This is a genomic window from Pseudomonas sp. R4-35-07, assembly GCF_003852235.1.
Taxonomy (GTDB): domain Bacteria; phylum Pseudomonadota; class Gammaproteobacteria; order Pseudomonadales; family Pseudomonadaceae; genus Aquipseudomonas.
Genome location: NZ_CP027732.1, coordinates 2,736,400 through 2,851,742 on the forward strand (window position 1 = coordinate 2,736,400; position 115,343 = coordinate 2,851,742).

Annotated in this window: 97 protein-coding genes (2 of these 97 only partly in view); 51 read left to right on the forward strand and 46 right to left on the reverse strand. The window is 61.2% G+C overall.

Annotated features, from left to right (window positions below):
* The 5 genes from C4J89_RS12510 to C4J89_RS12530 form a co-directional block, all read left to right on the forward strand.
* On the forward strand, positions 1–1,227 hold the 3' end of the coding sequence (locus C4J89_RS12510; RefSeq protein ID WP_124414579.1) for an acyl-CoA dehydrogenase. 1,296 nt of this gene lie to the left of the window's left edge; the window shows 1,227 of its 2,523 coding nt (coding positions 1,297–2,523); the start codon falls outside the window, past its left edge; it ends in the stop codon at positions 1,225–1,227.
* Between the two features lie 138 nt (positions 1,228–1,365).
* On the forward strand, positions 1,366–2,709 hold the full coding sequence (locus C4J89_RS12515; protein ID WP_124414580.1) for a 3-oxoacyl-ACP reductase: 1,344 nt from the start codon (positions 1,366–1,368) through the stop codon (positions 2,707–2,709).
* A gap of 3 nt (positions 2,710–2,712) precedes the next feature.
* The gene (locus tag C4J89_RS12520; RefSeq protein ID WP_124414581.1) at positions 2,713–3,621 is read left to right on the forward strand and encodes a MaoC/PaaZ C-terminal domain-containing protein; all 909 of its coding nucleotides are present in this window, start codon (positions 2,713–2,715) and stop codon (positions 3,619–3,621) included.
* Positions 3,614–4,912 (forward strand): acetyl-CoA C-acetyltransferase, encoded by a 1,299-nt coding sequence (locus C4J89_RS12525; RefSeq protein ID WP_124414582.1) that lies wholly within the window; start codon positions 3,614–3,616, stop codon positions 4,910–4,912. The genes C4J89_RS12520 and C4J89_RS12525 overlap by 8 nt, the downstream gene beginning before the upstream one ends.
* Positions 4,913–4,943: 31 nt before the next feature.
* Positions 4,944–6,647: an AMP-binding protein gene (locus C4J89_RS12530; protein ID WP_124414583.1), complete on the forward strand. Its 1,704-nt coding sequence runs from the start codon at positions 4,944–4,946 to the stop codon at positions 6,645–6,647.
* A gap of 114 nt (positions 6,648–6,761) precedes the next feature.
* Here C4J89_RS12530 and C4J89_RS12535 read toward each other — a convergent pair whose 3' ends face one another.
* Both C4J89_RS12535 and C4J89_RS12540 read right to left on the reverse strand, forming a co-directional pair.
* The gene (locus C4J89_RS12535; RefSeq protein WP_124414584.1) at positions 6,762–7,877 is read right to left on the reverse strand and encodes a Gfo/Idh/MocA family protein; all 1,116 of its coding nucleotides are present in this window, start codon (positions 7,875–7,877) and stop codon (positions 6,762–6,764) included.
* On the reverse strand, positions 7,870–8,076 hold the full coding sequence (locus tag C4J89_RS12540) for a hypothetical protein (RefSeq protein WP_124362660.1): 207 nt from the start codon (positions 8,074–8,076) through the stop codon (positions 7,870–7,872). The genes C4J89_RS12535 and C4J89_RS12540 overlap by 8 nt, the downstream gene beginning before the upstream one ends.
* 180 nt (positions 8,077–8,256) lie before the next feature.
* Here C4J89_RS12540 and C4J89_RS12545 point away from each other — a divergent pair, with 180 nt between their 5' ends.
* Together C4J89_RS12545 and C4J89_RS12550 are read left to right on the forward strand one after the other, a co-directional pair.
* On the forward strand, positions 8,257–9,309 hold the full coding sequence (locus C4J89_RS12545) for a YCF48-related protein (protein WP_177413028.1): 1,053 nt from the start codon (positions 8,257–8,259) through the stop codon (positions 9,307–9,309).
* A gap of 16 nt (positions 9,310–9,325) precedes the next feature.
* Positions 9,326–11,701, forward strand: a complete 2,376-nt coding sequence (locus C4J89_RS12550; protein ID WP_124362662.1) for an RND family transporter — start codon at positions 9,326–9,328, stop codon at positions 11,699–11,701.
* Between the two features lie 214 nt (positions 11,702–11,915).
* On the opposite strand, the gene C4J89_RS12555 is transcribed toward C4J89_RS12550, so the two are convergent.
* Positions 11,916–16,394 (reverse strand): dermonecrotic toxin domain-containing protein, encoded by a 4,479-nt coding sequence (locus C4J89_RS12555; protein ID WP_124414586.1) that lies wholly within the window; start codon positions 16,392–16,394, stop codon positions 11,916–11,918.
* Between C4J89_RS12555 and C4J89_RS12560 the strand changes: the two genes are divergently transcribed.
* The gene (locus C4J89_RS12560) at positions 16,395–16,766 is read left to right on the forward strand and encodes a hypothetical protein (protein ID WP_124414587.1); all 372 of its coding nucleotides are present in this window, start codon (positions 16,395–16,397) and stop codon (positions 16,764–16,766) included.
* Between the two features lie 205 nt (positions 16,767–16,971).
* Here the strand turns inward: C4J89_RS12560 and C4J89_RS12565 are convergent, their stop codons facing one another.
* A complete protein-coding gene (locus C4J89_RS12565; protein ID WP_124414588.1) occupies positions 16,972–21,888 on the reverse strand; it encodes a dermonecrotic toxin domain-containing protein in 4,917 nt (1,638 codons plus the stop codon).
* Between the two features lie 146 nt (positions 21,889–22,034).
* Here C4J89_RS12565 and C4J89_RS12570 point away from each other — a divergent pair, with 146 nt between their 5' ends.
* The 3 genes from C4J89_RS12570 (at position 22,035) to C4J89_RS12580 (ending at position 23,823) form a co-directional block, all read left to right on the forward strand.
* Positions 22,035–22,325 (forward strand): DUF5629 family protein, encoded by a 291-nt coding sequence (locus tag C4J89_RS12570; RefSeq protein ID WP_124362667.1) that lies wholly within the window; start codon positions 22,035–22,037, stop codon positions 22,323–22,325.
* Positions 22,312–23,487: a lactonase family protein gene (locus tag C4J89_RS12575; protein ID WP_124414589.1), complete on the forward strand. Its 1,176-nt coding sequence runs from the start codon at positions 22,312–22,314 to the stop codon at positions 23,485–23,487. The genes C4J89_RS12570 and C4J89_RS12575 overlap by 14 nt, the downstream gene beginning before the upstream one ends.
* A 156-nt stretch (positions 23,488–23,643) precedes the next feature.
* Positions 23,644–23,823 (forward strand): hypothetical protein, encoded by a 180-nt coding sequence (locus C4J89_RS12580; protein WP_124362669.1) that lies wholly within the window; start codon positions 23,644–23,646, stop codon positions 23,821–23,823.
* A 58-nt stretch (positions 23,824–23,881) separates the two neighbouring features.
* Here the strand turns inward: C4J89_RS12580 and C4J89_RS12585 are convergent, their stop codons facing one another.
* The 11 genes from C4J89_RS12585 to C4J89_RS12635 form a co-directional block, all read right to left on the reverse strand.
* The gene (locus tag C4J89_RS12585) at positions 23,882–24,475 is read right to left on the reverse strand and encodes a glutathione S-transferase (protein WP_124414590.1); all 594 of its coding nucleotides are present in this window, start codon (positions 24,473–24,475) and stop codon (positions 23,882–23,884) included.
* Positions 24,472–28,110 (reverse strand): AAA family ATPase, encoded by a 3,639-nt coding sequence (locus C4J89_RS12590; protein ID WP_124414591.1) that lies wholly within the window; start codon positions 28,108–28,110, stop codon positions 24,472–24,474. Before C4J89_RS12590 ends, C4J89_RS12585 begins: the two co-directional genes overlap by 4 nt.
* Entirely contained in the window at positions 28,107–29,348 is a 1,242-nt protein-coding gene (locus C4J89_RS12595) for an exonuclease SbcCD subunit D C-terminal domain-containing protein (RefSeq protein ID WP_124370567.1), read from the reverse strand. Before C4J89_RS12595 ends, C4J89_RS12590 begins: the two co-directional genes overlap by 4 nt.
* Before the next feature lie 243 nt (positions 29,349–29,591).
* A complete protein-coding gene (locus tag C4J89_RS12600; RefSeq protein WP_124414592.1) occupies positions 29,592–29,831 on the reverse strand; it encodes a DUF6124 family protein in 240 nt (79 codons plus the stop codon).
* Positions 29,832–30,293: 462 nt separating this feature from the next.
* Positions 30,294–31,934, reverse strand: a complete 1,641-nt coding sequence (locus tag C4J89_RS12605; RefSeq protein ID WP_124414593.1) for a BatD family protein — start codon at positions 31,932–31,934, stop codon at positions 30,294–30,296.
* Positions 31,931–33,670, reverse strand: coding sequence for a tetratricopeptide repeat protein (locus tag C4J89_RS12610; protein ID WP_124414594.1), 1,740 nt, complete (start codon positions 33,668–33,670; stop codon positions 31,931–31,933). Before C4J89_RS12610 ends, C4J89_RS12605 begins: the two co-directional genes overlap by 4 nt.
* The gene (locus C4J89_RS12615) at positions 33,667–34,755 is read right to left on the reverse strand and encodes a VWA domain-containing protein (RefSeq protein WP_124414595.1); all 1,089 of its coding nucleotides are present in this window, start codon (positions 34,753–34,755) and stop codon (positions 33,667–33,669) included. The genes C4J89_RS12610 and C4J89_RS12615 overlap by 4 nt, the downstream gene beginning before the upstream one ends.
* Entirely contained in the window at positions 34,748–35,242 is a 495-nt protein-coding gene (locus C4J89_RS12620) for a DUF4381 domain-containing protein (RefSeq protein WP_124414596.1), read from the reverse strand. Before C4J89_RS12620 ends, C4J89_RS12615 begins: the two co-directional genes overlap by 8 nt.
* The gene (locus C4J89_RS12625) at positions 35,239–36,171 is read right to left on the reverse strand and encodes a DUF58 domain-containing protein (RefSeq protein ID WP_124362678.1); all 933 of its coding nucleotides are present in this window, start codon (positions 36,169–36,171) and stop codon (positions 35,239–35,241) included. The genes C4J89_RS12620 and C4J89_RS12625 overlap by 4 nt, the downstream gene beginning before the upstream one ends.
* Before the next feature lie 5 nt (positions 36,172–36,176).
* Positions 36,177–37,136, reverse strand: coding sequence for a MoxR family ATPase (locus C4J89_RS12630; protein WP_020301524.1), 960 nt, complete (start codon positions 37,134–37,136; stop codon positions 36,177–36,179).
* Between the two features lie 294 nt (positions 37,137–37,430).
* A complete protein-coding gene (locus C4J89_RS12635) occupies positions 37,431–37,784 on the reverse strand; it encodes a hypothetical protein (RefSeq protein ID WP_124414597.1) in 354 nt (117 codons plus the stop codon).
* A gap of 471 nt (positions 37,785–38,255) precedes the next feature.
* On the opposite strand from C4J89_RS12635, the gene C4J89_RS12640 reads away from it, so the two are divergent.
* Entirely contained in the window at positions 38,256–43,124 is a 4,869-nt protein-coding gene (locus tag C4J89_RS12640; RefSeq protein ID WP_124414598.1) for an NAD-glutamate dehydrogenase, read from the forward strand.
* 164 nt (positions 43,125–43,288) lie between these two features.
* Here C4J89_RS12640 and C4J89_RS12645 read toward each other — a convergent pair whose 3' ends face one another.
* From C4J89_RS12645 to C4J89_RS12655, 3 genes are all read right to left on the reverse strand, one after another.
* Positions 43,289–43,975, reverse strand: coding sequence for a GntR family transcriptional regulator (locus C4J89_RS12645; RefSeq protein WP_124414599.1), 687 nt, complete (start codon positions 43,973–43,975; stop codon positions 43,289–43,291).
* Positions 43,976–43,992: 17 nt separating this feature from the next.
* A complete protein-coding gene (locus C4J89_RS12650) occupies positions 43,993–44,694 on the reverse strand; it encodes a FadR/GntR family transcriptional regulator (protein WP_124414600.1) in 702 nt (233 codons plus the stop codon).
* 125 nt (positions 44,695–44,819) lie between these two features.
* Positions 44,820–46,130, reverse strand: coding sequence for a C4-dicarboxylate transporter DctA (locus C4J89_RS12655; protein WP_124362683.1), 1,311 nt, complete (start codon positions 46,128–46,130; stop codon positions 44,820–44,822).
* Positions 46,131–46,361: 231 nt separating this feature from the next.
* On the opposite strand from C4J89_RS12655, the gene C4J89_RS12660 reads away from it, so the two are divergent.
* The gene (locus C4J89_RS12660; protein WP_124414601.1) at positions 46,362–46,991 is read left to right on the forward strand and encodes a DNA-3-methyladenine glycosylase I; all 630 of its coding nucleotides are present in this window, start codon (positions 46,362–46,364) and stop codon (positions 46,989–46,991) included.
* 9 nt (positions 46,992–47,000) lie between these two features.
* On the opposite strand, the gene C4J89_RS12665 is transcribed toward C4J89_RS12660, so the two are convergent.
* The gene (locus C4J89_RS12665) at positions 47,001–48,155 is read right to left on the reverse strand and encodes a DUF1624 domain-containing protein (RefSeq protein ID WP_124414602.1); all 1,155 of its coding nucleotides are present in this window, start codon (positions 48,153–48,155) and stop codon (positions 47,001–47,003) included.
* Positions 48,156–48,365: 210 nt separating this feature from the next.
* On the opposite strand from C4J89_RS12665, the gene yfcF reads away from it, so the two are divergent.
* Positions 48,366–48,998 (forward strand): glutathione transferase, encoded by a 633-nt coding sequence (yfcF, locus tag C4J89_RS12670; protein WP_124414603.1) that lies wholly within the window; start codon positions 48,366–48,368, stop codon positions 48,996–48,998.
* Here the strand turns inward: yfcF and C4J89_RS12675 are convergent.
* Positions 48,973–49,245, reverse strand: a complete 273-nt coding sequence (locus tag C4J89_RS12675) for a hypothetical protein (RefSeq protein ID WP_124414604.1) — start codon at positions 49,243–49,245, stop codon at positions 48,973–48,975. The genes yfcF and C4J89_RS12675 overlap by 26 nt on opposite strands.
* A 143-nt stretch (positions 49,246–49,388) precedes the next feature.
* On the opposite strand from C4J89_RS12675, the gene C4J89_RS12680 reads away from it, so the two are divergent.
* Both C4J89_RS12680 and C4J89_RS12685 read left to right on the forward strand, forming a co-directional pair.
* The gene (locus C4J89_RS12680) at positions 49,389–50,033 is read left to right on the forward strand and encodes an ATPase (RefSeq protein WP_124414605.1); all 645 of its coding nucleotides are present in this window, start codon (positions 49,389–49,391) and stop codon (positions 50,031–50,033) included.
* A gap of 44 nt (positions 50,034–50,077) precedes the next feature.
* Positions 50,078–50,419 (forward strand): hypothetical protein, encoded by a 342-nt coding sequence (locus C4J89_RS12685; protein ID WP_124362689.1) that lies wholly within the window; start codon positions 50,078–50,080, stop codon positions 50,417–50,419.
* A 129-nt stretch (positions 50,420–50,548) separates the two neighbouring features.
* Here the strand turns inward: C4J89_RS12685 and C4J89_RS12690 are convergent, their stop codons facing one another.
* A complete protein-coding gene (locus C4J89_RS12690) occupies positions 50,549–51,295 on the reverse strand; it encodes a creatininase family protein (protein WP_124414606.1) in 747 nt (248 codons plus the stop codon).
* Between the two features lie 30 nt (positions 51,296–51,325).
* A complete protein-coding gene (locus C4J89_RS12695) occupies positions 51,326–52,054 on the reverse strand; it encodes a murein L,D-transpeptidase catalytic domain family protein (RefSeq protein WP_124362691.1) in 729 nt (242 codons plus the stop codon).
* A 39-nt stretch (positions 52,055–52,093) separates the two neighbouring features.
* Here C4J89_RS12695 and C4J89_RS12700 point away from each other — a divergent pair, with 39 nt between their 5' ends.
* A complete protein-coding gene (locus C4J89_RS12700; RefSeq protein WP_124414607.1) occupies positions 52,094–53,695 on the forward strand; it encodes a murein L,D-transpeptidase in 1,602 nt (533 codons plus the stop codon).
* Between the two features lie 150 nt (positions 53,696–53,845).
* On the opposite strand, the gene C4J89_RS12705 is transcribed toward C4J89_RS12700, so the two are convergent.
* Complete coding sequence (locus C4J89_RS12705; RefSeq protein ID WP_124414608.1) at positions 53,846–55,237, reverse strand: HAMP domain-containing sensor histidine kinase; 1,392 nt, start codon at positions 55,235–55,237, stop codon at positions 53,846–53,848.
* Positions 55,215–55,898 (reverse strand): response regulator transcription factor, encoded by a 684-nt coding sequence (locus C4J89_RS12710; protein ID WP_122539638.1) that lies wholly within the window; start codon positions 55,896–55,898, stop codon positions 55,215–55,217. Before C4J89_RS12710 ends, C4J89_RS12705 begins: the two co-directional genes overlap by 23 nt.
* Before the next feature lie 390 nt (positions 55,899–56,288).
* Between C4J89_RS12710 and C4J89_RS12715 the strand changes: the two genes are divergently transcribed.
* Complete coding sequence (locus C4J89_RS12715) at positions 56,289–57,194, forward strand: hypothetical protein (RefSeq protein WP_124414609.1); 906 nt, start codon at positions 56,289–56,291, stop codon at positions 57,192–57,194.
* Between the two features lie 224 nt (positions 57,195–57,418).
* Here C4J89_RS12715 and C4J89_RS12720 read toward each other — a convergent pair whose 3' ends face one another.
* Together C4J89_RS12720 and C4J89_RS12725 are read right to left on the reverse strand one after the other, a co-directional pair.
* On the reverse strand, positions 57,419–58,327 hold the full coding sequence (locus C4J89_RS12720; protein ID WP_124362695.1) for a MurR/RpiR family transcriptional regulator: 909 nt from the start codon (positions 58,325–58,327) through the stop codon (positions 57,419–57,421).
* Between the two features lie 82 nt (positions 58,328–58,409).
* Entirely contained in the window at positions 58,410–58,613 is a 204-nt protein-coding gene (locus C4J89_RS12725) for a hypothetical protein (RefSeq protein WP_124414610.1), read from the reverse strand.
* On the opposite strand from C4J89_RS12725, the gene iolC reads away from it, so the two are divergent.
* The 13 genes from iolC (at position 58,612) to C4J89_RS12785 (ending at position 73,958) form a co-directional block, all read left to right on the forward strand.
* Positions 58,612–60,549 (forward strand): 5-dehydro-2-deoxygluconokinase, encoded by a 1,938-nt coding sequence (gene iolC / locus C4J89_RS12730; protein WP_124414611.1) that lies wholly within the window; start codon positions 58,612–58,614, stop codon positions 60,547–60,549. The genes C4J89_RS12725 and iolC overlap by 2 nt on opposite strands.
* A gap of 171 nt (positions 60,550–60,720) precedes the next feature.
* On the forward strand, positions 60,721–61,608 hold the full coding sequence (gene iolE / locus C4J89_RS12735) for a myo-inosose-2 dehydratase (RefSeq protein ID WP_124414612.1): 888 nt from the start codon (positions 60,721–60,723) through the stop codon (positions 61,606–61,608).
* A gap of 2 nt (positions 61,609–61,610) precedes the next feature.
* Positions 61,611–62,399 (forward strand): 5-deoxy-glucuronate isomerase, encoded by a 789-nt coding sequence (iolB, locus tag C4J89_RS12740; RefSeq protein WP_124370588.1) that lies wholly within the window; start codon positions 61,611–61,613, stop codon positions 62,397–62,399.
* A gap of 26 nt (positions 62,400–62,425) precedes the next feature.
* The gene (locus C4J89_RS12745) at positions 62,426–63,241 is read left to right on the forward strand and encodes a TIM barrel protein (protein WP_124414613.1); all 816 of its coding nucleotides are present in this window, start codon (positions 62,426–62,428) and stop codon (positions 63,239–63,241) included.
* Between the two features lie 10 nt (positions 63,242–63,251).
* A complete protein-coding gene (gene iolD, locus C4J89_RS12750) occupies positions 63,252–65,183 on the forward strand; it encodes a 3D-(3,5/4)-trihydroxycyclohexane-1,2-dione acylhydrolase (decyclizing) (RefSeq protein ID WP_124414614.1) in 1,932 nt (643 codons plus the stop codon).
* Between the two features lie 19 nt (positions 65,184–65,202).
* Positions 65,203–66,213 (forward strand): Gfo/Idh/MocA family protein, encoded by a 1,011-nt coding sequence (locus C4J89_RS12755; RefSeq protein ID WP_124414615.1) that lies wholly within the window; start codon positions 65,203–65,205, stop codon positions 66,211–66,213.
* A gap of 156 nt (positions 66,214–66,369) precedes the next feature.
* On the forward strand, positions 66,370–67,398 hold the full coding sequence (locus tag C4J89_RS12760; protein ID WP_124404073.1) for a Gfo/Idh/MocA family oxidoreductase: 1,029 nt from the start codon (positions 66,370–66,372) through the stop codon (positions 67,396–67,398).
* A 128-nt stretch (positions 67,399–67,526) separates the two neighbouring features.
* Entirely contained in the window at positions 67,527–67,703 is a 177-nt protein-coding gene (locus C4J89_RS26920) for a hypothetical protein (protein ID WP_163001556.1), read from the forward strand.
* Between the two features lie 48 nt (positions 67,704–67,751).
* Positions 67,752–68,687, forward strand: coding sequence for a sugar ABC transporter substrate-binding protein (locus C4J89_RS12765; RefSeq protein WP_124362704.1), 936 nt, complete (start codon positions 67,752–67,754; stop codon positions 68,685–68,687).
* A 65-nt stretch (positions 68,688–68,752) separates the two neighbouring features.
* Complete coding sequence (locus C4J89_RS12770) at positions 68,753–70,306, forward strand: sugar ABC transporter ATP-binding protein (protein WP_124362705.1); 1,554 nt, start codon at positions 68,753–68,755, stop codon at positions 70,304–70,306.
* 25 nt (positions 70,307–70,331) lie between these two features.
* Positions 70,332–71,354: an ABC transporter permease gene (locus C4J89_RS12775; RefSeq protein WP_124362706.1), complete on the forward strand. Its 1,023-nt coding sequence runs from the start codon at positions 70,332–70,334 to the stop codon at positions 71,352–71,354.
* A 422-nt stretch (positions 71,355–71,776) separates the two neighbouring features.
* On the forward strand, positions 71,777–72,181 hold the full coding sequence (locus tag C4J89_RS12780; RefSeq protein ID WP_003191666.1) for a TraR/DksA C4-type zinc finger protein: 405 nt from the start codon (positions 71,777–71,779) through the stop codon (positions 72,179–72,181).
* Positions 72,182–72,725: 544 nt separating this feature from the next.
* On the forward strand, positions 72,726–73,958 hold the full coding sequence (locus C4J89_RS12785; RefSeq protein ID WP_372237500.1) for a methyl-accepting chemotaxis protein: 1,233 nt from the start codon (positions 72,726–72,728) through the stop codon (positions 73,956–73,958).
* Positions 73,959–74,062: 104 nt separating this feature from the next.
* Here C4J89_RS12785 and C4J89_RS12790 read toward each other — a convergent pair whose 3' ends face one another.
* Entirely contained in the window at positions 74,063–74,305 is a 243-nt protein-coding gene (locus C4J89_RS12790; RefSeq protein WP_124362708.1) for a DUF2789 domain-containing protein, read from the reverse strand.
* A gap of 71 nt (positions 74,306–74,376) precedes the next feature.
* Positions 74,377–74,607, reverse strand: a complete 231-nt coding sequence (locus C4J89_RS12795) for a hypothetical protein (protein ID WP_124362709.1) — start codon at positions 74,605–74,607, stop codon at positions 74,377–74,379.
* 762 nt (positions 74,608–75,369) lie between these two features.
* Between C4J89_RS12795 and C4J89_RS12805 the strand changes: the two genes are divergently transcribed.
* From C4J89_RS12805 to C4J89_RS12825, 5 genes are all read left to right on the forward strand, one after another.
* On the forward strand, positions 75,370–75,840 hold the full coding sequence (locus C4J89_RS12805; RefSeq protein ID WP_124362711.1) for a hypothetical protein: 471 nt from the start codon (positions 75,370–75,372) through the stop codon (positions 75,838–75,840).
* 131 nt (positions 75,841–75,971) lie between these two features.
* Positions 75,972–76,988, forward strand: a complete 1,017-nt coding sequence (locus tag C4J89_RS12810; protein WP_124414617.1) for an ABC transporter substrate-binding protein — start codon at positions 75,972–75,974, stop codon at positions 76,986–76,988.
* A gap of 126 nt (positions 76,989–77,114) precedes the next feature.
* Positions 77,115–77,552, forward strand: coding sequence for a DUF3995 domain-containing protein (locus C4J89_RS12815; RefSeq protein WP_124414618.1), 438 nt, complete (start codon positions 77,115–77,117; stop codon positions 77,550–77,552).
* 90 nt (positions 77,553–77,642) lie between these two features.
* Entirely contained in the window at positions 77,643–77,972 is a 330-nt protein-coding gene (locus C4J89_RS12820; protein WP_124414619.1) for a hypothetical protein, read from the forward strand.
* A gap of 98 nt (positions 77,973–78,070) precedes the next feature.
* The gene (locus C4J89_RS12825; RefSeq protein WP_124362715.1) at positions 78,071–78,517 is read left to right on the forward strand and encodes a GNAT family N-acetyltransferase; all 447 of its coding nucleotides are present in this window, start codon (positions 78,071–78,073) and stop codon (positions 78,515–78,517) included.
* 440 nt (positions 78,518–78,957) lie between these two features.
* Here the strand turns inward: C4J89_RS12825 and C4J89_RS12830 are convergent, their stop codons facing one another.
* Complete coding sequence (locus tag C4J89_RS12830; protein WP_124416018.1) at positions 78,958–79,320, reverse strand: NUDIX hydrolase; 363 nt, start codon at positions 79,318–79,320, stop codon at positions 78,958–78,960.
* A gap of 125 nt (positions 79,321–79,445) precedes the next feature.
* Between C4J89_RS12830 and C4J89_RS12835 the strand changes: the two genes are divergently transcribed.
* The 3 genes from C4J89_RS12835 to C4J89_RS12845 all read left to right on the forward strand — a co-directional run bounded on the left by C4J89_RS12835 (position 79,446) and on the right by C4J89_RS12845 (position 81,797).
* Positions 79,446–80,423, forward strand: coding sequence for a Gfo/Idh/MocA family protein (locus C4J89_RS12835; RefSeq protein ID WP_124362716.1), 978 nt, complete (start codon positions 79,446–79,448; stop codon positions 80,421–80,423).
* 46 nt (positions 80,424–80,469) lie between these two features.
* A complete protein-coding gene (locus C4J89_RS12840; RefSeq protein WP_124414620.1) occupies positions 80,470–81,099 on the forward strand; it encodes a ribonuclease T2 in 630 nt (209 codons plus the stop codon).
* 110 nt (positions 81,100–81,209) lie between these two features.
* The gene (locus tag C4J89_RS12845; RefSeq protein WP_124362718.1) at positions 81,210–81,797 is read left to right on the forward strand and encodes a LysE family translocator; all 588 of its coding nucleotides are present in this window, start codon (positions 81,210–81,212) and stop codon (positions 81,795–81,797) included.
* Here the strand turns inward: C4J89_RS12845 and C4J89_RS12850 are convergent.
* From C4J89_RS12850 to gloB, 8 genes are all read right to left on the reverse strand, one after another.
* Entirely contained in the window at positions 81,739–82,632 is an 894-nt protein-coding gene (locus C4J89_RS12850) for an AraC family transcriptional regulator (protein ID WP_124407106.1), read from the reverse strand. The two genes, C4J89_RS12845 and C4J89_RS12850, sit on opposite strands and share 59 nt — an antisense overlap.
* 16 nt (positions 82,633–82,648) lie before the next feature.
* Complete coding sequence (locus C4J89_RS12855; protein ID WP_124414621.1) at positions 82,649–84,250, reverse strand: ABC transporter ATP-binding protein; 1,602 nt, start codon at positions 84,248–84,250, stop codon at positions 82,649–82,651.
* Between the two features lies 1 nt (position 84,251).
* Entirely contained in the window at positions 84,252–85,271 is a 1,020-nt protein-coding gene (locus C4J89_RS12860) for an ABC transporter permease (RefSeq protein WP_124362721.1), read from the reverse strand.
* A 1-nt stretch (position 85,272) separates the two neighbouring features.
* Positions 85,273–86,346: a microcin C ABC transporter permease YejB gene (locus tag C4J89_RS12865; RefSeq protein WP_124362722.1), complete on the reverse strand. Its 1,074-nt coding sequence runs from the start codon at positions 86,344–86,346 to the stop codon at positions 85,273–85,275.
* A complete protein-coding gene (locus C4J89_RS12870; RefSeq protein WP_124414622.1) occupies positions 86,347–88,185 on the reverse strand; it encodes an extracellular solute-binding protein in 1,839 nt (612 codons plus the stop codon).
* Positions 88,182–90,011, reverse strand: coding sequence for an extracellular solute-binding protein (locus C4J89_RS12875; protein WP_124414623.1), 1,830 nt, complete (start codon positions 90,009–90,011; stop codon positions 88,182–88,184). Before C4J89_RS12875 ends, C4J89_RS12870 begins: the two co-directional genes overlap by 4 nt.
* Positions 90,012–90,224: 213 nt before the next feature.
* Positions 90,225–91,625, reverse strand: coding sequence for a transglycosylase SLT domain-containing protein (locus C4J89_RS12880; RefSeq protein WP_124362725.1), 1,401 nt, complete (start codon positions 91,623–91,625; stop codon positions 90,225–90,227).
* Between the two features lie 98 nt (positions 91,626–91,723).
* Positions 91,724–92,491, reverse strand: coding sequence for a hydroxyacylglutathione hydrolase (gene gloB, locus C4J89_RS12885; RefSeq protein WP_124414624.1), 768 nt, complete (start codon positions 92,489–92,491; stop codon positions 91,724–91,726).
* A 65-nt stretch (positions 92,492–92,556) separates the two neighbouring features.
* Here gloB and C4J89_RS12890 point away from each other — a divergent pair, with 65 nt between their 5' ends.
* The 4 genes from C4J89_RS12890 to C4J89_RS12905 all read left to right on the forward strand — a co-directional run bounded on the left by C4J89_RS12890 (position 92,557) and on the right by C4J89_RS12905 (position 96,217).
* On the forward strand, positions 92,557–93,315 hold the full coding sequence (locus C4J89_RS12890; protein WP_124362727.1) for a class I SAM-dependent methyltransferase: 759 nt from the start codon (positions 92,557–92,559) through the stop codon (positions 93,313–93,315).
* A 29-nt stretch (positions 93,316–93,344) separates the two neighbouring features.
* Positions 93,345–93,797, forward strand: a complete 453-nt coding sequence (gene rnhA, locus C4J89_RS12895) for a ribonuclease HI (protein ID WP_124414625.1) — start codon at positions 93,345–93,347, stop codon at positions 93,795–93,797.
* A 70-nt stretch (positions 93,798–93,867) separates the two neighbouring features.
* Complete coding sequence (gene dnaQ / locus C4J89_RS12900) at positions 93,868–94,608, forward strand: DNA polymerase III subunit epsilon (RefSeq protein ID WP_164487612.1); 741 nt, start codon at positions 93,868–93,870, stop codon at positions 94,606–94,608.
* A gap of 277 nt (positions 94,609–94,885) precedes the next feature.
* On the forward strand, positions 94,886–96,217 hold the full coding sequence (locus C4J89_RS12905; RefSeq protein WP_124414627.1) for an IS110 family transposase: 1,332 nt from the start codon (positions 94,886–94,888) through the stop codon (positions 96,215–96,217).
* A gap of 83 nt (positions 96,218–96,300) precedes the next feature.
* Here C4J89_RS12905 and C4J89_RS12910 read toward each other — a convergent pair whose 3' ends face one another.
* Complete coding sequence (locus tag C4J89_RS12910; protein ID WP_124414628.1) at positions 96,301–97,935, reverse strand: methyl-accepting chemotaxis protein; 1,635 nt, start codon at positions 97,933–97,935, stop codon at positions 96,301–96,303.
* A gap of 226 nt (positions 97,936–98,161) precedes the next feature.
* Between C4J89_RS12910 and C4J89_RS12915 the strand changes: the two genes are divergently transcribed.
* Together C4J89_RS12915 and C4J89_RS12920 are read left to right on the forward strand one after the other, a co-directional pair.
* A complete protein-coding gene (locus C4J89_RS12915) occupies positions 98,162–98,992 on the forward strand; it encodes an undecaprenyl-diphosphate phosphatase (protein WP_124414629.1) in 831 nt (276 codons plus the stop codon).
* The gene (locus tag C4J89_RS12920; protein ID WP_124414630.1) at positions 98,989–99,372 is read left to right on the forward strand and encodes a DUF1294 domain-containing protein; all 384 of its coding nucleotides are present in this window, start codon (positions 98,989–98,991) and stop codon (positions 99,370–99,372) included. The genes C4J89_RS12915 and C4J89_RS12920 overlap by 4 nt, the downstream gene beginning before the upstream one ends.
* On the opposite strand, the gene C4J89_RS12925 is transcribed toward C4J89_RS12920, so the two are convergent.
* Together C4J89_RS12925 and C4J89_RS12930 are read right to left on the reverse strand one after the other, a co-directional pair.
* Positions 99,367–99,717, reverse strand: coding sequence for an MmcQ/YjbR family DNA-binding protein (locus tag C4J89_RS12925; RefSeq protein WP_124414631.1), 351 nt, complete (start codon positions 99,715–99,717; stop codon positions 99,367–99,369). The two genes, C4J89_RS12920 and C4J89_RS12925, sit on opposite strands and share 6 nt — an antisense overlap.
* Positions 99,714–100,622: a LysR substrate-binding domain-containing protein gene (locus C4J89_RS12930; RefSeq protein ID WP_124404091.1), complete on the reverse strand. Its 909-nt coding sequence runs from the start codon at positions 100,620–100,622 to the stop codon at positions 99,714–99,716. Before C4J89_RS12930 ends, C4J89_RS12925 begins: the two co-directional genes overlap by 4 nt.
* Positions 100,623–100,749: 127 nt before the next feature.
* Here C4J89_RS12930 and C4J89_RS12935 point away from each other — a divergent pair, with 127 nt between their 5' ends.
* Together C4J89_RS12935 and C4J89_RS12940 are read left to right on the forward strand one after the other, a co-directional pair.
* The gene (locus tag C4J89_RS12935) at positions 100,750–101,361 is read left to right on the forward strand and encodes an FMN-dependent NADH-azoreductase (protein ID WP_124414632.1); all 612 of its coding nucleotides are present in this window, start codon (positions 100,750–100,752) and stop codon (positions 101,359–101,361) included.
* 194 nt (positions 101,362–101,555) lie between these two features.
* Positions 101,556–102,593, forward strand: a complete 1,038-nt coding sequence (locus C4J89_RS12940) for a dienelactone hydrolase (protein WP_124366929.1) — start codon at positions 101,556–101,558, stop codon at positions 102,591–102,593.
* Here C4J89_RS12940 and C4J89_RS12945 read toward each other — a convergent pair.
* The 4 genes from C4J89_RS12945 to C4J89_RS12960 all read right to left on the reverse strand — a co-directional run bounded on the left by C4J89_RS12945 (position 102,587) and on the right by C4J89_RS12960 (position 107,520).
* The gene (locus tag C4J89_RS12945; RefSeq protein WP_124414633.1) at positions 102,587–103,759 is read right to left on the reverse strand and encodes an MFS transporter; all 1,173 of its coding nucleotides are present in this window, start codon (positions 103,757–103,759) and stop codon (positions 102,587–102,589) included. The genes C4J89_RS12940 and C4J89_RS12945 overlap by 7 nt on opposite strands.
* 178 nt (positions 103,760–103,937) lie before the next feature.
* Positions 103,938–105,524, reverse strand: coding sequence for an ABC-F family ATPase (locus C4J89_RS12950; protein WP_124362737.1), 1,587 nt, complete (start codon positions 105,522–105,524; stop codon positions 103,938–103,940).
* A gap of 142 nt (positions 105,525–105,666) precedes the next feature.
* Entirely contained in the window at positions 105,667–106,905 is a 1,239-nt protein-coding gene (locus tag C4J89_RS12955; protein ID WP_124414634.1) for an MFS transporter, read from the reverse strand.
* 228 nt (positions 106,906–107,133) lie between these two features.
* The gene (locus C4J89_RS12960) at positions 107,134–107,520 is read right to left on the reverse strand and encodes a TIGR03067 domain-containing protein (RefSeq protein WP_124362739.1); all 387 of its coding nucleotides are present in this window, start codon (positions 107,518–107,520) and stop codon (positions 107,134–107,136) included.
* 332 nt (positions 107,521–107,852) lie between these two features.
* Between C4J89_RS12960 and C4J89_RS12965 the strand changes: the two genes are divergently transcribed.
* Positions 107,853–109,178 carry a Wzz/FepE/Etk N-terminal domain-containing protein gene (locus C4J89_RS12965; RefSeq protein WP_124414635.1) on the forward strand — a complete coding sequence of 442 codons (1,326 nt, stop codon included), beginning with the start codon at positions 107,853–107,855 and terminating at the stop codon, positions 109,176–109,178.
* Positions 109,179–109,445: 267 nt separating this feature from the next.
* Positions 109,446–110,345, forward strand: coding sequence for a lipid A hydroxylase LpxO (gene lpxO / locus C4J89_RS12970; protein ID WP_124362741.1), 900 nt, complete (start codon positions 109,446–109,448; stop codon positions 110,343–110,345).
* 18 nt (positions 110,346–110,363) lie between these two features.
* Here lpxO and ligD read toward each other — a convergent pair whose 3' ends face one another.
* Complete coding sequence (ligD, locus tag C4J89_RS12975) at positions 110,364–112,895, reverse strand: DNA ligase D (RefSeq protein ID WP_124414636.1); 2,532 nt, start codon at positions 112,893–112,895, stop codon at positions 110,364–110,366.
* Between the two features lie 24 nt (positions 112,896–112,919).
* Positions 112,920–113,759 carry a Ku protein gene (locus C4J89_RS12980; protein WP_124362743.1) on the reverse strand — a complete coding sequence of 280 codons (840 nt, stop codon included), beginning with the start codon at positions 113,757–113,759 and terminating at the stop codon, positions 112,920–112,922.
* Between the two features lie 186 nt (positions 113,760–113,945).
* On the opposite strand from C4J89_RS12980, the gene C4J89_RS12985 reads away from it, so the two are divergent.
* A complete protein-coding gene (locus C4J89_RS12985) occupies positions 113,946–114,272 on the forward strand; it encodes a hypothetical protein (protein ID WP_124362744.1) in 327 nt (108 codons plus the stop codon).
* An 11-nt stretch (positions 114,273–114,283) separates the two neighbouring features.
* Positions 114,284–115,343 carry the 5' portion of a PQQ-dependent sugar dehydrogenase gene (locus tag C4J89_RS12990; protein WP_124407122.1) on the forward strand. Its footprint extends 98 nt past the window's final position, so the window shows 1,060 of its 1,158 coding nt (coding positions 1–1,060); it begins with the start codon at positions 114,284–114,286; the stop codon falls past the right edge of the window.

The following is a 115,343-nucleotide window of genomic DNA, read 5'->3' on the forward strand; positions in this document are numbered from 1 at the left end:
GTGCGCAAGGTGTCGGTGGCGTCCCTGGATGCCGGCGAGAAACCTTCGGTCATCTCGGCCATCGCCAAATACCACGTCACCGAGCGCGCGCGAATGATCGTCAACGATGGCATGGACATCGTCGCCGGCAAGGGCATCTGCATGGGGCCCAATAATTTCCTGGCGCGCGCCTATCAGCAAAGCCCCATCGCCATCACCGTGGAAGGCGCGAACATCATGACCCGCTGCCTGATCATCTACGGCCAGGGCCTGATCCGCTGCCATCCCTATGTGCTGCGCGAAATGGAAGCGGCGCGCAACCCGGACCAGCGCAAGGCCCTGCAGGCGTTCGACAGCGCGATGTTCGGCCATGTGAGTTTTGTACTGGCCAACACCGTGCGTGCCACGGTACATGCGCTGACCGCTGGCCGGCTGATTTCTGCGCCGGCCAAGACTGACCCGGCGCTGGCTTCCTACTACCGCCAGGCCAATCGTCTGTCGGTGGTGCTGGCATTGGTCTCGGACGTTTCCATGGGGGTGCTGGGGGGCGCCCTCAAGCGCAAGGAAAGTATCACCGGGCGCCTGGGCGATATGCTGTCGCAGTTGTACATCCTGTCTTGCGTGCTCAAGCGCTTTGAGGACGACGGCCGGCCCCAGGCCGACTTGCCGCTGGTGCATTGGGCGGCCCAGGACGCATTGCTGCGCGCCCATGAAGCGCTGGCCGAAGTGCTCGACAATTACCCGTCCAAAGCCGCTGCGGCGGTGCTGCGGGCCTTGAGTTTCCCGTTTGGCATTCCTTTGCGCAAACCGTCGGATCGCCTGTTGGCCCAAGTCGCCGAGGTCGTACAGACCCCCGGCGAAACCCGCGACCGTTTGCTCGCCAACTCCTACATCCCGCGCCCGGAAATCGACAAGCTGGCCTATGGCGAACTGGGGTTCCGCCTGTTGCCCCAGGTGGAACTGATCGAGGCACGGCTCAAGCCCGTCATCAAGCAAGGCCTGCTCGCGCCGATGCCGATCTCGGCCACGGCCTTTACCGGCTGGCGCGTCAAGGCACGGGCGTTGGATCTGATCAGCGACGACGAAGACGCTTTGCTCGCACGCTATGTGGAATACGCCGACCACGGCATCCAGGTCGACGATTTCCCGCAGGACTTCGGTTTGCTCGAGGCCCTGCAGCAGCGCAAGCAGGCGTTGGAGCCCGCCAAGCGTCGCGCCAGCCAAAGCGAGAACGCTTCGGTCAATTAATCCAAACGCGGTCCGAATGTGGGAGGGGGCTTGCCCCCGATAGCGGTGGCTCAGATGCAGATTCACTGACTGACACTCAGCTATCGGGGGCAAGCCCCCTCCCACATTTGATCGGATTTACAAAGCAGGATTTGTGTTATGAGTGACCGCTACCTTTCTTTCGTCAATTCCCCCTGGGGGCGTCGCCTGGCCCAGGCCGTTGGCTTGCCGCAACCCTTGCCCCTGCAACGCCATCGCAGCGGCCAGCACGGGTTGGCCAACCCGGTCATCGTCGCCGGGGCAGGGCGCCTGACCGAGCACGTACATCGCCTCTTCAGCAACACCGACACCGTCGCCGCCACCGCGGCGACCGTCAAGGCGCCGTCGACGGTGAAGGTGCAGGGCGCGGTTTTCGATGCCACGCACGTGGCCGACCTGCAGCACTTGGATGAGCTCTATACATTTTTTCACGCCAACGCCAGACGCCTGAGCCAACACGCGCGCGTGGTGGTACTCGGCACCGCACCGGAACATTGCCAGGACTTGCCCCAGGCCGTCGCCCAGCGCGCGCTCGAGGGGCTGGTGCGCTCGCTGGGCAAGGAGCTGCGCCGGGCGATCACCGTGCAATTGATCTACGTGGCGCCGGGCGCCGAAGACGCGTTGGACAGCAGCCTGCGTTTTTTCCTGTCGCGCCGTTCGGCTTATGTGTCGGGGCAAGTGATACGCCTCCAGAAGCCTGTGGACAGTCACATCACCCTTCACTGGGACAAACCGTTCGCCGGCCGTCGCGCCTTGGTGACCGGTGCCTCCCGCGGCATCGGCCTGGCCATCGCCCAGGTGTTGGCGCGCGACGGTGCCCATGTGGTGTGCGTCGACGTGCCCCAGGCCCAGTCGGCGCTGCAGCAGGCCGCCGACAGTGTGGACGGTTCGGCATTGCCCCTGGACATCACCGCGCCGGATGCCGCCGCGTTATTGCAGGCGCATGTCAGCCAGTATGGCGCCTTTGATGTGGTGGTCCACAATGCCGGAATCACCCGCGACAAGACCATCGCCAAGATGACCGAAACCGCCTGGCGCAGTGTGCTGGCGGTCAACCTCGAGGCGCCGTTGCAGCTCAGCCAGGCGCTGCTGGACAACCACGGCCTGAACCCCGGTGGGCGGATTGTGTGCGTCTCGTCGATTTCCGGTATCGCCGGCAACCTCGGGCAGAGCAACTACGCCACGTCCAAGGCCGGGGTGATCGGCCTGGTGCAGGGGCTGGCCCCGCGTGCGGCGGCACAGCAGGTGACGGTGAATGCGGTGGCGCCAGGGTTTATCGAGACGCAGATGACCGCGAAAGTCCCGCTGTTGATCCGCGAGGCTGGGCGGCGTATGAATTCCTTGCTTCAAGGCGGCCAACCGGTCGATGTGGCCGAGACCATCGCCTGGCTGGCGCATCCGGCGTCCGGTGGGGTCAACGGCCAGGTGGTGCGGGTGTGCGGCCAAAGCCTGCTGGGAGCCTGAACCATGGACTATGTGACCCAGATCATCGACCCGCCACCCTCGCGCATCCAACTGGTGTTCGACGCTGTGCGTGGCTTGCGCAAGCCCGAGCCTGGGTCCGCGCCGCCATTGCCCAGGGAGCGTCTGGTACGCCCGGCGGTGGAACTGTCGAGCGCCGCCATCGCGGCGTATGCGCGTGCCTGTGGCTTTCGTCGCGAGCAAGGCGTGCCGCTGTCCTATCCCCACGTGCTGGCGTTCCCTTTGCACTTGATGCTGCTGACCCGACCCGGCTTCCCGTACCCGGCCAGCGGCATGGTGCATTTGGCCAATCGTATTCGCCAGCACCAACGTTTGCATGAAGGCCAGGCGCTGCGCCTGGAAGTGTTTTGCGAACGCTGGGTTGCCCATCCAAAGGGGCAGGCGTTGAGCATCGCGACCCGTGCCTACGGCGCGGGCGCCCTGGTATGGGAAAGCGACAGCCTGTACCTGCGCCGGAATGTGAAAAATCCCGTCGGGGAGCGGTGGGTGGACGCACTGCCGTTACAGGACGAGGGCTTGCTACGCACCCAGCGCTGGGTATTGCCCGCCGATCTGGGGCGCCAATTTGCCAAGGTCTCGGGGGACTTCAACCCGATCCATACCTCGGTGATGGGCGCGAAACTTTTCGGCTTTCGCCGCGCCATCGCTCACGGCATGTGGACCCTGGGCCGTGCGCTGGCGGCACAGCAGCCACCGGGTGGCCTGGACCACGCCGAGGCCCACTGCGATTTCAAGTTGCCGATCTTCCTGCCCGGCCAGGTCGCCCTGTGGAGTCACCCCGTGACCGGCCCGCTTCGGGAATTCGAAGTGCGCAATGTGGCCGGCGACAAACCGCATATGCGCGGGTTGTTGCTGTGGGATCAAACGCCTGGAATGAGAGCCTTACATGAGTGACTACAGCTTCAATCCGCCACCGACCCGGCGCGTGGCGATCATCGGCGGTAACCGCCTGCCGTTTGCCCGTTCCAACACTGTGTATGCCCATGACAGTAACCAGGACTTGCTGGTGGCCGCCCTGCAAGGCCTGGTGGATCGCTACAACCTGCACGGTCAGCGCCTGGGCGAATTCGTCGCCGGTGCGGTGATCAAGCATTCGCGCGATTTCAACCTGGCGCGCGAGTCACTGCTGTCGACCACGCTGTGCGCGCAGACTCCGGCCTACGATGTGCAGCAGGCCTGCGGCACGGGCCTGGAAGCCGCATTGCTGGTGGCCAATAAAATCGCGCTTGGCCAGATCGAAGTGGGTATCGCGGGAGGCGCGGACACCACCTCCGACGCGCCCATTGGCATCAACGAATCCCTGCGCCACACCTTGCTTGCGGCCAATCGGGCCAAGGGCATGGGCGACAAACTGAAGGCCTTGTTGAAGGTGCGCCCCTCGATGCTGTTCAAGCCGCTGCTGCCGCGCAATGGCGAGCCGCGCACCGGCCTGTCGATGGGCGAGCACTGCGAAGAAATGGCCAGGCGTTGGCAGATCAAGCGCCTGGCCCAGGATGAGTTGACCCTCGCCAGTCACCAACGCCTCGACGCGGCCTATAAGCGCGGTTTCTTCGACGATCTGATCAGCCCCCATCGGGGCCTCGCACGGGACAACAACCTGCGCGCCGACATCAGCCTGGAAAAACTCGCCAGCCTGGCGCCGGCCTTCGACCGCCAGGACGGCACGCTCACCGCCGGCAACTCAACGCCCCTGACCGACGGCGCTTCGGTGGTGTTGCTGGCCAGCGAAGCGTGGGCCGCCGCGAATGGCTGGCCGGTGCTGGCCTACCTGCGCACCGGCGAAACGGCGGCGGTGAATTTCGTCGACGGCACCGAAGGCCTGTTGATGGCCCCGGCCTACGCCGTACCGCGCATGCTCAAGCGCGAAGGCCTGGGCTTTGCCGATTTTGATTTCTTCGAAATCCACGAAGCATTCGCCGCCCAGGTGCTGTGCACGCTCAAGGCCTGGGAAGACCCCGACTACTGCCGCGAGCGGCTGGGCCTGGACGCACCGCTGGGCGCCATCGACCGCGCAAAAATGAATGTCAACGGCGGTTCGCTGGGCTGCGGCCATCCGTTTGCCGCCACCGGTGGCCGGCAACTGGCGGCGTTGGCCAAGGCCATCCATGAGCGCGGCGGCGGTCGCGGCTTGATCTCGATCTGTGCGGCGGGCGGGCTGGGTATTACCGCCATCGTCGAAAAGTAGCCCTATCCACAACGACAATAAGGACGCAGCCATGAACGCCATCAGCCTGGAACACACCGAACGCATCTGGTTGAACGCCTACCTGCCCGGCGTGCCGGCGGACATCGATGCCGCTATCGAGGCTTACCCCTCGTTGCGCGAAGTGTTCGTGGAACACCTGGAAAAATTCCGCGAGCGGGTGGCGTATGTCAGCATCGGCACGCCCATGACTTACGCCGACTGGCACATCCAGGGCAGCGCATTTGCCGCCTGGCTGCAGGGCCAGGGGGTGAAGAAGGGCGACCGCGTCGCGTTGATGATGCCCAATTGCCTGCAGTACCCGATCTGCCTGCTGGGCACGATCCTGGCCGGCGCGGTGGTGGTCAACGTCAATCCGTTGTACACCGCCCATGAACTCAAGCACCTGCTCAAGGACAGTAGCGCCGAGACCGTGGTGATCTTCGAAAACTTCGCCCACACCCTGGAAAAGGTCATCGCCGGTAGCAGTGTCAAGCGCGTGGTGGTGGCGGCCATCGGCGACCTGCTCGGCACCTTCAAGGGCGCGGCGATGAACTTCATCCTGCGCAGCGTGCAGAAGCAGGTGCCGGCCTTCACGCTGCCTGGCTCGGTGCGTTTCAACCAGGTGCTGAAACAGGGGCGGGCGCTCAATTTTTTGCCCGTCAGCATAAGTCGCGATGAGCTGGCCTTCCTGCAATACACCGGCGGCACCACCGGCGATGCCAAAGGCGTGATGCTCAGCCATCGCAATATTATTGCCAACCTGTTGCAAGCCAAGGCCTGGGTCGGTGATCAACTGGACCAGGACAAGCAGGAGACCAACGTCACCTTGCTGCCGCTGTACCACATCTTTTCTTTGACGGTGAACTGCCTGATGTTCATGTGCCTGGGCGGGCGCAATATCCTGATCGCCAACCCACGGGACGTGAAGCGGGTGCAGATGATCCTGCGCAAGGAACGCTTCAACGGGATCGCCGGGGTCAACACGCTGTTTAACGGTTTGTTGGAGAACAAGGAGTTCTGCGCGCGGGACTTTTCCGACCTGCGCATGGTGATCGCCGGGGGCATGGCCACGCACACAGCGGTGGCCAAGCGCTGGAAGGAAGTCACCGGCTTACCGATTGTCGAGGGCTACGGGCTGACCGAGTGTTCCCCGGTGGTGAGCATCAGCCCCATCGACATCAACCGCATGCGCGAGATGGAATTCACCGGCAGCATCGGCGTGCCCTTGCCGTCGACCTGGGTGCGCTTCGTTCGTGAAGACGGCGAAATGGCCGAAATCGGCGAGCAAGGCGAACTGCAAGTGCGCGGGCCGCAAGTGATGCAGGGCTACTGGAAGCGCCCGAAGGAAACCGCCGAAGTGCTGGATGCCGAAGGCTGGTTGTCGACCGGTGATATCGGCGTGATGGATGAGCGCGGCTACATCCGCCTGGTGGATCGCAAGAAGGACATGATCCTGGTCTCGGGTTTCAACGTGTACCCGAACGAAATCGAGGACGTGGTGGCGATGCATCCAGGGGTGGCGGAAGTGGCGGCGATCGGTGTGGAAGATGGCGTGACCGGCGAGAAGGTCAAGATCATCGTGGTGCGCAAGGACCCGAGCCTGACCCAGGAGCAGATCCTCGCCCATTGCCGGGAATATCTGACCGGCTACAAGGTCCCGCGTTATGTGGAGTTCCGCACCACCGAACTGCCCAAAACCACGGTGGGCAAAGTACTGCGCCGAGCCTTGCGCTGATATTGAAGGCGACTGCGATCAAATGTGGGAGGGGGCTTGCTCCCGATAGCGGTGTATCAGCCGACTCATGTATTGGCTGAACCACCGCCATCGGGAGCAAGCCCCCTCCCACATTTAGATTGAGTTCACTTCGACCCAGCGCTCTTCAAGCGCCGCCACACGAATCGCCGTCGCCAGCCGCTCCACCGCCCACGCCGCTTCAAAATCAGTGCCATCCGCACCTTGCCCCGCCAGCGCCATGATCAGTTCGTGAACCTCCAGCGTCTTCAACTCGTTGTACCCCAGCTGGTGGCCCGCCGCCGGGCTAAACGCGGCATAGCCGGGCAGGGCCGGGCCGGCGAGTAAGCGCTGGAAGCCATCCTGGCCGGCTCGGCACAGGCGCAGCTCGTTCAAGCGCTCCTGATCGAACGCCAGCGTGCCCAGGGTCCCGCTGATTTCGAAGCTCAGGTGATTCTTGTAGCCATGCTTGAGCCAACTGCTGCTCACCGTGCCGCGCGCGCCTTTGGCAAAACGCAGCAGGGCATGCACCTGGTCATCCACGGCGATGCTCTTGAGTTCATGGCTGCCTTTGAGGGCCGGTCGTTGAGCGTGGACGGTGTGGGTATCGGCGCACACGCTGGCCACATCGCCCACCAGGTAATGGGCCATCGACAGTAAATGGCTGCCCAGGTCCGCCAGCGCGCCGCCAGCGTGTCCTACCTCGCAGCGCCACGACCAGGGCGAGGCCGGGTCGGCCATGAAGTCTTCGCTGAATTCGCCCTGGAAACTGATGATCTCGCCAAGCTCGCCGCTGGCAATCATCTGTCGCGCCAGCACGATCATCGGGTTGTGCTGGTAGTTGTAACCCACGCGCGTCACCACACCGGCCGCGCTGGCAGCTCGACGCATGGCATCGGCCTGTTCCAGGCTGACGGCCAGCGGCTTCTCGCAATACACCGCCTTGCCGGCCGCAATCGCAGCCATGGCCATGGGGTAGTGGAGGTGGTTGGGGGTTGTGATGGCCACGACATCGACCTTGGGATCGTCGATCAGCGCCTGCCAGTCGGCGTGGGCCTGGGCAAACCCCCAGGCGCTGGCGCAACGCTGCGCGCGCTCGGCGTCGGCATCGGCCAGGGCCGTCAGTGTGAGCGTGACGGGCAGTTCGAACACCGCCCGAGCGTTGTTGAACGCCAGCGCGTGGGCGCGCCCCATGAAGCCTGTGCCGATCAAGCCGATTCCGAGTTCACGCATCGCCGTGGTCCTTTGGATTATTGTTTTCAGGAAGCGTATTAATGGAATAAATATTCTCAAAATTCAATAGATGGAATAAAAATTCATTATCCCGCATGGCGCCATGATGCTCGTTCCCACGCTCTGCGTGGTAACGCCGCCAGAGACGCTCCGCGTCCCATAACATCATCATTTGAGCTGATGCAGCTATATTCACCATGTGGCCAAACGCCGCCAGTTAACAAAAGATAACGTAGCGCCGATTGTCAGACGATTCCAAAGCCCGATAGGATGGCCCGTGCTTGCGTCAGGCGCTCTAGATTGCAGGTTTCAGAGCCCCGCGCAAAGCAACACGACCTAACAATAATAAATGGGAGAAAGGTCTATGAGTGAGCCTGTCATGGGTTGGGTTGTTTGCCGCCCACGCGCCGCACGCAAGCTTGCGTTGCTGGCCACAGCGCTCTCGCTGTTTGGCGCCGTTGCGTTACCCAGCGTCGTCCACGCCGCCAGCGATACCCCCGCCGCAGCGGTGTTTGCGATTGAGTCGCCCAAGGCCGCCAAAGGCCTGATGATTGACGTGGTCCACGCCGGCCAGCGCCTGGTGGCGGTGGGTGATCGCGGGCACATCCTTTATTCCGATGACCAGGGCAGCACCTGGACCCAAGCCAAAGTCCCCACCCGGCAGTTGCTCACGGCGGTGTTCTTCGTCGATGCCAGCCACGGCTGGGCGGTCGGCCATGATGCGCAAATACTCGCCAGCAGCGACGGCGGCGCCACCTGGACCCAGCAATACCAGGACCTCAAGCGCGAAGCGCCGCTGCTCGATGTGTGGTTCAACGACGCCAATCACGGCCTGGCCGTGGGCGCCTACGGTGCGCTGATCGAGACCACCGACGGCGGCCAGACCTGGGAAGACGTCAGCGACCGCCTCGACAACGAAGACCAGTTCCACCTCAACGCCATCGCCTCCATCAAGGACGCCGGCCTGTTTATCGTTGGTGAGCAGGGCAGCATGTTTCGCTCCAGCGACGACGGCCAGACCTGGGAAAAACTCGAAGGCCCCTATGAGGGCTCATTGTTTGGCGTGATCGGCACCGCTCAAGCGCAAACGCTGCTGGCCTATGGTTTGCGCGGCAACCTGTACCGTTCCACCGATTTCGGCAGCACCTGGGAGCCCGTCGAGTTGAACGCGGCGCGGGGAGCGCTGGAGTTTGGTTTGTCCGGCGCGACCTTGCTGGAGGATGGCGCCATCGTCGTCGTCGGCAATGGCGGCAGCGTGGTGGTCAGCCATGACGACGGCCAGACCTTCAGCGTGTTCAACCGCCCGGACCGTATCTCACTCTCGGCGGTCACTGCGGCCGGCAACGGCAACTTGGTCCTGGTCGGGCAGGGCGGCGTTCGCGTCGCCACCGCTGCTGGCGCCGAACCGCTCCTAAATAAAGAGCCAAAATAAGAAGAAGGCGGGAAATATGAGCAGTCATCACAACGATAAAGCGACCTTTCTTGAGCGCCTGATCTTCAACAACCGCCCGGCAGTGATCGTCATCTGCCTGCTGGTGAGTATCTTCCTTTTTTGGCAGGCGACCTTGATTCGCCCGTCCACCAGCTTTGAAAAGATGATTCCCCTCAAGCACCCCTTCATCGAGAAGATGATGGAGCACCGCAACGACCTGGCCAACCTGGGCAACACCGTGCGCATCTCGGTGGAAGCCAAAGACGGCGACATTTTCACGAAGGAGTACATGGAGACCCTGCGCCAGATCAACGACGAGGTGTTCTATATCTCCGGCGTCGACCGCTCGGGCCTCAAGTCATTGTGGAGCCCCAGCGTGCGCTGGACCGAAGTGACCGAAGAAGGCTTCGCCGGCGGTGAAGTGATCCCGCAGAGCTACAACGGCTCGCCGCAAAGCCTCGACCAGTTGCGCAACAACGTGCTCAAGTCCGGCCAGGTCGGCCGGCTGGTGGCCAACGACTTCAAGTCGAGCATCGTCGATATCCCGCTGCTGGAGTCCTACCCAGACCCGCAGGACCAGGGCAAGTTGCTGGCCCTGGATTACCGCAAGTTCTCCCATGAACTCGAAGACAAGATCCGCGACAAGTTCGAAGCGCAGAACCCCAACGTCAAGATCCACATCGTCGGCTTCGCCAAGAAAGTCGGTGATCTGATCGATGGCCTGGTGATGGTGGTGCTGTTTTTCGGCATCGCCTTCGTCATCACCCTGATCCTGCTGCTGTGGTTTACCAACTGCCTGCGCAGCACCGTCGCGGTGCTCAGCACCACGTTGGTGGCGGTGGTCTGGCAGCTCGGGCTGATGCACTTCTTCGGCTTCGGGCTGGACCCGTATTCGATGCTGGTGCCGTTCCTGATCTTCGCCATCGGCATCTCCCACGGGGTGCAAAAGATCAACGGGATCGCCCTGCAGTCGAGTGAGGCAGACAACGCCCTGACCGCCGCGCGGCGCACCTTCCGGCAATTGTTCCTGCCGGGGATGATCGCGATCCTCGCCGATGCCGTGGGCTTTATCACCTTGCTGATCATCGACATCGGTGTGATCCGCGAATTGGCGATCGGCGCGTCCATCGGCGTGGCGGTGATCGTGTTCACCAACCTGATCCTGCTGCCGGTGGCGATTTCCTATGTCGGCATCAGCCCGCGGGCCATCGCCCGGAGCAAGAAGGACGCGAACCGCGAACATCCGTTCTGGCGCCTGCTGTCGAACTTTGCCAACCCGAAAATCGCCCCCATCTCCATCGCCCTGGCCGTGCTCGCCTTCGGCGGCGGCCTCTGGTACAGCCAGAACCTCAAGATCGGCGACCTCGACCAGGGCGCGCCGGAACTGCGCCCCGACTCGCGCTACAACAAAGACAACAACTTCATCATCAGCAACTATTCGACCAGCTCCGACGTGCTGGTGGTGATGGTCAAGACCCGCGCCGAAGGTTGTTCGCGCTATGAAGCCATGGCGCCGATTGACCAATTGATGTGGAAAATGCAGAACACCGAGGGCGTGCAGTCGGCGATCTCGCTGGTCACTGTGTCCAAGCAGATGATCAAAGGCATGAACGAGGGCAACCTGAAATGGGAAACCCTGTCGCGCAACCCCGACGTGCTGAACAACTCCATCGCCCGCGCCGACGGCCTGTACAACAACAACTGCTCCCTGGCGCCGGTGCTGGTGTTCCTCAACGACCACAAGGCCGAGACCCTCGACCGCGCCGTGCATGCGGTGCAGGACTTCGCCAAGGAGAACAACAAGGACGGCCTGGAATTCATCCTCGCCGCCGGCAACGCCGGGATCGAGGCGGCCACCAACGAGGTGATCAAGGAGTCGGAGCTGACCATCCTGATCCTGGTGTACCTGTGCGTGGCGACCATGTGCATGATCACTTTCCGCTCCTGGGCGGCGACCCTGTGCATCGTGCTGCCGCTGGTGCTGACCTCGGTGCTGGGCAATGCGCTGATGGCATTCATGGGCATCGGCGTCAAGGTTGCGACCTTGCCGGTGGTGGCGCTGGGCGTGGGGATCGGCGTGGACTACGGCATCTACATCTACAGCCGCCTGGAAAGCTTCCTGCGCGCGGGCTTGCCGTTGCAGGAAGCCTATTACCAGACGCTCAAGTCCACCGGTAAAGCCGTGCTGTTTACCGGTTTGTGCCTGGCCATCGGCGTGTGCACCTGGATCTTCTCGGCCATCAAGTTCCAGGCCGACATGGGCCTGATGCTGACTTTCATGCTGCTGTGGAACATGTTCGGTGCGCTGTGGCTGCTGCCGGCACTGGCACGCTTCCTGATCAAGCCCGAGAAGCTGGCGGGGCAGAAAGGCAACTCGCTGTTTGCCCACTAAACGGCAAACAACCTGTAGGAGCGAGCTTGCTCGCGAAAGCGGTGGTTCAGTCAAGGATGTATTCACTGACACAGCGCATTCGCGAGCAAGCCCGCTCCCACATTTGGCCCGCGTTTCACCCGCTCTATACCTGCCGGCTGTGAGGCCGTCCGGGATCGAGCCCCTTCGCCATCGCAGGTACAGGAGCTCACCTGAGTTGTGTCGATACTTATGCTTATCCGGGCAATAGGCTCAAAAAGAGTTGCTGATCCAGCGGGGCAGTCACGGGGTTATAGAGGTCGCGCACGATGGATTTACTGTCTGCGCCTGCCTTCACGATCAGATCCTTGAGCGTCAAAAAACGATGTTCCGGTCGTTTCAAGTGGGCGGCGGTGTATTCGCCACCCGCGCTGGTGGGGCTGCTGTAGTGAAAATGCGCATACCACAATACGGTCTGAGCATTTTTCTCGCGCACGGCAAACTCAGAGACATAGTCCTTGGCGGCTGTTCGTTGCGGGCCATGCACCAGGCCGATATCCACCGCGCCGTGGCGGCGCAGGTAGTCGATGTTTTCTTGCCGAGGGCGTTGGGCCTTGTAACCTTCAATGCAGTGCTGCACGCCTTGCTGCCGGATCACACCGGCTTGCTCGCGCAGGCGTGCCACCGTTTGCGCTACCTCTGGTTTGCCCTGGTGAGCGGTGTGTATTTCATCGGCGATCGCCTCGATTCTTTTGGCCTGGTAATCGAGCATATCGCTCCAGTCACGAGGGTTGAGGTCGTCGCGGCGCAGTGGGTCCTTGAGTTTGCGTTTCTGGAATTCGATCGACTTTTCGATGGCCCCGACTTCACCGATCAACCTGTTGCCTTCCCCACGCAGCGTTGCAAAGGCGCGTACCTGAGGTGCGGGGGCGGGCGCTGCCGGTTTGGCGTCGACGATTTCCACCCAGCCTTCTGCGGGGTGCTCCATGAACCGGCCGCTGATTTGCTGGGTGATCGGATTGCGCGTGACAATAGTAGGAAACGGTGTGCCGGCCTCGGTCGGTTGCAGATCGCCGACCAGCGCCCCCTTGTCCCGTGATTTGAAGGTCCGCTTGGTTTGCGACACGGTTTTTATCGGCTTCAAGCTGGCCTGCCGAGGCGGCAGGAATTCTTCCTCGCGCAACAGGTTGGCCAGTTCGGTCTCGGCATTGCTGTTGGCGATTTCCAGGCGTTCGATCAACAGCGTCATGTAGTGAGGGCGGACCAGCGGTGAGTCAAGTTCCACCAGGGAGCGGCAGATTTGCAGGCGTCTGTTGTAGTGCTTGATCAGATTGTTCAGCACATCCTTGTGCTCGCCGGACGTGAACCCCTCGGTGGTGAGCAGATCTATGTGACTGTCCTCTATCGACGACATGGCGCGCTGATAGTTGTCATAGAGACTGAGGAGATACTGTTCTTGTGGGGTTTGAGCAGAAATCGTCAGATCGATGCTCAGGTCGGTCAATTTATCCAGCGACGCAAGGACTACATATATTCGGTTGTAAAATCTGCGTACCGGATCGGCATTGAGATATTTTGTGCGTTGTGAGGCACCGCTTTTCTGCAGCTTGACCATTTCTTCGAGGGTGTTCTCAAGGTCGGTTATAGCCTGCGCATGCAGTTCAGCCGCGGCAAACACGGTCTCCATAAGATCCTGCACATAGGCGGATGACGCAGGATCGTGTGCCGTCCTTTGCAACTCGATCAGCGGTTGCCCCTCATCAGAATAAAAAGACGCGTGGTAAAACGAGCCAAGGCGTTTGATGCGCAGCTCATTGGCGGCGAGGATAGACAGGTATTGATCGATGCATTTCGATTCGTCATCAAACTGATTTTGCACCGCCTTGAATTCCCGATAACGCTTGATCAGGTCTCGGCGCAGTTGCAATAGAACGTCAGTCGTCTGATGAAACTGTTCTTCGCTGATCTTGTAGTTCAAGCGTGCTCTTGAGTACTGGGTCATCCGGGCTGCGTGCTCAGCCACCAGCGACTTGTCTTCAGGTGATGAACGCAACTTGGCGTAGGCAACCTTCAGCTCAACATGGGCTCTTTCAAACTGCCGTTTGGTGTCATTCAGTGCGTCGTCGATAGGCATTACGCGCGTGGTCTCTTGACGCACGGCATCAATTATCCGGTTGAGGTCTTCCCCGATCTCAGTGCGCTTTTGGTCAATTTCCGCCAGCTTTGCCTTAAGTCGGTTTTTCGGACCGCCCCCTCGCAGCTTCAGCCCTTGATCCAACGCCCAATGCCCATGTCCGTCGGTCTTGAGCCTGAACCCCGGGTGGGAGGGTTTTTCCGGATGAATAATAAAAACCTCAGCGAACCCAGGAACGATGCTGACGCGAAACAGCAGGCCCGCCACCGACGCGTGCCACTGATGACCGAGTCGGTACAACCCTTTGTAGGGTCCAATTTCGACGGCTGAAGGTGCCGGCTCCGGCCATGGGACGTTCAGTTCACGCAAGGCATTGAGCAGTCGTCGACTGGACGAATCCCTTGCGGTGGAGTGAATAAAGTCCACCAGCGTCTTGTCGCCGGCGGGTGGTTCGGCCGCCAGTGCTATCGGACCTTGCTCGACAGGTACCGTCGGTTGCGGTGAAGTGTCGGGCTGCGCACGACGCAAGGCCGCGAGGATCAACGGGCGCTCGTTGTCGGCTGAACGCTGTGAGGGCTTGATGACCGGATGCTCCCCGGAACCTGCGTGCAACAGGATCAGCCCGATGTTAAGCAACACATCCACCCAGGCCAGTTCCCTGGCTGTGGCGTCATCACTTTGCAGCGCAGCGATATCCTGTTGGAGGCTGGTCGCCAATTGCAGCATCCAGCCTGCCAACATGGCCGGCCCCCGCAGCAGCGGCATGAGCAGGGTGTTGAACAGCAGCCAGCCGCCTTCCAGCAGGATCTTCCAGCGGCTCTCGGTATTGGAGACCGAGTCCCGGTCGGCCAGGTCCACCAGCGTCCTGGCGTTGCTGCCATACAGGTACTGACTCAGATTGCCGGAGGCCAGCGACTGCGCCAGGGAACCGTGAACCGCGTCACCGTTGGAGGGGCGGGCCAATTGGGCGGCTGGGGGCGCAGCCCATTGAACGGTGTCGTCTCCTTGGCCAAAGCGCAGGATATGCGGGCTGAGGAAACCACCATTGCTATAGATCGTCCGGGCGCCCTCCGGCATCCAGCTCAGTACACTGTCTTGCAAGGCGCCGGTCTGGGCAATCGCATCGAACAGCGCCTGGCGGGTTGCGAACTCCCGCAGCGCGTCCTGATACAGCGGTCGGTAGAGAATATGAGGGCCGACATCGCTGTTGCGAGGCTCAATGATGAACATGTTGTCGACGATATCCGCAGTGGTATCAGGCGTGCGGGTGAAAGCCAGCGGATGGATCTCTATGTCTTGCCCGTCGACAACGCGTCGGGGTGCATCGCGTTGCATCAAGGCCTTTACGTAGCGGTAGCCCAGGAACGTGAAGCCGTGTTCGCCACGAATCTTGTGTTCCAGCGCCTGAAGCGGCAAATGTACGCTCAACGCCTGATCGAACAGCGCCTCGCGACGGCGCGATTCGCTGCTGTCGCTGAGCAGCAGCTCACGGATCTTCTGGGGATAACGCTCGCCGATGTTGACCCGGCTGACCAGCCCGGGTGAACTGCTGAAAAGGCCCTTTTCACCGAGAATATAGTCCGCCGTCAGCCATGGCGGCAGCGGTGTTCCGGACGTGTCACGAAGGGTCATTGCGCCGTGTGGAGCGGCTGCCAGATTGTTGACCGCCAGCTCCCGAAGACTCATGGTCACAGCGCTCAGATAACCGCCGCGCAAATCCCCGACCGGAACATGAAAGGTCAGCTCCAGGTTGCCCGGTTCGACACTGGACTCGGGATGATCCAGGCGTATCAGCTCGCGCAGTGCGCGGTCGGTGAAATCATGCAGGTTTTCGATCCCATCGAGAAAAGACGCGCCTGCCGTTTGCCGGCGCAGGCGTGCCTGTTCCACCAGCAGCTGACGATAGGCAAACCGGTCACCGGCGTTGGCCGTCTGTAGCCATTGGGGCAGTGCCGCCTTGATCGCCGCCTGGTTTATCGGATCAGGCACGGGCGCCTCATTGAAGAAGGGCGTGGGGTCGGTTATATCGGCGAACAGTTTTTCCAAAGGTCGCACACCGTCATGGGTCGGCAGTTGGATGGCTTCGAGGTTTTCCAGCTGGTGATTCAGCAGCAGGGCTGCCTGGACATCGAAGAGATTGCCGTCGGGTTCATAGCGTTTGATGATGATCTTATCGACCAGTACCTGGCTTTCCAGGCGTTTCCCCCAAGCCTGGTTGAAGGCTTCCATTGAGGGGTACGCCTCGACGCTCCCGGAAGCCGCGCGCAATAGTGTCAAGTCTCCCTGCACCACCAGAATATCGGGCGTCAGCAGGCGTGTGGTGGTGCCGTTGGCAATCAGGCAGGTTTCGAGGCAGTAAGCATGGATAAACCCGTCTGGATGCGGCATGGCCTGTCGCTCACGACGGTCGGGGTAGCGGGCCAGGTCAAAGAGCGCGTGCTGGGCCGCACGGCGTGCTTCGCCCCACAGGCTGGCCGCACTGCTCAGGTTGCCGGCCAGCAGGTCACCCAGCCATTGCCAGCGGCTGACGCCGGTGTCGCTGTTGAGGTTCCAGTAGGCAGCCAGTGCTTCCTGAAAGTGGAGGGGCAGGGCGTCAGCCAATTGGACGATGACCTGCTCGATAACCCGCATGTCCGGTTCTTTGGGGCCGTTGGCTTCATAAGTCAGATGCCTGGGGGCTTGCTGGGTCAGGAAGCAGCGCCGCCCGTCCACACGGGCGGTAAAGTCCATCGGCGTACTGTTGGCCAGATAGTCGAGTGCAACATCCGTCAGCAGTTTCAGGTCCCAGCCGCCTCGTTGATTGGGTTTGGCGACCTTGGCCTTGCTCAGGTCCAGCAGCAGGGGCGGGTAATGCTCAAGGATGGACTGGTGCAGAACTTGTTCGACTACATCGTGCAGGGTCGGTCGGCTGGCAAACTGGTGCGCGACGGCGTCGGCCGTCAGGTTGCTGCGGTGGGGACGCGGTGGGGATGAAATATCGGGCATGGCAGATTCCGTTCTATGGATAAAGGGCTGTCGTTTTGGGGCCAGAGTGGCGGGTCTGCAATCAATGAGGGTGGTAGCTGGCTACCGCTGAGGACTAAAAGGGCAACGACTCGAGCACGGCATGCTTCAAGCAAACGCCCGACGTTAAACCGTCGAGCGTTTGTGTTCGGATGGCTGTCGGTGCGGCTTGAATTTACGGTGCAGGTGCGATGGCTAAAAAGAGTTGGTCCTGAGGCGGCACAATCAGCACGTAGAGGATTTTTTCAATGGGCTCGGCCCCTGGCTCCTGCTGGCTATGCAAGAGCGCTTGTACGTGCTGTTTGAGCAGGTCCTTTTGGGTGTACTTGCGCTGACTGGCCAGCTTCAGGTGTGCTCTGGTATAGCGGGCGGCGGGCGCATCGGCGCTTGCATAATGGAAATGGGCATACCAAAGCACGGTCGGCGGCCTTTGCGCTTTGTCATACACTGCGTATTCGGTGAAGAAATCACCGCTGAGGGTAGGCCTTTGCGGGTCTGCCTGGCTGGTCAGGTTGATGTCGATTTCTTTCTGTCGCCACAAGTATTCAAGGCTTTGCAGCGTCGGCCACTGGCGTTTGTAAGCCTCACTGCATACACGCTTCGCCATGCGCTGCATGTCTCTGGCGTGTGCCCGGTAGTTGTCGATCAAGTCTTGCGCCGAGGGCTGGCTGCGGTGTTCCCGAGCAATTTCATCGGCCAGGTCGGTTAGTTTTTTCGCCTGCCCGGTGAGCAACTCGTCCCAGTCAGCTGGATTGACATCTTGCCGGGTAAAGGGGTTTTCCAATTGGTGCTGCTGAGCGGTTATGGCCCGTTCAATCTCTGTGCGTTGCTGCACCAGTTTCTCGCCCTGGCTCTTTATCGCTGCCAGGGACCGCGCCTGTGGGGCAGGTTCTGGCACGTCCATCGGTGCCAGGGTTTTTTCCACCCAGGTGTCGGCCTCAAATTGTTCGAACGAAGTAACGGTTTCATCAAAAAATGGGTTGGTGATGGTGAAATGCTCTTGAGGGTGTTGGCCATCAGCAGGCCTGAGGTCACCGACCAGATAGTGTCTATTGCGGGTTTTGAAGATGCGCTTTGTACGGGCTTTTGGTCTGCGCAGCTTTGCCAGCGACGCTTCGACTTCCAGTGCCTCCTGGCTGCGCACCACGGCTTCCAGCTCGTTTTCGGCGAGGGTGCGAGCCCGTCTCAGCCCGCTCAGCAGCCGTTCGGCGATGAGGTGCACGCGCTGCGGATTAACAAACGTGAGGGCTTCGATGGCGGATGCGTAGCTGCGGTACTTGCCAAGGATAGTGTCATATAGCAGACGCTGTTCCTCGAGAGGATAACCGGTGCTGCTGCGCACTTCGGTGTGCGACAGCAAGACTTCACTCAGCCTCGATTCATCGAGATGTTTGATATACAGCAACTCCAGCGGGGAGGGCTCAACTGCTGACAGTTTTACGACCACCCGCGATAGCGGGATCAGAGCGTGGATTTCCAGATTTTCTGAAAAAAAATGTTGAGGAACGCTGATTTTTGCCAGCAACTCTTCCCGTATCACACGCCCCACCGCTGAGTCCTGCTCTAACAATTCAAGGGTGGTTTCCATTTCGCGGGAGCGGACCGCCATACGTTGGATCACGTCCGCGAGCTCAATTAATCGAGTAACGTGGTCGTTATAGTGCCAGGGACGTCCGCTCTGTATCTCAGGAAGCATGCGCTGCACCAAGTTATTCATTGGCTCGCCACGGTCGCTGAATAGAAAGGTGTCCGCCCATTTTTGCAGATGAAGATGCAGGCGCAGTTGATCATCCCAGAGCGACTTCAGGGTTATTGCCCTGTCCTGGACATGACCACGAGCCCCGGCGCACCGTTCGAGGTCCTGGCCCACCTTGTACAGTTCAATTCGCCGTGGCAGCAAAAGCGCATGCTTTTTTTCCAGGATATCCAGAGAAACTTCATAGCTGACGCGTATCTTTGAGTAGCTCGATATCTCCTGCTCGTGCCGCGTTTGAAGGGCTGTTTTCTGAGCGTCGGTGGCATTTTGCAGAAGCCGCCATACCAGTTTCAACGTACTGATTTGTTTGATCAGGTCATCACGGCTGCTGTTCATTCGAGTCAGCCACGTTCTGAATTCGGCCATCCCATGAGTGAGCTCCACATTGAGCTCTTGCATGCGGCCCTGAAGCAGTTCCAGTTGGCGGCGATTTTCCTCGCGCAGGGCCGCCACGCGCTTGGGACCACCGCCCGTCAGTTTCAGCCCACGATCCAGGGTCCAATGGCCGTTCCCGTCGGTGCTGAGTTTGATGCCGGGATGGTTGGGTTTGTCGGGATGAACAATGAACACTTCGTCAAAACCCGGAACGACAGTGACCCGAAAAAACAGGCCACCCACTGAGGCGTGCCAGTGGTTGTCGACCTTGAACAACCCCTTGAGCGCACCAATAGCGATAGGTTCCGGTACCGGCTCAGGCCAAGGCGTGTTGACCTCGAGCAGTTTTTCCAGCAGACGCGCCGCTGCGCTGTCGCCGGCAAGGGAGCGATCAACGTCCAGCAGGGTTCTGCCGCCCCCTGGCGGTTCGGAAGGGAGGCCAACGATGCCACGTTCAATCAGCGGGAACCCGCTGCCTGCCCGGCCGGGTGGGCGCCTCAAGGGCAATCCTGCAAGGGGCTGTCGGGCGGTATTATCCTCGAGCAACGGCCCGCCTGAAGGTTGTGTGGGCAATCCATGGTGGATCAGTACCATGCCGATGTTGAGCAACAGGTCGACCCATGCGAGTTCCCTGGCAATGGGATCTTCGCTCGTCAATGCCGGCAGGTCCTGATTAAGGCTCAGTGCCAATTGCATGAACCAGCCCACAGCCGCCAACGGTCCGCGCACCAGCATCAATAAAGTATTGAAACCCAGTTGCACCCCTTCGAGAATCAGCGCCCATCGGCTTTCAGTATTGGAGGTTGACTCACGGTCGGCCTGGTCGAGCAACTGACATGCTTCGCAGACAAACAGGTACTCCATCAATTCATTGCGGTTCAGTGCCTGCAGGATCTGATCGTTGCTTTCAGCATCCGCACTTGCCAGCGTCGCGGGCTTGGGGATGCCGGGCAAAGGGTCGAACTCTGAACCTATTCCGCTGATACGTATGTAATGCGGTTCTTTAAAGCCGCCATGGCTGTAGATGTCCCTGGCGTCATCGGCCAACCAGGCCAGTACGCTTTCCTGGATTGTCCCGGGCTGTGCGATGGCCTCCAGTAAACTGTCGCGGCTGGCAAACTCCAGCAGTGACTCACGATAGGCCGGGCGATAAAGCAGGTGCGGTCCGGATTGCGTGTCACGGGGCTCGATGATGAACATGTTCTGCACCACATCAGCCTTGGCGCCGGGTTTGCGTTGAAAGGCGAGGGTGCGCATGACGATTTCATCGGCGTCGACCCAACGCTCTGTACGGTGGGTGCCGACCACTGCCCTGACGCAACGCAAACCTCTTGGCGTCAGCCCAGCTTCACCTTTGATCTTGTGCTCAAGCGCCTGCATTTTCAGGGCGACGGGCCGTTGCCCGCAGAACATGCGTTTGCGCTTTTCAGCCTCCGGGGTATCACTCAGCAATTGCTGCTGTATATAGGCGGGGTAGTTCAGGCCGACATTGACACGTTGGATCAGTTCGTCCACGTAAGCCGTGGTCAGCCACGTTTCGATCTCCAGGCCTGCGGTGTTACGCAATGTCATGCGGCCTCTGGGTTTTCCCGAGAGGTTTTTCAAGGCCAGATCGACCAGGCTCATCGTGACCTTCTCGATGTAGCCACTTTGCAAGGTGCCGACGGGCACATCGAAGCTCAGTTCCAGTTCGTCGGCTTTGTATTTTGACTGCGCAACGTCTGTACAGGCGGCCTTGGCGTGCAATACGGCGTTTCTCTTCAAGCACAGTTGGTGATTCAAATGACGGGTGGCATAAGTGCGGATATCGTCCAGCCCATCCAGGTAGCCTTCACCCTGCGTCAGGCGTCTGAAGCTGGCTTGTTCGAGTAAGCATTGGCGGTAGACAAAGCGGTCGGCCGGTGAGGCATCTTGCAGCCACCTGGGGAGCGCGGCCTGGATTGGCGATAATGTTTCTATGGCGGTGAGTGGCGAAAGCGCAAACAAAGTGGCTGGATTGGTGATCGACGCAAACAGCGTTTCCATGTCGCTGACGGTGGTGGCGCCAGGCAGTCGGACCGCTGCGAGGTCCTCCAGGTGCTGGTTGAGCGCGAGTGCTGCCTGTACCTCGAAAATATCGCCGTCGGGTTCGTACAATTGCCAAGTGATTTTGTCGGCGATGAATTGCTCTGCCACATGTTTACCCCAAGCCTCCCCGAAAGCATCCAGGCTGGTGTAGGGCTCAATCCGGCCTGACACGGTACACAAAAACACCCGCTCGCCGCTGACCACCAGGATGTCGCTGGATTGCAACGTCAAGGTTGTGGCAGCACGTACAAGGTGCGTTTCCAGTGTATAGGCATGGATCGAGTTGTCGGGCCATGGTCGCTTCGCTCTGGCCTCCCGGCTGGGGCAGTTTGCCAGTGTGCTGAGTATCTGCAGTTGTTGGGCATCATCCCCTGATTGGCGAATCGCCGAGGCCCTCAGCAAGCCTTGCAGCAAACCGGCGAGCCATTGCCAACGACTACCGCCGGCATCACTGTCCTGGTTCCAGTATTCGGTCAGCGCATCTTGAAATCCGATAAACACAATCAAGGGCAGTTCCCGTATCACGCTTTCGACGACGTTCAGGTCATAGGAGACATGCTCATTGGCTGGCAGGGTGAGGCGGGTGCCCGTGGCGTCACTGAGGTAACTGTCGAGGTTGTGGCGCACGGAGAGGTCGGGGAAGCTGCCGTCGGCCATATGTTTGAGGGCCACCTCCAACAGCGGATGCAGGGCTCGGCCGCCGCCGTCACGGGGCAGTGCCAGGCAAAGATCGGAGAGCGCATTGGACAGGGATGGGAATTGTTCCTTCAAGGTATAGGTCAGCATCTGAGTAGCGACTGAACGCAGGGATGGACGCGTGAGAAATTGTGCTTCTACGGTCTTTTTCAGAAGGTTTTCAGCTGGGGCGCGCGGGGTGGTTGGCACGGGAGTCATCCTTAACGTGGGTTGGCGAGGTCCTCGTAAAGTAATGTCGACGGCGTGCCTGATGCGGTAGTCGGCTACCGCAGGGCGATGGGAAAGAAGAAAGGCGCAAAGGATTGGTCTATCATCGACATTTTTCCCCTTGATGAATGATCCTGATGACTGCCGCCAGCCTGCTTACTGAACTTCAAACCAGCGACATGCTCGAAATCGATGGGCTGCATGCCTTCGATTTCACCTCAGACGAGCAAGGCTTGCGCATGACCTGCATGGACGGCCGGGCCGAGAAACGCTGGACGTTCAGCCTCGCGCAAGTACAGGCCGCGACCTTTGATGACGCCTTGCAAAGCTGGACCCTCACCGGTGATTCGGGCGAACACCGCCTGGTGTGCATGGCCGCCTTCACCGGCAACAATAACGACGAGGAAGACGAGCATGATGATGCGTAAATTCTGGCCGCTGCTGATGGCCGGCAGTGTGGGGGCGATGTCGGTGCAGGCTGCACCGGCTGACACCTATGAATTGTTGGTGGGCAGCTACACCGCTGGCGCCAGCGAAGGTATTTATCGCCTGCAATTCGACAGCCGCACTGGCCAGTTCCAGGGCAAGCCGGTACTGGCAGCGAAGGCCGACAACCCTTCGTGGCTGACGGTCTCCAAAGACCAGAAGCACCTGTTTGTGGTCAATGAAAACGGTCCCGGCCAGCAAGACCCGGTCGGTCGCGTCAGCAGCTACAGCATCGACCCGAAGAGTCATCAGCTCACCCTGATCAATCAGGTGCAAAGCCTGGGTAACGAGCCGACCCATTCCAGCATCGCTGCGGATGGGCGTTACCTGTTCGTCGCCAATTATTCGGTGGTGGAAGACCCGGGTGGCAGCCTGGCAATCCTGCCGGTGGACGCTACCGGCAAACTGTCGGCGCCGGTGCAGTTGAGCGGGCACCCGGCCAGTCGCGTCAACCCCGAGCGCCAGGCCTCCAACCACGTGCACTCAGTGGTGTCTTCGCCGGATGGCAAGTACGTGTTTGTGCAGGACCTGGGGGCGGACAAAGTATTTGCCTACCATTACGACCCCAAGGCCAATCACGAATTGCCGCTGACCCCGGCCAACCAGGCATCGGTGCAATTGCCACCGGGCAGCGGCCCACGTCACCTGCTGTTCAGCGCCGATGGCAAGCACGCCTGGCTGACCACCGAGATGAGCGCGCAGGTCGCGGTGTTCGATTATGCCGACGGCAAGCTCACCCAGACCCAGTTGGTTGACTACGCCGCCGGGCAACCGGTGTCCGATAAGGCCGGCGCCGCCGTGCATGCGTCCAGTGACGGCAAGTTCCTGTATGTGAGCAATCGCGGCACCGCCAACCAGATCATCGTATTTGGCGTAGACCCAGCCACCGCCCACCTCAAAGAGCTGCAGCGCCGCAGCGTGGAAGGCGACCACCCGCGCGAGTTCAGCCTCGACCCGAGCGGCAAGTTCCTGCTGGTCGCCAACCAGAAGAGCAACGAAATTGTGGTGGTCGAACGTGACCCCAACACCGGCCTGCTGGGTAAAACCGTGCAGAAATTGCCGATCGATGCGCCCAGCGACCTCAAGTTCCTGGTGCGTCAATAAGCCACAGGCCCCGCAACGCGGGGCCTGACCCTAACTATTAATTCCATTGATGACGGCTACTGTTTCAAAGCATTTCTAAGGTTCAACCCCCGGGCGTAAGTTTGGTTCCAAGGCCTTCCCAGGCCACTCAACCAAACGCACACAAGGGTTACCGACATGAATCTGAACCTCTTCTCCGTCATCGCCGCTTCCGCTGTTTCCGCCACCGTGGCCTTGCCTGCCAACGCCAGCGTGGACGTCGCCGGGAAAAAATCCAGCACCAGCGCCTACACCCAGAAATACCTGCAACAGAGCGCCAACTTTTATGCGGCGCTGGATCACAAGACCCAGGGCTAACACTGATCAACCTGTGGGAGGGGGCAAGCCCCCTCCCACAGGTTGATTGATGTTGGTTTCAGGGCTTTGCCATCACCGCGATAAACAGCGGTGACTCCAGAATCCGCTGTAGCCACGCCTGTAGCCGTGGATAGGGCGTACCCGCAAACCACTCGCGATCCACATGGGCGAACTGCCGCACAAACGGCACGATGGCCGCGTCTGCCAGGCTCATGTGCGCGGCGAGCAAGTACTCACGATCCGCCAGCAAATCCTCCAACTTCTGCAAGAACACCTCGCCCTCGGCCCGATAATCTTCCATCGGCTGCTGCGGATAGCGTTCGGCGTACTTGTATCGATTCAAATGATGTTTGAATGCTGAATCGTTCTCGGCGATCAACTCCAACACCGCTGGATTCCCCTGCAACAACCAGTCATCCGGATCGTACCGGGCCAATGCCCATTGCATGATCTCCAGGCTTTCCTCGATCACCCGACCTTCCACGCTCAGCACCGGAACCGTGCCCTTGGGCGACAATGCCAGCATCTCGGCCGGCTTGGCCTTGAGGCTCACCTCGATAATCTGCACCGCCACCCCCGAGTAGCGCAGCGCCAGGCGTGCGCGCATTGCATAGGGGCAGCGCCGGAACGAGTACAGCAGCGCTTCGCTCACTTGACCTCCAGGGTGCTCAGGCCATTGCCCTGGCGCTTGACCTGGATCTGCACCGGGATGCGCTCATGCATTTCCTGTACATGGGAAATCACCGCGACCTTGCGGCCCTGAGCCTGCAAGCCGTCGAGGGCGTCCATGGCCAATTGCAGTGATTCGGGGTCGAGGCTGCCGAAACCTTCATCGATAAACAGCGATTCGATCTTCAACGTGCTTGACGCCATCGACGCCAGGCCCAAGGCCAATGCCAGGGACACCAGGAACGTCTCGCCGCCGGACAACGAGTGCACCGAGCGCAGTTCATCACCCATTTCCGTGTCCATCACCAGCAGGCCCAACATGCTGCCGCCACGCTTGAGGCGGTAGCGGCGCACCAGTTGGCGCAGTTGCACGTTGGCGTGATGCACCAGCAGGTCGAGGTTGTAGGCCTGGGCGATCTTGCGGAAGGTGTCGCCGGTGGCCGAGCCGATCAGCGCGTTCAGGCGGGCCCAGCGCTGCCATTCGTCATAGGCCTTGGCGATTTGCTCGGCCAGGGCGCTGTTGGCATCCTGGCGGCGCTGGTCCTCGGACTGGCGCGCGCGCAGTTCGGCGCAGTGTTTCTCGCCCTCGGCCAATTGCTGGTTGAGCGCGGCGAGGCTGCTGTCCAGCTGTTCGGCGTCCAGGTTGCCATTGTGCAAGGCCTGGTGCTCGGCGAGGCGTTGTTCGCGCTCTTGCAGCAGTACGCTGGCTTGTTCGACGGCTTTTTCGCAGGTGTGCACTTGCTGGCGCAGGTCGGTGACCTGGGCATCGTCCAATGCCAGCAGACGTGCCAGGCCGTCATCGTCCAGCTCGGGGTGCGCGGCGCGCCACGCGCTGATGCGCGTGTCCAGGGCCTGTCGTTCGCTCTCGAGCGCTTGCTGGCGCTCCTGCACGGCCTTGAGGTCGGCGACCAATTGCACCAGGGCGGAGTGAACGGCGTGCAACTCCTGGCTGGCATCGGCTTCGCTTTGGCGCGACTGGGCGACGGCCTGATCCAGTTGCTGTTGCCACTGTTCGGCGCTGGCGTGCTCGCCCAGCAATGCGCTGAGCGTTTCCTGGGCGTCGCGGTGCTGGGTGGCCAGCTCGGCGACCTGCAGGTTCAGCGCCTCCAATTGCTGCTGGCGATGCTGCTGGTGGGTCTGTTGCTTCTCGATGGCCTGCTGACGCTCTTGTTGTTCAGCCAGCTCATCACGCTGATGGCCCAGGTGTTCCAGGCGCTGGCTGACCTGCTGATCGAGTTGCATGAAGGTCGCCGCCGGCTCGCTGCGCAAGCCTTCCAGCGTCGCGCTGGGCAACAGGCTGGCGAAGCTTGCGAGTTCTGCATCGAGGCGTTCGCGGTCGTTGGCCAGGGCGCGCTGCTGGTCGAGCAACAGTTGGCGGGCCTGCTGGCTGGCGTCCTGGGCGGCTTGCAACTGCTGCTGCAAACGCCCGGCGTTCTGTTGCAGGTTGAGCAGGGCGCTTTGGCGCTGTTCGTCCTGGGCGATGCTTTGCGTCAGTTGCGCCAGTTGCTGGGTCAACCAGCTGCTGCGCTTGGCGGCGTCCTGGTTGAACAGCGCGGCGCACAGCGGATGCGCCTGCAGGCTTGGCGCCAACGCTTGCTGCTGCAGCGCAAGCTGTTCCTGCTGCGCCAGGAATTCCTTTTGCTGGGCGATCAGGCCACCCACTTCGCCACGCAGCTCGGTGAGCTTTTCCTTGAGGCTGTCGACGGCTTTCTGCGCCGTGGCCTCTTCGTTTTCATCGTGGCGCCCCAAGCTCTGCAACAACGCTTCGGGCTGGTGATACGGATGTTCGTGGCTGCCGCAGACGGGGCAGGGCTGGTCGTCCTGCAACTGTTCGCGCAGTTCCTCGACGCTGGCACTGCGGGCCAGGCGCTGGCGCTCCAGCAGTTGCTTGGTCACCGTCAGGGTTTGCTCGGCCACCGTCAGTTCGGCTTTGGTTTGCAAGCCGGTCTGGTTCAGTTGCTCGCGCTGCTGCGCCGCCTCGGCGAGTTTTTGCGCCAGGCTGCTGGCCTGGGTGTCGAGCTGCTGCTGGCTGTCCCACAATCGTGCCAGGTCTTCGAAGGCACGTTGTTGCTTGCGATTGTCCTGCAAGAGGCTGGCGAGCAATTGCAGTTGTTCGGCCACTGCGTGCGGCTCGGCCCCGGCCTCCTGGTACAGCAGGTCCAGGGCTTCGCGCTGCTGGGTGAATTGCGCCACGGCGGCGGTGACGCGCTGTTCGAGTTGCGGCAGTTCGGTCTCGCCCTGATTCAGGCGATTGCCGATCAGCATCAGCTGTTGCAGGCGGTCGCGGTAGGCGGTCCAGGCGTCGCTCAGGGGCGCGAGGGCGGCGCTGCGCTCCAGCTCAGCGGCCAGGCGTTGCAGGCGCTCGCCGATCTGGGCCTGCTTTTCTTGCAGGCTGTTGAGCAAAATCTGACCTTCGCTGCAGGCGGTGGCGTGCTGCTGCTGGTCCTCGGTGCGCTTGGCCAGTTCCTTGGTCAAGTGGGCGAGGGTGGTCTGTTGTTCGAAGGCCTGGCGCAACAACGGCGCGGCCTGCGCCTGGTTCTGCTGGGCTTGCCCGAGTGCCGACTGGGCGCTGGCCTGCTGCTGTTGCGCCTGTTCCTGGCGGCTGTGCAGCACGGCTTGTTGTGCAAGGTGCTGCTGAATCTGCGTGGCGAGCGGTGCCAGCAAGGCGTCGAGTTCTGCGCGGCGCAGGAAGTGATGGCGCTGTGGGGCGAGCTGGTCCAGGCGCGTCAGGTCCTGGCGCTGCTGGCCTTGGCTGTCCCACCGTTGCTGGGCGTGCTGCAACTGCTCGGCAGCGCTTTGCTGGCGCTCCTGCCATTCGCGCAGTTCCTTGAGCCAGGTGTGCTGCAATTCCAACTGCTTGAGCTGGGCCTGGTGAGTCTTGAGTTGCTGCTGCGCGTGGTTCAGTTGCTGATCCAGCTCGGCGCGGGCTTCGGCGGCCAGGGGTACCACGCCGGTGGCCTGGTCCTGCAACTGTTTGTGGGCGTCCCTGGCGTCCTTGGCCTTGTCGAAGGCGCGGCGGCCAAGTTGGGTGTAGAGCGCGGTGTCGGTGAGCTTTTCCAGCAGTTCGCTGCGCTCGTTGTCGTTGGCCTTGAGAAAGGCACTGAACTCGCTCTGCGCCAGCAGCACCGCACGGGTGAACTGTTCGAAGTTCAGGCCCAGGGCCAGTTCCAGCTGGGTCTTGTATTCGGTTTTCTGGCTGGCCAGCAGTTGCTCGCTGTCCAGGTCGATCAGGCTCTGGCGGCTGCTCTGCAACTTGCCGCTGGCCTTGTCGCGGGCGCGGTTGGCTTCCCAGCGCGCCCGGTAGCGCCGGCCGCTGACGCCGACGAAATCCACCTCGGCGTAGCCACCGCCGGTACCCCGCCTGAGCAGGGTGCGCGGGTCGCCGATGGAAATATCGCTGTCGGCATCCGGCATCTTCGCCTGGCCGGTATCGCCCAAACGCGGCACCGCGCCAAACAGCGCCAGGCACAGTGCATCGAGCAGGGTGCTTTTGCCGGCGCCGGTCGGCCCGGTGATGGCGAACAGACCGGCACTGGCCAGCGGCTCGGCGGTGAAGTCGATCTCGAACGGCCCGGCCAGGGACGCGAGGTTTTTCAGGCGGATGGCGAGGATCTTCATGGCTGTTCGTCCTCCTGTTGCACTTCCTGGAGCAGCACGGCGAAGTCCTTCAAGGTTTGTTCATCCACTTCGCTGCCGTAGCTGTCCTGCCAGGCACGGCTGAACAGTTCCTGGGGCGTGAGCTGGTCGAGTTCGACCAGGCGCTCTTCATCGCCGTCAGCGCGCGGGCCGTTGCCGGCGTATTCGGCGGCGATGCGCACCAGGCGCACGGCCTTGCCTTGCAGGGCGGTTTCGATCTGCTGGCGCAGGTCCGGTTGCGGTTCGTCCAGGCGCACGCGCACTTCCAGCCAGGGATGGCGCTGGGTTTCGGCGAGCAGGTCGATGTCGGGCAGCTCGGCCAGGACCTTGAGAATATCGGCCAGAGGCGCGGCTTCCAGGCGTTGCAGGTTGACCGAGCGCGGAATCAGCAGCGGTTCGACGCCGACCAGTCGTTCGCCCTGGAACGTTACGTCGAGCACCTGGTGCTTGTAGCTGATTTCGGAAAACGACAGCGGAATCGGCGAGCCGCTGTAGCGAATGCGCTCTTCGCCATTCACTTTTTGCGGCTTGTGCAGATGGCCGAGAGCAACATAGCCGACACTCTTATCGAACAGGCTGGCCGGCAGCGCCTCGGCATTGCCGATGATCAGGCTGCGCTCGGAGTCTTCCGACACCGAACCCCCGGCCATGTGCGCATGGCTGATGGCAACCAGCGCCTGGCCTTTCTTGCGTTTGGCGTTGGCGGCCGCGATCAGCCATTCATGCACTTGGCCGATGCCGCGCAGGTAATCATCGCCCAACTGCGCACCCGTGACTTCCGCCGGGCGCAGAAAGGGCAGCGCCAGGCACCAGGCGACGATCTTGCCTTTGGCGTCCGGCAATGGGATCAGCAGGCGTTCGGCATCCAATTGGCCGTCATCCAGCCACAGCACACGGCCCAACGCATGGGTGCGCAGACGGCGCATCAGCGGGGCGGGCAACTCGATGCGCGAACCGGAGTCGTGGTTGCCGGCGATCATCACAATCGTCAGCGTGGGGTTTTGTTCGTGGGCGCCGATGATGAAGTCATACAGGCGCTCCTGGGCCTTGAGCGGCGGGTTGACCGTGTCGAAGATATCGCCGGCGATCAGCAGCGCATCCGGGCGGTGGGCCTTTAGTTGGCCCAGCAGCCATTCGAGGAAGCAGGCATGTTCGAAGTCGCGTTCCTGGCCGTGCAGGTTTTGCCCAAGGTGCCAGTCGGAGGTGTGAAACAGACGCAAGGCGAACTCCGTGGAGAAGATGAAAAGGAGGGGAGTTTACCTGTATTACTAGCGCAGTGCCTTGGGGGACGCCGGGGGTGATCGTTCCCACGCTCTGCGTGGTAATGCCTCCTGGGACGCTCCGCGTCCCGCCAGGCGCTGCAAGTTCCGCTACTGCACACAGGTGACGCAGAGCGTCACGGGCTGCATTTCCACGCGGGAGCGTGGGAACGATCTTTGAAGCCGCGCTCCACAGGGGGGGCGTTATGCCTGGGGTTGCAGGCACTCCAAGGCTCGGTCCGCCAGGGTGCGGGCCATGTCGATCAGGTGGGCGGTGGAGCAGGCCATGTCGCGTTGGGCGCCGTTGAGGTCTTCAGCGGTCTGCGTTGCGGTAGTGGCGGCGCAACTTAATAGCGAGGCAATGCTTGCGATGGCGTCCTCGAAGCTGAGGTCTTCGTGGGCGACAAAAATCGGAAAGGGGGGATCGGGGACGAGTTTGTTCATGCGTGAAGCTCCTGCTTGGATTGGGAGCCATTCTTTTGCCGATCTCACACGTCAAAAGGTGGCAGCTATGTGCGGGGTGAGATACCGGAAAGCAGGACCCGGCCAGACCAAAGCCTGCCCGCACATAGCCGCCATAGACGGTCTTAGCGCATGGCGCCTGCTAATACACGGGATCTCACACCCGATCGCTGATGTGCAGCGACGAAGCGAAGGCTAGCCAGTGGATTGAGCAGGCGCAAGGCCGAAGGATTGTCTAGGAAACGTCCTGCAAATTAAAGCGATATGGATTGCTGGCCTTTAACAATGCATGTCCAGCAGGCGATGCAGGCCAACTGTGGGAGGGGGCTTGCCCCCGATGGCAATGGATCAGTGACAAGTATGTTGACTGACACACCGCTATTGATCGTTCCCACGCGGGAGCGTGGGAACGATCTTAGGTGGGGGCTTGCCTCGTGTCAGGGGTTATTTGGGGTAGAGCGGCGGCAGGCTGGTGGTATCGGTGGCCGGGTCTTGTACGCGCTCCGCCACGGGGATGGCCTTGATTGCGCGCCACAGGTCTTCACCCAGCCAATACTGGCCACTTTCGCTGTACAACGCGCCGTTCAGCCCGTCCAACGCATCCGACAGCGGCACGAAGCGCGCGGCCATGTCGGCGAGGGTTTCCGGTTGTTGGCGGGCCCAGGCATCCAGGGCCTGGCGGGTGGCGTGGGGGTCGTTGGCCTGGGTCGCGCGCTTGAGGTCGTCGAGCAGGGTGCGCGGGCTGGGGCCGGTTTGCGCGGCGCGTTGCACGGCGGGTTGGCGGCGGGCGCGCCACCACAGGCCGAAGCCCAGCAGGGTAGTGCAGGCCAGCAGCAAGGTGCTGAGCTGCCACAGCCACAGGCGTTCGTCATCCGGCGCGGTGATGACGGTCGGCGTGGCGGGGGTGTCCACCACCAGGCTCGGGTTGACCGCCACTTGCAGGGTGCGGGCCGGCAGGCTGGTGCGTTCCAGGTGGTCTTCGTGGGTGTTCCACCACACCACTTCCACGGCGGGCAGTTCCAGCGCACCGGCACGGGTGGGCACCAGTGCCTCGCGGTCTTCGCGGCTGCCGATCAGGCCACGGTCGCTGGTCTGGTTGCCCAGTACCGGTTGGTCCGGGTAGCGGCGCAGGCCGTTGACATCGGTACTGGGCAGCGCCGGCAGTTGCGCGCTGGACAGGCCCTCGACCTTGACCGTGAGGCTGCGCGTCAGCGAGTCACCGACCTGCACATGCTCAGGCGTGGGATTCCAGGCTTCGTCCAGGCTCAGGCTGCGCGCCGGCAACCAGGGCGTGTCGGCGGGGTAGAACTCGGGCTTGGGCTTGACCGTCAGCGCAAGCGGCGCTGAGCTTGCGTGGATCAGCTTGCCCGGCTTGGTGCCCTGCAGCGTGTTCTCCTGGGGAGGGCGCGATTCCACCAGGGTCGCGCTGAAGGTCTGTGCTCCAATCGCCAAGGCCCCGCTGTGCTGCGGATAGATCGCGTAGCGGGTTTCGATCACGCCATGGCGGATGCTGTTGATGACTTTTTCATAGGTGCGCGACTCGCCCAATTGCTCGACCCGTGCGTCGGGGATTTGCAGGGGCGTGAGGCTGCTGTCGTCATACAGCGACACCGAGTGATACACGCGCACCGTCAGCAGGGCTTGGGCCTGCACGTAAACGCTGGTCTGGTCGAGGTTGGCTTCGACGAACACCGGTGCCAGTTCGGCGCTGGTGTTCTGGCTGGCGGTTTCCAGCACTTGCAGGGTGATCGGCTGGGTCTTGAGGTCGCCCACCTGCAGCGGCGGGATCACCACGGTGCCGTTTTCCCTGGGCAGCAGGGTGATGATCCAGCGCGTGGTCGCGTGGTTATCGCCGCCCAGGGTGGTGAGCTGGTTGATCTGGCGCGTGCCGCTGACTTCGAACTGCGCATCCAGGGGCGACAGGTCGGGCTTGCCGAACTGGGTCACGTCGCTGGATTCCACCGTCAGCTCCACCGTTTCCCCTGAGTTGAGGCGGCTGCGGTCGACGCTGGCGACCAGGTTCGCCGCCTGGGCGTGGCCTGCCGACAAAGCGAGCAAGAGCAGAAGGGTGGTGCGGCGGCTCATCGAGTCTTGTCCTGATGTTGTTGCTGTTCGTACCAGAATTTGCGTCGCAGCAGTTCACCGGGGTTGTCCGGGATCTGTTGCAGCCATTGCTCCAACGCCTGGCGATGTTCGCCTTCAAGGCTGGCATCGGCGGGGCGTAGCGGCGGCGTGGTGGTTTGCTCGTCGCCGAGCTCGCTGCCTGGCACGTCGTTACCGTCGGTTGGCGGCGAGCCCGCGGTGTCGGTGGCGCCGTTGGCGGCTTGGCCCTGACCCTGGGTGGATTGTTCGCCACCCTGGGCATTTTGCCCGTCGGCGCCCGGTTGCGCAGTTTGGCCGGGTTGGGTGGTTTCGTCATCCTGGTTTTTTTCGGGTTCGTCGGGCTCAGGCTGGGCTTGTTCGCGCAGCAGGTTTTCCACCAGCGCCTTGTTCTTCAGGGCCGGCTGCAGATCGGGTTGGGCTTCCAGCGCCTGTTCGTAGGCATCGATCGCGGCTTCCAGCTCACCCGATCGGGCCAGGGCATTGCCGCGATTGTAGTGGGCGTAGGCGTTGTCACCCTGGGCAAAACGCTTGATGGCTTCGGCATAGTTACCGGCTTCGTATAGGGCCACGCCTTGCCATTGCGGGTCCTGGAAGCGTTCGGCGGCCTCGGCCGGGCGTTTTTTCTTCAGCAGGTACTGGCCTTGCTGGTCGGGGCGCAGCCACAGGTCCTGGAATTCGAAGGCATAGCTGGGCTGCGGTGCGGCCATCAACAGCAGCGGCAGGCAGAACAGCCAGCCGCGACGCCCGGCGCAGGCGGCCAATAGCAGCAGCGGCAGGAGCAGCCAGTAACCCTGGTCGGCCCAGGTGTCCAGGCGCAGCAGTTGACCGTCGTCGCGCAAGGCCTGGGGCGGGTCGAGTACGCCGAGTTGGCGCAGGTCTTTGTCGTCCAGGCGCGCGGCCCGGTAGCGGCCGCCCATTTCGCTGGCGAACGCCTTGAGGGTCGGGCTGTCGAGGCGCGGGATCAGGATCGCGCCCTGTTCGTCCTTGAGGAATTCGCCGCTTTCCTGGGTGACTGGCGTGCCTTCACGACTGCCGATGCCGAGGATCGACAAGCTCGGCGCCTGGCTGCCTTGCAACAGCAACCGGATACCCTGGCGCTCCTGTTTGGACAGCGACGAGCCGATCAGCAGCAGGCGCCCCTGGCCGAGGCCGCCGTGCTTGAGCAGGGCCAGGGCTTTTTCCACGGCCAGGTCGGCGCGGTGGCCAGGCGCGGGCATGATCGAGGGGCGCAGCGCTTCAAGCAGGTTACGGCTGGTGGCCAGGTCATCCGACAGCGGCACCAGGGTGTGGGCGCTGCCGGCATACACGATGATGGCGGTTTGCGCATCGGTGCGCGCCTGCAGCAAGTCATAAAGCTTGCGCCGCGCCTGTTCGAGACGGTTGGGCGGGCTGTCGGTGGCGAGCATTTGCGGGGTGAGTTCCAGCAGCACTACCAGCGGGTCGGAAGGCTTCTGGCTGAGTTGTTCAACCCGTTGCCAACTGGGCCCCAGCAGCGCCAGCAACGCCAGCAGCCAGGCGATGCCCAGTACCACCCAGGGCGATTTGCTTTCGCGGCCGTTGCCGCCACTGAGCAGCGTGGCATGGAAGGCCTGGGGCAGGATGAGCTGCCAGCGCCCGGCGCGTTTTTGCCGGTGCCACAGTTGCCACAGCAACCAGCCGAGCAGCGGCAGCAGCAACAGCCACCAGGGGCGCAACCAGTGCGGCCACAAAGCGATCATCGACGCCTCCGCAAGCGCAGGCGCTTGAGGCGCTGGCGCCATTCCGGGCTCTGTGGCAGGAACATGCCCTTGCTCGACAGTTTGGTGTACAGCCGCTGCAAGGCGTTGTTCGGCCAGCGTTCGTGAACCACCAGCAGCAGGCTGAGAAGCAGCGCCAGGGCCAGCGGGCCGCTGTACAACGCGTGGGCCGGGCGGGCCTGAGTGGGCTGCTGTTCGACGGGCTCGAGGGTGTCGAGGGTGGTCTTGATCTGTTCCAGCTCGTTGCCATCGCGGGCGCGGAAATACTGGCCGCCCGTCGCCTCGGCGAGGGCCTTCAGCGCCGGTTCGTCGAGGTCCAGGCTCGGGTTCACGCCGAGAATGCCCAGGGAGCCGGTTTGCTCAGGGTCGGCGCCGATGCCGATCGGGTAGATTTTCACGCCTTCTTCAGCGGCCAGGCGCGCGGCGGTGAGCGGGTCGATTTGCCCGGCGTTATTGGCGCCGTCGGTCACCAGGATCAGCACGCGGCTTTGCGCCGGGCGCTGGCGCAGGCGTTTCAGAGCCAGGCCGATGGCGTCACCGATGGCGGTGTTCTTGCCAGCGATGCCGATGCGCGCTTCATCCAGCCAAGTGCGCACGGTGCGCCGGTCGAAGGTCAGCGGCGCTTGCAGGTAGGCTTGGCTGCCGAACAGGATCAGGCCCACACGGTCGCCTTCACGGCCCTCGAGAAAATCCCCGAGCAAGTGCTGGACCAGCGCCAGGCGGCTGACGTCCTCGTCCTGCCAGTGCATGTCGGGAAAATCCATGGAGCCGGAGACATCCACCGCCACCAGCAAGTCGCGGCCACTGGCGGCAATCGGCAGCGGCTCGCCGAGCCATTCCGGGCGGGCGGCGGCGGTCAACAGCAACAGCCACAGCACCACGAACGGTGCCTGCTGGCGCCAGCCCGGCAGGTTCACCCGAGCGCGGCGCCGGGCCAGGCGTTCGAGGTCGTTGAGGTAGCTGACTTTCAACGCGGGTTCGCCACTGTCGGCCGCTGGCAGGACAAGGCGCATCAACCAAGGCAACGGCAACAGGGTGAGGATCCAAGGCCAGGCGAACTCAAACATGTTTGCGAATCCAGGTGTCGACGGCTTGGGTCAGGCCAGCGATAGCCTTGTCGTCGAGTTTGCATTCGGGCTTGTAGGCGCCTTCGACCAGCACCATCCAGCGCGTGAGGCCGGCGGCGGGGCAGCGGTTATCGAGGAACGCCAGCCATTTGCGGCCGTTGAGGGTGTGGCTTTGGCTGTAGGGGTAGTCGTTGCGGCACAGGCGCTTGAGCAAGCCATTGAGTTGCTGCAGCCAGGCCCCGGCGGGCGCGCCGTCATAGGGTTTGGGCATCAGCGCCAGCTCGGCCAGGGCCGCAATGCGCAGCGGGTCCAGCGGTTGTTCGGCGCGGGCCACGGGGCGGCGCGCGGGCAGGAAACGGCGTAGCCACCACAGGCCCCAGCCCAGCATCGGGAGCAGCAGCAACACCAGCCACCAGCCCGGCGCGGGCGGCCAGAAGCCGATGGCTGGCGGGGCGATCAGCGGTTGCAGTTGGTCGAGGCTGCTCATTGTTTTCTGACCGGGCGCTGTGGGTTGAGGTATTCGCGCAGTTGCTCGACCATTTCACTCTGGGTGCTCAACGGCATCAACAAGACGCGCAGCTTTTGCGCCAGCAACTCCCAGCGGGCGATGCGTGCTTCAGCCTGGGCCTTGTAGGCCTGGCGCAGATCGAAATTGAGCGTATCGAGTTCCAGTTGCGCGCCCCGTTGCGCAAAGCGCAGCAGCCCGGCGGCGGGCAGGGCGTGGTCCAGCGGATCGGAGATGGGCAGCAGCAGCAAATCGCAATGGCGCGACAACAGGCTCAGTTGCTGCTCGGCGCCTTCAGTCAGCGCCCGTTCATCGCAGATCACAATGCCCAGGCTGCCGGGGCGCAGCACTTCGCGGCCGCGGCGCAGGGCCATGCCCAGCGCGTCGGCTTCAGGAAGGCTTTCGGTGTTCAGGCTCTGGTTGACCCGCACCAGGCGGTTAAGCAGTTGCAGCAGGCTTTGCTTGCTGCGCCGGGGTTTGATTTCGTAGTGCTCGCTGTCGCCGAACACCAAACCGCCCACGCGGTCGTTATGCCCCAGCGCGGCCCAACCGATCAGGCTGGCGGCTTGTGCGGCGAGCACCGACTTGAACATCTGCCCCGAGCCGAAAAACAGCCGGCAGCTTTGCTCGACCATGATGAAAATCGGCCGCTCGCGTTCTTCGTGGAACAGCTTGGTGTGGGGCTCCTGGGTGCGGGCGGTCACACGCCAATCGATGGTGCGCACGTCGTCCCCGGCCTGGTACACGCGCACCTGGTCAAAATCCACACCGCGCCCGCGTAGCTTGGAGTGGTGCAGGCCGATCAACGGGCTGCGCTGGCCGGGGGTGGAGAACAATTGCACTTCACGCACGCGATGGCGCATCTCGATCAGCTCACTGAGCGTGACGTGGATACCCGCGCTCGCGTTCATCGACTTCAAGCGACGGCAACGACGTCAAGAATGCGTTGCACCACGCGGTCCTGGTCAACGCCTGCGGCTTCGGCCTCGAACGACAGAATGATGCGGTGGCGCAACACGTCGAACAGCACCGCCTGGATGTCTTCGGGGCTGACGAAGTCGCGGCCGGCCAGCCAGGCGTGGGCGCGCGCGCAACGGTCCAGGGCGATGGAGCCGCGCGGGCTGGCGCCGTAGGCAATCCACTCGGCCATTTCCGGGTCGAACTTGGCCGGGGTGCGCGTGGCCATGACCAACTGCACCAGGTATTCCTCCACCGCATCGGCCATGTACAGGCCGAGGATTTCCTTACGCGCGGCGAAGATCGCCTGTTGGCTGACGCGGCGCTCGGGCTTGGTTTCGCCGTTGAGCGCTTCACCACGCGCCTGTTGCAGGATGCGCCGTTCGACGGCGGCATCCGGGAAACCGATCTTGACGTGCATCAGGAAACGGTCGAGCTGGGCTTCCGGCAGGGGGTAGGTGCCTTCCTGCTCGATGGGGTTTTGCGTGGCCATCACCAGAAACAGCGGCGACAGCTCGTAGGTGCTGCGGCCTACGCTGACCTGGCGCTCGGCCATGGCCTCGAGCAGCGCCGACTGGACCTTGGCCGGTGCGCGGTTGATTTCGTCCGCCAGCACCAGGTTGTGGAAGATCGGCCCTTGTTGAAAAACGAAGCTGCCGGTTTCGGGGCGATAGATTTCGGTGCCAGTGATGTCGGCGGGCAATAGGTCGGGGGTGAACTGGATACGATGGAACTGCGCTTCGATACCTTCGGCCAGCTCTTTGATCGCCTTGGTCTTGGCCAGGCCCGGCGCGCCTTCGACCAACATATGGCCGTCGGCGAGCAGGGCGATCAGCAGGCGATCGATGAGTTTTTCCTGGCCGAGAATCTGCGTAGAAAGAAAGGTTCGCAGCGCAAGCAGCGCTTCACGATGTTCCATCGATGACGGTTCCTGGAAAGATGAGCCCGGGTGTCAGGGAAGAACACCGGCCTGGGGCGCTTACTTTAATGCATCGTGGGGTGCGGCGACTAACGGCGTGACGGGTATTTTTGGCAAAACTTGTAGGAAATTTGTGTGGGTGGTGCGCTTTCTGTTGTGAAGGCCGTCAATGTGGATGAGGACCACTGTGGGAGGGGGCTTGCCCCCGATGACGGTGGGTCAGTCAATATTTCTGGCGACTGGCACACCGCTATCGGGGGCAAGTCCCCTTCCACATTTGATCCTGGGTGCAGCTCAAGTCCGGGTGTAGGTGCCAGTGCCTTTGAGGATGTTCTGCAGGGTTTGCTCGACTTCGGCCAGGTCGGAGGCGGCCGTGGCGTGGGTGATCTGCAACTGATCCTTGCCCCCCAGCGCATCCGCATCGCCGGCCGCCAGTTCGATCAATAAGCTGGTGTCGCCCAAGGTGACTTTCAGCCCATCCAGGGTCGAAGGCTCGTAATCCCAGGTCAGTTCCACCTCGTCTTCATCCGGATACCGGCTCAGCATGAACATCTCGCCGTTTTTACCGTGGCAGCAGAGCATGGCCATGTTGTCTTCTTCGTCGTCACACGGGGTGGTTATCAAGGCGTCGGTTTTCAGCTGCAGCATGGGGAATCCTGTGTGGAGGAGGGCGTTTGCGCCGGGTGATTGTGCCATTGCGGCGAATTTTATGCTGCATTGTGTGTCAGACCGAGTGCATGACCTGGCGGGCCAAAGCAGTCATTTTTGATACTGGCGGGCCTGAATATTGCCGGTTGCCCAAGTCGCAACCCCACACCTGCTTACCGATGACCGAATATGTCGCAGCACCGCAAGCAGCCGGCTTCCTACACTCGTTAAGCTGCGCAACGGATGTGCCCCGTGCCAGGCGCCTGACCTGCCCGTCGTACCGTCACCCGGCGCGGTGAGCATCTTGTGGAAGTTGTATGTGACCTGACTGTCTTGTCCAGCTTCACCCACCTGTCACTCTGATTCGTTTATGGTGCTTGTCATCACTACCAGAACAGAGCTGACGGTCTCCCCGTAAGGGGATAACACGCGACGCTTCCATCAATAACAAGCCCAAGCGGAGTACCACAGATGGCGTTCTTCACCGCAGCCAGCAAGGCCGACTTCCAGCACCAACTGCAAGCGGCACTGGCGCAGCACATCAGTGAACAGGCACTGCCACAAGTGGCGCTGTTCGCTGAGCAATTCTTCGGCATCATTTCCCTGGACGAACTGACCCAGCGTCGCCTTTCCGACCTGGCCGGTTGCACCCTGTCTGCCTGGCGCCTGCTTGAGCGCTTCGACCACACCCAACCGCAAGTGCGGGTTTACAACCCCGATTATGAGCGTCATGGCTGGCAGTCGACCCACACTGCGGTTGAAGTGCTGCACCATGACCTGCCATTTCTGGTGGACTCGGTACGTACCGAGCTCAACCGCCGTGGCTACAGCATCCACACCCTGCAAACCACCGTGCTCAGCGTGCGCCGTGGCAGCAAGGGCGAGCTGCTGGAAATCCTGCCCAAGGGCACCCAGGGCGAAGGCATCCTGCAAGAATCGCTGATGTACCTGGAGATCGACCGCTGCGCCAACGCCGCCGAATTGAATGTGTTGAGCAAAGAGCTCGAGCAGGTGCTGGGCGAAGTGCGCGTGGCCGTGGCCGATTTCGAGCCGATGAAAGCCAAGGTCCAGGACCTGCTGGCCGGTGTCGACGCCAGTGAATTCGTGATCGACGGCGAAGAAAAAGCCGAGATCAAGAACTTCCTCGAATGGCTGGTGGGCAACCATTTCACCTTCCTTGGCTACGAAGAGTTCGTGGTACGTGACGAGGCGGACGGCGGTCATATCGAATATGACGCCAGCTCTTTCCTCGGTCTGACCAAACTGCTGCGCGCCGGCCTCACCGCCGAAGACCTGCGCATCGAAGACTACGCCGTGGCCTACCTGCGCGAACCGACCGTGCTGTCGTTCGCCAAGGCTGCACACCCCAGTCGTGTGCACCGCCCGGCTTATCCGGACTACGTGTCGATCCGCGAGATCAGCGCCGACGGCAAGGTCATCAAGGAACACCGCTTCATGGGCCTGTACACCTCCTCGGTGTACGGCGAAAGCGTGCGGGTGATCCCTTACATCCGCCGCAAGGTCGCGGAAATCGAGCGCCGCTCGGGCTTCCAGGCCAAGGCGCACTTGGGTAAAGAACTGGCCCAGGTGGTGGAAGTACTGCCGCGTGACGACCTGTTCCAAACCCCGGTCGATGAGCTGTTCAGCACGGTGATGTCGATCGTGCAGATCCAGGAACGCAACAAGATCCGCGTATTCCTGCGCAAAGACCCGTACGGCCGTTTCTGCTACTGCCTGGCCTACGTGCCGCGTGACATCTATTCCACCGAAGTGCGCCAGAAAATCCAGCAAGTGCTGATGGATCGCCTGAAAGCCTCGGACTGCGAATTCTGGACCTTCTTCTCCGAATCCGTGCTGGCCCGTGTGCAGCTGATCCTGCGGGTTGACCCGAAGAATCGCCTGGACATCGACCCGGTGCAGCTGGAAAAAGAAGTGGTGCAGGCCTGCCGCAGCTGGCAGGACGACTACGCCAGCCTGGTGGTGGAAAGCTTCGGCGAAGCCCACGGCACCAATGTGCTGGCGGACTTCCCGAAAGGTTTCCCGGCCGGCTACCGCGAGCGTTTCGCCGCGCACTCGGCCGTGGTCGACATGCAGCATCTGCTCAGCCTCACCGAAGCCAACCCGCTGGTGATGAGCTTCTATCAGCCGCTGGGTCAGGTTTCCGGTCAGCGCGAGCTGCATTGCAAGCTGTATCACGCCGACACCCCGCTGGCGCTGTCCGACGTGCTGCCGATCCTGGAGAACCTCGGCCTGCGCGTGCTGGGTGAGTTCCCGTATCGCCTGCGCCACGCCAACGGCCGTGAGTTCTGGATCCATGATTTCGCGTTCATCGCCGCCGAAGGCGTGAACCTGGATATCCAGCAGCTCAACGACACCCTGCAGGACGCGTTCGTGCATATCGTCCACGGCGATGCCGAGAACGATGCGTTCAACCGCCTGGTGCTCACCGCCGGCCTGCCATGGCGTGACGTGGCGCTGCTGCGCGCTTACGCCCGTTATCTGAAGCAGATCCGCCTGGGCTTCGACCTCGGCTACATCGCCAGTACCCTGAACAACCACACCGACATCGCCCGCGAGTTGACCCGGTTGTTCAAGACCCGCTTCTACCTGGCGCGCAAGCTCACCGCCGATGACCTGGAAGACAAGCAGCAACGCCTGGAACAAGCGATCCTCAGCGCCCTGGACGACGTTCAGGTGCTCAACGAAGACCGCATCCTGCGTCGCTACCTGGACCTGATCAAGGCCACCCTGCGTACCAACTTCTACCAGTCTGACGCCAACGGCCAGAACAAGTCGTACTTCAGCTTCAAGTTCAACCCCCATGCAATCCCCGAGCTGCCCAAGCCGGTGCCGAAGTTTGAAATCTTCGTCTACTCGCCACGCGTCGAAGGCGTGCACCTGCGCTTTGGCAACGTGGCCCGTGGCGGCCTGCGCTGGTCCGACCGTGAAGAAGACTTCCGTACCGAAGTGCTCGGCCTGGTAAAAGCCCAGCAAGTGAAGAACTCGGTGATCGTGCCGGTGGGCGCCAAGGGCGGCTTCCTGCCGCGCCGCCTGCCGTTGGGCGGCAGCCGTGACGAGATCGCGGCCGAGGGCATCGCCTGCTACCGCATCTTCATTTCCGGCCTGTTGGACATCACCGACAACTTGAAAGACGGCGCCCTGGTACCGCCGGCCAATGTTGTGCGCCATGACGACGATGACCCGTACCTGGTGGTGGCGGCGGACAAGGGCACTGCGACCTTCTCCGACATCGCCAACGGCATCGCCATCGACTACGGCTTCTGGCTCGGTGACGCGTTCGCCTCCGGCGGTTCGGCCGGTTACGACCACAAGAAAATGGGCATCACCGCCAAGGGCGCGTGGGTCGGCGTGCAGCGTCACTTCCGTGAGCGCGGCATCAATGTGCAGGAAGACAGCATCACCGTGGTGGGCGTCGGCGACATGGCCGGCGACGTGTTCGGTAACGGCTTGCTGATGTCCGACAAGCTGCAACTGGTCGCGGCCTTCAACCACCTGCACATTTTCATCGACCCGAACCCGAATCCCGCAACCAGCTTCGTCGAGCGCCAGCGCCTGTTCGAACTGCCGCGTTCGGCCTGGACCGACTACGACACCAGCATCATGTCCGAAGGCGGCGGTATCTTCTCGCGCAGCGCGAAGAGCATTGCCATCTCGCCACAGATGAAAGAACGCTTTGACATCAAGGCCGACAAGCTGACCCCGACCGAACTGCTCAACGCCTTGCTCAAGGCACCGGTGGACCTGTTGTGGAACGGCGGTATCGGTACCTACGTCAAGGCCAGCACCGAAAGCCACGCGGATGTGGGCGACAAGGCCAACGATGCGCTGCGCGTCAACGGCAACGAGTTGCGCTGCAAAGTGGTGGGCGAGGGCGGTAACCTGGGCATGACCCAGCTGGGCCGTGTGGAGTTCGGCCTCAATGGCGGCGGCTCCAACACCGACTTCATCGACAACGCCGGTGGTGTGGACTGCTCCGACCACGAAGTGAACATCAAGATCCTGCTCAACGAAGTGGTGCAGGCCGGCGACATGACCGACAAGCAACGCAACCAGTTGCTGGCGAGCATGACCGACGAAGTCGGCAGCCTGGTGTTGGGCAACAACTACAAGCAGACCCAGGCCCTGTCCCTGGCCGCACGCAAGGCTTACGAGCGTGCCGCCGAGTACAAGCGCCTGATGAGCGACCTGGAAGCCCGTGGCAAGCTGGACCGCGCCATCGAGTACCTGCCGACCGAGGAGCAGCTTGCCGAGCGCGCCGCGGAGGGCAAGGGCCTGACGCGTCCAGAGCTGTCGGTGTTGATTTCCTACAGCAAGATCGATCTCAAGGAAGCGCTGCTCAAGTCCCAGGTACCGGATGACGAATACCTGACCCGTGACATGGAGACCGCGTTCCCGCCGAGCCTGGTGGCCAAGTTCTCCGAGGCCATGCGTCGTCACCGCCTCAAGCGCGAGATCGTCAGCACCCAGATCGCCAACGACCTGGTCAACCACATGGGCATCACCTTCGTTCAACGGCTCAAAGAGTCGACCGGCATGAGCCCGGCGAACGTGGCTGGCGCCTATGTGATCGTGCGCGACATCTTCCACCTTCCGCACTGGTTCCGTCAGATCGAAGCCCTGGATCACCAGGTGTCCGCCGATGTGCAACTGGAGCTGATGGATGAGCTGATGCGCCTGGGCCGTCGCGCCACGCGCTGGTTCCTGCGCAGCCGTCGCAACGAGCAGGACGCCGGGCGTGATACCGCGCATTTCGGTCCGCACCTGGCGGCGCTGGGCCTCAAGCTTGACGAACTGCTGGAAGGCCCGACCCGTGAAGGCTGGCAGAACCGTTACCAGGCCTACACCCAGGCCGGCGTTCCGGAGTTGTTGGCGCGCATGGTTGCAGGCACGACCCACCTGTACACCCTGCTGCCGATCATCGAAGCCGCCGACGTGACCGGGCATGACGCCGCCGAAGTGGCCAAGGCCTACTTCGCCGTCGGCAGCGCCCTGGACCTGCCGTGGTACCTGCAGCAGATCAGCGACCTGCCGGTGGCCAACAACTGGCAGGCCCAGGCCCGCGAAGCCTTCCGCGACGACGTGGACTGGCAGCAACGGGCGATCACCATTTCGGTACTGCAAATGGCCGACGCGCCACAAGACATGGAAGCCCGCGTGGCCCTGTGGCTTGAGCAGCACCACGACATGGCTGATCGCTGGCGCGCAATGATGGTGGAAATTCGTGCAGCGGTTGGCACGGACTACGCCATGTATGCGGTGGCCAACCGTGAGTTGCTGGACCTGGCGTTGAGCGGTCAATCGGTGTTGCAGCCGGCGTGATGCGTTCGTAGTACCCATGTGGAAGGGGGCTTGCTCCCTCCCACACTGATCGTTCCCACGCTCTGCGTGGGAATGCCTCCCGTGACGCTCCGCGTCGCCCGCTCTCAGTCGGGACGCGGAGCGTCCCCAGCGGCATTCCCACGCAGAGCGAGGGAACGATCAGCTCAAGGGTGTTTGAGTAGTTTGCTTTCCAGGTGATCCAGGTGCTGGGTCATCAAGCCCACCGCAGCGTTTATGTCGCGCTGCTCGATCGCATCCACAATCGCCACATGCTCCTGCCACGCGCAATACGTGCAGGCTTTCGCTTCATATTGGGCAATCACCAACGACGTCAACGGCACCAGGCTGTTGAGGAACTGGGCCAGCGGGCCATTGCCTGCGATGGCGGCCAACAACAGGTGAAACTCCCCCGACAAACGCAGCGCCGGCCCGCGCTGGTCACGCTCGATGCAGTCGCGTTCGCGGCTGATCAATTCCCGCAACTGACGTAGCTGTGCACCGGTGGCCTGGGCGCACACCAGTTGCACCACAGTAATTTCAGTCAGGCGCCGCGCTTCGAGGATCTGCCGCGTCTGGTGCGCGTCCGGCGCCGCCACCTGGGCGCGGTGGTTGGGGCGCAGGATGATCACTTGCTGGTGGGACAGTTTGGCCAGCACCCGACGAATCACACTGCGGCTCACCCCAAAGGTTTCACCCAGGCTTTCTTCGGTAAAGCGGCTGGCCGGGGCGATGCGCTGCTCAAGGATCGCATCGAACAGGCGTGGATAGATGTCATCCACCGAGGGCTTTTTGCCCGCCACCAGGTGCAGTGCGGGGAGGAGGGGGTCGCGTTGCAGCGCGTGAGCGTTCATGGCCGGTCTCCAGAGTATCAACTGCCCAGATGGTCGTCCGGGATGTTCAAGCGAATGCCCATGCGCAGGCCTTCCTGCAGGATGTGCCGACGCATTTCGGCACTGGCCAGGGCGCTGTTCTTGTTACGGATGGCTCGCACCACCGCCTCGTTCTCGCGCAGGCGCTCGGCCAGGTGTTCAGGGGAATTGCGCAGCACCTGGGCGCTTTGCTTGAGCGCGTTGCTGGTTTGTTGCACCACGTTCTGGAAAATCGGGTTGGAGGTCAGGGCGAACAGTTCTTCGTGAAAGCCGATATAGGCGTTCATGCCGGCTTCGGCATCGTCGGCATCGAGGGCTTCGCGCATGTCCATCAGGGTCAGGCGCAGTTGGCCGATTTCCTTGCTGCTGATGGACTGGGCGACCAGGCCGACGATGAAGGGCTCGAGGGTGTAGCGCAGTTGCAGGATGTCTTCCAGGCTGGCGTCGGCCACCGCGTCGCTCGACTGCGGTTCACTGATGCTGGTTTCCAGCACCACCACGCCTTTGCCGGGCATGGAGCGCACCAGGCCGAGAGTCTCCAGCACAATCACCGCTTCACGCAGGCTCGGGCGGCTGATGCCCATCTGCTCGGCCAGTTCACGCTGGCCGGGCAGCATTTCCCCACGCCGCCACTGACCCCGCGCCAGGGCCGCGCGCAGTTTTTCTACGACTGAATTGACGACGGTCGAGGTGCTGATCACGTCGTTATCTCCTTAATGTTGCGAATACAATTGTCAGGCTGACACTGGACAAATGTGGGAGGGGGCTTGCCACCGATAGCAGTGTGTGAGTCACAAAATCCCTCCCAGATTGGCCTGTGTCGCCCTCAGAACTCCTGATGCGCCGGCACCACCGGCTTCTTGGCCTGGAACGCATAACCCTGCTGGCCATCGAGCACCTTGTTGGCACGCTGGATATCAATGTCTTTTTCCCAGCGCGCAATCGCCACGGTAGCGACGCAGTTGCCTATCAGGTTAGTCAAGGCCCGGCCAATGCCCATGAACCAGTCCACCGCCAGAACCAGCACCAGGCCGACCACCGGAATCGCCGGGATCGCCGTAAGCGTTGCCGCCAGAATCACCAGTGCCGAGCCCGGAATACCGTGGGCGCCCTTGGAGGTGATCAACGAGACCAGCAGGATGGTCAGCAAGTCAGTCATCGACAGCGGGGTGCCGGTGGCGTTGGCGATAAACACGATGGCCAGGGTCAGGTAGATCGAAAAACCATCCAGGTTGAACGAGTAGCCGGTAGGAATCACCAGGCCAACGGTGGAGCTGCCGATACCCAGATGCTCCAGCTTGCGCATGATCTGCGGCAGCACCGCGTCGGAGGAAGCCGTGCCCATCACGATCAGCAGTTCTTCGCGCAGGTACTTGAGCAGCGGCAGCATGCGCAGCCCGGAAAGGCGCATCACCAGGCCCAGGATCAGCCCGACGAAGGCAAAGCAGGTCAGGTAGAACAGGCCCACCAGGCTGCCCAGGTGTTGCAGGGAGTCCAGGCCGTAGGTGCTGGTGGTGAACGCGATGGCGCCGAACACGCCAATCGGCGCCAGGCGCACGATCATGCCCATGATGCGAAAAATCACATGGCTCAGTTCGTTGATCAGCCGCGAGATCCCGGAAGCCGCTTCACCCACCAGGTTCAGCGCGCTGCCGAACAACACGGAGAACAACAGCACCTGCAGCACGTTATTCTCGGCAAAGGCACCGATCACCGAGTTGGGAATCAGGTCCATCAGGAACTGGCTGGTACCGCGAATGTGCTGGCCCTTGTCGGCCAGTTCATTCAGACCGGCGGAGGACAGTTGCTCCAGATGAATATTCGCGCCGCTGCCGATGCCGGTGCTGAAGGCCATGATCAGGCCGAGCACCAGGGCGACGGTGGTCAGCACTTCAAAGTAGATCACTGACTTCAAGCCGATGCGCCCGACTTTCTTCAAGTCGCCGGCGCCGGAAATGCCGCTGACCACTACGCAGAACACGATCAGGCCGATCAGCATTTTGATCAGCTTGATAAAGCCATCACCCAGGGGTTTGAGTTGCGAGGAGAATTCGGGAAGGGCCAGGCCGCAAATGACGCCGAGCATCAGGCCAATCACGACTTGCAGGAAAATCGAACGCGAGCACCATCTGAGCATGGGAAGGATCTCTATTCGGTGCCCTGGTGGTTCCAGGGCTTAATTGTTGTGGTCTTACCGGTAAGTCCAGTGCGCGGCCAGTCTACGCCCGGTTTTTTTCAAACCACAAGCAAATATTCGTCGGTTGGGGGGCGCCGGTCTGACCAGTGCGCCTGCAACCGCGATGCTTGAGCGGTTGACGGGGCGCAAATTTTTTTGCGTATCATCCGCGCTCGGCATGCGAGGTGATAAATGGACCCATCAGGGCTGACAACGGACGAAACCGGGCGCACCCACTGCGCGTGGCGCAACGCCGCGCCGCAATACCCGCAGTACCACGACCACGAGTGGGGCGTGCCCGTGGCGGATGACATCCAGTTGTACGAGAAGATTTGCCTGGAAGGTTTTCAGGCGGGTATGGCGTGGATCACCATCTTGCGCAAGCGCGAGCAGTTTCGGCAGGCATTCGACGGCTTTGATTTTCACAAGGTGGCGCAGTACGGCGAGGTGCAGATCGAACGCTTGATGAACGACCCCGGTATCGTGCGAAACCGGGCGAAGATCCTGTCCACGATCAACAATGCGCGCCGCGCCTGTGAGCTGGTCAGCGAGACCGGTTCCCTGGCGCGCTGGGTGTGGTCTTTCGAGCCCGACCCCGAGGAGCGCCCGGCGGTGGTGGATATGGCGTACTGGACGGCCAACCCGACGTCACCGGCTTCGGTGCGATTGTCCAAGGCGCTGAAGAAGCGTGGCTGGACCTTTGTCGGCCCGACCACGATGTATGCGCTGATGCAGGCGATGGGGATGGTCAATGATCATCTGCAGGGTTGCGTTCGCCGTGAGCAAATCGAAGTGCTACGCCGCCAATTCCAACGACCCTGAGTCATTGCCTCAAAGATATTTGAGCCAAGTGATATCCCTGCGCCGCGCCTTAAGCCCGGCAAACCAGCGCACCGGCCGATACAACGCCAGGGGCAGTGCGAACGCCGCCAGCCACACAGCGCCCATGCTGTCGAAACCGAAGTAATTGCCGTGATTCAACCCAAACAACGCGACGGCAGCGACATACAACAGTTTGAGCACATACAGGTGCAGCAGATAAAAGAACATCGGCGCCGCGCCAAAGACCGCAAGGATGCTGATCCAGCGTTTCTGCCCGGCCCGTTCGAATGCCAGCAGCAATAGCAGGCCGATGCCCAGCGTCAGCGCCAGGAACAACAGCGAAGGCGGGTATTTGGTGATGTTGAAAAAGCTCATCAATGTCTGCACGCCGCTGTCATAGGCCTGCCAGGGTTTTTCGCCATAGCCGTTGGCCGCCCGCAACAGCACAAAACCCAGCAACGCACCGGCACCCGCCAGCAGCAAATAACGCTGGCGCATGGCGGGCAGGGCGGCATTCGCAAACCATGGGCCGAGGCCGTAGCCCAGGGCGATCACGCCGATCCACGGCAGCACCGGGTACGTCACGCGCAGGCGCAGGGTGCCTGCCACCTCGATCCAACTGCGCTCATGCAGGATCGACCAGGCAACCTGCAGGGCCGATCCGGGCGCGAAGTGCACGCCATCGAGCAGGTTATGCCCGGCGATGATCGCCAGCGCCAGGGTGATCAGCAACGGGCGCGGTAACCACAGCAGCGCGGCGAGGGCGAGCATGCTCACGCCAATCGCCCAGATCACCTGCAGGTAAATCACACTGGGCGGCAACTGGAAGGTCCAGGCGAAGTTGACCAGCGTGAACTCCAACACCACCAGAAACAGACCCCGCTTGAACAAAAACGCCGACACCGCGCGCCGGCCCTGGTATTTCTGGCCATACAACCAGGCCGACAAACCGGTCAGCAGCACAAACACCGGCGCGCACAAATGGGCGAGGGTACGGCTGAAAAACAGCGCAGGCTCGGTCGTGTCGATGCTCATCGGGTCGCCCACCTGGCGGTGCAGCAGAAAGGTTTCGCGCACATGGTCGAGCAACATGAACAGGATCACCAGGCCGCGCAGGGCGTCGATGGAAAGCAGGCGTGGGCGTAGTGCAACAGCGTCAGGCATGGGGCGTTCACAAGGCTGGGCGAAAAAGAGGTGTTATCCTATAACATTATCCATTACTTTGCCGTGTTGCGCAGGTGCAGGTTCCAATGCGCTTAATCAGTTTTTGGTCAGGCCGCACTATTCCCGCCAGGAATGCCCCCATAAAAACCGCGCATTGTCTTTATCGTCCCGGATCTCGTAGCGTTAGGTCTCATTTCAAGGAGATCGTCCATGAGCCACCGTGCGCTGCGCCTCTACGTTGATTCGCTGTTTACCAGCCCTTATGCCCTGTCGGTGTTCGTCGCGCTGCAGGAAAAAGGCCTGGCATTTGAAACCGTGTCGGTGGACCTGGGTGCAAGCGAGCATCAGGCTACGGATTACGCGCGGTTGTCACTGACCCAGCGGGTGCCAACGCTGGAGGACGGCGAGTTCTCCCTGTCGGAATCCTCGGCAATCACTGAATACCTGGACGAAGCCTACCCCGAGACGAGCGTTTACCCCGTCGACCTGCAGCAGCGGGCGAGGGCGCGGCAGGTGCAAGCGTGGCTGCGCAGTGACTTGCTGCCGATCCGCCAGGAGCGTTCGACGCTGGTGGTGTTCTGCGCGCAGAAAATGCCGCCCTTGTCGCCACCGGCCGGCGCGGCGGCAGACAAGTTGATCAGCGTGGCGCAGGGGTTGCTGGCGGGTAACCCGGATTACCTGTTCGGCAGCTGGTCGATCGTCGACGTGGACCTGGCGCTGATGCTCAATCGCCTGATCCTCAACGGCGACGCTGTGCCCGCCGAGTTGGTGGCGTACGCGCGGCGTCAGTGGCAAAGGCCGTCGGTGCAGGCGTGGGTCAACCAGCCACGCCTTGGGGTGTAGCGCTTTCGTTGATTTGCGCGACGCGCCGGTCCAGGTCTTCCCAGTCCGCCATGCCCAGCACGCGCGTGGTATTCAAACCGCGCAGGTAGCCACGCAGCTGTTGGGCACTGGAAGCTTGCTCGTCGGCGCCACTGGCCTCGTTCAGCAGCACACTTTCATATTCGACCAGGTAATCGGCGACCCGCTCGCGAAACTCCGGCAATACGGCTTCGCGGATGCGGTCGAAGGTTTTCTGGTGAGGCTTCATGGCGTGGTCCTTATAGGTTTTATGGGGCTGGGCTGCCTGACACTATCGGTTCAAATGATAGTCACCATCAAGGATCACAAGTTCTGTTTTTATGGCAAAGGCGCAGAATCCGCTCATCGAAACGCTGCTCAAGGAACTGCGCGATGAGGACAATAATCCAGCTGGCTTTGATGACCCTGATGCTCGGCACTGCGGTGCTGGCCAACCCGGCGATTGCCGATGAGCTGCGTACAGGCCATTTGCTGCCACTCGTTGCTAGCGTAGACTCCCTGCAGCGCGCGCAGTCGGTGGGGGTGTTGTACAGCGAAAACACGCGCGACAACCTCAGCTACCTCGAGCGCTACCACGCCATGGCGCTCAATGGCGCCAAGAATGCCCTGGATGCACGCATTCGCGAGGCGTTCGTCAACAGTTCCGATCCGGAACTGGCTATCGACTGGCTGATGCACTCGCTGCAAGGCACATTTGTCTCGGTCACGGTCTATGCCAGCCTGGATGACTTGGTGCAGGCGCATCCGGACGTGGTGGTGGTGCTCGATACCCATAGCCAGCTGCTGACACCGCGTAATGACGTGGTCGAGGCGCGCTTTACCGCGCGGTTCTATGACGCCGACCTGCAATACATCGCCAAGGCCGAAGGCTCGGTGGATAAGCAGGTGCCGTCGGTGTGGGTGCATGACAAGTCAGCACTTGAGATCGCCGCGCAGATCGAGCAGCAGCGAGATGTACAACAAGATGCCTTGAAGCAGTTCGATGCGTCGCTAAAAGCCTTGGTCCGCGCCGGTTGATACGCGGGCCGATGCAAACCTATCTGTTATTTTCAGGAATGTTTATGCGCTCTTTTTTCGCCCCGGCCCTGGCCTTTGCTTCCCTGCTGCTGACCGGTTGTATCACGGCGCCCAATGCCCCCTCGCTGACCCTGCAAACCACCAAGACCCCTGAAGGCTATGTGCAATGCGTCTTGCCCAAGCTTGAAAAGCACGGCATCACCTCGACCGTGACCCAGAACTCACGCCACGCCAAGGTGCTGTTGACCAGCAAGATCGCGGCCGATGATGTGCTGGAAGCCTACAAATCCCAGGACGGCACCAAGGTGTTCCTGTATGAGCGCAAGCCCCTGGCTTCGGCACTCAAGCCGTCGCGGCTCGAGCAGGCGGCGCAGGATTGCCAGTAATCCCCGGATCACGCTGACCACAATGTGGGAGGGGGCTTGCTCCCGATGGCGGTGTGTCAGTCAGCAAAACTGTAGCTGACCCACCGCTATCGGGAGCAAGCCCCCTCCCACATTTGGATGGCGTTCGATTCAGGGCTTTGCTTCGTGGCTGAAGCTGTTCACCGCCTTGACCAGCCCTTGCGCCGCCAACGCAACCAATTCACCGCCTTTTTCCACCGTCGCCAATGCCGGGTCCGAGCCCATGCGCCCGTCGGGGAAGCGGGCGCGGAAGTCCAGTGCTTCGCGGATCGGGCCGGTGTTGGCGATTTTCGGCGAGTAATCGGCTGACTTGATCGAGTCCGGGTAGGCCCATTGCGTCACGGCGATCTCCGACGGTGTCGCGTGGCTGCCATGGCCCACCGGGAACTGGCGCTGCGCCAGGTCGGTGACGCCCTCCAAATCCCACCAGTTGACCAGTTTCAGCGCGAAGCCGGCCGGGCGGCGGGCATAGCTGGCTTCGGCATAGAGCTCGGAAAACGCCGCTTCGATAGTGGCAATATTGCCGCCGTGGCCGTTCAGGAACAGGATCTTGTCGAAACCATGCCCGGCCAGCGAGCGCACCCAGTCGCCGATCGCGGCGATAAAGGTGGAGGGGCGCAACGAGATGGTGCCGGGAAAGCCCAGGTGGTGCTGGGCCATGCCGATATTGAAGGTGGGGCCGACCAGGATGTCGGCGTTCTTCTGCGCCTCGACGGCGATGATTTCCGGGCACATCCAGTCGGTACCCAGCAGGCCGGTGGGGCCGTGTTGTTCGTTGGAGCCGATGGGGATCACCACCGTGCGGCTGCGCTCCAGAAACTGCCCGATCTCGATCCAGGTGGATTTATGTAGAAGCATGCGACGCTCTCTTTTATCTGTGGGGACAGGCTATCCGCCACGGATTGTACGACTACTCGCCACCTGTTGGGGTTTGCAATTGAGATAGGTCGAAGACTTCAACCAGCGTTGGTCGGGGTACCAGGAGAACATGAACTGCCCGTCCTTGAGCTTGTCCACCACTTGGCGCGCGACTTGCGGGCGCACCGCCGGGCAGCCCTGGCTGCGGCCGATACGGCCTTCGCGCTTGCTCCACAACGGGCTGACGTAGTCGGCGGCATGAATCACAATGGCGCGGTCGCGGGCCAGGTCATTGAAACCGGGCTCCAGGCCGTCCATGCGCAGCGAGTAGCCGTGGGTGCCGAGGTAACTTTCCTGGGTGCGGAACAGGCCCAGGCTGGACTGGTGGCTGCCTTCGAGATTGGAGAACGCGGTGGCGAAGTTTTCACCGGATTTGGCACCGTGGGCCACCAGGTCGCGCAGGACCAAAGTCTTTTTGCGCAGATCGAAGATCCACAGCCGACGGGCGGTCGAGGGCTGGGAGTAGTCAATCACTGCCAGGCGATCGGAACGTTCCTCACCGTTACTGACCGCGCACTGCACCGCGTTCAAGGCGCTTTTGAGCACGATGGGATTGAGTTCTGGAGCCGAGCGCGCCAGGCTGCTATACAAAGAAGGAGGGGGGCCATTGGCGGCGAGCGCAACATTGCTCAGTAACGCCAGGCTCCCGGTGATCAAGCCCAGCTTGGTGATGCCGAGCCGGCGGATAAAAGTCAGCATCTACAGTCGATTCTCCCGCTGTGGAGTGGAGCTAAGCAATTGTTCAAAAAACACGCATGTTACTTGAGCATTTGCCTGCTCGTTACACCACTGGTCGCCACAGCCGAAACGCTGCCGCTGGAACCACTGCCGGTCACGACGCCTGCACCGGTTGACCTGGCGCCGCTGCAACAGGCGCTGGCGCAGTTGCCCAGTGTCTGCCCGCAGCTCGCGCCGCATATCGATGCTACCGCGCAATTGCGTCTGCAAGCCTTTTACCAGCAGCAGGGCGACACGCCGCTGTGGTCGGATGACGCGCGCCGGCAAGCCTTGCACAGCCAACTGCTGATGCTGGCCGACGATGGCCTGGACCCCACCCACTATAGCTTGCCCACCGCAGATGCCACGGCCAATGTGCTGTGCAGCGATATCGCAGTCAGCCAGCAGTACCTGCAAGCCCTGCAGGACCTGCATTACGGGCGCCTGCAGCAGTCGCGCTTCGAACCGCTGTGGCACGCCCAGCCGCCGGCCGTCGATCCAAACACCGCGTTGCTTGCCTTCGCCGCCACCGGCCTGCAGGACATGGCCCAGGCGTTCGACCAGGCGCGGCCCAGCGCGGATTTGTATCGCAGCTTGCGTAATGCCTATTCCAGCGTGCGCCAGCAGCCGTTGCCGCATTGGGAGGCGGTCGGCGACGGGCCGCTGTTGCGCCCCGGCATGGAAGACCCACGGGTGCCGGAACTGGCGCGTCGGCTCTACAGCGGCGGTTACCTGACCCAGGAACCCAAGGGCAGCGCCAAGCAGTACCGCGCCGAGTTGGTCGCTGCGGTCAAGGCCTTCCAGCTCAGCCATTCCTTGCAGTCCGACGGGGTGATCGGCGCCGGCACCGTGGCTGAACTGAATATCAGCCCGGCGATGCGCCGCGACCAGTTGCGCATCAATCTCGAGCGGTTCCGCTGGCTGGCCCAGGACCTGGAGCCCGAAGGCGTGGTGGTCAACGTCGCAGCCGCGCAATTGAGCGTGTACCAGAGCGGTATTCCAGTGTGGCAAACCCGCCTGCAAGTGGGCCGCGCCGAGCGCCAGACGCCGTTGCTCAAGTCGCGTATCACGCGGTTGACCCTCAACCCCACGTGGACCATTCCACCCACCATCATGCGCGAGGACAAGCTGCCGGCCATCCGCCTCAACCCGGAATATCTGCGCCAGCAGAACCTGCAAGTGCTCGACGCCGAAGGGCACCCGCTGGCACCCGAGCAGATCGACTGGGCTCACCCTGGCAATATTCTGCTGCGCCAGGAGGCAGGGCCGCGTAACCCGTTGGGCAAGATCGTGATGCGCTTTCCCAACCCGTATTCGGTGTACCTGCACGACACGCCGAGCCAGCCGCTGTTTACCAAGGGGCCACGGGCGTTCAGTTCGGGGTGCGTGCGCGTTGAGCAACCGTTGTTATTGCGCGACCTGCTGGTCAGCCCGGCCGAACGCACGCGCACCGACGAGTTGCTGGCCACCGGCGTGACCCATGAATTCAGGCTGGCCACGCCGGTACCGGTGCTGCTGGGCTATTGGACGGTGGAAGTGGATCGCCAGGGCAGCCTGGTGTACGCGCCGGATATTTACGCGCGCGACCCGGTGTTGATCAAGGCGATGGGGGCTGTGCTGTAGAACAGAATGGCTTGGTAGCAATGTGGAAAAGGCTAGTGTGGGAGGGGGCTTGCTCCCGATTGCGGTATGTCAGTCAGTTTATCTGTAGCTGACACACCCTCATCGGGAGCAAGCCCCCTCCCACATTTGGATCTGTGTTCATTCAGTTAATTATTCCGGCATCAGTTGCTGACGGCATTCCAGCACAAGCCGTGCGCCGCCCAGTTCGCTGGTGCCGACTTCCAGCTTGAAACCGTGCAGGTTGATGATCGCCGCGACAATCGACAGGCCCAGGCCGAAACCGCCTTGCTGATCACTTTCATCGACCCGGTAAAAGCGCTGGAACACCGAAGCGCGTTCGGCGGCCGGAATGCCCGGCCCGGAGTCGAGGACGTCGATCCGCGTGCTGCCCAGGTCATTGACCGCGCGCAGGATTACCTTGCCTTGGGGCGGGGTGAACTTGATCGAATTGCTCAGCAGGTTGGCCAGGGCCTCGAACAACAGGGCGCGGTCGCCGGTAATCCAGGGCAGTGAGTCCGGGGTCTGCAGCACCAGTTCCAACTCACCTTCTTCTGCCAGGGGCAGGTAGAAGTCGTGCAGTTCGCGTAACAGCGGCAGCGGGTCCATCAGCAAAAAGCCTGAACGACGCTGGTGGTCTTCCAGTTCGGAAATGCGCAGTAATCCACGAAAACGCGCCATCAGCGTGTCGGTTTCGGCAATCGCGTCATCGAGTTTCACCGCATGGGCCGAGTCTTCCTCCGCTTGCTGCTTGATGCGGTATAGCTGCGCGCGCAGGCGCGTCAGCGGGGTGCGCAAATCGTGGGCGATGTTGTCGCACACGCCCTTGACCTCGTTCATCAGCTTTTCGATGCGGTCGAGCATGGCGTTGACGATGGCCGCGAGCATGTCCAGCTCGTCGCGCCGGTCGGAGAGCGGCAGGCGGTGCGTCAAGTCGCCGGCGACGATGGCTTCGGCGCTGGCCTGGATCCCGCGAATGCGGCGCAGCGGACGCCGGCGCAGCAGGTGCCAGCCGGCGGCGCCGGGGATGATGGTCAATGACACGGCCCACAGCAGGGCATGCCAGATGATCCGGGTCACCCCGAACAACGAACCGTTGGCGCGCACCAGCACCAGCCAACGGCCGTCTTCGGTGTGGGTGGCCACGGCGTCGCAGCTGTCCTTGGGCAGTTTCGGGTCATCGGAGTCGACGCAGTTGGCCAGGGCGTGGATCTTGCCATCCAGGGGCAGGTCGGGCGGTACTGCGCGGATCGGCCCGCTCAAGGGACAAAACTGCTCGTCGAACAGGCCATAGGCATCCACGCCCTTCATGTCGAAAGTCATGCTGGTGGTCAGTGCGTCGACCAGTTCTTCCCCGTCGAAATGCTGGAACAAATGCTGGCGCTGCATCAGCGAATGGCGCGACAGGTCACTGAGATACCCCGACACCTCGTAATACAGCACCCCCATGAGGATGCAGCTCCACGCCACGAACAGCGAACTGTACAGCGCCAGCAAGCGGCTGCTGGAAGAGCGCCAGCCCTTAGAGGGGTTCAGCAATGACATAGCCCGAGCCTCGTACCGTGCGGATCAGCGGCGGCAGGCCCGGTGGGTCGATTTTTTTGCGCAGGCGACCGATATGCACATCGATCAGGTTGGTGCCGGGGTCGAAGTGATAGCCCCAGACTTCCTCGAAGATCATCATCCGCGACAGGATCTGCCCGGTGTTGCGCATCAGAAATTCCAGCAACTTGTACTCGGTGGGCAGCAGGCTCAGCGGCTGCTCGGCGCGGCTGGCTTCGCGGCTGATCAGGTTCAATTCGAGGTCGGCCACGCGCAGCGCGGTTTCGAATTCCTTGACCGTGCTTTTACGCCGCAGCAGTACCTCGACGCGGGCGGCCATTTCATCGGACGCAAAGGGCTTGGTCAGGTAGTCATCGCCGCCGGCGCGCAGGCCGCGCACGCGTTCGTCGACATCGGAGAGGGCGCTGATCATCAGGATCGGCGTCGACACCCCGATGGTGCGCAGGGTGGTGACGATGGCCAGGCCATCCAGTTCGGGCAACATGCGGTCGAGGGTGATCAGATCGTAATCACCACTCACGGCACGGACCAGGCCTTCGCGGCCATTGTCCACCCAGTCTACGTCCAGTCCATGGCTACTCAGCTCGGCGACGATCTCGCGGGCCGTTACGGCGTCATCCTCGATGGTCAAAATGCGGGTCATAGGATTACCTGGTGAGCGTTCACACTAGAAGTGCGGACATTTTGCCAAGAAGTTGCTGAATGTTTCCTAAATAAAACTTCATCTACGCGAAACCGGTACTTCCAAGCCTTGCCCAATTCAGTGTGGGAGGGGGCTTGCTCCCGATAGCGGTGGGTCATTCTGTCAATGCTTAACTGATACACCGCTATCGGGAGCAAGCCCCTTCCCACAGGGAATGCATAACGCCCGCTCTCTATCGGCAATTCTTGCAACTTGCATGACTTTAGGAAGTTCAATTTAGTTAACTTGCTGAAATATAAGGATTTTATTTTTTGTTTACGCTGGCACGCTGCCTGCACTGTCCTTTTTGAGACTTGTAACACTATTTTTCATGCCTGGAGCAAAACAACAATGATCACATCCTCATCCACGCTGCAAGAGTCGAGCGCGCTCTCCGGGGTTTCCTGGGGGGCGATTTTTGCTGGTGCCGCTGCGGCGGCTGCGCTGTCCCTGATCCTGGTGCTGCTGGGCTTCGGCCTGGGCTTTTCGGCGGTATCGCCGTGGGCCGACAGCGGCATGAGCGCCAGGGGGCTTGGCATTTCCACGATTGTCTGGCTGGCTTTCACCCAAATCGTCGCGTCGGGCCTGGGCGGTTACATTGCCGGCCGGTTGCGCGTGAAGTGGGCCAACATGCATGGCGATGAAGTGTACTTTCGCGACACCGCCCATGGTTTCCTGGCCTGGGCAGTTGCGACGCTGATTACCGCGATGCTGGTGGTCGGTTCGGTCAGCAGTGTGGTCAGTGGCGGCGTGAAAGCCGGTGCCAGTGTTGCCTCGGGTGCCGCCAGCAGCATGACTCAAGCCGCCGGCAACGCAGCAAAAGGCGCGCACAGCGGTGATTTCGGCTACTACGTCGACAGCCTGTTCCGCGACGATCGCCCTGCAGCTGTCAGCGATGACGCCGCACATGCCGTGGTCGGTCGCATCTTCGCTCGCACCCTGAGCAATGATGGCCAACTGGCGCCGGAAGACCGTACCTACCTGGCCCAGTTGATCAGCCAGCGCACCAACCTCAGCCAGGCCGATGCCGAAGCGCGTATCGACAAAGTGTATGGCGATGCCCGCAAAGCCATCGAAGATGCCAAGGTCAAAGCCAAGCAAGCCGCTGATACAGCCGCCAAAGTGGCTGCCTACACGTCGCTGTGGACCTTCGTTGCCCTGCTGATCGGCGCGTTCTTCGCCAGCTTCGCCGCCACCTTCGGCGGTCGCCGCCGCGATGCTGTGGTGTACGTCGAAACCGAAACCTACGTTCGTTAATTCAAGGAGAACATGATGCGCTCATTACTGCTGTGGTTCCTCGGCATTCCAATTCCGTTGATCATCCTGATCGCAATTTTCATGCACTAAACCCGAGCAGTACTCGGTCCCATGTGGGAGGGGGCTTGCTCCCGATGGCGGTGGAACAGTCGATGCTGCAAGCGACTGACACACCTCCATCGGGAGCAAGCCCCCTCCCACATTTGGTTTGCGGTGAGCCCGCTTCAGTCGTCGAACCCTACCTGCTCGTGAATCTCATCCACCTTCAGTTCCAAGCGATACGCCACCGCAATGAACAATGCCTGGCACAGGCACAACGTCGCGCTCAAAGAGCGGAAGGCGAACGATGAACCTTCATTGACCAACAACACTGCATTTGCCCGCTTGGCCAGGGGCGACAGGTTGCTGTCGGTGATGATCAGCGTTTTGGCCTGGTGATGCTGGGCGATGCGCAGGCAGTGTTGGGTCTCTTTGCCGTAGGGCGTGAAGCTGATGGCGATCACCAGGTCATTGGCGCGCACGCTGCGCATCTGTTCGCGGTAACTGCCGCCCAGGCCCGAGATCAGGTGGATGCGCTTGTTGGTGTGCTGCAGGTTGTAGACCAGGTAATCGGCCACCGCGAATGAGCGGCGCACACCGACCACATAGATATTGTCGGCATTGACCACCAGGTCCACGGCCTTGTCGAAGGCCACGTCGTCGAGCTCCATCCCCAGGCGCTCGATGCCCGACAGCGTCGCGTTGACGCATTCACGCGCCAGGTCGCCGCCGCTGGCCTTCTGCGACTTGTTGGCGATCATGCTGCGGATGCGTTGCTGGTAGTTCTGCACCGGCGTGGTCTTGTGGGTGTACGCCTCGCGAAACAGCGCCTGCATCTCACTGAACCCGCTGAAACCAAACCGCTGGGAGAAGCGCACGATGGCCGACGGATGCACTTCGCATTCACGGGCGATGTCGCTGATACGGTCGACCATGATCCGGTCGCTCTGCTGGCTCATGTAGCTGGCGATGCGCTTGAGTTGGCGCGGCAGGCTTTCGTATTCGTCGGTGATCAGCTGCAACAGGCGTTCGGCATTGATCGGAGGGCTGGCGATCGTATCTTCCAGGTGGGTCTCGGGATCGGTGCGGGACATGGGCAATCCTTCTGGCGTGTTCGTCTGGTGCGCTGATGGGTGGCGCAAGTCTACAGGGTAGGCGCAAAAAAATACCTCGGCATCACGGCCCGCCTGGGCTGCTGAAACGATGCACGACGGCTGCCGCAGCATTATGCTGACGTATTGGAAAAAATATTCCACTAAAAATAATTATGGAATAAATATTGATTGCGGCCGCCGGACGTTCTAGTCTGCTCCCACCAAGAGCGTTTGCCGTCGCCACGGCGGCACAACGCAGGCTGATAAAAATAAAAGGAGCCAGCATGGGCCAGACTCGTTTTGCCAGTGGGCGTCAATTGGATCTGATTTGCCTCGGACGCCTGGGCGTCGACCTCTATGCGCAGCAAGTGGGGGCGCGGCTTGAGGACGTGTCCAGTTTCGCCAAGTACCTCGGCGGTTCCTCCGCCAATATCGCCTTCGGCACGGCACGGCTGGGGCTCAAGTCGGCCATGCTCAGCCGCGTGGGCGACGACCACATGGGCCGCTTCCTCCTGGAATCCCTGGCCCGTGAAGGCTGCGACGTCAGCGCGGTCAAAGTCGACCCGGAACGCCTCACCGCCCTGGTGCTGCTTGGCCTCAAGGACCGTGAAACCTTCCCCTTGGTGTTCTACCGCGAAAACTGCGCCGACATGGCCCTGCGCGCCGAAGACATCAGCGAAGCCTTCATTGCCTCCAGCAAGGCGCTGCTGATCACCGGCACGCATTTCTCTACCGATGGCGTGTACAAGGCCAGCATTCAGGCGCTGGATTACGCGGCCCGGCACAACGTCAAGCGCGTGCTCGACATCGATTACCGCCCGGTATTGTGGGGCTTGGCCGGCAAGGCTGATGGCGAGACCCGTTTCGTCGCCGACCAGCAGGTCAGCGAGCATGTACAGAAGATCCTGCCGCGCTTCGACCTGATCGTCGGCACCGAAGAAGAATTCCTGATCGCCGGCGGCAGTCAAGACTTGCTCACCGCACTGCGCAAAGTGCGTGAACTGACGTCCGCGACCCTGGTGGTCAAGCTCGGCCCACAGGGCTGCACGGTGATCCATGGCGCTATCCCGGAGCGCCTGGAGGACGGGGCGATCTACCCCGGCGTGCGCGTGGAAGTGCTCAATGTGTTGGGCGCCGGCGATGCGTTTATGTCGGGCTTCCTCAGTGGGTGGCTCAACGACGCAACCGATGAGCGTTGCAGCCAGTTGGCCAATGCCTGCGGCGGCCTGGTGGTGTCGCGCCACGCCTGCGCGCCAGCCATGCCCACACCTGTCGAGTTGGAATACCTGTTCAACAGCCCGGTGCCAATTACCCGGCCGGACCAGGACGCGACCCTGCAACGCCTGCATCGCGTCAGTGTGCCGCGCAAAACCTGGAAGCAACTGTTCGTGTTCGCCTTCGACCACCGCTGGCAGCTGGTGGATCTGGCTCAACGCGGCGGCCAGGATCTGGCGCGCATCAGTGATGCCAAGCAACTGTTTATTCAGGCCATCGAACGCGTCGAGAAAAAACTGGCTGATCAGGGCATTGAAGCCGACGTCGGCCTGCTCGCCGACCAGCGCTTCGGCCAGGACGCGCTCAATGCGGCCAGCGGCCGGGGCTGGTGGATCGCCCGCCCGGTGGAAGTGCAGAACTCGCGGCCCTTGGCGTTCGAGCATGGCCGCTCCATCGGCAGCAACCTGATCGCCTGGCCTCAGGAACAGATCATCAAGTGCCTGGTGCAATTTCATCCCGACGACGCGCCGCTGCTGCGCCTGGAACAGGAAGCGCAGCTCAAGGCGGTGTACGAGGCGTCGATTGTCAGCGGGCATGAACTGCTGCTGGAGGTCATCCCGCCCAAGGATCACCCCTCGACCTATCCCGACGTGCTCTACCGCAGCCTCAAGCGCCTGTACAACCTGGGCATCTACCCGGCGTGGTGGAAGATCGAGGCGCAATCGGCCGAGGACTGGAAAAAGCTCGATGAACTGATCGAAGAACGTGACCCGTACTGCCGGGGTGTGGTGCTGTTGGGCCTGAACGCCTCGGCCGAATGCCTCGCCGAAGGCTTCCGGCAAGCCAGCCGCAGCACGACCTGCCGAGGGTTTGCCGTGGGCCGCACGATCTTCCAGGAACCGAGCCGCGCGTGGATGGCGGGGGAGATCGATGATGAAGTCCTGATTCAGCAGGTACAGGCTACCTTCGAACAGCTCATCAACGCTTGGCGCAGCGCCCGAAGCTGATCACAGTTCCAAATATGCAATGCAATTCCGATGTGGGAGGGGGCTTGCTCCCGATAGCGATAGTTCAGTTACAGGAGTGTTGCCTGACACACCGCTATCGGGAGCAAGCCCCCTCCCACATAAAGCAGAAGCAGATCTCAGTGATACCTGAAAACAATAAAAGGTGCAGCCATGCCCGCAATCCGAATTGGCATCAACCCGATCTCCTGGAGCAACGACGACCTGCCGGCCCTCGGCGGTGAAACGCCGCTGAGCACCGCCTTGAGCGAAGGCAAGGAAATCGGCTACGAAGGTTTTGAACTCAACGGCAAATTCCCCAAGGACGCCAAAGGTGTCGGCGACGTACTGCGTCCCTACGACCTGGCGCTGGTGTCCGGCTGGTATTCCAGCCGCCTGGCGCGGCGTTCGGTGGCTGAAGAAATCGAGGCCATCGCCGGCCACGTCGAGTTGCTCAAACAGAACGGCGCGAGCGTATTGGTGTATGGCGAAGTGGCTGATTCGATCCAGGGCTCGCGCATCCGTTTGATCGAACGCCCGCGTTTTCACGGTGAACAGGCGTGGCAGGCCTACGCCGACAAACTCACAGAACTGGCGCGGTTCACCCTGTCCCAGGGCGTGCGCCTGGCTTACCACCACCATATGGGCGCCTATGTCGAATCGCCCGAGGATATCGATCAGTTGATGGCACGCACCGGCCCGGAAGTCGGCCTGCTGTTCGATTCGGGCCACTGTTACATGGGCGGCGGCGAACCCCTTGAGGTGCTGCGCAAACACATCGCGCGCATCTGCCATGTGCATTTCAAGGACGTGCGCAAACCCGTGGTGCAACTGGCGCGCAACCAGATGTGGAGCTTTCCCGACTGCATCGTCAACGGCACCTTCACCGTCCCCGGCGATGGCGATATTAACTTTGCCGAATTGCTCGATGTGCTGCTGGCCGCCAACTACGCGGGCTGGCTGGTGGTCGAGGCCGAGCAGGACCCGGCCGTGGCGCCCAGCTACATCTATGCAAAAAAGGGCTATGACACCTTGCGTGCGCTGCTCAACGAGAGGACTTAACCATGAGCTTGCTGGTCAAGAGCAATAAACGTGGGCAAACCATGGTCGCCCTGGAAGCCGGGCGCCTGGAGTATGTGGGTTTTAGCGCTTATCGCCTGAGCCTGGGCGAAACCCTGCCGGTCAGCGCCGGTGATAAAGAGCTGTGCCTGGTGCTGCTCAGCGGCCGGGTGAATATCGAAGGCGAGGGCTTCGACTGGCAGAACCTGGGGGATCGTCAATCGGTATTTGAAGACAAATCCCCGTTCGCCGCCTACCTGCCGCCGGGCACTCAGGCCCAGGTCAGCGCCTTGAGTGACGTGCAGATCGCAGTCTGCGCCGCGCCCGGTGCGAGCGGTTACACCCCGCGCCTGATCCGCCCGGAGCAGTGCAAGCGCAGCGTGCGTGGCAAGGGCGCCAACACCCGCTACGTGTGCGACATCCTGCCCGACAGCGAGCCGGCGCATTCGCTGCTGGTGGTGGAAGTGCGCACGCCGTCCGGGCATTCGTCGAGCTACCCGCCGCACAAGCACGACCTTGATGACCTGCCGCACCAGAGCTTTCTGGAAGAAACCTACTACCACCAGGTCAACCCGCCCCAGGGCTTCGTGTTCCAGCGGGTCTACACCGACGATCGCAGCATCGACCAGGCCATGGCCGTGGAAAACAGTGACCTGGTGGTGGTGCCCAAGGGCTATCACCCGGTCAGCGTGCCGTACGGCTACGAGTCGTATTATCTGAACGTGATGGCCGGCCCCAAGCGCGCCTGGCACTTCCATAACGACCCGCAGCACAGTTGGCTGCTGGACCTCTGAACGGTTTTGCATGGAGAACAACAACAATGAAGTCGCCGTTACGTTTTGCCCTTAACCGCATGGTCGCGCCCAACCTGTCCCTGCCGGATTTCATCCAGTTGGCCGTGGCCTTGAAGTGCGACGCCATCGAGATCCGCAATGACCTCAAGGACCGCCAGATCGAATACGGCGCCCCGGCCAGCCGCGTGCGCCAATTGTGCGCGGCCCAGGGCATCAAGGTGCTGTCGATCAACGCCTTGTACCCCTTTGATGTGTGGAATGACCAGCGCCGTGCCCAAGCGATCGAGCTGGCCACCTATGCCCGGGAATGTGGCGCGCAAGGCCTGGTGATGTGCCCGTTCAACGAGCCGGGCGACACCCGCAACGAAGCCCAGCGCGCCGCCGGTTTGCGCACGGCGCTAAGCGAGTTGGCGCCGATCCTGCGCGAGCACGGGATTCTCGGTTTTATCGAACCGCTGGGCTTCGAAGAATGCGCCATGCGCCGCAAGCGCGTGGCGGTGGACGCGATCCAGTCCATCGGCGGCCTGGATGTGTTCCGCCTGGTGCACGACACCTTCCATCATCACTTGGCCGGCGAGCACGAGTTCTTCCCTGAGCTGACCGGGCTGGTGCACATCTCCGGCGTGGAAGATGCGGAGGCGCCGCTCAATTCGATCCGCGACGGCCACCGCGTGCTGGTGGGCGAGGGCGACATCCTCGGTAACGCTGCGCAGATCGACACCTTGCTCAGCACTGGCTACAGCGGCTACCTGTCGTTCGAGCCGTTTGCCACTAGCGTGCATGAGTTGGCGGATATCCAGCAGGCCTTGGGGGCAAGCATCGCCCACCTACAAAAACGTTAAGGGGCGCGACATGACCACAACCCGACTGACTATGGCCCAGGCCCTGGTGAAGTTCCTGGATAACCAATACATCGAAGTCGATGGCGTGCAGAGCAAATTCGTCGCCGGCGTGTTCACGATATTCGGCCACGGCAATGTGCTGGGCCTGGGCCAGGCGCTGGAGCAGGACAGCGGCGACCTGGTGGTGCATCAGGGCCGTAACGAGCAGGGCATGGCCCACGCTGCCATCGGTTTCGCCAAGCAGCACCTGCGGCGCAAGATCTACGCGTGTACCGCATCGGTCGGGCCCGGCGCGGCAAATATGCTCACCGCTGCGGCGACCGCGACGGCCAACCGTATTCCGTTGCTGCTGTTGCCGGGCGATGTCTATGCCAGCCGTCAACCGGACCCGGTGCTGCAACAGGTCGAACAGTTCCTCGACTTGAGCATCAGTACCAACGATGCATTCCGTTCGGTGAGTAAATACTGGGACCGCATCAACCGTCCCGAGCAACTGATGACGGCGGCGATTCATGCGATGCGCGTGCTCACCGACCCCGCCGACACCGGCGCGGTGACCTTGGCGCTGCCTCAGGACGTGCAGGCTGAAGCCTGGGACTATCCCGACTGTTTCCTGCAAAAGCGCGTGCACCGTATTGAGCGTCGCCCAGCCACCGCCGCGATGCTTGGCGATGCGCTGGCGGCCTTCAGCGGCAAGCGCAAACCGTTGATCATCTGCGGTGGCGGGGTTAAATACTCCGGCGCGAATGCCGCGTTGCAGGCCTTCGCCGAGCGCTTCGATATTCCCTTCGCCGAAACCCAGGCGGGCAAGAGCGCGGTGGTTTCAAGCCACCCGCTGAACGTTGGCGGCATTGGTGAGACCGGCTGCCTGGCGGCCAACCTGCTGGCACCCGAGGCGGATCTGATCATCGGCATCGGCACCCGTTATACCGACTTCACCACGTCGTCCAAATCCCTGTTCAAGCACGCCGAGGTAAAGTTTCTCAACCTCAATATTTGCCCCGGCGATGCGTTGAAACTCGACGGCGTGCAAGTGCTGGCCGACGCCAAGGTTGCCCTCGAAGCGTTGGCCGATGCCCTCGGTGATTACCGTTCCGGCTGGGGCGAGCAGATTGCTGATGCCAAGGCGCAGTTGGATGCCGAAGTGGACCGCGTGCATCAGGTCGAATACCACGGTGATGACTTCGTGCCGGAAGTCGACGACCACCTGGACCGCGCGGTACTGCGCGAATTCATCGAGCTGACCGGCTCATGCCTGACCCAAAGCCGAGTGCTTGGCGTGCTCAACGCGACGCTCGCCGATGACGCAATCATCGTCGCCGCCGCCGGCAGCCTGCCCGGCGATCTGCAGCGCGCCTGGCGCAGCAAGGGCGTCAACACCTACCACGTCGAGTACGGCTATTCGTGCATGGGCTACGAGATCAACGCCGCCCTAGGTGTGAAGCTGGCCGAGCCGAGCAAAGAGGTGTACGCGCTGGTCGGCGATGGCTCCTACATGATGCTGCATTCAGAGTTGGCCACCTCGATTCAGGAGCGGCGCAAGATCAACGTGGTGCTGCTCGACAACATGGCCTTCGGTTGCATCAACAACCTGCAGATCGGCAACGGCATGGACAGCTTTGGCACCGAGTTCCGCTATCGCAACCCCGAGAGCGGCAAGCTCGACGGCGGCCTGGTGCCGGTGGATTTCGCCATGAGCGCGGCGGCTTACGGCTGCAAGACCTACAAGGTCAGCAGCGTGGAACAGCTTGAAGCGGCTCTGGCCGATGCGCGTACTCAAACCGTGTCGACCCTGATCGATATCAAGGTACTGCCCAAGACCATGGTCCATGGCTACCTGTCGTGGTGGCGGGTGGGCGTGGCGCAGGTGTCCACCAGCGAACGCACCAACGCCGCCGCGAAAAAACTCAATGAACACCTGGCCAAGGCCCGGCAGTACTAATAACAAGAGGAGTGTTTGTATGTCGTTGAAGCTTGGAGTGATCGGTACCGGTGCCATCGGCCGTGACCATATTCGTCGTTGCAGCCAGACCCTGCTCAATAGCCAGGTGGTGGCGGTCACCGATATCAACCTGGAACAGGCGGCTAAGGTGGTGGCCGAGTTGAAGCTGGACGCCGAGGTATACCCGGATGGTCACGCGCTGATCAACTCGCCGCAGGTGCAAGCCATACTGGTGACCTCGTGGGGGCCGAGCCACGAGGAGTTCGTGCTCGCCGCCATCGCTGCGGGTAAACCGGTGTTCTGCGAGAAACCCCTGGCCGTGACCGCCGAAGGCTGCCGCAGGATCGTCGAGGCCGAAGTGGCGCACGGTAAACGCCTGGTGCAAGTCGGGTTCATGCGCCCCTACGACGAAGGCTATCGCGCCTTGAAAGCCGTGATCGACAGCGGCCAGATCGGCGAGCCGCTGATGCTGCACTGCGCGCATCGCAACCCGACGGTGGGCGAAAACTACAAGACCGACATGGCGATTACCGACACCCTGATTCACGAACTGGATGTACTGCGTTGGCTGCTCAACGACGACTACGTCTCGGTGCAGGTCGTGTTCCCGCGCAAGACCAGCAAAGCCCTGGCCCATCTGCGCGACCCGCAGATCGTGCTGCTGGAAACCGCCAAGGGCACGCGCATCGACGTCGAAGTGTTCGTCAACTGCCAATACGGCTACGACATTCAGTGCGAAGTGGTGGGGGAGAGCGGCATCGCCAAATTGCCCGAGCCTTCCCAGGTGCAACTGCGCAGCGAGGCCAAGCTGTCGAATGCGATTCTGATGGATTGGAAAGACCGGTTTATCGGCGCCTATGACGTGGAATTGCAGGCGTTCATTGACAGTGTGCGGGCCGGGCAAGTGGGCGGGCCGTCGGCGTGGGATGGCTATGCGGCAGCGGTGGCGGCGGATGCGTGTATTGAAGCGCAGGGCAGTGGGCAGATTGTCAAGGTCAGCCTGCCAAACCGACCACACTTCTACGGCTGATCACAATTTCACAGGTGCAACTGGGTCAATGTGGGAGGGGGCTTGCTCCCGATGGCGGTGTATCAGGTACAGATTTATTGACTGATACTCCGCTATCGGGAGCAAGCCCCCTCCCACATTTTGATTGGGTTAGCACTTCAAGTAAGGGGTGAATTTATGCGAATCGGACTGGTCGGCTATGGCCATGGAGGGCGCTTTTTTCATGCGCCACTGATTGCAACATTGCCGGGCGCCACGTTTGTGGGGGTGGTGACCCGTTCACCCGAGCGGCGCCAGCAATTGAATACCGATCTGCCAGGGGTAAAGGCCTTCGACAGCATCGGCCAGATCGTCGAAGCCGGCGTCGATGCCCTGGTCATCTCCACCACCCTCAAGGGCCGCCCGGCGCTGGTGCTGGAAGCCATCGAACACGGCGTGGCGGTGGTCAGCGACAAGCCCTTCGCCGCCAACGCCGAGCAGGCCCAGGCCTTGATCACCGCCGCTGAACGTCAAGGCACGCTGCTCAGCGTCTATCAGAACCGACGTTGGGATTCGGATTACCTGACCCTGCGCAAACTCATCGATGCCGGTGCCTTGGGTGAGATCACCCGGTTCGAGTCCCGTGTCGAACGCTACAGCCCGCAGGCAGTGGGCAATGCCAGCGGCGGAGGCTGGTTGCGCGACCTAGGCAGCCATCTGGTGGATCAGGCCCTGCAATTGTTCGGCCCGGTGGACAAGGTATTCGCTCAATTGCAATTCACCCCTGAGCACCCCAACGTCGATCACGGCTTCTTCGTGTCCCTGACCCACGCCAATGGAGTGGTTTCCCATTTGTGGGGCAACGCCCTGCAGAACTGCCAGGCCCCGCGTTTTCGCGTCAGCGGCACCTTGGGTTGTTACACCGTGGACGGGCTGGATGGCCAGGAAGAAGCATTGATGGCCGGCAAGTCGCCGAAAACCGAAGGCGAGCACTGGGGCGCGGAGGAGCATCGACGCTGGGGCTGGTTCGAACAGGGGCCGGAACGCGAGCGAGTGCCCTCTGAAAAGGGCTGCTGGACCCAGTTCTATCGGCAATTGCAAACGGCGGTGCAAGGCCAGGGCCCATTGCCCGTGGACGCCTATGACGCGCTGGAAACCACCCGTATATTGGACGCTGCACGCCTCAGCGCCGAGCGCCAGCAGGTGGTTTCAACAAAAATAGAATAAAATTCTAAAACAGGTTGATATGGAAATTATTTTCCAATAAAGTCTTTTCCAGGTTGCATAAAGTACGTCTTGGGCTCGACCCCGGCGACTCAACAAAAACAAGATCAAAAACAACCAGGTACCGTCAGATGAAAATCTTCAACGCTGTACTGCGAGTTTTACGCCCTGCCCACACGCCACGCGCACTGCCCCGCGCCCGGCCGTTCTACTTCTCCTTCCTCAATGTGCTGTGCGTCGAAAACCAGGGCGCGCTGGTCTGCTGCATTCCAGGCGCGCCCGTGGTGCGGGTGCCCGCCGAGCGCTGATAAACGCAACGTCCATAAAACCAACAAGAAAGTGGAGACAGACCGTTCATGAAGACCCCGATCCGTTTTACCGCGCTGGCCCTGTCGATGCTGCTCGCCAGTGGCGTCGCCACGGCCGCCGACATCAAGGTGGGCGTGAGCATGTCCGCCTTCGATGACACCTTCCTCACCTACCTGCGCGAAGACATGGACAAGCAAGCCAAGTCCTATCCCAAGGGCGACGGCGTGCAACTGCAGTTCGAAGACGCCCGCGCCGATGTGGTCAAGCAACTGAGCCAGGTCGAGAACTTTATCAGCCAGAAAGTCGACGCCATCATCGTCAACCCGGTGGACACCGCCTCGACAGCCAACATCATCAAGGCTGCCACCGCCGCGAAAATTCCGCTGGTGTTTGTCAACCGCCGTCCCGACCAGAAAGACTTGCCCAAGGACGTGGTCGCGGTGACGTCCGATGACGTTGAAGCCGGCAAGCTGCAGATGCAGTACATCGCCGAAAAACTCGGCGGCAAGGGCAAGATCGTGATCCTGCTCGGCGATCTGGCGAACAACTCCACCACCAACCGCACCAAGGGCGTGAAGGAAGTGTTGGCCAACTACCCGGGCATCAAGATCGAGCAGGAACAGACGGGTACCTGGCTGCGCGACAGGGGCATGACCCTGGTCAACGACTGGCTGACCCAGGGCCGTGAGTTCAATGCCGTACTGGCCAACAACGACGAAATGGCGATCGGCGCGTCCATGGCGCTCAAATCGGCAGGCACCAAACCCGGCACCGTGTTGATCGCCGGGGTTGACGGCACGCCGGACGGCCTCAACGCAATCACCAAGGGAGAGATGGCCGCCTCGGCGTTCCAGGATGCCAAGGGCCAGGCCGTGGGCTCGGTGGAAGCGGCGCGCAAGATGGCCAGGAACGAGCCGGTGGAGCAGAACGTGGTGATCCCGTTCAAGCTCATCACCCCGGACAACGTCAAAGACTTCAAGTAGCCCTGACCTCACAACCCTAAGCCTGCAGGGCGGTCACGGCCGCCCTGCAGATGGAGTACCTTCCTATGCTCGCTCATGCCACTGTCTCGCAGCCGCCGGGTATCCAGCCGCTGGCGCAGGACGAACCCTACCTGCTGGAAATTCTCAACATCAGCAAAGGCTTTCCCGGTGTCGTGGCCCTGGACGATGTGCAGTTGCGGGTGCGCCCCGGCACGGTGCTGGCGCTGATGGGCGAGAACGGTGCGGGCAAGTCGACGCTGATGAAAATCATCGCCGGCATCTATCAGCCCGATGCCGGCGAAATTCGCCTGCGCGGCAAGCCGATTGTGTTTGAAACGCCCCTGGCGGCCCAAAAGGCCGGGATTGCGATGATCCACCAGGAACTCAACCTGATGCCGCACATGAGCATCGCCGAGAATATCTGGATCGGCCGTGAGCAGCTCAACAGCCTGCACATGGTCAACCACCGCGAAATGCACCGCTGTACCGCCGAGTTGCTGGCACGGCTGCGCATCAACCTCGACCCCGAAGAACAGGTCGGCAACCTGAGCATCGCCGAGCGGCAGATGGTCGAGATCGCCAAGGCCGTGTCCTATGACTCCGACATCCTGATCATGGATGAACCGACCTCGGCGATTACCGAGAAGGAAGTCGCCCATCTGTTTTCGATCATTGCCGACCTCAAGTCCCAGGGCAAAGGCATCGTCTACATCACGCATAAAATGAACGAAGTGTTCGCCATCGCCGATGAAGTGGCGGTGTTTCGCGACGGCCAGTACATCGGCTTGCAGCGTGCCGACACGATGAACAGCGACAGCCTGATCTCGATGATGGTCGGCCGTGAGCTGAGCCAGTTGTTCCCGGTACGCGAGACGCCGATCGGCGACTTGTTGCTGTCGGTGCGCAACCTGAGCCTGGACGGTGTGTTCACGGACGTTTCGTTTGACCTGCACGCCGGCGAAATCCTCGGCATCGCCGGCTTGATGGGCTCGGGCCGCACCAACGTGGCGGAAACCATTTTCGGCATCACCCCAAGCAGCAGCGGGCAGATCACCCTCGACGGCAAACCGGTGCGCATCAGCGACCCGCACATGGCCATCGAGAAGGGCTTTGCGCTGTTGACCGAGGACCGCAAGCTCAGCGGCCTGTTCCCGTGCCTGTCGGTGCTGGAGAACATGGAAATGGCGGTGTTGCCGCACTATTCGGGCAACGGTTTCATCCAGCAGAAAGCCCTGCGCGCCTTGTGCGAAGACATGTGCAAGAAGCTGCGAGTGAAAACCCCCTCGCTGGAACAGTGCATCGATACCTTGTCCGGCGGCAACCAGCAGAAGGCGCTCCTGGCGCGCTGGCTGATGACCAACCCGCGACTGTTGATCCTCGATGAGCCGACCCGTGGCATCGATGTGGGCGCCAAGGCCGAGATCTACCGCCTGATCGCCTTCCTCGCCAGCGAGGGCATGGCGGTGATCATGATTTCCTCGGAACTGCCCGAAGTGCTCGGCATGAGCGACCGGGTGATGGTGATGCACGAAGGCGAACTGATGGGCACCCTGGATCGGGCTGAGGCCACCCAGGAAAAAGTCATGCAATTGGCCTCCGGTATGACCGTGGTCCACTGACTCCAGAATAAGAAGGTAATTGGCTATGAACGCAATAACAGACAACAAGCCGGCGATGGCACCGGTCAAGAACCGTCGACGCATGCCCACTGAATTGAGCATCTTCCTGGTGCTGATCGGCATCGGCCTGGTGTTTGAGTTGTTCGGCTGGATCGTGCGCGACCAGAGCTTTTTGATGAACTCCCAGCGCCTGGTGCTGATGATCCTGCAAGTGTCGATCATCGGCTTGCTGGCCATCGGCGTGACCCAGGTCATCATCACCACCGGCATCGACCTGTCGTCCGGCTCGGTGCTGGCCTTGTCCGCGATGATCGCTGCCAGTTTGGCGCAGACTTCCGATTTTTCCCGTGCGGTGTTTCCGTCTCTGACCGATTTGCCGGTGTGGATCCCGGTGGCGATGGGCCTGGGCGTGGGGCTGCTGGCGGGGGCGATCAACGGCAGTATTATCGCGGTGACCGGGATTCCGCCGTTCATTGCGACCCTGGGCATGATGGTCTCGGCCCGTGGCCTGGCGCGTTACTACACCGAAGGCCAGCCGGTGAGCATGCTCTCGGACTCGTACACGGCCATCGGCCATGGCGCGATGCCGGTGATCATCTTCCTGGTGGTGGCGGTGATTTTCCATATAGCCCTGCGCTACACCAAGTACGGCAAGTACACCTACGCCATTGGCGGCAACATGCAGGCGGCGCGTACTTCGGGGATCAACGTCAAGCGGCACCTGATCATCGTCTACAGCATCGCCGGCCTCTTGGCGGGCCTGGCAGGCGTGGTGGCCTCGGCCCGTGCGGCGACCGGCCAGGCCGGCATGGGCATGTCCTATGAGCTGGACGCAATCGCGGCGGCAGTGATCGGCGGCACCAGCCTGGCGGGCGGGGTAGGGCGCATCACCGGCACCGTGATCGGCGCGCTGATCCTCGGCGTGATGGCCAGTGGGTTTACCTTTGTCGGGGTGGATGCGTATATCCAGGACATCATCAAGGGGCTGATCATCGTGGTGGCGGTAGTGATCGACCAATATCGCAACAAGCGCAAGCTCAAGCGCTGAGACAATATTGAGGACAGCACCGGTCAAATGTGGGGGAGGGGGCTTGCCCCCGATGGCGGTGGCTCAGTCAAACAGATGGCGACTGACACTCCGCAATCGGGAGCAAGCCCCCTCCCACATTGAGTAATGCGCCAGCTTGTTCAACCGTTTGTCTTCTATATAGCTCACCTGGACTGAATTTCTTGCTATAAACGCACTCCGATGACCGTTCGCCAAGCCCGTCCTGGTGCTTTTGGGGGTTGATCGGGAAAAATGCCTGTCATTTCAGTTGCTGCGCCTTCAAGTCGGCCTTAGACTGCCGCCCCTCGTAAATTGAGTGCCGGGTGGCGCTTGGAACGGATGGCGCCTTTCCGAGACCTGCAGAGGTCGGCCGGAACGCTCCCTTATTCGCCTTAATGCACGTATTTTTTATAGAGAAATCAATGACAAAGGAAAAGTTGCTGGCCATGCCGGCGGATGACTACATGAATGCCGAACAGCACGCTTTTTTTGAGAAGTTGCTGCAAGACATGAAAGTGGAACACCACGAGCGCATTGAACAGAACCGTATCGCCATTGAAAGCCTGGACACGCCTGCCGACCCGGCTGACGCTGCTTCCGTGGAAGAAGAGCGCACCTGGCTGGTCAATGCCATCGATCGCGACCAGCGCATGTTGCCGCAACTGGAGCGTGCCCTGGAACGTATCAAGGAAGATTCCTTTGGCTGGTGTGATGACAGCGGCGAGCCTATCGGCCTCAAGCGCCTGCTGATCAGCCCCACCACCAAATACTGCATCGAAGCGCAAGAGCGCCACGAGCAGATCGACAAGCACCAGCGTCAAGCCTGATGCGCTGCACGGGGGGCCGCATGCCCGGCTCCCCAAAGAATTATTCGTTACGCCCTGGTTATTGATCTACTGCATGCACTTGCACTAAAGGCCCATGGATAATGGCCCGATAGTGGCGTTTAATGCAGACACAATAACGACAAGCAGCGGGGTAACGACAATGGCTGGAGACGGATCTCTGACGGGCGCAGCAGTGCCACCGCAATCGGTGGCGCGCGTGCTGCCCGGCTGGCTCACACCGCTCGCGCAGAGCGCCGTCCTGGTGCTGCTACTGCTGGGCCTCGCGTTTACCCGCTTGCCGCTCTATGTGTGCCTGCCGCTGGCCTTGCTGGTGATCTGGCTACCCCGCCTGAAAAGTCCCAAGCCTGGGGTGGCGCACGCTGCGGCCAGCGATGCGATTGGCGAGCTGACGCGCGATCTTTCCTATACCACCAGCCATAATGCACTCTCCGCTGCGGGCGTGGCCTATTCGGTCAAGCAGCTGGCGGCGCGTGTGCAATCGCAACTCGGCGCCTCCCAACAGATCGTCAGCAGCGCGCAAGTGATGATCAGCACCGAACAGGTCACTTCCCAGCTCAGCCGCCAGGCGTTGGGCGCGGCCAGCCAAGCCCATCAGCGCAGCAGTGAAGGCCGGGAAGTGCTGGTGCAGTCCATCACCCGCATGCATCAACTCAGCCAGCGTGCCGATGCCAGCCGCGAGCTGATCGAAGCCTTGAGCCAGCGCAGCGAGGAAATCCAGCGTGTGACGCTGGTGATCCAGTCTATTGCCAGCCAGACCAACCTGCTGGCGCTGAACGCGGCGATCGAGGCGGCGCGGGCCGGTGAACATGGGCGTGGCTTTGCCGTGGTCGCCGATGAAGTACGCGGCCTCGCTGGCCGTACGGCCACGGCCACGGATGAAGTCGGGGTGATGGTCGCTGACATCCAGCAACGTACCGCCCAGGTGGTGGAGCGGATTCGCCAACTGTCGGCGGACCTGCACACCGGTGTTAAACAGGTGGAATCTGCAGGCGAACACCTGGCGAGCATCGCCAGCCTGGCGGCGGATGTGGAAACCCAAGTCAGTGAAATCGCCCAGGGCACCGACACCAATCGCACGCAACTTGACAGCTTGTTCCACGCCGTGGAGCAGATGCGCAGCGACCTCACGGTAAGCGATCAGCAAACCCGCCAGCTCGCCGACGCCGCTGTGCAAATGGAAGGGCAGGCTGAAACCATCAGCGAACGCCTGGCGCAAGTCGGCCTGGATGACTATCACCAGCGTATCTACGACTTGGCTCGCGAAGGCGCCAGGCGCATTGCCGAACAGTTCGAGGCGGATGCGCTGAGCCGCCGGATCAGCCTCGAGGATCTGTTTGACCGCAACTACACGCCGATTGCGAACACCCGCCCGAGCAAATATAAAACCCGGTTTGACGCTTACACCGACCAGGTGTTGCCCGCCATTCAAGAGGCGCTGTTGCCACGTCATGAAGGCTTGGTGTTTGCGATCGCCTGCACCCAACAGGGCTACGTGCCGACGCATAACAAAGTGTTTTCCCACGCCTTGACCGGGGATGACCAAGTGGACGCAGTGCAGAACCGCACCAAGCGCAAGTTTGACGACCGTACCGGCATACGCTGCGGTAGCCATCAACAGCCCATGTTGCTGCAGACTTACACGCGCGATACCGGCGAGCTGATGCACGACTTGTCGGTGCCGATCATGGTCCAGGGGCGCCATTGGGGTGGTTTGCGTTTGGGCTACAAGCCGCAAGGTGCAAAGCCAGGGCGATAACGATACGACGCAGCACCGCCTTCAACAGGCGTGAGGAGGCGCAGGAATGCAAGGCTGCCTGGCAAGCGCTGATGCGCCGGAGCAATCAGGCAGCCTGCATTGCATCAAGCGGCGGGAGACTCGTGCAGCAGGGCGTTGAGGTCATCGACCGCAGGCGCCCATTCGGCGTCGATATGCAATTGTTCCCTGAGGAAGGCCGCTTGTTGCTCGCTCCAGAACGGCGCGTCGATGAGTTTGACGTCATCCGGCAAACGGTGTTCGGCGGTGAAGCGTTCGATGGCTTCCTGGCTGGAATCCAGGCCTAGTTGTTCGAACAGGGTTTCAAGTGTCGGGGTGGTGGTGTCCATAACATTCTCCATGCGGGCTGATCATCGTCCTGCATGTGAGGGGTATGGCACGCCAGAGTTCTATCGGATTATCAAGAACTGAGTGCGCCTGAATCCACGGCGGCTTTCAGCTCCTTGGCGGCCTCTTTTGCTGCGATGGCCGCAGCGTCGACAGTTTTGAACCAGCGGTCTTTCTCTACCTGATGCGCTGTCACTGTGGTCAACGGCGGTTTGGCCCGCATGATGATGACTGCTTGAAACTCACCGTCTACTTCCCTGGCATCGCCATGGATAAAAAATTCGCCAATATCAAATTCCGTCACGTATAGGCTTCTCTTCAAGGTAACTGCACTGATGAAACCTGACCCGCACGGGGCAAACTCCAATGGACGGGTCAGTATGGCAGTTGTTGAAGGGCCGCTGTGCAGTAAAGTCAGCCAGGTGACGAAACGAGTGTGCCGTGCAGACTATACAAATTGGCTTCCAGGGCTTTGGCCAATGCACAGGCCTTGGTGTGATCGCTGCGAAAGCCTTTTATCCTGCCGCTGGTCACTTCCTGGATATGGAAAAAATTCCTTCCGGCCGGCACAACGCGATAAAGCACGGAATGGGAGTACCCATCGGGCGTAGGTAAGCAGTAGTATTGCGGTTCGTCCGGACATGATGAATGCGAGTGGAAGGACGTATCGTCGTGTTGACGTCGTAGCATGCTCAGCTCCTGTCGATCGACCTTGTTGTTATAGCCGCCACATTTCGGGTGGTTTGACTAGTGTTGCTGTTTTAGTATTGTCGTTGGCGGCACGCGCCTGGTTCCATGTCCAGGTGTTTTCTTTTGTGATGCGTGTCGGAAAACTGTGTTTTTAATCGGGTTATTCTCTGAAGTTGCTCGACTCGTATTCTCGGGTCGTTGAACCTGTGATTTGCTGTGTTGCCGGATGACCTCGCATAAGGGCCGCCGCGCTTATCTGTACGGGTCTTATGGGTTTTCTTCAGGATTTTAACGAGTCTGTGATCGTGCCGTAACGGCCGTTTTTTTGTGCTGCCCGCTCAAGCGGTCAGTGCTATTTCGATGTGGGGACGTTTCCTTGGCAGTCAGTAATCTGGATATGCACGCGTTATTCGTGCTGGGTGATTTGCGCGCAAAGTTGGTCAAGCAGTTTCAATCTCGTTTTGTCTACGTCACCGAGCAGACACCGGAAGGTATCTACGTCGCTGAGATCGATACCGAAGCCGCGTTGGTGGTGGACGACAAACCACGCCTGGAACTCAAGGTCGGCGACCATTTTCGCGCGGCGGTATTGCCCAGCCGCGAAGGTGGCAAGTTCGAACTGAAATTCCGCGATATCAAGTTGACCGTGTATGGCCTGGGCGACTATGCGTTTGTGTCATCGGCCGAGGGCGAGGGGATTGTGTTCAAGGAAGGCCACAGCGTCATGCTGGTATTTGCTGCCCACGAACAGCTGCAGGAAGGCCTGACCAAAACCCTCAAGGCCGTGACAGGCAAAGCCGCCAAGTGGCGCAAGGGCGAACTGGTGACGTTCAAGGCCAGTGAATAAATATCGCCACGGCGAACTTCTTTTATCTTCCGGAACCTCTACTACAGTTGAGTTGACTTAACTATTCAGAGGCTTCGCGCATAGCAGCAAAGCCGTCCGCTGATGGCTGCGATATCGCGAGGTGCGAGGGTATGAAAGGAATGCGAACACTGTTGGCTGCATCGTTGACGGCCCTGGGCCTGTCACTGGCGTCAATGCCGGTATCGGCCGCCCAGGCGCCGGTGCACTTTGCCGACCTGAACTGGGAAAGCGGCAGCCTGATTACCGAGGTGCTGCGGTTCATTGTCGAGAAGGGCTACGACTTGCCAACCGACACGTTGCCCGGTACCACCATCACCCTGGAAACCGCCCTGGCCAAGAACGACATCCAGGTGATCGGTGAAGAGTGGGCGGGCCGCAGTCCGGTCTGGGTCAAGGCCGAGGCTGAAGGCAAGGTGGTAGGCCTGGGCGATACGGTCAAGGGCGCCACCGAAGGTTGGTGGGTGCCGGAATACGTGGTCAAGGGCGACCCGAGCAAAAACATCAAGCCCCTGGCCCCTGACCTGAAAAGCGTAAACGACCTGGCGCGCTACAAGGATGTGTTCCGAGACCCTGAGTCTCCCGGCAAAGGGCGCTTTCTCAACAGCCCCATCGGCTGGACCTCGGAAGTGGTCAACAAGCAAAAGCTCAAGGCGTACGGCCTGGACACCAGCTACGTGAACTTTCGCAGCGGCTCGGGGGCGGCACTGGATGCCGAGATTGCGTCGTCGATCCGCCGGGGCAAGCCGGTGCTGTTCTACTACTGGTCGCCCACGCCGTTGATGGGCCGCTATAAATTGATTCAACTGCAAGAGCCGCCGTTCGACGCCGAGGCCTGGAAGACGCTGACGGATGCGGACAATCCTGATCCCAAGCCGACGCGCTCGCTGGCCTCGAAATTGAGCATCGGCGTGTCTACGCCGTTCCAGAAGGAGCATCCGCAGATTGCGCAGTTTTTCGAGAAGGTTGAGTTTCCTATCGAGCCGCTTAATCAGGCGTTGGCGAAAATGAGTGAGAACCATACGCCACCTCGGGACGTGGCCCAGGCGTTTCTCAAGGCTCATCCCGAGGTGTGGAAGGCGTGGTTGACGGAGGATGTGGCACTCAAGGTTGAGGCAAGCCTCCAGTAGAGCGCGGGTCAACCTTTGGGAAATGAGCGCGCGGGCTTGTGCGGCGCGCCCGTTCCGCCGACGAAATACCTGCAGAAACCTTCAGGGCGACTATCCTCATTCGCACATTTCTGTGAGGAGCCCGCCATGAGCTTCATCATCGCGCGCTGGATCGTCGCAATTTTTACCTGCATCAGCATGGTGCATCTGTACTGGGCCGCGGGCGGCAAACTCGGCAGCCTGGCCGCCATTCCTCAATTACCGGGCGAATTCGCCAGCGGGCCAAGGCCGGCGTTCAAACCCTCGGCGCTGGGCACCTTTCTGGTCGCCATGGGGCTGGTGGCGATTGCGCTGCTCGTCTGTCTGCGCGCCGGGCTTTATTTTTCGCCGGTGTCCCATGGGGCGCTGCAATGGGGGATCAGTGCGATCGCCGTGGTAATGTTTGCCCGGGCGATTGGGGATTCGGAGCTGGTGGGGTTTTTCAAAAAAGTCGGCGGCTCCAGGTTTGCCAAGCTGGATACCTTTGTCTATTCGCCGCTGTGCCTGGTGCTGGGCGCCGGGCTGTTGGTGGTGGCATGGGGCTGAGGGGTGGAGGATAGGGCAATCTGATGGCCCCTCTGTAACAAAATTCTCGCCAGAATCACTTTTATTTCAGGTGGTTAGGTGAGGAAGCTAATGCGCACTGTTGGAATCATGCTGATTGCCTGTTCCCTGGCCGGCGGCGCGGCAGCCGCGCAGGCTCGGGAGTTGCGCGAGGGTGACAAGTATATGTGCAGTTGGGGCGCAGGCACGGCTGCCAGGGCTCAGGAGCTCAAGCTTTCGGGGGTGTCGCTGTACGCCGCGCGGCAAAAGATCCAGACCATCAAATTCAACAAATCGTGGATGCGCATGATGGCCATGGGCATTACCGAGCAGACCTATGACAGCCGTTCACGGCTCAAACCCGAGGCGATTCGCCAGAGTTTTTACCACGATTGCGTGCGCTATAAGGTGGCGCGTAAATAAGCGTTTTTTTCCTACCGTGCTGCCGAGTGGTTTACAAATCCACGACAAATGCTGTGTAAGTATTTGCATACAATCGCGTGCTTGATCAGGAGGCATGTATGCAAGTGCTTATTCGAGTGGCGACCGTCGAAGACCTCGACACGCTCATTAAAATTCGTACCTCGGTGGTGCAAAACCATTTGAGCCTTGAACAGATGGCTGATCTGGGGATCACGCCACAGGTACTGGCCGACGCGCTGCGCACAGCCCCGTGCGCATGGGTCGCAGAAGTGGACGGCCAGGCAGCGGCCTTTTCCATGGTCGATCTTGAGACCGGCGAGGTGTTCGCGATGTTCGTCTTACCTTCCCACGAGAACCTGGGCCTGGGCCGGCGGTTGATGGCAGTGGCCGAGGCCGCGTTGTTTGTGCATCACGAGCGCGTGTACCTGGTCACTGATGGCCGCGATGAAGTCCGCGCTAACGGGTTTTATCAGCGCCTGGGGTGGCTGAGGGCCGGCCGTGTTGAGGGTGATGACGTTCGCTACGAAAAAAGCAGGGCATACTGACTTCATGAGCGCCTAAGCCCCCGATTAGCTGACAGCTTGCGCAACTTCGTGCTGGAGTGTTGGGCGCTGCAGCGCGCATGCAGGCGATTGAACAAACCGTTATTGAAAACTGTGAAAATGGAATAACTAATATCCCTTTTTTATAAGTGGATAAAGTTCAAAGCCTTGCCCCTAACTTGCACCAAAAAGTGGCACAAATTTGCCTCTTTCCTTAAAAAACATGTGGTTATTGAATGACTTACGATGCTTCCAATCCGACGAAAGGAAGAAAATAATCTTGTGACGTGTTTTTGCAATCGCTAATATAGCCGTGCGTTCACCTCCCACGGTTTATGCATTTTTAAATCCCAAGTTTCCATCAGCTACTTGGGATTTTTTTTGCCTTGAATTTGACCCTGTGCACAGCAGTGGCAGCACGGCTCGCCAGTCAAACCGTCGCGTCAGAGGCGGCGCAGGAAAGATTTGACGATGTGCCGCGTGGCGTCAGTGGTGTCTAACTCATCGAGAGCGTTGTAGGCGTACCACTGGCAGTCGACGATCTCGTTGCACGGTCGCGCCTCGTCGATGTTCACCACCGAGGCCTCGAATACATGGTGCAGGGTGTCGCGGGCCTTCAGCTCCTGCAGGTACAGCAAGCCGTCCACGTTCAACCCCGTTTCTTCTTCCAGCTCGCGCTCTGCCGCGCCCACTGGGCGTTCGCCGCGTTCGACCTTACCGCCCGGCAACGCCCATCTCGATCTTGCCTTGCGCACGAAGAGGATATGCCCCTCGTGTTCGCATATGACCGTGGCCCGTATTTTCATCATCTGTGCCCGTAACGAAATCTCTGTCATAAAAGTGTAATGCAATTGTCATGCTAAGTGGTTATGGCGCGCCAGGGTGTGTATGTGGATACTGCCCGATTGACATAAACGAACGAGGAGAGCAGATGAGCACCGTACGTTGGGGCATGATCGGCTGTGGCAGTGTCACTGAATTGAAGAGTGGACCCGCTTTCTACAAAGCGCCAGGTTCTGCCCTGGTAGCCGTGATGGGGCGGCGCGAGGACGCCGTGCGCGATTATGCGACACGTCATGGCATTGCCCGCTTCTATACCGACGCCCAGGCCCTGATCGACGACCCCGAGGTGGACGCGGTGTACATCGCCACGCCACCCGACAGCCACCTCGAGTACAGCTTGATGGTGGCAGCGGCAGGCAAGCATTGCTGCGTCGAAAAACCCATGTCGTTGAACGCCGAACAGAGCGCATTGATGCAACGCACCTTCGAGCGCGCCGGGCTGCACCTGTTCGTCTCCTACTATCGGCGCTCATTGCCACGCTTCCAGCAAGTGCGCAGCTGGTTGCAGGAAGGCCGTATCGGCGAGCTACGCCACCTGACCTGGACCCTGTGCAAGCCTGCGGCACAGGCCGACACCAATCCCGCCAATTGGCGCACAGACCCGGCGATTGCCGGCGGCGGTTATTTTGCCGACCTGGCCAGCCATGGGTTCGACCTGTTCCAGTACCTGGCGGGAGATATCGTCGAAGTGTCGGGCTTCACCGCGCGGCAGGCCGGGCGTTACGCGGCGGAAGATGCAGTAACCGCCTGCTGGACCTTTGCCAGCGGTGCGTTGGGCATGGGCTGCTGGAACTTCGTGGCAGACCGCCGCGAAGACCGGGTCGAGCTGATCGGCAGTCATGGACGCATCACGTTCTCGGTATTCGAAGACCAGCCGCTGCGTCTTGAAGGGGAGTCCGATGAGGTGCTGGAAGTGCCGTGTCATGCGCACATCCAATGGCACCACGTGCTTGCGATGAATGCCCATATCCGTGGGGAAGCCAAGCACCCTTCGCTGGCAATCGAGGCGCTGAAGACGGATCGAATCCTGGACAAGGTGCTGCAACGTTATTCTCAACATCCCTAGCCGTCGCGATAGCGTGGTGATTCACTTTGTTTAAACGGATATCGCGATGAAATACTGGATGGTGGGGTGGCTGCTGATCATCACCGGCGCAACGGCAGCGCCGCGCAGTCAAGGGCAGCCAGGGGAATTTGATTTCTATGTATTGTCGCTGTCATGGTCGCCGACGTTTTGCCTGACACACCCGAACAATGAACAGTGTTCGGGCAAAGGCTACGGGTTTGTCCTGCATGGCTTGTGGCCGCAGTACGCGCGAGGCGGGTGGCCGGCCTCCTGTGCACCTGATGTGCGATTGACCAACGAGGAAATGCGCAAGGGCGCGACGCTGTTTCCCACCCGTGCGCTGCTCAAGCATGAATGGGCCAAGCACGGCACCTGCAGCGGGCTCGTGCCGCTGGAATACCTGGAGAAAACCGATACGGCACTGGGGGCGGTGGTCATTCCGCCACAACTGCAGCCGTTCAATACGCCGCCGTCATTAGCGGCCAGCGAGATCGAGGCACTGTTTCGCGAGAGTAACCCACGTATGGGCAATCACGGGATGGCCGTCGTCTGCAAAGGCAAAGTGCTGTCTGAAGTGCGGGTATGCCTGACCAAGGACCTGGCCTTCGCCGGTTGCCCGCGCAGCGTAAAAAGCCAATGCCGCAGCGGCGATATCCGGATCCCCGCGCAGCGCTGAGCCTGGATGCCTCACGCAGCTTGCAGCTTGAGGGGCATTTTGTTCAATACCGAGTTCGCTCCAGCCTATAGCGTGATGTCATCCGTATGACATCACGAAAAGGAACCGCAATGAGCTTGATCATTTCCATGGCTGCCTTCGCCCTCGCCACTTCCATTACGCCTGGGCCGGTCAACGTGGTCGCCCTGAGCAGCGGCGCGCGCTTCGGGTTTGCTGCCAGCCAGAAGCACGTGTTCGGCGCTGCGCTCGGCTTCACGCTGCTGTTGATACTGATCGGCCTGGGCCTGCACGAGGTGCTGCTGCGCTGGCCGATCCTGACCCAACTGATCCAGTGGGGCGGGGTGGCCTTTTTGCTGTACATGGCCTGGAAGCTCGCCGTCGATGATGGCCAGTTGCAGGCCGATGGCGCCGCCACGGCGCCATCGATGTTGTACGGCGCGATCATGCAGTGGCTCAACCCCAAGGCCTGGCTGGCCTGTGTGGCGGGAATGGGGCTGTTTGCGGCGGACGGCGATGCCGGGCAAGTCTGGTTGTTCGCTGGCCTCTACCTGGTGATCTGCTACCTGTCGGTGGCGTGCTGGGCCTATGCCGGAACGTTTCTGCGGCGCTACCTGCACAATCCCCAGGGTGTCAGAGTATTCAACCGCTCGATGGCCGCGTTGCTGGTGGCCAGTGTGGGTTATTTGCTGATGGCTTGAGTATTTCGCGGTATTGCCCGGGCGTGGCGGCGAAATGCTGCTTGAACGCACGCTGGAAATGCGCCTGGTCGGCAAAGCCTGCGGCCAGGGCCACGTCGGCAATCAGCTCGCCATGGCGCAGCTGGGTGCGGGCGAACTGGATACGGCGATTGACCAGAAAGGCATGGGGTGTCAGCCCGTAATACTGTTTGAAGGCGCGAATCAAATAAGACGGCGACAGCTCGGCCGCCTGGCAAATGTCCTCGAGCTTCAGGGCCTCGGTGCAGTGTTCACGGATGTAGTCGGCGGCCCGCTCCAACTTGTGATTGACCTCCCGTACCGGTGCGAGCGAAGGATTCAGGCGCTGCTGCACCTCGCTGAAATAGCTCACCAGCGCGCTCTGTTTGTGCAGCAGTTCGGCCCGCTCATCCACCAACAGGCGGTACAACGCCAGCAAGCCGTTGTACAACGACGGGTCCCGCGTATGGGGGGTGTTGAACGGGCGGTAACCCTGGTCGGTACTGAAGCCCAGTTGATGCTGCAGGTCGGTCAGCCAGGGCGTGTCGAGGTAGAGCATATGGTAGGACCAATGCTCGTTTTCGATGGGATTGCAGGCATGCACATCGCCGGGGTTCATCAACACCACGGTGCCGGCGCTGATCTGGTAGGTCTGCGCGCCATGGTGGTAATAGCTGCGCCCGCGGGTGATTGCGCCAATGGAAAAATGTTCATGGGCATGCCGCGTGTACGTCACCTTGCGCCCGTCGGCGATGGTGCGCGCCTCGATGAAGGGCAAGCGCTCGTCGCGCCAGAAACGCGGCGAGTGCGAAGGGTGGGCGCGAGTGTTCAACGACATGGCGAGGACTCCTACGTCAAGCGGGCACCAGAAAGGCCGCTTCCAGTAATTGCCGAGTATAGGGGTGCTGTGGGCTGGCGAAAATCGTCCCGGCATCCCCTTGCTCCACTACCTGACCCTGCTTGACCACCATCAACTGGTGACTCAGCGCCTTGACCACCGCCAAGTCATGGCTGATGAACAGGTAGGTCAGGTTGTACTTGGCCTGCAAACCGCGCAGCAGTTCCACCACCTGGCGTTGCACCGTACGGTCCAGCGCCGACGTCGGCTCATCCAGCAGGATCAGGCGCGGTTTGAGCACCAGGGCGCGGGCGATGGCGATGCGCTGGCGCTGGCCGCCGGAAAACTCATGGGGGTAGCGGTGCCGCGACTCCGGGTCCAGGCCGACTTCCTTGAGGGCGGCAATAATCGCCGCTTCCTGCTCGGCCGCCGTGCCCATCTTGTGGATGCGCAAGCCCTCGCCGACGATCTCGCTGACGCACATGCGCGGGCTCAGGCTGCCGAAGGGGTCCTGGAACACCACCTGCATTTCGCGGCGCAACGGGCGTACCTGTTGCTGGGTGAGGCGGTCGAGTTGCTGGCCTTCGAAACGAATGCCGCCCTGGCTGCCAATCAAGCGCAGGATCGCCAGGCCCAGGGTGGACTTGCCCGAGCCGCTTTCGCCGACGATGCCCAGGGTTTGCCCTTGGGGCAGGCTGAAGTTGATGCCGTCCACGGCCTTGACGTAATCGACGGTGTTGCGCAAAAAGCCTTTCTTGATCGGGAACCAGACTTTCAGGTCGTCCACTTCCAACAGCGGTGGCCCGGCGGCGTTGGTGGCCGGCCCGCCGCTGGGTTCCGCCGCCAGCAATTCCTGGGTGTAAGGGTGTTGCGGCGCCTGGAACAGCGCCTCGCAATCGGCCTGTTCGACGATGCAGCCCTGTTGCATCACGCACACCCGGTGCGCGATCCGGCGTACCAAGTTCAAGTCGTGGCTGATCAGCAATAACGCCATGCCCAGGCGCGCCTGCAGTTCCTTGAGCAGTTCCAGGATCTTCAATTGCACCGTTACATCGAGGGCCGTGGTCGGCTCATCGGCGATCAGCAGTTCCGGCTCGTTAGCCAGGGCCATGGCGATCATCACCCGCTGGCGCTGGCCACCGGAGAGTTCGTGGGGCAATGCCTTGAGGCGTTTGTGCGGCTCGGGGATGCCCACCAGCTCCAGCAGTTCCAGGGTGCGCTGGGTGGCGACCTTGCCGGTGAGGCCCTTGTGCAGGCCGAGCACTTCGTTGATCTGTTTTTCGATGCAGTGCAGCGGGTTCAGCGAGGTCATCGGCTCCTGGAAGATCATCGCGATGCGGTTACCGCGAATGTGCCGCAGGGTCTTTTCCTTGAGCGTCAGCAGGTCTTGCCCGGCGTAGTGGATGGTGCCGGACGGGTGCCGCGCCAAAGGGTAGGGCAGCAGGCGCAGGATCGAATGGGCGGTCACCGATTTGCCGGAGCCGCTTTCGCCGACCAGGGCCAGGGTTTCGCCGCGCTTGATATCAAAGCTGACGTTATTGACCACGCGATGGTGATGCTCGCCGGTGACGAACTCGACACTGAGGTCGCGGATTTCGATCAGATTGTCCTGATTCATCTCATTTCCTCGGGTCGAAGGCATCGCGAGCAGACTCGCCGATAAACACCAGCAGGCTCAACATGATCGCCAGCACGGCAAACGCGCTCATGCCCAGCCACGGCGCTTGCAGGTTGGATTTGCCCTGGGCCACCAGTTCGCCCAATGACGGCGAGCCGGCCGGTAGGCCGAAGCCCAGGAAGTCCAGGGCGGTGAGGGTGCCGATGGCGCCGGTGAGGATGAACGGCATGAACGTCATGGTCGAAACCATCGCATTGGGCAGGATATGGCGGAACATGATCGCGCCGTTCTGCATGCCCAGCGCACGGGCCGCGCGCACATACTCCAGGTTACGCCCGCGCAGGAACTCGGCGCGCACCACGTCCACCAGGCTCATCCATGAGAACAGCAGCATGATGCCCAGCAGCCACCAGAAATTGGGCTGCACGAAGCTGGCGAGAATGATCAGCAGGTACAGCACTGGCAACCCGGACCAGATCTCCAGGAAACGTTGCCCGGCCAGGTCCACCCAACCGCCGTAAAAACCCTGCAGGGCGCCGGCGATCACGCCGATGATCGAGCTGAGCACGGTCAGCGTCAGCGCAAACAGCACCGACACGCGAAAACCGTAGATGACCCGCGCCAGCACATCGCGGCCCTGGTCATCGGTGCCCAGTAGGTTGACGCTGGACGGCGGCGCTGGGGCCGGCACTTTCAGGTCGTAGTTGATGCTCTGGTAGCTGAACGGGATCGGTGCCCATAAGGTCCAGGCGTCCTTGGCCTTGAGCAGTTCCTGGATATACGGGCTCTTGTAGTTGGCTTCCAGGGGGAACTCGCCGCCGAAGGTGGTCTCCGGGTAGCGCTTGAGCGCCGGGAAGTACCAGTCACCGTCGAAGTGTACGGCCAGCGGTTTGTCGTTGGCGATCAACTCGGCGCCCAGGCTCAGCCCGAACAGGATCAGGAACAGCCACAGCGACCACCAGCCACGCTTGTTCGCCTTGAACCGCTCGAACCGGCGGCGATTGAGGGGGGACAGGTTCATCTCAATGCTCCCGGCTGGCGAAGTCGATACGCGGATCGACCAGGGTGTAGGTGAGGTCACCGATCAGTTTCACGATCAGCCCCAGCAGGGTGAAGATAAACAGCGTGCCGAACACCACCGGATAGTCGCGGTTGATCGCCGCTTCAAAGCTCATCAGGCCGAGGCCGTCGAGGGAGAAGATCACTTCCACCAGTAAGGACCCGGTAAAGAAGATGCCGATGAAGGCCGAGGGAAAACCGGCGATCACCAGCAACATCGCGTTGCGGAACACATGGCCGTAGAGCACGCGGTGGTTGGTCAGGCCCTTGGCCTTGGCGGTGACCACGTACTGTTTGTTGATCTCGTCGAGAAAGCTGTTCTTGGTCAGCAGGGTCATGGTGGCGAAGTTACCGATTACCAGGGCGGTCACGGGCAGGGCCAGGTGCCAGAAGTAATCGAGCACCTTGGCGCCCCAACTCAATTCGTCGAAGTTGTTGGACGTCAGCCCGCGCAAGGGGAACCAGTCCAGGTAACTGCCGCCGGCAAACACCACGATCAACAGAATGGCGAACAGGAACGCCGGGATCGCATAGCCGACGATGATTGCCGAACTGGTCCACACATCGAAATGGCTGCCGTGGCGCGTAGCCTTGGCGATGCCCAGGGGGATCGACACCAGGTACATGATCAGGGTGCTCCATAGCCCGAGGGAAATCGACACCGGCATCTTTTCCTTGATCAGGTCGATGACCTTGGCATCACGGAAAAAACTGTCGCCGAAATCCAGCCGGGCATAGTTCTTGACCATGATCCACAGGCGTTCCGGCGCCGACTTGTCGAAGCCGTACATTTTCTCGATTTCCTTGATCAGCGCCGGGTCGAGCCCCTGGGCGCCGCGATAGCTGGAACCGGCCACCGCGACTTCGGCGCCGCCACCGGCGATACGGCTGGTGGCGCCGTCAAAGCCTTCGAGCTTGGCGATCATCTGTTCCACCGGCCCGCCGGGGGCGGCCTGGATGATCACGAAGTTGATCAGCAGAATGCCGAACAGCGTGGGGATGATCAGCAACAGGCGACGAACAATATAGGCCAGCATTCAATCGCCTCCGCTCGCCGCTTCGGCGCTTTGTGTGGTGTCCAGGGGGATCGCCGGTTTGACGTCGGGTTTGGCCCACCAGGTGGCGGTGCCGACGTCATAGCGCGGCGAGACTTGCGGATGGCCGAGGTGGTCCCAATACGCCACACGGAAGGTCTTGATGTGCCAGTTGGGGATCACGTAGTAACCGAACTGCAGCACGCGGTCCAGCGCCCTGGCGTGGGCGATCAGGCTTTTGCGCGAGTCGGCGTCGATCAGTTGTTCGACCAGTTGGTCGACGGCCGGGTCTTTCAGGCCCATGTAGTTGCGGCTGCCGGGTTTGTCGGCGCTGGACGACTTCCAGAACTCACGCTGCTCATTACCCGGCGAGGTGGATTGCGGAAAGCTGCCCACCAGCATGTCGAAATCCCGCGAGCGCAGGCGGTTGATGAACTGCGACACGTCAACCCGGCGAATCACCAGGTCGATGCCCAGGTCGGCCAGGTTGCGCTTGAACGGCAGCAGGATGCGCTCGAATTCGGTCTGGGCCAGCAGGAATTCAAGGGTGACCGGTTTGCCGGTGGTGTCGACCATCTTGTCGTCGACGATCTTCCAGCCGGCCTCTTGCAGCAGCTGATACGCCTCGCGCTGCTGCGCACGGATCATGCCGCTACCGTCGGTTTTGGAGGGCTCGAAGGACTGGGTGAAGACTTCGGCAGGGATCTTGTCGCGCAGGGGCTCGAGAATCGCCAGTTCATCCGGGCTGGGTAAACCGGTGGCGGCCATTTCCGAGTTTTCGAAGTAACTGCGCGTGCGGGTATAGGCGCCATTGAACAACTGTTTGTTGCTCCATTCGAAATCCAGCAACAGGCTGATGGCCTTGCGCACCCGGACATCCTGAAACATCGGTTTGCGCGTATTGAACACGAAACCCTGCATACCGGTGGGATTGCCGTTGGGGATTTCTTCTTTGATCAAGCGGCCCTCGGCTACCGCCGGAATGTTGTAGGCGTTGGCCCAGTTTTTCGCGCTGAACTCCAGCCAATAATCGAACTGCACGGCTTTCAGGGCTTCCAGGGACACGGTGCTGTCGCGGTAATAGTCAGTGATGCGGTTATCGAAATTGTAGAAACCCTTGGCTACCGGCAGGTCCTTGGCCCAGTAGTCCTTGACCCGCTCGTAGCGAATCATGCGCCCGGCCTTTACCTCAGCCACCTTGTACGGGCCACTGCCCAGCGGAATTTCCAGGTTGCCCTTGGAAAAGTCCCGGCTGGCCCACCAATGTTTGGGCAGTACCGGCAATTGCCCGAGGATCAGTGGCAGCTCACGGTTGTTGGTGCGCTTGAATTTGAACAGCACCCGCAACGGGTCCTCGGCGACCACTTCATCCACGTCGGCGTAGTAAGTGCGGTAGAGCGGGGTGCCATCCTTGATCAGGGTCTGGAAGGTGAACACCACGTCTTCGGCGCGGATCGGGTGGCCATCATGGAAGCGTGCCTCGGGCCGCAGATAGAAGCGCACCCAACTGTTGTCCGGCGCCTTTTCGATCTTGCCGGCCACCAGGCCGTATTCGGTGATGGGCTCGTCCAGGCTCTGCATGGCCAGGGTGTCGTAGATCAACGGCAGATTGTCTGCGGGCACGCCTTTGCTGATGTAGGGGTTGAGGCTGTCAAAGCCGCCCATGGCCGACTCGCGGAAGGTGCCGCCCTTGGGGGCGTCGGGGTTCACATAGTCAAAATGCTTGAAATCGGCGGGATACTTGGGCGGCTCGTTATACAACGTCAACGCATGTTGCGGGGCGGCCTGGGCCGCGCTGCACAGCAACAGGCTGGCGAATAGAGTACTGCGCAAAGACATCATTGGGCTTTCTCCGAAGCTTTCAGCCACCATGCGCTCAAGCCCAGGCTGTAGGGCGGCGTGGTGACAAACGCGAACCGGTTGCGGTACGCCAGGCGATGATAGTTGAGGTACCAATTGGGAATGCTGTAGTGCTGCCACAGCAGCACCCGGTCCAGGGCGCGGCCGGCGGCCAGTTGTTCTTCGCGGGTCTGGGCCGCGAGCAGTTGTTCCAGCAGGTGGTCGACCACGGGGTTGGCGATGCCGGCGTAATTCTTGCTGCCCTTGATGGCAGCCTGGCTGGAATGGAAGTACTGCCACTGTTCCAGCCCTGGGCTGAGGGTCTGGTTGAGGGTGACCAGGATCATGTCGAAGTCGAACTGGTCGAGGCGCTGCTTGTACTGCGCACGGTCAACGGTGCGCAGGTGCGCGTCGATGCCGATACTGATCAGGTTCTCGACATAGGGCTGCAGGATGCGCTCCAGGTTCGGGTTGACCAGCAGGATTTCCAGGCGCAGCGGTTGCCCATCCTGGTTCAACAGGCGTTGGCCGGACAGCTTCCAGCCGGCCTCGCCGAGCAGGCCCAGGGCGCGGCGCAGGGTGTCGCGGGGGATGCCGCGACCGTCGGTTTGCGGCAGGCTGAAGGCCTGGGTAAACAGCTTGGCCGGCAGTTGGTCGCGGTAGGGCGAGAGCATCAGCCACTCGTGACCGACCGGAACGCCGGTGGCGGAAAATTCGCTGTTGGGGTAGTAACTCAAGGCGCGTTTGTAGGCATTGCTGAACAGGGTGCGGTTGGTCCATTCGAAGTCGAACATCAACCCCAGGGCTTCGCGCACCTGGGGCTGGCTGAAGGCCGGGCGCCGGGTGTTGATGAACAGGCCCTGGCTCTGAGTGGGGATGCGGTGGGCGATCTGCGCCTTGATAACCTCGCCGCGGTTCACCGCCGGGAAGTGGTAGCCGGTGTCCCAGTTCTTGGCCTGGTGTTCGATATAAATGTCGAATTCGCCCGCCTTGAAGGCTTCAAAGGCGACGTCGCTGTCGCGGTAGAACTCCACCTCGACCTTGTTGTAGTTATACAAACCCTGGTTGACCGGCAGGTTCTTGCCCCAGTAATCCTTGACCCGTTCGAACACCAGCTGGCGGCCGGGGGTGACCTTGCTGATGCGGTACGGCCCGCTGCCCAGTGACGGCTCGAAGGTGGTGGCCTTGAAGTCGCGGTTCTTCCAGTAATGCTGGGGCAGCACGGGCAACTCGCCCAGGCGCAGGATCAGCAGCGGGTTGCCGGCGCGCTTGAACACAAAACGAATGCGATGGCGATTGAGGATGTCGACCCGCGCCACTTCCTGCAGGTTGGTGCGGTATTGCGGGTGGCCTTCGGTCAACAGGGTTCGGTAGGAAAACGCCACGTCATCGGCAGTAATCGGTGCCCCATCGTGAAAACGCGCCTCGTGGCGCAGGTTGAACACGACCCAGCTGCGGTCCTCGCTGTATTCCACCGATTGGGCAATCAGCCCGTAGCTGGACGTCGGCTCATCGCCAGAAGGGGCGTACTGGCCGGTGCCGACCATCAGCGGTTCGTTCAGCTCGTTGACGCCGTACTGCAGGAAGTTACCGGTGGAAACCGGGCTGGTGCCCTTGAAGGTATAAGGATTGAGGGTGTCGAACGTGCCAAAGGCCATCACCCGCAGTGTTCCGCCTTTCGGCGCTGCAGGGTTTACCCAATCGTAATGGGTGAATTTGGCCGGGTACTTGAGTGTGCCGAACTGCGCGTAACCGTGGCTCTCGGTAATCGTCGCGTTCGCAGCAAAGCTCAAGGCCAGACTTATTAGTAGAAGGAGGGAACGCTTCAAGTCAGAGATCCGATCCGGGCGGCTTGGGCTTTATGATCGGTACAGTAACAGCTTGTTCCGGATGGAAAAAGGCTGCTGAGAGCACTGAAGATCCAATGTGGGAGGGGGCTTGCCCCCGATAGCTTTGTGCCAGTCAGTACATAGGCTAACTGACCCACCGCTATCGGGAGCAAGCCCCCTCCCACATTAGGTTCCCCGGCGTACTTCAGGCCTTTATCTTGGCCCGGAAACCACCAGCATCTGCCCAGGCTTCAACGCCTGGCCGGTGCGTGGGTTCCAACGCTTGAGATGTTGCATCTCGACGTTGAAGCGCTTGGCGACCATGTACAGCGAGTCGCCTTTCTTGACCTTGTACTGCACCGGTTTGGTCGCGGCGGCTTTACGCGTGTCCTGCATCACCAGGGTCTGGCCGACCTTGAGCGCCTGGCCGTTGAGCTTGTTCCAGCGCTGCAGGTCATGCACATCGACCTTGTTGGCCTTGGCGATCAGCGTGAGGTTGTCGCCAGTGCGCACCTTGTAGCTGCGGGTACGCCCGGCCACCGCCTTGGTCTCGACTTCGTCGAACACCGGCTTTTTCGGGCGCATGCTCAACAATTCTTCCGGCTTCATCGTCGACAGGGTGCTGGTGAGCAGTTGCGCCTTGGAGGTGGGCACCAGCAAATGCTGGGGGCCGTCCAGGGTGGTGCGTTGTTTCAGGGCCGGGTTGAGCTGGAACAGCTCGTCTTCATCGATTTCCGCCAGCGCGGCGACCCGGGACAGGTCCATGCTTTGCTTGACTTCAACCACTTCGAAATACGGCGTGTTGGCAATCGGGTTGAGGTTGACGCCATACGCCTCGGGGGCCAGCACCACCTGGGACAACGCCAGGAATTTGGGCACGTAGTCCTTGGTTTCCTGGGGCAGCGGCAGGTTCCAGTAGTCCGTCGGCAGGCCGAGCTTCTCGTTGCGCTCGATGGCACGGCTCACCGTGCCTTCACCGGCATTGTAGGCCGCCAGGGCCAGCAGCCAGTCGCCGTTGAACATGTCATGCAGACGCGTCAGGTAGTCCAGTGCGGCGGTGGTGGAGGCGGTGATATCGCGGCGACCGTCGTAGGCGCGGGTCTGGCGCAGGTTGAAGTAGCGCCCGGTGGACGGAATGAACTGCCACAAGCCGACCGCATCGCTGCGCGAATAGGCCATCGGGTTGTAGGCACTTTCAATCACTGGCAGCAGCGCCAGCTCCAGGGGCATGTTGCGTTCTTCAAGGCGCTCGACGATGTAATGAATGTAGAGGCTGCCGCGTTCGCCGGCGTTCTCCAGGAAGGACGGGTTGCTGGCGAACCACAGGCGTTGTTGCTCGATGCGCGGGTTGACCCCTACGCCGTCCTGCAATTGAAAGCCCCGACGCATGCGTTCCCAGACATCCTGGGGCACTTCGGGGCTAGGCTTCTCTGAGAGCCAAATAGGTTTTTGCTTGATCTTGGCAGCAAGATTGGGTTTGGGTTGCACGGTGGATTGTGCAGCGTAATGAGTCGATTGGCAGCCCGCCAGAGTTGCGGAAACGGCCACCGCCACGGCTTGAGCCAGGCGGGTCAATGCGTCTGAAGAAATGGATTTACGAATAGATGACGACATTGGCTGGAAGTAAGTTCCGGGCAAAAATGTCGGGCGATTCTAGAAAGCGCTTCGGTTCCGGTCAACCATTCAGAAATTACGTATCAGATTGCGTCCGCTTAGAACTTATCTTTCCAAGCCCTCAAGCTAGCAAACACCTCGGCCCCAGAGCGGTTGTCGCGTCCGTTCCGTTCGTCCGCTTTTTGTTTAACGGATGTTTCAGAGGTGCGTAGAAAAGGGTTGGTGCGTTTTTCCAGGGCCAGGTTGGACGGCAGCGTCATCTCGCCACGGGCGCGCAATTGAGCGACTTCTGCCACTCGTTCAGCGATGTCGGCATTATGCGGTTCCACGGCTTGGGCAAACTTGAGGTTACTTTGTGTGTATTCGTGGGTGCAGTACACCAAGGTATCGGCAGGCAGGGCAGCCAGGCGTTCCAGGGACGCGTGCATCTGTTGCGGCGTGCCTTCGAACAGGCGACCGCAACCGCCGGCAAACAGGGTGTCGCCACACAGCAGCACGCCTTGATGGTAATAAGCGATGTGGCCAAGGGTGTGGCCGGGCACTGCATACACATCGAAATCCCAGCCGAGCACGGTGATGCGGTCGTTGTCCTGCAAGTCGACGTCCCGTGCCGGGATTTTCTCGTTCGCGGGGCCATACACCCTGGCGCCGGTGACCGCCTTGAGTTGCTCGACGCCGCCGACGTGGTCATGGTGATGGTGGGTGACCAGGATATCGCTGAGGGTCCAGGCCGGGTTCTGCTTGAGCCAGGCGAGCACCGGCGCGGCGTCACCGGGGTCGACCACGGCGCAACGGTGGGTTTGCTCATCCTGTAACAACCAGATGTAGTTATCGGTGAAGGCGGGCAGGGCACTGATCTGTATCATTCTTCGATTCGCCAAGCTGAACACATTGGTGCATCTTAGAACGTCTAGGCGAGTTGGAGAATGCAATGACTGATAAAGCGTTCGCCCAGGCCGATCCTGAGTGGCTGGCCCTGATCGGTGCAGCCCGCGAATGGTTGTCCGGGCCGCTTGGGCAATTTCTGCTGGATGAAGAGCGGCGCATGCTCGATGACGAGCTGGGCCGGTTCTTTGGTGGCTATCTGGTGCATTACGGCCCGTCGGCCGAAACGCCGCCGTGCGCACCGCAGGTACAACGCAATGTACGCCTGGGGGCGCCGTTGCCGGGCGTGGAAATCGTCTGCGAGGAGCAGGCCTGGCCGTTGAGCGAACACGCCGCTGATGTGGTGGTGTTGCAGCACGGCCTGGATTTTTGCCTGTCTCCCCATGGCTTGTTGCGCGAAGCCGCCAGCAGCGTGCGTCCCGGTGGCCATTTGCTGATTGTCGGCATCAACCCCTGGAGCAGTTGGGGCCTGCGTCACGCGTTTGCCCAGGACGGCCTGCGCCAGGCGCGCTGCATCGCACCTTCACGGGTGGGCGACTGGCTGAACCTGCTGGGCTTCGCGCTGGAGAAACGCCGCTTCGGGTGCTATCGTCCGCCGCTTGCGTCCGCCAAATGGCAGGGGCGCCTCGCCGGCTGGGAACGCCGCGCAGGTGCCTGGCAACTGTCGGGTGGGGGCTTCTATTTATTAGTGGCGCGCAAGATCGCGGTCGGGCTGCGGCCGGTGCAGCAAGTGCGCCGCGAACCGCTCGCCAAGCTGGTGCCGATGCCCCTGGCCAAGGTCAACCGCGAACAGCGCGAACCGTAAAACCTCTTTTGATTCAGGCTCAATAACCGATGACCGATAGCGTAGAACTCTTCACCGATGGCGCCTGCAAGGGCAACCCCGGCCCCGGCGGCTGGGGCGCATTGCTGGTGTGCAAGGGCGTGGAGAAGGAGATGTGGGGCGGCGAAGCCAACACCACCAACAACCGCATGGAGCTGATGGGCGCCATTCGCGGCCTGGAAGAGCTCAAGCGGCGCTGCAACGTCCTGCTGGTGACCGATTCGCAATATGTGATGAAGGGCATCAACGAGTGGATGGTCAACTGGAAGAAGCGCGGCTGGAAAACGGCGTCCAAGGAACCGGTCAAGAATGCCGACCTGTGGCAATTGCTCGATGAGCAATGCAACCGGCATGACATCACCTGGAAATGGGTGCGTGGGCATATCGGTCATCCCGGCAATGAACGGGCCGACCAACTCGCCAACAGGGGCGTGGATGAAGTGCGCGGCTACAAGCAGAGCTGAAGCCTGCTGACGTGTTAACATCGCGCCCTTTGACTCACCCCACACCGTTGAGAGCTGAACCCTGATGGCCATCCGATCCGTTGTACTCGATACCGAAACCACCGGCATGCCGGTGACCGATGGTCACCGGATCATCGAAATCGGCTGTGTCGAACTGATGGGCCGCCGTCTGACCGGTCGTCACTTTCACGTCTACCTGCAACCGGACCGCGACAGTGACGAAGGCGCGATCGGCGTCCACGGCATCACCGACGAGTTCCTCAAGGGCAAGCCGCGCTTTGCCGAAGTGGCCGATGAGTTTTTCGAGTTCATCAACGGCGCCCAACTGATCATTCATAACGCGGCGTTCGACGTAGGCTTCATCAATAATGAATTTTCCCTGATGGGGCAGGTGGATCGAGCGGATATTTCCCAGCACTGCTCGATCCTCGACACCTTGATGATGGCCCGCGAGCGTCACCCGGGCCAACGCAACAGCCTCGATGCCTTGTGCAAACGTTACGGCGTGGACAACTCCGGCCGTGAACTGCACGGCGCCTTGCTCGACTCCGAGATTCTGGCTGAGGTCTACCTGGCCATGACCGGTGGGCAGACCAGCCTGTCGCTGGCCGGTAATGCCTCCGATGGCAACGGTTCGGCGGAAGGCTCGGGCAATCGTCCCTCGGAGATCCGTCGCCTGCCGGCTGATCGCAGGCCTACGGCTATCATCCGTGCCAGCGAGCAGGATCTGGCCGAGCATGCCGCACGATTGGACGCGATCGCCAAGGCAGCCGGTGCGCCAGCGTTGTGGACTCAATTGACCCAACAATGATCCTGGTTTGATGCAGTAAAAAAATGTGGGAGGTCCCACTAAGTCTTCGACGTAGCGCTGTCGCGCATCAAACTGGTTCATCGTAAGGTTGAAGAACGCGTGCGGGGCAAAGGCCGTAGCCAACACTGGTGTGACAGCACCCGAGTGGGAGAGTGGCCTGCACGGTATCGGCGTGGAGTCATTGTCGGCACAGCAAAGCTGTGACCACGTATAAGAGAGTGAATCCGCTCGCCACCGTGTACCCCGCCCGCGTCGTTCAATCCTGCGAGGAATTGTCATGACGCGCAAGAACCAAAAGCGTTTTGAGGTTATCCATCCGGACTGCGCTGCGGTTGATGTGGGCGGCAGTGAGCATTTAGCCGCTGTTGATCCGACCAAATGCGATGATCCGGTTAAGCGGTTTTCAACCTTCACCGATGATTTGCATGCCATGGCCGATTGGTTTGAATCCATGGGCGTCAAGGTGGTGGCGATGGAGGCGACCGGAGTTTATTGGATCCCGCTCTTTGAAATACTCGATAGACGGGGGTTTGAAGTCTATCTCGTGAATTCCCGTGCGACTCGGCAAATAACCGGCCGCAAGTCCGACGTACTGGATTGTCAGTGGATCCTTCAGCTCATGACGCACGGTCTGCTGCGAGGCGCTTTTCGGCCCTCGGACGATGTGTGTTCACTGCGCTCACTGGTCCGTCAGCGTGGCAATAAGGTCCGCGACCAAGCCAAGGCCCTCAACCGGATGCAAAAGGCTTTGGTCCAGATGAACATCCAACTGGCTCAAGTCATCAGCAACATTGCCGGGGTGACAGGCATGAGTATTTTGCGGGCAATCGTTGATGGAGAACGTGACCCCGAAGTACTTGCCATGCTCAGAGACAAGCGCGTCAAAGCCGACCAGGCCACTGTCGCCCGAAGTTTGCGGGGTAACTGGCGAGCTGAGCATTTGCATGCACTGAGTCAGGAACTGGCGGCTTACGACTTCCTTGAAAAACAGATTGGTGAATGCGACCAAGCCATCGCCTTTGCACTTGAACGGTTGCCTGTTCTTCAAGACGAGGTCGTGCTCCCAGCTAAAACGCTGCGCAACCCACACCGCTCCACTGAGCAGCAATTGACCCTGCATCGAGCGCTGAATAAGGTGATGGGGGTAGATTTAACCGCAATTCCTACTATCGGCATCGATACGGCGTTGGTTTTGGCTAGCGAATTGGGATCGGACTTGTCACGGTTTCCGACCTCACAGCACTTCTGTTCCTGGCTGGGCCTCGCGCCGCCAACGCGAATTTCGGGAGGAAAACCCTTGCCCGGGAAATCTCTAAAAGTGATTAACCGAGCTGCACAGGCTTTAAAGCAAGCCGCTTCTATCGCACGCAATGATAAAAGCTTTATCGGAGCAAGCCATCGGGCGCGCCTAACCCGAATGGATACTTGCTGCGCAATCAAGGCGACAGCGCATCAACTGGCCCGGCTGATTTACGCGATGCTGACTAAAGGTCAACCGTACGTTGAAAAAGGAATCGAGGAGTTTGAAGAAAAAAGCCGCGACCGGCAGATGCGCGCCTTGGAGCGCAAGGCGCGTAAGTTAGGAATGCAGCTGGTTAAAGCGGCTTGAAATTAAGAGCAAAAACAATGAGTTATTTTTTGTTTGATAAGAGAGGGCTTGCCCACTCCCACAGGGTGCTCATGACATGGGCGTCAGACTTTGAACTGGCGCAAGAGCCCGTCAAGCTGCTCACTCAAGCCGCGCAGTTGCGCGCTCGCCACGCTCGACTGTTCAGCCGCCAGCGCGGTGCTGTGGGATAAGCCGGCCGCCTGGGTGACGTTCTGGTTGATGTCTTCCACCACATGGGCCTGTTGCAGGGTGGCACTGGCAATCGAGGCGTTCAGGCCGTTGAGATTATGCAGCGCCTGGCCGATGGCACTGAGGCTTGCACCGGCCAGGCCGGCTTGTTCGATGGTCAGTTGCGAGGCGCTGTGGCTGTCGCTGATGACCTTGACCGCCGCTTCCGAATGGCCCTGCAACCGCTCGATCATCGCCTGGATCTCAGCCGTGGATTTCTGCGTGCGCTGGGCCAGCAACCGTACCTCATCGGCCACCACGGCAAACCCACGACCCTGCTCGCCGGCGCGTGCGGCCTCGATGGCGGCATTGAGGGCGAGCAAATTGGTTTGGTCGGCAATTGAACGAATCACTTCCAGCACGCCGCCGATCTGCGTGCTCTCGCTGGACAGGGTGCGGATAACCTCCACGGCCTGGCTGATGGTGCTGGAGAGCTGGTCGATCTGCTGCAAACTGCCGTCGATGTTGACCTGGCCTTGTTGCGCCTGGGCCTGGGCGTCGCGCATTTCGCTGGCGGCGTGCTCGGCGTTCTTGGCCACGTCCTGCACGCCGTAGGTGACTTCATTTATCGCGGTGGCCACCAGTTCCATCTGTTGCGACTGCTGCTGGCTGCGGTCGTGGGCCTGGCTGGCGTTGTGGCCCAACTCGGTGGACGACTCGCCCAGGGCGTTGGCGCACACCTGCAATTGGCCGACCACCTGGCGCAATTTGGCGGTGAAGGTATTGAAGTGCTGGGACAGTTGGGTGACCTCGTCGCGTCCGTGGGTATCGAGGCTGCGGGTCAGGTCGCTTTCACCGCTGGCGATGTTGCCCATGGCATTCACCGCCGCCTGCAACGGTTGCAGGATGCTGCGCGCGATCAACAGCACCAGCAGGGCCATGATCAGCGCGATGCCCAGGCCGATGGCCGAGGCTTTCCACACCTGGACGGTGAACTCGGCCTGCACGTCGTCCACGTAGACGCCCGAGCCGATAATCCAGCCCCAGGGTGCGAACAACTGGATGTAGGAGGTTTTCTGCACCGGCGCATCGGCCCCCGGTTTCGGCCAGCGGTAATTGACAATGCCGGCGCCCTTGGCCTTGGCCAGGCTTACGAACTCGTTGAACACCGCAAACCCGTCCGGATCGCGGATCGCCGAGAGGTTCTGGCCGTCCAGCTTGGGATTGGCCGCGTGCATGATCATCACGGGGGTGAGGTCGTTGATCCAGAAGTAATCGTCGTGGTCGTAACGCAGGCCGCGCACAGCGCTCAGGGCTTGCTGCTGCGCCGCTTCGCGGGTGAGTGCCCCGGTTTTTTCCAGGTTCTGGTAGTAGCCCAACACGCCGCTAGCGGTTTGCACCACATGCTGGGTCTGTTGACGTTTGGCCTGGTAGAGGTCGTCATGGATCTGTTTGAGCATCAACGCGCCCAAGGTCAGCAGCATCAGCACGGCGACTACCAGGATCAGCCAGAGACGTCGGCTGATCGACATATTGCGCAAACTGTTCATCGTCCTGTCACTCCGTGCCTTTTATAATTGTGGGTGTTGCATCGACTTTTTCGGCTTGTCTGATAGGCTTTCGGCCCGTAATCGAAAAACCTGAGTACTGCCTGATTTTTCACGGAATTTTTGCAGTCCGGCATTGAGAATCGATGCCGGGCGCTGCAGCGCGCTCGTTGTCAGTGAACTTAAAAAACATAAGAGGCATGCCAGGCGCGTGACCTTTGGAGAAAGCATGGATTTTTGGACTGCCATACAGGCATTGATTCTTGGCGTGGTCGAGGGGCTGACGGAGTTCCTGCCGATCTCCAGCACCGGCCACCAGATCATCGTCGCCGACCTGATCAACTTCGGCGGCGAGCGTTTCGAGGCATTCAATATCATTATCCAGCTGGGCGCGATCCTGGCCGTGGTCTGGGAATTTCGCCGCAAGATCCTCGACGTGGTCATCGGCTTGCCCACTCAGCGCAACGCCCAGCGCTTCACCGTGAACCTGATCATTGCCGTGTTGCCGGCGGTGGTGCTGGGGGTGATTTTCGCTGACCTGATCAAGCATTACCTGTTCAACCCGATCACTGTGGCCACGGCCCTGGTGGTGGGCGGCGTGGTCATGTTGTGGGCTGAACGTCGCCAACATGCCGTTCATGCCGAAACCGTGGGCGACATCACCTGGAAAGACGCGCTCAAGGTCGGCGTCGCCCAGTGCCTGGCGATGATTCCAGGCACTTCGCGCTCCGGTGCGACGATTATCGGCGGCCTGCTGTTCGGCCTGTCGCGCAAGACCGCCACCGAGTTTTCATTCTTCCTGGCCATGCCGACCATGGTCGGTGCAGCGCTGTACTCGGGCTACAAATACCGCGACCTGTTCCAGCCGGCGGACCTGCCGGTGTTCGCCATCGGCTTTGTCACCTCGTTCATCTTCGCGATGATCGCGGTCAAGGGCCTGCTCAAATTTATTGCCAACCACAGCTACGCGGCCTTTGCCTGGTACCGGATCGCGTTCGGCCTGGTGATCCTGGCGACCTGGCAATTCGGCTGGATCGACTGGACCGCCGTCAAGCCATGAGCATTCAGCATCCGCGCCTGAAGGCGTTGGTCCTGCTAGTGCTGTGCGCCGCTCCGTTGCTGGGTGCGGCGCTATTGTGGCAGCGCGGCGAAACGGTCATGCCGTTGGCCGCCTACGGGGTAGTCAGCGTGGTGGCGTTCTTTCTGTACTGGAGTGACAAGCGCAAGGCCCAGACCGAGGGCCGGCGCATCCCGGAAAACATCCTGCACGCCGTCGAGTTGGCGGGCGGTTGGCCGGGGGCGTTGATCGCCCAGCAGGTGTTCCGGCACAAGACGCGCAAGGTGTCTTACCAGGTGCTGTTCTGGGTGATCGTGCTGCTGCACCAGGTGTTCTGGCTGGACCAGCTGTTTCTCGGCGGCACGCTGCTGTCGGTTCTATAGCAACAACCCCACCTGCGTGCGCTTGGGCAGCTTGCTCACCACCAATTGGTGGGAGCGCTGCAACAAGCCACGCAGTTCCTCGGGCGCCAGCGGGTAGGGCGTGTTCATGATGATCCATTGCGCGCGTGCCAGGTACGGCGCCGGGTGGATGCCTGGGCGGTCGACGTGGCCGAGGAACAGTTCCTTGTCGACCTTGAACGCCAGCGAGTCGCCGCGCAGGTTCTGCAGCGCGAACATCTTGTTGCCGGCAATCGAGAATACCCGTACGCCGCCCCATTTGTAGTCCTCGCGTGCGCCCGGCAGGCTCATGCAGAATTGCGCGACTTGCGCTTCGGTCATGCTCATAGCAGGCGATCTCCACAGCCTTTGAAACCTTCTTCCAGGTAGTCGATCCAGGCGCGAATGGCCGGCAGCACGCCGCGCCGGTGCGGATACACGGCCTGCAGCCAGCCGCCGGGCAACGACCATTGCGGCAGCAGCTGCACCAGTCGGCCGCTGGCCAGTTCCTCTTCGCAATACATCATCGGCAGCACCGTGAAGCCCACGCCCATGAGCGCGCTGGTCTTGCGTACGATAAAGTCTTCGATGCCCAGGCGCGCCTCCATGACCAGCTCGTGAGCGTTGCCCTGCGGGTCGATGATGCGCTGGTGCACCATGCGGTCCGCCTCGAGTGCGCCCATTATCGGTAATTGCCTGAGGTCGTCCAGGCTGTCGACCTGTCGATCACGCAGCAGTGCCGGGCTGGCCACCAGCACGGTCTGCGCCTGGCGCAGGCGTTTGGTGACCAGCAACGGGTCTTCGTCGCCCAGTTCGCGCACGCGCAAGGCTACGTCGATCCCTTCGCCCACCAGGTCGACGCGGCGGTTGACCAGGGTCATGTCCAGTTGCACCAGGGGGTGGGCGGCGAGAAAGCCGGCCACCAGTTCCGGCAGGATCTGTTGGGCCAGGCCGACCGGGCAAGTGACCCGCAGACGCCCACGGGGCTCGGTGGACATGCTGGCCACGGCCTCATCGGCCATCTCTGCTTCCAGCAACATCGCCTGGCAGTGGCGCAGGTAGCGCTCGCCGACGGCGGTCAGGGTCAGTTGCCGGGTGGTGCGTTGCAGCAGGCGCGCGCCCAGGCGTTCCTCCAGCTCGGCAATGCGCCGCGACAGGCGCGATTTGGGAATCCCCAGCAGCCGGCCGGCGGCGGCGAAACCGCCGGCTTCGACGACTTTGGCGAAATAGTAGAGGTCGTTGAGGTCTTGCATGGTCAGCCTATTGTCCTGTCAGTGGGACAATCTATCGCATTCCAGATGGCTTATCGACTATTGGTTGGATGCGTAGCATCAACACCATCTGATCGCCCCCTGCCGATCCCACCCTCGGAGATCCACCATGAAACTGTTGCATATCGATTCCAGCATCCTCGGCGACAACTCCGCTTCCCGTCAGCTCAGCGCCGGCGTGGTCAAGGCATGGCAGGCCGCCGAGCCGGGCGTGGAAGTGACTTACCGTGACCTCGCCAGTGAAGGCATCAACCACTTCTCCGGCGCCACCCTGGGGGCATTGGGCACCGCTGCCGAACTGCGCGATGCTGCGCAAAAGCATGAAGCCGAACTGAGCGCATCGTCGCTGGCTGAATTCCTCGCCGCCGATGCCGTGGTGGTGGGCGCACCGATGTACAACTTCACTATCCCGACCCAGCTCAAAGCCTGGATCGACCGCATCGCGGTCGCCGGCCAGACCTTCCGCTACACCGAGGCTGGCCCTGAAGGCCTGTGCGGCAACAAGAAAGTCATCATCGTCTCCACCGCCGGCGGCCTGCATGCCGGCCAGGCGTCCGGTGCCGCCCATGAAGGCTACTTGACGTTGCTGTTCGGCTTTCTCGGCATCACTGATATCGAAATCGTACGTGCTGAAGGCCTGGCCTACGGCGACGAAGTGCGCAGCAAAGCCTTGAGCGACGCCAACGTGCTGATCAGCGAGCACTTGTTCGCCGCTGCGTAAGGCTTGTGTAAATGTTCGTCGCCCCCGGTTTCAATCTGAAGCCGGGAGTCTAAACTCTGTATTCTGTTCGCCCCTGAGCGCGAGCGGAGTATGGAGTTTTTGCATTTATGGCCCAGGTTATGCACGCTTGGGTTCACTACCCCGGAATTTTCATACGGCATGCCGGTTCTCACGCAGCAAAGGTGGACATCCCCATGATGCGTCTCTGTGCTGTTTTGGTTCTTTCCCTGTGCGGCGGCCTGCTTTCAGTGCACGCCGCGCCTGCGCCGCACCCGCATTGGAGTGTGGGCTTTCATCGCATGAGCGTCCTGGACCCGCTGGATTCGCAGCCGATGAAGGCCATTGCGTTCTACCCCTCCACCGACACCGAGCACACCACGACGCTGGGCGCCTACCATGTGGCTGCCGGCGAAGACGCCAAGGTTGCCATCGGCCGTTTCCCGATGCTGATGTTGTCGCACGGCAATACCGGTACGCCGCTGGCCCTGCATGACCTGGCCACCTCGCTGGCGCGCAAGGGCTTTGTGGTGGTGGCGGTGCTGCACCCCGGCGACAACTACAAGGATCACAGCCGCCTGGGCACCGTGAGCAATCTGTATGGCCGGCCGATCCAGATTTCCCAGGCAATCACCGCGACGCTGGACGACCCGATGCTGTCGCCCTTCGTCGACATCGACCAGGTGGGCGTGATCGGCTATTCGGCCGGCGGTGAAACTGCGCTGATCCTGGCGGGGGCCAAGCCGGATTTCGAGCGTTTGCGCCGCTATTGCCAGCAGCGCCCGGAGGACCGTGACGCCTGCACCACCAAAGGCGAACTGGTCGTCGACCGTGACGACTTGCAACCCCAGGCCGACCCGCGCATCCATGCCCTGATGCTGATGGCGCCGCTGAGCCTGATGTTTGGTCGCCACACCCTGGCTGACGTGCACGTACCGGTGCTGCTCTACAGCGGCGATGGCGACAAATTGGTGGCGGTGGACAAGAACGCCGCCGCCTTGGCGCGCAAACTGCCGGAGCCGCCGGACTTCAAACTGTTGGCCGGGGCAGGGCACTTCGTGTTCATGGCGCCGTGCGACAGCGACCAATTGGCGACGATGCCGGCCATCTGCACCGATGCCGACGGGGTTGACCGTGAGGGCATCCATCGCGATCTGGTCTCCGAGGCCGGGCGCTTTTTCAGTCACACCCTCGGCGAGGCCACCCGTGCCGGGTTACAGACGGCCGATCAGTAAGCGCGACGCTTGAGCAGCACGGTCAGTGCCAGCGCCGTGACTGACAGCAGCGCCGCGCAGAAGAATATCCAGCCATAGCCGAGGTTCAGCGCCACCGCGCCCATCAACGGGCCGGCAATCGCCAGGGCCAGGTCGAAAAACACCGCATACGCACTCAGCCCGGCGCCACGGCTACTGTCTGGCACGCGCTTGATAGCCTCGACCCCGAGCGCCGGGTACACCAGTGATAAGCCAAAGCCGGTCAACCCCGCGCCAATCAACGCCACGCCGGTCGACGGCGCCAGCCACAACAGCGTAAGGCCCAGGGTCTCGATGAGCATGCAGGCGATGGCGGCGGTGAAACCGCCCACGCGGCTAATGGCGGAAATGAACACCAGGCGCGACGCGATAAAACACACGCCAAATACCGTCAGGCAGTACGCTGCGCCGGTCCAGCCGCGATTGAGGTAGTACAAGGTGATAAAGGTGGTCAGCGTGCCGTAGCCAATCGAGGCCAGGCACAGGCTGGCGCCAAACGGAGCGATACGTCCGAACACCGCCCAGAACGGCAGGCGTTCGCCGCGCACCACCGGCACCGACGGTTTGTTGCGGATCAGCACCAGGCCCAGCGCGGCCAGCCCTGTCAGCGCCAGGCCCAGGCTGGCGAAGCCATAGTCGGCCACCATCACCACCCCCAGCGGCGCGCCAATGGCGATGGCGCCGTAGGAAGCGATACCGTTCCAGGAAATCGACCGGGCCGTGTGTTCGGTGCCGACCGCGCCCATGCACCAACTGATGGTGCCCACGCCAATCAAGCCCTGGGCCACGCCCAGCAACAGCCGACCGGCGATCAGGATGGTCAGGCTCAGCGCCGGCAGGTCCGCCAGCAGCACCGCGATAAACGTCAGCACGCCACTGATCAGGATGCCGGCCAGGCCCAGCACAATGGCGCGCTTGGTGCCGACGTTGTCCGACATGCGCCCGGCCATCGGCCGGCTGAGCAAGGTGGCGAGGTATTGCGAACCAATGGTGGCCCCGGCCACCACGGCGCTGTAGCCCAGGTGTTCGTGAACATAGCCTGGAATTACCGCAATCGGCAGGCCGATGCAGATAAACGCAATGAAGGTGTAGAAGACGATGGAGACGATCTGCAGGGTGATCGACAGGGAGGAGGGGGCGGCAGGCATGTGAACTCGTTCGCTGGCGGGCGGTGCGGTCATGATGCCACTGCGTTGTTCAATGTGGGAGGGGGGCTTGCCCCGATAGCGGTGGTTCAGCCTACTCATAGGTGACTGATACACCGCCATCGGGGGCAAGCCCCCTCCCACATTGGAACCTGTTTGGCCCGGCAGCTATGCGCTGTTCTTAGAACACCACACCCTGGCTACGCAGGTAGTCGTCATAGGTGCCGCTGAAGTCGATCACGCCGTCTGCGCTCAACTCGATGATGCGGGTAGCCAGGGACGATACGAACTCGCGGTCGTGGCTGACGAAGATCAGCGTGCCCGGGTAGTTCTCCAGCGCCAGGTTCAGCGCTTCGATGGATTCCATGTCCAAGTGGTTGGTCGGTTCGTCCATGATCAGCACGTTCGGCTTTTGCAGGATCAGCTTGCCGAACAGCATGCGGCCTTGTTCACCACCGGAGATCACTTTTACCGACTTCTGGATTTCGTCGTTGGAGAACAGCATGCGGCCCAATGTGCCACGAATCATCTGCTCGCCCTGGGTCCACTGGCCCATCCAGTCGAACAGGGTGAGGTCGTCTTCGAAGTCATGGGCATGGTCCTGGGCGTAGTAGCCCAGTTCCGCAGCGTCGGTCCACTTGATGCTGCCGGCGTCCGGGGTCAGTTCGTTGACCAGGGTGCGCAGCAGGGTGGTCTTGCCAATACCGTTCGGGCCGATGATCGCCACGCGCTCGCCGGCTTCAACCTGGAAGCTGAAGTCTTTGAACAACGGCTTGCCGTCAAAACCTTTGGCCATCTTCTCGACCATGACCGCCTGGCGGTGCAGCTTTTTGTTCTGTTCGAAACGGATGAACGGGCTCACACGGCTCGAAGGCTTGACCTCGGCCAGTTGGATCTTGTCGATCGCCTTGGCGCGGGAAGTGGCCTGCTTGGCTTTCGAGGCGTTGGCCGAGAAGCGGCTGACGAAGGACTGCAGCTCGGAGATCTGCGCCTTCTTCTTGGCGTTGTCCGACAGCAGTTGCTCGCGGGACTGGGTCGCCACGGTCATGTACTCGTCGTAGTTACCCGGGAACAGGCGCAGCTCGCCGTAGTCCAGGTCAGCCATGTGGGTGCACACGCTGTTCAGGAAGTGACGGTCGTGAGAGATGATGATCATCAGGCTGGAGCGCTGGGTCAGGATGTTTTCCAGCCAGCGAATAGTGTTGATGTCCAAGTGGTTGGTCGGTTCGTCGAGCAACAGCACTTCCGGGTCGGAGAACAGCGCCTGGGCGAGCAATACGCGCAGCTTCCAGCCGGGCGACACTTCGCTCATCGGGCCGAAATGCTGTTCCAGGGGAATCCCCAGGCCCAGCAGCAGCTCACCGGCGCGGGATTCGGCGGTGTAGCCGTCCATCTCGGCGAACTCGGTTTCCAGCTCGGCCACGGCCATGCCGTCTTCTTCGCTCATTTCCGGCAGCGAGTAGATGCGGTCGCGTTCGGCCTTGACCTTCCACAGCTCTTCGTGGCCCATGATCACGGTGTCGAGCACGGTGAATTCTTCGTAGGCGAACTGGTCCTGGCGCAGCTTGCCCAGGCGCACGTTCGGCTCGAGCATGACCTGGCCGCCGGACGGTTCGAGGTCGCCGCCGAGGATTTTCATGAAGGTCGACTTGCCGCAACCGTTGGCACCGATCAAACCATAGCGGTTGCCGGCGCCGAACTTGACCGAGACGTTCTCGAAGAGCGGCTTGGCGCCGAACTGCATGGTGATGTTAGCTGTGGAGATCAATTACTTTACCTATCAATGGGTTGCGAGCGTGACGGCAGGAGCCTTCAGGCATGCGTCAACAGCGACATCGAGGCGCGAAACCCGGTCGCTGAGCGCAAAATCTGGAATGTGTGTTGGAATTTGGCGCGCATTGTCGCATATGTCAGGCGACAGGTGTATGGCGAGCGAAGGATGGTTTTGCCAGTGTCTCGGGCATGGCCAGCCCTACCAGCAGCAACGCGACGGCCGCCACCCCGGCCAGGGTCAGGAAGGCGGCGTTGTAGCCGGCTATTTGCACCACGAAGCCTGCCAGGCTGCTGCTCAGCGCCGCGCCCAGGCCAAATACCGTGGACAGCGCGCCGAGGCTGACATTGAAGCGGCCGGTGCCTTGGGTCAGGTCCTTGACGATCACGGGGAACAGCGCGCCGAAAATGCCCGCGCCGATACCGTCGAGCATCTGCACGGCAACCAGCCAGTAGGGGTCGCTGGACAGGGTATAAAGCACGCCGCGCAACGGCAGAATCATGAAGCCGGCCAGCAGCAGCGGCTTGCGCCCCCAGAGGTCGGCCTTGGCTCCCACCAGCATCGCCGTCGGCACCATCACCAGTTGCGCGGCGACGATGCAGGCCGAGGTCAACGGGGTGGCCATCTGCAGATTGATCTGCGACAGCTTCTGGCTGACCAACGGCAGCATCGCGGCATTGGCGAGGTGAAACAGCGCACAGCAAATGGCGAACAGCAACAAGGGGCGGTTGGCGAGCAAGACGTTCAGGCCCGAGGGCTGCTCATGGTCAGTATGATGCGCGGGGTCGAAGCCCCGGGCCACCTCATGGTCGATCGCCTTGCCCGGCACGCAACCGACCGCGATGACACTGGCGACGGCCATAAACGCCATCAGGTAAAACACCACCACCGGCCCGAACAGATAGGCCAAACCCCCGGCCAGCAGTGCTGCCACGGCGTTACCGGCGTGATTGAAGGTTTCGTTGCGCCCGGTCCGCCGGGTAAACGCACGCGGCCCGGTGATGCCAAGGGAAATCGCGGAAATCGCCGGGGCGAACACCGACGCGGCGATGGCGCTGGCGGCCTGGGTCAGCGCCACCCAGCCAAACGAACTGACGAAGGGCAGCGTCAGGCAACTGAGCGTGACCAGCAGCGCGGCAAGTGCAATCACCGCGCGTTTGCTGCGGGTACGGTCGATCAATGCGCCTGCCGGACCTTGGGTGATCAGCGCGGCAATGCCCGCCAGGGTCATGACCACGCCAATGCTGGCCGGGTCCCATTGATGGACCGCCAGCAGATAAATCGCCAGGTACGGCCCCAGGCCGTCGCGCACATCCGCGAGGAAGAAATTCAGGCTGTCCAGGGACAAGGCAGTGCGCAGGTCTGAGTGATGGGCCACGATGCAACCTTCCAGAGTGCAGTCCAGGGGCCGGACACGCGTTGGGCTAGTGACCTGCGCACTTGGCGATAAGTTTCGCGCTGGCCCAGGGCGTTTTTCTGCGCGCAAAAAAAAGCCCGCACATAACGGCGGGCCAAGGGAATCACTGGAGTAGGTAGGCCTCACCCTATAGGCCGGAACGTGAAGGCCTCGTGAAAATGCCGTGATCAAAGCGGATAAGGGCGTCGTTCATGCCCGGCGCACGAAGGTGCGCATGGTTTGCCCCGGGCCGGTACTGAACACGGTGGGCCGGGGCATGCCTTCATCGGCAGCGATAAATACAAAATGATCACCTTCGAGCCGGTAGCTGGCCGGTAGCGACTTGCCGGCGTCCGCGCCGATGGCGTCCACCCAGGTAATGCTCTTGGGCGTGGTGTCGGCGTCCAGGACAAAACGCCCCGCCAGCAAGAGGTCGCCCTCGACCGTGACGACTTCAAACGTGTCCCCGCTGATCCTGGTGATGGCACCTGGCGCGCTATGTGCATCGGCAGGGTTGAGTACGCCGTTGTCTTCCAGGGCGGTTTGCTCCCAGGCACCTTGCAGGGCGTGGTAATCCGTGACTGAAGGGGATGACATGCAACTTCCTTTTGCTGAAGGGGGGAGGGGGATTGTATCCGCACAGGGGCAGTGCTTTCAGGTGGCGGGATTTTTTCTTTATGGGACAGCTATTTGACAGCATTTTCATGTTGTATTAGCTACGCTTGTAGCGTGATTAATCCCACATCAAAATATCTTTTTGGCTACACATCGACATAAAGCAGAAATAATCCTTAAATACGCGGGATTTTTCGTCAGACTCAGTAGTCAGATTGCCATCCTTCCGCCGTGCTCAGGGCGTTGTCCCTGATTTGAAGCCTTAGGACTTCTTCGAGTGATGGCCTTTTAGTATTAATTAAGGTGTGCTTATTTTGAATCGTACTTCCCCGCCAGCGTCTGATGAAATTGATCTGTTTGAATTGTTTCACGCCATCTGGCGACAAAAAAAGCTGATCGTGGGGTGTACGATTCTGGCGGGAGTTTTAGGCGCGGGGTATGCCTTCCTGGCGCCCAAGACCTACGAGGTCAGCAGCGTGCTACGGCCTGCGGCGATCAACGAGCTGGACGCGTTGAACCGCTCTGAAGTGTATAAATTGCCGCCCGCCGATGCGTTGCTAAAAGTGGGCGCGCAGTTGGACTCCTACGAGGCTCGCCTTGGGTTCTTCAAGGATCACGAGGAATTGTTCAAGGCGTTTCAGAAACCAGGGCAAACCCTGGAACAGAGTTTTGAAGCCTTCAATCGAAACTCGGTCAACCTCATCCTGCCGGACCCGAAGAAGTCCGACTCGCTGAGCAACTACATCCGTCTGGAATTGCAGTACCCGACCGATGTTGATGGGGTGAAAATTCTCAACGGGTTTGTCGACTACGCCATTGCCGCAGAGCGCCAGCAGGTCGGCGCCGACCTCAAGGTGATCGTGAATAACCGCTTGTCCGAGCTCAAGGGCAAGATCGACGCGGCCCGGGCCAACTACGACACCGAAAAGGAATCGAAAATCGCCAAGTTGCTCGAGGCGGACCGTCTCAAGCGTGCCCAATTGCAGGACGAACTCAGCGCCCTGCGCTTGCAGATGAAAATGGAGCGGACCAACCGCCTGGCGGAATTGGCTGAAGCCATCGGCATCGCTCAGTCCATGGGGATCAAAACACCGACCACGCCATCCTCCATGGCCGACTCCGCGCGAACCGGCTCGAGCCAGGTGATGCGCACCGAAGTCAACAATCAGAAGATTCCGCTGTACTTCATGGGTACTGAGGCCCTGGAGGCCGAGCGCGCCGCGCTGCAAAAGCGCACCAGCGATGACTTCACCAATCCGCGTATTGCCGAAATTGGCAAGGAACTCCAGCTGTTGGACGCCAACCGCGAAGTTGAAGTGCTGCGCAAACGTGGCAATGAAGACATCTTCCTGCAGGACGTCGAGCCGCTTCGCGCCGAAGTCGCCAGGTTGCGTGGTTTGAACATCGACATGAGCAACCTGAAGCTGGTGACAATTGACCGTCGCGCCCAGGAGCCTCTGGCACCGATCAAACCGAAAAAAGCTCTGGTCATTGCGTTGAGCCTGGTGGGCGGGTTATTGCTCGGGCTGATGGTCGCGCTGGTCCGCCACCTCATGTTTACCCAGCGTGGTGCGGTACCGTATTCGGCATTGGAAGACAGCAGTTTTTCACGCCGCGAACGTAAGGACGATCAGCTTTAAGCCGTAGCGACGTCTCTGGCCGGCGGGTCCTGGGGCCCCGCCGGCACAACCTCCCCAACACACTCAGTGGACAGCTTTTCACAATTCTTAGTTAACCTTTGGTTACAAAGTATGGCTAAATAACGGCCAATGGTCACACATCGGAAGGTCATCCTGCCGGTCGTGTCGCCTGTATGTGAATTGTGATTTCAGGTGCTGCTTATCCATCCTCGGCCGTTGTGGGCCCGCAGGAGCAGCCTGTTCTCTCCCTGACGTGTGACGAATCCCTTGAAACTCATCATTGTTGCTCTCTACGTTGCCTCCATCGCGTATGTACATTTGCGTGGCCGGGTGCGACACAAGTTGGGTCGCCAGCTCAGCGATCACTCGACGTTCCTGGCGCCGATCAACTGCTTCCTTTATCTGTTCTCCAAGCAACCCAGCCGCCCCTATCTGTCGCCCAGCGATTTTCCGGACCTGAGCCCATTGCAGGCGCACTGGGAAGAAATCCGCCAGGAAGCCCAGAACCTGATGCGCGCCGGAGAGATCAAGCGTTCGGAGCAATACAATGACGTGGGCTTCAACTCGTTCTTCAAGTCCGGCTGGAAGCGCTTCTATCTGAAGTGGTACGGCGACAGCCATCCTTCGGCAATGAAGCTGTGCCCGCGCACCACCGAACTGGTGCAAAGCATCGGCTCGATCAAGGCTGCAATGTTCGCCGAGCTGCCGCCGGGCTCCAAACTGGTGCGTCACCGTGACCCCTATGCGGGCTCCTACCGCTATCACCTGGGGCTGGATACCCCAAACGATCCGGGTTGCTACATCAATGTGGACGGCGAGAGCTATTACTGGCGCGACGGCGAGCCGGTGATGTTCGACGAGACTTACATCCACTACGCGGAAAACACCACGGCGCACAACCGCATCATTCTGTTCTGCGACATCGAGCGGCCGATGAAATACCGCTGGGCAGCCGCGTTCAACCGCTGGTTCAGCCGCAATGTAATGGCCGCTGCGGGTTCGCCCAATGATGAAGGCGACAAGACCGGCGGCCTCAACCGCGCTTTTACCCGCTTGTACAAGATCCGTTTGCGCGGCAAGGAGCTCAAAAAGCGCAACCGCACGCGCTACTACCTGGAAAAGTGGGCGATCTTCGCTTGCCTCGCGCTGATCTTCATCCTTATCTGAACCCCACCGTGGCGCGGATCACTGCGGTGGTTTGGCGCCCAGCTTGTCCCACATCTTCTTGCTGATCTTCTGTCGATTGGCATAGCCGGCCCAGGGGTCGGTCTTCAAACTCTGCAAGCGTTCGTGCAGGTTGGCGACTGTCCATTGCTGGGAACTGCGCAATCCATTCAACTCCTCCCGGCTGACCGGTACCGAAACCGGCAGGCCGGGCCGCGCCCGCACGGAGTAAGCGGCAACCGTACTGGCGCCCCGGGCGTTGCGCAGATAATCGATGAAGATTTTGCCCACGCGGTTTTTCGGGCCGCTGGTGGCCGTGAAGCGCTCGGGCAGTTGCTGGGTCATGAATTGGGCGATGGCCTTGGCGAAGGCTTTCACGCTGTCCCAGTCGTCTCGCCGGGCCAGCGGTACGATCAGGTGCAAGCCTTTGCCACCGCTGGTTTTGACGAAGGCCTGCAAGCCCAATTCATCCAGCACCGAGAGGGTCAGTTGCGCAGCTTCCAGCATGGCCTTCCAGGGCAGGGCGGGGTCCGGGTCGAGGTCGAGTACGAACAGGTCGGGGGTTTCGATCTTGTCCGTGGTGGCGCCCCAGGTGTGCAGCTCGACCGTGCCCATTTGCACGGCGCCGACCAGGGCGTCTGCAGTGTCTATTTCCATCAGGCGTGCATGGCCGGGGTCCAGGGCCTGGTCCAGTTGCTTGATGTGCGGGATCGTCATGCGTTCGATGTGCTTCTGGAAGAACTGTTCGCCTTCGATGCCCTCCGGCGCCCTGAGCAGCGACACGGGCCGGTTGCGCAGGAACGGCAGGATCCATGCGCTGGTGTCGGCGTAGAACTGTGCCAGTTGCTGCTTTTGCGTACCGCTCTGCTTGTCGATGACGCGATCAGGGTGGGTGATTTTCAGGTCCTTCACGGTTTTCACCTCCTTCTCGGTTTTTTTCGCCGCCGGCGCCTTGACCGATTTGGCCGCGCGCGGCAGTTCGTGAATGATCTGCGCGGCGGGCTTGTCGGTGCGCATGCCCACAAACGCGGCCTGGCGCACCACGCCTTCACGGGTCCATTCGGCAAATTGCACCTCGCCGACCAGGCTCGGCTCGACCCAGTGCACGCCACGCGCCTGGGCGCTGGTCAACGGCTTTTGCAGTGGCGAGTCGTCACGTTCGAGCGCGGTGAGCTTGGTGTAGATGGCTTTCAGTGACGCCTGGTCGAAGCCGGTGCCCACACGTCCGGCGTATACCAGCCCGGCGTCGTCGTTGACCGCCAACAGCAGCGCGCCAAACCCGGTGCGCGAGCCTTGGGGGCGGGTATAACCGACAATCACAAACTCCTGGCGCAAGCGGCATTTGAGCTTGATCCAGTCGTCACTGCGCCTGGACACGTAAGGGCTGCCGGCACGCTTGCCGATGACGCCTTCCAGGGCCAGGTCGCAGGCGCTTTCGAAAATGTCGCGGTGGTTGGCCGCAAACGCTTCGGAGAAGCGCAGCAGCTTGCTCTTGCTGGCGGACAGCGCGGATTTGAGCGCGGCGCGACGCGTTTCGACCGGGTCTTCGCGCTGATCGCGGCCATTCAGAAAGGGCGCGTCGAACAGGTAATAGACGATGTCGAGGCTGCGGCCGATGTCGAAGGCATTCTGCAACGCCTGGAAATCCGGCAGGCCGTCGCCGTTGAGGCTGACCACCTCGCCGTCCAGCCAGCTGTCCTTGAGCTTGAGCGCTTGCAAAGCCTTGGCCTGACGCGGCAGGCGCTCGGTCCAGTCGTGCCCGTTGCGGGTGAACAGGCGCACTTCACCTCCTTGGATGCGCGCGAGGATGCGGTAACCGTCGAACTTGATCTCGTACTGCCAGTCACCTTCCGGTGCCCGATCGACCAGGGTGGCCAGTTGCGGGGAGAACTGCTCGGGCACGGCGGTGGCCTGCTTGCGCGTGCTCGCCTTGGGAGCAGCCTTGGCTGCCGCTTTGGTTTTCGCCTGAGCCTTGGCCTTGGGCTTGCCGACCACCGCGTCGCTCAGCACGCTGGCGGGTTCGGCCTGGACGATATCGTATTCGGCGATGGGCCGTGCCTGCTGGTCTTTTTCCTTGATCAGCAGCCATTGTTGCTTGTCGCCGCTGCCCTTGAGCCGGGTGCGCACCAAGGTCCAGTCCCCCGAGAGTTTTTCGCCGACCAGGCTGAATTTGAGTTTGCCGGCCGCGTAGGCCTTGTGCGGATCGTCATGGGGTTGCCAGATGCCGCGGTCCCACACGATGACATCCCCGGCGCCGTATTGGCCGGCGGGAATACTGCCCTCGAAGCCACCGTAACTCAGTGGGTGGTCTTCAACGTGGACCGCCAGGCGCTTCTGGCTCGGGTCCAGGCTCGGGCCTTTGGGCACCGCCCAGCTCAACAGCACGCCGTCGAGTTCCAGGCGAAAGTCATAGTGCAGGTTACGCGCGTCATGCTTCTGGATCACAAAGCTCAGGGCCGAGGCTTTGCGCTTGCCGGCCGGTGAGTCGCCGGCGGGTTCGGCGGTAATCCCGAAGTCGCGTTTACGGTTGTACTCGCTCAGGGGCTTTGCCATGTCGTTCTCCAGCCAATGGCAGGCTCAAGAGGCCTTTTTGTTGGATTTCTTCGCAGCGGGTTTTTTCGCCGCAGGTTTGCCCGCCAAGCTGCGCTTGAGCAGTTCCGTCAGGTCGATCACATCGGCCGATTTGCGCTCTTCGCTGCCTTCGGTCGATTCCACGTCTTCGATCTTGCCGGCCTTGGCCTTTTTCTCCACCAGCGCCATGATTTTTTCCTGGAAACTGTCGCGGTATTCCTCGGGTTGCCAGTCGGCGCTCATGTCTTCCACCAGGCGCTTGGCCATGTCCAACTCGCCCTTGGCCAGGGTGGGTTTGGTCACATCGCTGCCAAGTTCCAGCTCATCCAGGCTGCGCACCTCGGCGGGCCAGCGCAGCATGACCAGCACCAGGGCCGACTCCAGCGGCATCAATGCGGCAAGATGCTGCTTGGTATGCAACACCACATTGGCCAGGGCGACCTTGCCGGTTTTCTTCAGGGTTTCGCGCAGTAGCGCGTAGACCTTGCCGCCGCGTTTATCCGGGGCCAGGAAGTAGGGCGTGTCGATGTTTTGCAGGGGGATCTGGTCGCTGGCGACAAAGGCGATGATTTCGATGGTTTGGGTCGATTTGGGGTGGGCTGAGCGGATCTCATCTTCGCTGAGCACCACGTAGCGGCCTTTTTCGTAAGCTACGCCCTTGACGATATTTTCCTTGGTGATTTCCTTGCCCGTGGCCTTGTTGATGCGCTTGTAGCCCACCGGGTCCATGCTGCGTTTGTCCAGCCAGTCAAAATCGACGCCTTGGGCAGACGTCGCCGACACCAGCGACACCGGGATGTGAACCAAACCGAAACTGATGGCGCCTTTCCAGATTGCCCGGGGCATAAGTGCATCTCCTACAAAGATAAGTCTGTGTTCTGGTGACTCGTGGGCCTGGGCAAAAGTTTCGGCGAGCGGATGCTCGGACAGATCGTGTTACACCTGATGAGCAACTATTTAATGTCGCCAGACGAACCCCTGGGGTAGCGTGTTATCGAAAGCACGTACTCCTCGGCATAGAGAGGCATCGTCATGAACCGTTATGTGCGTCATCTTGCAGCGCTGGTTGCAGTACTGGCCTCGGCCCTGGCCCTGGCTCCACTGACCCAGGCGCAGAACCTGCCGGGTCGTTACGACTCCAACAACAGCCCTATTCACCGGGCCAACCCCAACAGCATGCAGGGCACCCAGCCCAATACCCCGGCCGTTCGCGGTATCCAGACCGCGCCGACCCAACCTCGGCCCACCTTGGAAAACGGCGGGATCGGCAACAGTTATCCCAAGCGTGACGCCGCGCCCAGTCGCCCGAATACCGAAACCAAAGCTCCCACCTATGATGCCAACGGCAATCGCCGGTAAGGATCCGTCTTATGTTTCTACGCAAAACCCTGCTAGCCGCTCTTTGCGCAACCACGCTGCTGCCAATGGCTGCGGTTCAAGCCGCCGATGCCCAACAGTTTCCCAGTGAACAAGGCAGCATCACTGCGACGCCGGTCGCCAAGGGCCTGAATCGCCCCTGGGCGGTGGCATTCCTGCCGGACAGGCAAGGTTTCCTGGTGACCGAGCTTCCCGGCCAGCTGCGCTTTGTCAGCCCGGACGGCAAGCTGTCCGCGCCGTTGACCGGCGTGCCCCAGGTTTGGGCCAAGGGGCAGGGCGGTTTGCTTGATGTGGTGCTGTCGCCCGACTTCAAGCAAGACCGCATGGTCTACCTGTCGTACGCCGAAGGGGGCGGCCAGGACGGCAAGGCCGGGACCGCCGTGGGGCGAGGGCGCCTGGCCGATGACTTGAGCGGCTTGAAGGACTTCACGGTGATCCTGCGCCAGGAGCCCAAGCTGTCCACCGGCAACCACTTCGGCTCGCGCCTGGCGTTTGACCGTGACGGCTACCTGTTCGTGACCCTGGGCGAAAACAATGTGCGGCCCACCGCCCAGGACCTGGACAAGCTGCAAGGTAAAGTCGTACGCATTTATCCGGATGGTCGCGTACCCGACGACAACCCGTTTGTTGGCCAGCCTGGGGTACGCCCCGAGATCTGGTCCTACGGCCAACGCAACCCACAGGGCCTGGCGTTGAACCCCTGGAGCGGGACGATCTGGGAAAACGAACATGGGCCACGGGGCGGTGATGAAATCAACATCATCGAACGCGGCAAGAACTACGGCTGGCCGCTGGCGACGCACGGCATCAACTATTCCCTCACGCCGATTCCCGAGGCGAAGGGCAAGACCGCTGAAGGCACCGTGGCGCCGCACCATGTGTGGGAGAAATCACCAGCGATCAGTGGCATGGCGTTCTACGACGCCGACCGTTTCAAGGCCTGGCAGCACAACCTGTTTATCGGCGCGCTGGCCAGCAAAGAGCTGATCCGGCTGCAGTTCGATGGCGACAAGGTCGTCCATGAAGAACGTCTGCTGGGTGATTTGAACGCGC

Excerpts from the sequence above, each read along its gene's own strand:
- C4J89_RS12945 (WP_124414633.1), bottom strand. The coding sequence starts at position 103,759 with ATGCCTGCCGCCCCCTCCTCCCTGTCGATCACCCTGCAGATCGTCTCC.
- C4J89_RS12870 (WP_124414622.1), bottom strand. The coding sequence starts at position 88,185 with ATGATGTCTTTGCGCAGTACTCTATTCGCCAGCCTGTTGCTGTGCAGC.
- C4J89_RS12835 (WP_124362716.1), top strand. The coding sequence starts at position 79,446 with ATGAGCACCGTACGTTGGGGCATGATCGGCTGTGGCAGTGTCACTGAA.
- C4J89_RS12660 (WP_124414601.1), top strand. The coding sequence starts at position 46,362 with ATGGACCCATCAGGGCTGACAACGGACGAAACCGGGCGCACCCACTGC.
- C4J89_RS12515 (WP_124414580.1), top strand. The coding sequence starts at position 1,366 with ATGAGTGACCGCTACCTTTCTTTCGTCAATTCCCCCTGGGGGCGTCGC.
- ligD (WP_124414636.1), bottom strand. The coding sequence starts at position 112,895 with ATGGCAAAGCCCCTGAGCGAGTACAACCGTAAACGCGACTTCGGGATT.
- C4J89_RS26920 (WP_163001556.1), top strand. The coding sequence starts at position 67,527 with ATGAAAATCTTCAACGCTGTACTGCGAGTTTTACGCCCTGCCCACACG.
- C4J89_RS12635 (WP_124414597.1), bottom strand. The coding sequence starts at position 37,784 with ATGCTGCAGCTGAAAACCGACGCCTTGATAACCACCCCGTGTGACGAC.
- yfcF (WP_124414603.1), top strand. The coding sequence starts at position 48,366 with ATGAGCCACCGTGCGCTGCGCCTCTACGTTGATTCGCTGTTTACCAGC.
- iolE (WP_124414612.1), top strand. The coding sequence starts at position 60,721 with ATGCCCGCAATCCGAATTGGCATCAACCCGATCTCCTGGAGCAACGAC.
- C4J89_RS12625 (WP_124362678.1), bottom strand. The coding sequence starts at position 36,171 with ATGAACGCGAGCGCGGGTATCCACGTCACGCTCAGTGAGCTGATCGAG.
- C4J89_RS12530 (WP_124414583.1), top strand. The coding sequence starts at position 4,944 with ATGAACGCCATCAGCCTGGAACACACCGAACGCATCTGGTTGAACGCC.
- C4J89_RS12695 (WP_124362691.1), bottom strand. The coding sequence starts at position 52,054 with ATGCTGACTTTTATCCGCCGGCTCGGCATCACCAAGCTGGGCTTGATC.
- C4J89_RS12845 (WP_124362718.1), top strand. The coding sequence starts at position 81,210 with ATGAGCTTGATCATTTCCATGGCTGCCTTCGCCCTCGCCACTTCCATT.
- C4J89_RS12675 (WP_124414604.1), bottom strand. The coding sequence starts at position 49,245 with ATGAAGCCTCACCAGAAAACCTTCGACCGCATCCGCGAAGCCGTATTG.
- C4J89_RS12630 (WP_020301524.1), bottom strand. The coding sequence starts at position 37,136 with ATGGAACATCGTGAAGCGCTGCTTGCGCTGCGAACCTTTCTTTCTACG.
- C4J89_RS12855 (WP_124414621.1), bottom strand. The coding sequence starts at position 84,250 with ATGAATCAGGACAATCTGATCGAAATCCGCGACCTCAGTGTCGAGTTC.
- iolB (WP_124370588.1), top strand. The coding sequence starts at position 61,611 with ATGAGCTTGCTGGTCAAGAGCAATAAACGTGGGCAAACCATGGTCGCC.
- C4J89_RS12755 (WP_124414615.1), top strand. The coding sequence starts at position 65,203 with ATGTCGTTGAAGCTTGGAGTGATCGGTACCGGTGCCATCGGCCGTGAC.
- C4J89_RS12925 (WP_124414631.1), bottom strand. The coding sequence starts at position 99,717 with ATGAGCATGACCGAAGCGCAAGTCGCGCAATTCTGCATGAGCCTGCCG.
- C4J89_RS12620 (WP_124414596.1), bottom strand. The coding sequence starts at position 35,242 with ATGAGCAGCCTCGACCAACTGCAACCGCTGATCGCCCCGCCAGCCATC.
- C4J89_RS12690 (WP_124414606.1), bottom strand. The coding sequence starts at position 51,295 with ATGCTTCTACATAAATCCACCTGGATCGAGATCGGGCAGTTTCTGGAG.
- C4J89_RS12850 (WP_124407106.1), bottom strand. The coding sequence starts at position 82,632 with ATGTCGTTGAACACTCGCGCCCACCCTTCGCACTCGCCGCGTTTCTGG.
- C4J89_RS12840 (WP_124414620.1), top strand. The coding sequence starts at position 80,470 with ATGAAATACTGGATGGTGGGGTGGCTGCTGATCATCACCGGCGCAACG.
- C4J89_RS12815 (WP_124414618.1), top strand. The coding sequence starts at position 77,115 with ATGAGCTTCATCATCGCGCGCTGGATCGTCGCAATTTTTACCTGCATC.
- C4J89_RS12720 (WP_124362695.1), bottom strand. The coding sequence starts at position 58,327 with ATGTCCCGCACCGATCCCGAGACCCACCTGGAAGATACGATCGCCAGC.
- rnhA (WP_124414625.1), top strand. The coding sequence starts at position 93,345 with ATGACCGATAGCGTAGAACTCTTCACCGATGGCGCCTGCAAGGGCAAC.
- C4J89_RS12745 (WP_124414613.1), top strand. The coding sequence starts at position 62,426 with ATGAAGTCGCCGTTACGTTTTGCCCTTAACCGCATGGTCGCGCCCAAC.
- gloB (WP_124414624.1), bottom strand. The coding sequence starts at position 92,491 with ATGATACAGATCAGTGCCCTGCCCGCCTTCACCGATAACTACATCTGG.
- C4J89_RS12780 (WP_003191666.1), top strand. The coding sequence starts at position 71,777 with ATGACAAAGGAAAAGTTGCTGGCCATGCCGGCGGATGACTACATGAAT.
- C4J89_RS12600 (WP_124414592.1), bottom strand. The coding sequence starts at position 29,831 with ATGAACAAACTCGTCCCCGATCCCCCCTTTCCGATTTTTGTCGCCCAC.
- C4J89_RS12915 (WP_124414629.1), top strand. The coding sequence starts at position 98,162 with ATGGATTTTTGGACTGCCATACAGGCATTGATTCTTGGCGTGGTCGAG.
- C4J89_RS12825 (WP_124362715.1), top strand. The coding sequence starts at position 78,071 with ATGCAAGTGCTTATTCGAGTGGCGACCGTCGAAGACCTCGACACGCTC.
- C4J89_RS12865 (WP_124362722.1), bottom strand. The coding sequence starts at position 86,346 with ATGCTGGCCTATATTGTTCGTCGCCTGTTGCTGATCATCCCCACGCTG.
- C4J89_RS12655 (WP_124362683.1), bottom strand. The coding sequence starts at position 46,130 with ATGCTCAGATGGTGCTCGCGTTCGATTTTCCTGCAAGTCGTGATTGGC.
- C4J89_RS12685 (WP_124362689.1), top strand. The coding sequence starts at position 50,078 with ATGCGCTCTTTTTTCGCCCCGGCCCTGGCCTTTGCTTCCCTGCTGCTG.
- C4J89_RS12785 (WP_372237500.1), top strand. The coding sequence starts at position 72,726 with ATGATCAGCACCGAACAGGTCACTTCCCAGCTCAGCCGCCAGGCGTTG.
- C4J89_RS12545 (WP_177413028.1), top strand. The coding sequence starts at position 8,257 with ATGGGTTGGGTTGTTTGCCGCCCACGCGCCGCACGCAAGCTTGCGTTG.
- C4J89_RS12935 (WP_124414632.1), top strand. The coding sequence starts at position 100,750 with ATGAAACTGTTGCATATCGATTCCAGCATCCTCGGCGACAACTCCGCT.
- C4J89_RS12830 (WP_124416018.1), bottom strand. The coding sequence starts at position 79,320 with ATGAAAATACGGGCCACGGTCATATGCGAACACGAGGGGCATATCCTC.
- C4J89_RS12535 (WP_124414584.1), bottom strand. The coding sequence starts at position 7,877 with ATGCGTGAACTCGGAATCGGCTTGATCGGCACAGGCTTCATGGGGCGC.
- C4J89_RS12760 (WP_124404073.1), top strand. The coding sequence starts at position 66,370 with ATGCGAATCGGACTGGTCGGCTATGGCCATGGAGGGCGCTTTTTTCAT.
- C4J89_RS12610 (WP_124414594.1), bottom strand. The coding sequence starts at position 33,670 with ATGATCGCTTTGTGGCCGCACTGGTTGCGCCCCTGGTGGCTGTTGCTG.
- C4J89_RS12930 (WP_124404091.1), bottom strand. The coding sequence starts at position 100,622 with ATGCAAGACCTCAACGACCTCTACTATTTCGCCAAAGTCGTCGAAGCC.
- C4J89_RS12715 (WP_124414609.1), top strand. The coding sequence starts at position 56,289 with ATGATCACATCCTCATCCACGCTGCAAGAGTCGAGCGCGCTCTCCGGG.
- C4J89_RS12590 (WP_124414591.1), bottom strand. The coding sequence starts at position 28,110 with ATGAAGATCCTCGCCATCCGCCTGAAAAACCTCGCGTCCCTGGCCGGG.
- C4J89_RS12575 (WP_124414589.1), top strand. The coding sequence starts at position 22,312 with ATGATGATGCGTAAATTCTGGCCGCTGCTGATGGCCGGCAGTGTGGGG.
- C4J89_RS12710 (WP_122539638.1), bottom strand. The coding sequence starts at position 55,898 with ATGACCCGCATTTTGACCATCGAGGATGACGCCGTAACGGCCCGCGAG.
- C4J89_RS12960 (WP_124362739.1), bottom strand. The coding sequence starts at position 107,520 with ATGTCATCCCCTTCAGTCACGGATTACCACGCCCTGCAAGGTGCCTGG.
- C4J89_RS12640 (WP_124414598.1), top strand. The coding sequence starts at position 38,256 with ATGGCGTTCTTCACCGCAGCCAGCAAGGCCGACTTCCAGCACCAACTG.
- C4J89_RS12940 (WP_124366929.1), top strand. The coding sequence starts at position 101,556 with ATGATGCGTCTCTGTGCTGTTTTGGTTCTTTCCCTGTGCGGCGGCCTG.
- C4J89_RS12520 (WP_124414581.1), top strand. The coding sequence starts at position 2,713 with ATGGACTATGTGACCCAGATCATCGACCCGCCACCCTCGCGCATCCAA.
- iolD (WP_124414614.1), top strand. The coding sequence starts at position 63,252 with ATGACCACAACCCGACTGACTATGGCCCAGGCCCTGGTGAAGTTCCTG.
- C4J89_RS12980 (WP_124362743.1), bottom strand. The coding sequence starts at position 113,759 with ATGCCCCGGGCAATCTGGAAAGGCGCCATCAGTTTCGGTTTGGTTCAC.
- C4J89_RS12645 (WP_124414599.1), bottom strand. The coding sequence starts at position 43,975 with ATGAACGCTCACGCGCTGCAACGCGACCCCCTCCTCCCCGCACTGCAC.
- iolC (WP_124414611.1), top strand. The coding sequence starts at position 58,612 with ATGGGCCAGACTCGTTTTGCCAGTGGGCGTCAATTGGATCTGATTTGC.
- C4J89_RS12985 (WP_124362744.1), top strand. The coding sequence starts at position 113,946 with ATGAACCGTTATGTGCGTCATCTTGCAGCGCTGGTTGCAGTACTGGCC.
- C4J89_RS12905 (WP_124414627.1), top strand. The coding sequence starts at position 94,886 with ATGACGCGCAAGAACCAAAAGCGTTTTGAGGTTATCCATCCGGACTGC.
- C4J89_RS12920 (WP_124414630.1), top strand. The coding sequence starts at position 98,989 with ATGAGCATTCAGCATCCGCGCCTGAAGGCGTTGGTCCTGCTAGTGCTG.
- C4J89_RS12890 (WP_124362727.1), top strand. The coding sequence starts at position 92,557 with ATGACTGATAAAGCGTTCGCCCAGGCCGATCCTGAGTGGCTGGCCCTG.
- C4J89_RS12665 (WP_124414602.1), bottom strand. The coding sequence starts at position 48,155 with ATGCCTGACGCTGTTGCACTACGCCCACGCCTGCTTTCCATCGACGCC.
- C4J89_RS12820 (WP_124414619.1), top strand. The coding sequence starts at position 77,643 with ATGCGCACTGTTGGAATCATGCTGATTGCCTGTTCCCTGGCCGGCGGC.
- C4J89_RS12570 (WP_124362667.1), top strand. The coding sequence starts at position 22,035 with ATGACTGCCGCCAGCCTGCTTACTGAACTTCAAACCAGCGACATGCTC.
- C4J89_RS12810 (WP_124414617.1), top strand. The coding sequence starts at position 75,972 with ATGAAAGGAATGCGAACACTGTTGGCTGCATCGTTGACGGCCCTGGGC.
- C4J89_RS12550 (WP_124362662.1), top strand. The coding sequence starts at position 9,326 with ATGAGCAGTCATCACAACGATAAAGCGACCTTTCTTGAGCGCCTGATC.
- C4J89_RS12615 (WP_124414595.1), bottom strand. The coding sequence starts at position 34,755 with ATGTTTGAGTTCGCCTGGCCTTGGATCCTCACCCTGTTGCCGTTGCCT.
- C4J89_RS12680 (WP_124414605.1), top strand. The coding sequence starts at position 49,389 with ATGAGGACAATAATCCAGCTGGCTTTGATGACCCTGATGCTCGGCACT.
- C4J89_RS12770 (WP_124362705.1), top strand. The coding sequence starts at position 68,753 with ATGCTCGCTCATGCCACTGTCTCGCAGCCGCCGGGTATCCAGCCGCTG.
- C4J89_RS12565 (WP_124414588.1), bottom strand. The coding sequence starts at position 21,888 with ATGACTCCCGTGCCAACCACCCCGCGCGCCCCAGCTGAAAACCTTCTG.
- C4J89_RS12910 (WP_124414628.1), bottom strand. The coding sequence starts at position 97,935 with ATGAACAGTTTGCGCAATATGTCGATCAGCCGACGTCTCTGGCTGATC.
- C4J89_RS12580 (WP_124362669.1), top strand. The coding sequence starts at position 23,644 with ATGAATCTGAACCTCTTCTCCGTCATCGCCGCTTCCGCTGTTTCCGCC.
- C4J89_RS12605 (WP_124414593.1), bottom strand. The coding sequence starts at position 31,934 with ATGAGCCGCCGCACCACCCTTCTGCTCTTGCTCGCTTTGTCGGCAGGC.
- C4J89_RS12860 (WP_124362721.1), bottom strand. The coding sequence starts at position 85,271 with ATGAACCTGTCCCCCCTCAATCGCCGCCGGTTCGAGCGGTTCAAGGCG.
- C4J89_RS12540 (WP_124362660.1), bottom strand. The coding sequence starts at position 8,076 with ATGGTGAATATAGCTGCATCAGCTCAAATGATGATGTTATGGGACGCG.
- C4J89_RS12705 (WP_124414608.1), bottom strand. The coding sequence starts at position 55,237 with ATGTCATTGCTGAACCCCTCTAAGGGCTGGCGCTCTTCCAGCAGCCGC.
- C4J89_RS12790 (WP_124362708.1), bottom strand. The coding sequence starts at position 74,305 with ATGGACACCACCACCCCGACACTTGAAACCCTGTTCGAACAACTAGGC.
- C4J89_RS12880 (WP_124362725.1), bottom strand. The coding sequence starts at position 91,625 with ATGTCGTCATCTATTCGTAAATCCATTTCTTCAGACGCATTGACCCGC.
- C4J89_RS12725 (WP_124414610.1), bottom strand. The coding sequence starts at position 58,613 with ATGCTGGCTCCTTTTATTTTTATCAGCCTGCGTTGTGCCGCCGTGGCG.
- C4J89_RS12765 (WP_124362704.1), top strand. The coding sequence starts at position 67,752 with ATGAAGACCCCGATCCGTTTTACCGCGCTGGCCCTGTCGATGCTGCTC.
- C4J89_RS12775 (WP_124362706.1), top strand. The coding sequence starts at position 70,332 with ATGAACGCAATAACAGACAACAAGCCGGCGATGGCACCGGTCAAGAAC.
- C4J89_RS12525 (WP_124414582.1), top strand. The coding sequence starts at position 3,614 with ATGAGTGACTACAGCTTCAATCCGCCACCGACCCGGCGCGTGGCGATC.